This window comes from Aquirufa antheringensis, from assembly GCF_004307425.1.
Classification (GTDB): Bacteria; Bacteroidota; Bacteroidia; order Cytophagales; family Spirosomataceae; genus Aquirufa; species Aquirufa antheringensis.
In genome coordinates this window covers 350,572-465,914 of record NZ_SEWZ01000002.1, presented here as the reverse complement: position 1 = coordinate 465,914, position 115,343 = coordinate 350,572, and the positions used below count along the sequence as shown (strand labels likewise).

Genomic DNA, 115,343 nt, shown 5'->3' with positions numbered 1-115,343 from the left:
AATACAATCCGTTATTCCAATCCCTTTTAAAATGTATTTCTCGTTTTTTTCGATGCGCGAGGTGCGCGTTTCGGATTGTTTTCCATCCGTGAAAAATCGAAGATAGGCGCGCTGGCGGCCCGGGGTAAGTTTATCGAAGGCCGTTTTTAAGGCAGGTTTTTTATCAAAAATTGCCGTTAATTCTACCGGATGAGGGATTTCGGTGGACTTCTCCATTTTCAAACCCAGTTTCTCTACCTCGATGGCTTCTAGGATGTAGGCTTTGATGAGCTCTTCTTTGGCCAAAATCTGCTCCACCGAACTGAACTTCATCCAGCGACCTAATTGCGTATGTTCGCCGGGTTTAATCAACATCCCCTCCTCGTCTTGCAACAGTGCCCCATTAAAAAAGTTCAAGGCGCAATGGTCCTTTAGGCTAGAAATTGCAATGATATTTTTCGTACCCACCATGTATACCGGAGTCTTCCACTTATAGGTTTCCACCAGCAAACAGTCGAGCAAAATGCGGCGCAAAAAGGCCATTTCCGCTGACCACTTGTCGGCACTTTGTATGAATTCGTCTACATTCGGATCTTTCATGTGATTAGAAATGGCTACAGTTTTGCTTTCCTATACAAAGAAAGAAAAATCCTATGAAATCTCGTGTGCTTATTGCCTTGCTTTTTGCTTCTAGTTCTTTACTAGCCCAAACGCAACCCGTTATTGTCGCTATGAAAAAACCGACCCTACGCATAGGGAAATTGTCCTTTAAAGATTTAAACCAAAATAATAAACTGGATAAATACGAAGACTGGCGCTTGCCGGCTTCAGAGCGGGCAAAAGACTTAGTATCCCAAATGACCGTCGAAGAAAAACTCGGTTTCATGCTCATCAGTACGACGCGTATGGGCGGAGATCAAGTGTTTGCGAATGGCGTGCAGGGAGGTGGTCCTAAAACGCCGATCACGGAAGGATTTAACGAAGAGGATTTAGTCCAAACGACAAATATGTTCACCCGCAAGCCTTTAGGCGCTCCCAATATGTCTGCGGCGGGAACCACAAAAGGCGTGACACAATACCATCTGCGCCATTTCATTTTGCGCGCGAATGCGTCGCCTGAAATCATGGCCAAATGGTCCAATAACTTACAAGAACTTTGCGAATCAACGCGTCTAGGTATTCCAGCAATCGTTGCTTCGAATCCTCGGAATCATGTCACGACGGATGCGTCTGTTGGTTTAAGTGTAGGCGTAACGGCCTTCTCTAAGTGGCCAGGCGAACTAGGTTTAGCGGCGATGCGCGACTTTGATTTAACACGTAAGTTTGCGGAAACGGCTTCAGCCGAATGGCGTTCGGTAGGTCTTCGCAAAGGCTATATGTATATGGCGGATTTAGCGACTGAACCGCGTTGGGGTCGGGTGGAAGGAACATTTGGGGAAGATGCGGATTTAGCTTCGAAGATGATTACAGAGATTGTTCTAGGCTTCCAAGGAGCTAAACTTTCCAACACCTCTGTAGCGATGACGACAAAACACTTCCCTGGCGGTGGCCCGCAAGTGGACGGACAAGATTCTCACTTTGATTGGGGTAAGTTTGCGCATTATCCTGGAGGGATGTTTGACTACCACGTGAAGCCATTTAAGGCAGCAATTGCAGCTGGAACTTCCGCTATTATGCCCTACTATTCTGCTCCTAAAGGAAAGGAATTCGAGGAGGTGGGATTCTCGTATAACAAAGCGATGATCGGTGATTTATTGCAGGACAAATTAGGCTTCCACGGGATCATCAACTCGGATACAGGCCCTATCGAAATGATGCCTTGGGGTGTGGAAAATATCAGCATTCCTGAGCGCTATAAAAAAGCGTTGAACGCTGGAGTAGATATCTTCTCTGGTGCGGCAGATCCTACGACTTTGATCGAAGTGGTGAAGAGTGGATTGGTTTCAGAGGAGCGCATTAACCAATCGGTGGCGAAATTATTAAAAGAGAAATTCGACTTAGGTCTTTTTGAGAATCCGTATGTGAATGTGGAGGACGCGGTGAAGACGGTGGGTAACAAAGAAGCGGTGGCAGCAGCCGATTTAGCTTTGCGCAAATCCATTGTCTTATTACGTAACGACGACAAGCGTTTGCCTTTAGCGAAGAAGACCAAAGTATACTTCGAGACGTATTTTCAATCAGGTCGTAATCCTGGTGAAGCGATCAAGGTGTCGAAACCTAATTACCCTGGTTTAGAATTCGTGTCCACAAAGGAAGAGGCGGATGTCGTTCTATTGTGGCTAGTTCCCACTTCAGGAGGATTATTCAGCTCGCAGGGTTCGAAAATCGATTTAAATCTATCTAAGAATCGCATCGACGTGAATCACGTGAATGAAGTATTGAATGCCAAACCCACGATCGTAGCCATCAATTACACGAACCCTTGGGTGATTGAAGAGATAGATAAGGGAAAGGCAACCTCTATCATCGCGACTTTCGGGACAACGCAAGAAGCGCTACTTGATATCGTGACGGGAGCTTATAAGCCGACTGGTAAAATGCCATTTACGACTCCTGTGAATCAGGCTGCGGTAGAGGCGAATAAATCAGACGTTCCGGGGTATATGGAAAGTCCGGGATATGGCTTGTTTGCGTTTGGACATGGATTAAGTTATTAGAATATCAGTTTACTTGTTTTGTTTGTATTGGTTAACTAGGTAATTTATAGAGCATTAAGCATCCATAGTAAGTGGATGCTTAATTTTCTTACCTTTGTAGAACCAATAAAATGAAAGATGAAATACAATATATCCTTTCAGGAAAGAGCCAAGTTAAGCATTGCCATCTTATCCAAACAACCTGTAGTTACCTTAAAAGAAGCCAAGGAGCAGGCTCAGTGGCTGAAGAGTACAAGCAAAACAAACAACAAGAAAGAGAGAGTTTAATTCAATTTGCTAACCAAGAGAATTTATGGTTAGCTGATATCAATGTTGAAAATTACGTTTCACAGGGTGCTGAGCAAAAAGTCTATTTAAAAGATGGCGCCTCAGTTTTAAAATTGAATGATGCTATCTATTATGCATCTTGGATTGATTATTTGCACAATCTCCTACTTAATAATTTATTCTTCCCAGATACTGCTTATCAATTGTTAGGTTTCTTCAAAGAACTAGATGTGGTTTATGCTGTCGTAGAGCAACCATTTATTAAAGCAAGCGAAAAAACAGATTTAAGGCTTGTTAAATTATTTTTGGAAAATAATGGTTTCCGAAACACAAAAAATCACGATTATTATAATGCAGATCTAGGTTTAATTCTAGAAGACCTTCATGACGAAAATGTGCTTACGCAAAACGGAATACTCTTTTTTATAGACACTGTTTTTTATATTGCGCCTGACAAAAAATAATTCCAATTATGAACCCACATTTCCCCGCTTTCAAGCGGATCATTACGAATCCGGTATTATTCAAGTTTTTTATTTTCCAAAAGCTATCAGCGGCCTTTTGGGCAGGTTTATCCATTGCCCATTTCGATGAAGAATCGTGTGGCGTGCGAGTAAAATATTCCTGGTTTAGTCAAAATCCCTTTCGATCGATCTATTTTGCTGTGGAATCGATGGCGGCGGAAATGAGTTGTGGGATGTTGGCTTTTGGACAAGTCTACAAGCGACAGCCAGCGGTGAGCATGTTAGTGGAAAAGGTAGAGGCCGTATTTGTGAAGAAGGCGACAGGGGTCATTATTTTTACCTGCGCAGATGGCGCCGCTTTCGAACAAGCTGTCAAGGATGCCCTCGAAAATAAAGAGGGCTCGAAGCTCCTCTCTACTTCCGTTGGGAAAAATGAGGCCGGCCAGGTGGTGGCCGAATTTCATTTTACTTGGACCTTTAAGGCAAAGAACTTATAGGTTGTATTTCAAGCCAACGGTTCCGATTACCTGGCCGTCTGTGATCGTGTAATTGCCAAAGGCTTTGGCCTGAAAATGGGAATTAATGTCATACGAAATCGTCTCAGCAACTCCGGTTAAATCCCCCACAGTTAAGTAATATCCTTGCGTTAAAAATCCCCAGTTCTTGTGGCGGTAATTCGTATTTCCTGAGATTAACGTCACTTTAAAGTCTGAATTACGCGCATTTCCATTTAATATGAAGGACCCTAGGGTCAATTTTTCGTTGATAGGATAAGACATCGTCAACTCGCGTCCGAAGAAACTCGTCACTTTATATTCCTCCGTCATTTGGAAGGCGGGAATGTGGATACCCACAATGGCTTTAAATTTTTTATCAATAAATCGATAACGTGTAAATAAGGCCACCGTAGTAGGCGTCATGCTCTGCATGCGCATCATGTACATCAAGGACCCTGTCAAACGTTTCTTCGGATTGGTTCCTGCATTGATGATGATATTTGGCTCTCTCGAGGTAAAGGCTGGGATGAAAGAAAAGCCTCCTGTGCTCACTTCGATGCTTCCTGTTTGGGCATTCAGGGTGCTGGTCGCGAAGATGATAAAGCAAAGCGTTATTAATTGTTTCATTTTGATACATTAAGATTTTTAACGGTGCAAAGGTACGCTTTTTCTTTCTGAAAACATCCTATGGGTTTTTCAGTTAGTATTTTATGTCCAAAAACCCCATCAACATCGTCTGGTTCAAACGTGATCTCCGCTTTACGGACCACGAGCCGTTGTACCGGGCTTTGGCGTCCGATCTACCGGTGTTATTGGTTTATTTCTTCGAACCATCCCTCATCGCTTTTCCGGACAGCGATATCCGCCACTGGCGATTTGTCCATGAATCTTTGATGGAAATGCAGGGTCGCTTAGAAGACCGAAATGGGACCCTATATATTTTCCATAGTGAAGTTCTCTCCGTGTTTCAGGCGTTGGCAGAGCGATTTGACATACGCCAAATTTTCTCCCACCAAGAAATTGGAAATGATTTGAGTTTTCAACGAGACAAAGCGGTATCTGCTTTTTGCGCGCGCGAAAAAATTGCTTGGAAAGAAACGCGGACAGGTGGCGTTATTCGCCGATTGAAATCCCGTAAAACATGGCAACAACGCTGGGAAGAAACCATGCGACATGAACCTTTTTTTGTTCGGGAAGACAATTGGAATTTGCTGCAATTATCTCCTGAATTTTATGATTCATGGAAAGGTCCCGAATTACCTCTTGCATTCAAAACGCGTAACCCTGTTTTCCAAGAAGGTGGCGAATATTGGGGTTGGAAATACATGAAAAGTTTCATCGAAACCCGACATACTGGCTACAGTTCTTCCATCAGCAAACCCGAGGCCAGTCGGCGGGCATGCAGCCGCATCTCCCCCTATTTAGCCTACGGAAATATCAGCATGCGGATGGCCCACACGTTCACGATGCAGCACTATAAGACCGCTGCAAACAAACGGGCACTTTCCAATTTTACTTCTCGCCTGCACTGGCAAGGGCATTTTATGCAGAAGTTTGAGGATGAATCACGTATGGAGTTTGAACCTGTGAATAAGGCCTATCAAGCGCTGGAGAAAGACCGCGATGAGTTCTTGATTCAGGCTTGGCAAAACGGTCAAACCGGAGTTCCCCTCATCGATGCGTGTATGCGCTGTGTGGTCGCAACAGGTTATTTAAACTTCCGAATGCGGGCGATGGTCGTATCCTTTTTTGTGTTTAATCTATGGCAGGATTGGCGGGATTTAGCGCATTTTCTAGCTCGACAATTTCTTGATTACGAACCCGGTATACATTACCCACAAATCCAAATGCAGGCCGGCGTAACCGGTATTAATACCATCCGAATTTATAACCCGATTAAGAATTCATACGCGCACGATCCAGACGGAATCTTCATCAAAAAATGGGTGCCGGAATTAGCGTCAATTCCGTCTACCTTAGTTCATGAGCCTTGGAAATTAAGTGAGATGGAACAAACTTTGTACGGGGTCAAAATCGGGGTAGATTATCCCGTTCCGGTGGTGGATTTGAGTGCGACGAGGAAGTCAGCGTCGGACCAGGTTTGGGCGATGCGGAAAACGAAAAAGGCCCGGCAAGAGGGGGCGCGAATCCTCCAAAAACACGTGAATAAATGAGCGCATTTCTAATTTTCCCGCATCAATTGTTTGAAGAGACACTCGCTCAAGAAGCGGCTATTCTCTATGTCGTAGAATCTGAATTATTCTTCAAACAATACGCCTTCCACAAACAGAAAATACTGTTCCACAGGGCGAGTATGCGCGCCTTTGCGGACCGACTTCGCGCCGCAGGAAAAAAGGTGGAATATATCGATGCGCAAGATCCACGTGCTTCGGAAGTTGCGCTGGTTTCTTCCATCGAAGGCGCGATAAGCTTGTTCGATCCGAATGATTACTTGCTAGAACGCCGTCTTAGACGCGCAGGTGAAATTCACTTGCTAGCGAGCCCAAATTTCCTCAACACAGACACCTCACTGCTGGGTACGCGTAAGCCTTATTTTCAAACGGCCTTCTACACACAGCAACGAAAAGACCGCGGAATTCTCCTCGAGGAAGACGGAAAACCGATGGGCGGCCAATGGACTTTCGATGCGGACAACCGAAAGAAAATACCGAAAAATACCTTCATCCCGGCACCGTTTCCGGAAACCGCTCCGAACGAGTATATCCTGGAGGCCATCGAGTATGTTACTGCCAATTTCTCAAATAATCCAGGTTCTTTAGCGTGCCCTTTTTCGGGAACTTATTACCCAGTGACACATGACGAGGCTCAGGCTGCATTAGATCAATTTATTCGGGAAAGGATTCCCCTTTTTGGTGATTACGAGGACGCGATTAAAGCGCAAGAAAAGACCTTGTTTCACAGCATTTTAAGTCCTTTGATCAATGTGGGATTGTTAAATCCCGCGCAAGTCATTGAGCATGTCGCAACTTCGAAAGCACCCTTGAATAGCGTGGAGGGATTTATCCGTCAAGTGGTAGGTTGGCGGGAATTTGTGCAATTACTGTATCGCAAAATTGGGGTCCAACAGCGCACGTCGAATTATTGGGGATTTACGAAAGAAATGCCCGCAGCCTTTTATACCGGGACAACGGGTGTGGAACCCATCGACCAAACGATTCGCAAACTGTTAAAAACGGGCTATAACCACCACATCGAACGACTGATGGTGCTAGGGAATTTTATGTTGTTGTGCGAAATCAAACCCGATGCGGTTTATCGCTGGTTCATGGAAATGTACATCGATGCGTACGATTGGGTGATGGTGCCAAATATCTATGGCATGTCACAATTCAGCGATGGAGGTTTGATGACCACGAAACCCTATATCTGTGGCTCTAATTACATCCTGAAAATGAGTGATTATCCGAAGGGCGAATGGCAGGAGATTTGGGATGGATTGTTTTGGCGATTCCTAGATAAACAACGCGAAACGTTCCGCAAAAATCCGCGCTGGGCGATGCTGATCAGTACTTGGGATAAGATGCCTTTGGAAAAAAGAGAAGCCCACCTAAACCGCGCAGAAACCTTTTTAGCTCAATTGTCGGCTTAGTTTATTCCAAAACGAAAAGAAGCTATTGAACTCCCCTTGCAAGCCGGGAGCTAAACTCGGGTGCACTTCGCGAATACCCTGAAAATGGGCATTGATAGGATGATCACGGAAAATGCCTTTCACGTTTAAATCCGCATATTCCCCATAATAGACTTGAATTCCAGGTATATTTTCAGCCAGCGAAAGGATAAACTCGATCGTTTTCGGCGCCATCGGATGCTTCGCAAAATGGCTCGGCTCTAAGACCAAAATCCGGTTGCCTATTTCCCCTTCATGAAAAGTTGGGTCCAATGTGTAATGGGTATAGATGAAAGTGGGAATTACATCGATTAATTCCAGCGGTTTCGTCGTGGGCGGGGTAAACTGAAGTGAAGCCTCTACCGATCTACACAGATGATCGGGGACAGGTTGCGAAGGTAAATCCTCATACTCAAAATCCAAGAAAGTACCACGTTGCTGACTCCCGGTGTATCGATTGATATTCTCCTGATTCGCATAATACAGCTTGTTGCTGAAAGTCCCAGCGCACCATTGCCAGCTCAGCGCGTTGCTGGCTAAATCGCCGTCCAACAAATGGTAATACATCCATTGGGCAGGTTCTAACCAGTGGTATTTGGCCACGTTACAAATCGTCGAGGCCAGGTACATTCGGAGGTGATTGTGGAGATATCCCGTATCTGGGAAGTTCTTTAATGCCCCATCTAAAGCTTGAATTCCTGTGGTAGATTCTAACACCGCTTTCGGGATTCCGAAGCGCTCAATGCCCTCCTGCGGATGGCGGATATCTTCAAAAATAGCATCGCCTTTTTGAAACCAGGTACGGGTATAAAACTCGCGCCACGCTAATTCTTGGATAAATTTTTCAGCCTGTTCTAATCCGATTCCACGATCCTTTAATCGTTTGACGACTTGGGGAACGGTGATAAAACCGCGGGATAAATAGGGAGATAAATAAGACACTCCACCGGTAATGAAGTTCCGGCTTCGTGCATACTTTTCTGGGTCGAATTGATCGATTTGCGCTAATACCTCTTCGCGTTTTGTCGAAAACTTCATTAGCGCTTGCTGATTTTATTCATACTGATGCTACGTTGCAAGGTGCATTTGAAGCGCGGATCTACCGCAACACGTTTTTGCAAGTGTTTCGTGCCGCGGCCCGTCATTCGTTTTCGCCACATGCGGAAACTCGACTCCTTACTATTCAGTCGCATGAATTCGATGACCTCTTTTTCCTTTAGGCCAAACTGAAATTCGATCGCCTCAAAAGGCGTGCGATCTTCCCAGGCCATTTGGATAATGCGGTCAATATCCTCCTCCGAAAACATATTTGCTACGTCTGCACTTTTCACCACAATAGATGATTTGGTCCCAATTCTTCTCCCACTTCTTGCGCCAGGCGAAAGGGCGATTACAGATGGGACAGGTTTTGGAGGGTAAATGTTGTTTTTTAACGCCTTGCATAAAAAAAGGGCTTGCCTATGAATGACAAACCCTTTTCACTGCAAATTGTTTAGACTAGAACAATTTCTCTTGTGGAGGTGTAGCACCCGCTAAACGGATATAGACCGTCGCTTGACCACGGTGGTGCGTTTGATGTTCAAACGCTTTATCGATTGCTTGACCTTTTGTCAATTCAAATCGACCAAATAATTTAACCGATTCTGCTAATTTTGCATCCGGTACATTTTTGATGGCATTAATGGCAAAATCATACGCTGCTAACACTTTGTCCGTCACACTTACTTTCGCTACGTCATTTGATTTTTCCAAATCCTTTACCGTAGGCGCTACATCCGTGGCTGTTCCCACAATCATGTAAATCGCGTCGCTTAAGTGAAGCATTTGACCCGCAAATGACCGCATTTCTTTCGTAGGTTTTAACGCATAACCCGTTTCTGGCATCGCCTCTAAATACTCTTTCGTGTAAGCACGCGCGCGCTCCCATTCTTTAAGCAAATTCGCTTTAGGTGTTTGAGCTGTTAAGCTGGTGGCCATCGCTAAAATGGCAAAAAAGGTGATTAATTTTTTCATGTTCATTATCATTTATAAGGGTTGTTAATTCGTTTATTGACTGTTTTTCCTCTTTATGGGTTATTTCCTCCTAGCAAAAAGGTAATTAAATGAGCTACTTAGCGGGAAATTAACACAGGAATTAGGTTTTTTAAGTACATATAACATTCCAAAGTTGAAAAGACCACTTTTCCTTTTTCAACAGTTGCCAAGTGCTCAGGGATTTTTGCATGAGCAGAACCTTCAAATATATCTATAAAATCAAACCGAGCATAATACTTATTCAAGTTTTTAAATCCTGCAAAATACCTTCGCTCCACCTCAAATGTAGGAACGAAATGTCCCCCATTTTCTACCCTTATTGAAACTCGATTATTCGCTAACTCGAGGGAATCCAAACAAAGAAATATCAGAAAAAGGTCATACCCTTTGGCTTTAAATTTATCAGGCCAGTACATGGGTTCACTATCAAAATTTGTTTCATAAGCGAAATCTTTCCTACTTTTCCATGCTTCTTCAATCTCAACGTTTAAATCCGATGACGCTAAATTATGTGCCATTTGTTCCTTAATATCAATATCTATTAAGGCCCTATAATGGCTTAAGAAATGGGAATCATAATCAAAAGGAACGTATTTGGCGAGGGAACTAAGTACTTTGAAAACGAAGATTTACCAGAGCCATTGCATCCCGCAATCACCGGCAATCGTGATTTATGCATTATGGAATTGAGGTGCTACTTTAGGTGATTTATTCGTATTACCTGATTTAACATGAGACTCATAGACCTTAATTTGTTGTCTAACCGCAGGCATCGCTTTCTCCAATTGCTTTTGAAAAAAAACAACTCGTTTTTCAGTATTAGAAAAGTTTTCCATAATTGGAGAATTATTGAAATACAAAATTACAATTTAATTTCTGTATTAAAATCCAATATGCTTATAATTAACATATTACACTTCTATCTCTCCCTTTAAATATAACACAGCTTCGCCAGCTATCTCCACGCGATCGCCCATTAAGTTACAGGTTAAGTCACCTGTTCTTTGTGATAATTGACGAGCCGTTAATTCCGTCTTACCTAAAATCGAAGCCCAATAAGGTGTCAAAGTCGTGTGCGCTGAACCCGTCACCGGATCTTCATTCACGCCACAAGCTGGCCCAAAAAAGCGCGACACAAAATCCGTCGTTTCACCGGGAGCCGTTACGATAATCCCGCGAACAGGATGCGCTTTTAAGGCTACGAAATCTGGTTGCAAAGCCAAGATTTCCGCTTCCGAATCGTAGACAAATAAGTAATCCGTTTTGCCTTTAAAAACGGCGCGAGGCGTCTGCGATAATCCTATGGCAACCTCTGGTTTTAAGGTTAATTCCGTCAATGAATCAACGGGAAAATTCAAGGCTAAAATGGAGCCATTTTTTGTCACGGATAAAGGACCGCTTCGATGAGAAATGAAGTTGATTTGGTCCCCTGAAAAACCTAATTCGTTAAATAATACATACGCACTCGCTAAGGTCGCATGTCCGCATAAGTCCACTTCAACCGTGGGCGTAAACCAACGGATTTCGAAGTTTTCGCCGGCGGCTACAACGAAGGCCGTTTCCGCTAAATTATTCTCCGCTGCGATGTTTTGCATCACGGCAGCTGGAAGCCAATTGTCTAAGGGGCAAACCGCAGCAGGATTGCCTTTAAAGCGTTCGTTCGTAAAGGCGTCGACTTGATAAATAGGAATTTTCATTAACCTAAAATTACGGCATTTTCTTTAAATCCTTTAATCGTCAAATAAATCCCCAGCGAAAATTCCCACAGCGCAATTGGGACCGCTGATAAGCCGGCGATAGGTGCTCGCTGATCATACACACCATACAAAACGGCTACATCACCGGCTACTAAAGTAAAGGCGCCGATGATCCCAATAATGGGTAAAATGCGAGGGACTAAACGAGTTTGGTACAAGAGTGATCCTAACAATAGCCCATTGATGGCCGGGATGAAACTTTGGCTAATCAAAAACAAACGATCATACAACATCACTAACCCTCGGGAAACCACCTGTGCTTCTGCACCTAGAGAGCGCAAATTCAAGACCGTTAATAGGCTCGCAACTCCCGCAAAAATCAGCGCCGCTTCTAAAATCCGCGCCGCCACAAAACCCAAAGCGAGCATTTCATTTTGCTTCTTTAGGACCGGATAAAACGCCAAAGCCGTACCGATACAGGCCAAAGCCATCACCAGTTCTAACATCCCTCCGAGCACCACATCAGTTGATGGCGCTGAGCTGATAACAAAATTCGGCTGGTGAATTTCGTGGTAAAGCGATAAAGTGGGGATGGAAATAAAGGTGAGCAGGTAAAGAATACCGGCGGTCAGGGAAGTTTTGCGCGATGCTGTCATGGAAGCAAGTACGACAATTTAAACATCTTTAGACCCGTCTATTATATAAACGGCGATTGAGCGCAGCAGATATATACCAAAATGTTGATTATTTGGGTTATAGTTAATCGAAACAACCCAAATAATTAAATTTTTGGGTTATATTTCGAAATGGAAACGACAAAAATCCCTCTACTGCCTTTGCATCAGGATATTGAAACCAAAGCAGTTTTGCGTAAATCAGCGTTAGCACACCAGGCTTTGGCAGAATTTAAAGGGGTCATCAGTAGCCTTCCAAATGAACGTATTCTTTTGGAAACGTTAGCCCTTAGAGAGGCGAGGGAAAGTTCCGCGATAGAAAACATCATTAGCACATTTGATGAAATCTATCGAAGTAGTTTTCAAAACCAGCAGTTTGCTAGCCCTGCAGCTAAAGAAGTTCACCAGTATGCAAAAGCATTAATTGAGGGCTTTGACCTTGTTAAAACAAATGGATTACTTACGAATAATACAATCCTGCAAATCCAAGAAGTCGTTGAACAAAACAAGGCCGGTTTTAGAAGGCTTCCCGGCACAAAATTATTAAATGATCAAACAGGAGAAGTTATTCATACACCCCCACAAGACTACGATACCATCCTTAACTTGATGCAAAACCTGGAATCCTTTATCAATGATGATTCGATGATGGACCTTGACCCATTAATAAAGATGGCTATCATTCATTATCAATTCGAAAGTATTCACCCCTTTTATGATGGTAACGGCAGAACTGGACGAATTATTAATGTATTGTATTTGGTCCAAAAAGGACTCTTAACTTTGCCTATTCTTTATCTAAGCAGCTACATCATCGCCCATAAAAACGACTATTATCGATTACTTCAAGAAATCCGTGTAAAAGAGTCGTGGGAGGCATGGATGTTATTTATCCTAGATGGAGTAGAAAAAACGGCTAAAGAAGGGATTATATTAATTCAAGCGCTCCGATTATTGATGCAAGAACAAAAAAGCCAGATTAGAGCATTGGCACCTAAACTATATAGCCAAGACCTACTAAATAGTCTTTTCAAATACCCTTATACCAAAATAGAATACCTACAGAAAGATTTAAGGGTTAGCAGAAATACGGCCATTCGCTATTTGGATGATTTGGTTAGCGCCAATATCTTGGTAAAACATAAAATAGGTAGGGAGAACTATTATGAACACGTGAAATTATTTAAACTATTAAGTGGTCAAAAAAATGCTACCTGATCTTTTCGAAGAATAAACGAGAACCTTTGGCATCCGACATAAACGCATCCTCCTGAAATACGAGATTTCCATTTACAAACGTACGTTTTACTTTAGCAGAAAGTCGCTCCCCCACTACCGGTGCCCATCCACACCTATAAAAAAGAGATGTTGTGGTAACATGCCACGGGGAATTGGGCTGCATTTCCACTAGATCTGCATAGTAGCCTTCGCGTAGATACCCTCTGTCCTTCAAACGGTAGATATCCGCTACCCGATGACTGGTTTTTTCGACAATTTGTTCGACGGAAATTTCCCCCCGAGAAGCTAATTCAAACAGGAGCGGCAAGGTATGCTGTACGATGGGCGCACCCGATTTCACTTGTTCGTAGGTTCCTTGTTTTTCTTCCTTACTGTGAGGCGCGTGGTCTGAGGCGATAATATCGATCCGCCCTTCTTTCAATGCCTGGATTAACGTTACCCGATCAAATTCCGTCTTGATGGAGGGATTCCATTTAATATCGCCCCCACTTTTTTCATAGTCTTTTTCCGTAAACCACAGGTGATGAATACAGGCTTCTGCTGTTACTCGTTTGTTTCTATAATCGGTAGAGGCGGGGAAAAGCATCGCTTCTTCGCCAGTGGAAATATGGAAAAAATGGAGCCTGTTTTGGTGTTTTGATTGTATGTCCAAAACCCGTTTTGTGGCCGTCACGCAGGCCCCCGTACTTCGAATTTTAGCATGTAAAGCAAAAGTAATTTGGCCTTTCGTTTCGGTAAAATACCGCTCGTAATTTTGATCAATAATGGATTCGTCCTCGCTGTGTAAGGCAACCAAGGTTTCTGCACGCGAGAATAATTTTTCCAAATATTCCGGGTTATTCGCTAGAATTTGTTGTTCATTAAAGTACAGCCCATCATCCGTAATGCCACAAACACTCTCGTTATCTACCCGCAAGGCCTCCTCTAAATTGCCAGCGGTTACCCCCATAAAAAAGGAATAATTCGCGAGCGATTGCTGCGCCGCTGCTTGGTATTTTTGTTCCAATAAATCGCGGGTTAGCGTATTCGGAATAGTGTTAGGCATATCCATAAAGGAGGTTACGCCGCCTGCAACAGCTGCTCTAGATTCTGTGGTTAAATTGCCTTTATAGGTTAATCCCGGATCTCTAAAATGCACCTGATCATCGATCATTCCGGGGATCAAATAATTCCCCTGAAGGTCGAAAACATCTGCATTGGGGTCAGAAATATGGGGGGCTATTTTTTCAATTCGACCGTGATGAATCAACACGTCCGAAAAAAAGGAGGTGCCTTCATTGACGATTTTAGCGTTTACAAGTACTTGTTTTTTCATTTCGCGGCTGCTCTTTCAAATCGGTCATTAATGGTACGTCCCAAATTATAATTAGGCAGACGCTCTACAATAATTAATTCCACCCCTGATTTTTCTAATTGATGCAAAGCGTCATACATGTTTGCGGCCGCCTCTTTAAAACTTCCACTAGGAGAGAGGATATGGTTGATGGCGACTTTGGGACTATCAATTTTCACTTCTTTAAACCATAAAATAGCCACTTTCTTTTGCTGAACGGCACTCAGCATAAACAGCGGTTCATAGCTAATAATTAATTCACATAAGGGCGAATAATGCTTCTTGCTTCTGCCGGGTGCGAGGTGCAAGGACTCAGAGGATGTTCTGTCCAAAATACGTCCGGCTACCTCCTCAATTTGCTCTATGGAAATAGCGCCATGCCGCAGTAAAACGACCTCATCTCCATCAAAAGAGAGAATGGTCGACTCTACTCCTGCCTCGCAATTACCGCCTTCTAAGATGGGAATTTGGGGGAAATAATCCTCCACATGCGCAGCGCAGGTAGGACTAATTCGATTGTAGGGATTTGCGCTGGGAGCCGCTAGTGGAAAATCTAGCGCTTCCAATAACGCTAAGGTTTTACGGTGCTTAGGCATTCGTATCGCTACCGTTGATTGCTGAGCAGTTATCGCGTCAGAAATCAAATCGCTTTTAGGCAAGATTAAGGTTAAAGAACCTGGCCAAAAACGCTCCGCCAATAGGGTTGCTTTGAGAGGAAAATACGAGACCAAAGTGCGCGCTTGATCCATCGATTTGACGTGGACAATCAAAGGGTTCGTGTTAGGCCTTCCTTTGGTACTAAAAATCTTCGCAATCGCTTGCTCATCGTAAATGTTAGCCGCTAAACCATAGACGGTTTCCGTAGGAATTCCGACCACTTCACCTTTTTCTAACTGGTCTTTAACAAAAGATAAATCTGACGTAATCATCTACTTCAATAAGGGAAATTAGCCATGGATAATTTGCATATATAATGGCAAACCAATCGTGACATTGAGTGGGAATGTGACGCCCAGAGCCATCGGAATATAGATCCCCGGATCCGCTTTAGGTGCCACCAAGCGCATCGCTGCAGGGACTGCAATGTAGGAAGCGCTGGCTGCTAAAATGGAAAATATCAGTCTATTCCCTACATTATCTGTGATGAATTGGGAAATAAAGGCGACACAAACTCCATTAAAAAGTGGCACTAGCAAGGCAAAAAGCAGTAAAAACGAACCTTGTTTTTTGAATGCCTTAAACCTGCTAGCCGCCACCATCCCCATGTCTAATAAAAAGATGGCTAAAAAGCCCTTGAAAATGTCTGAAGTAAAATGCTTAATTCCAATAGATTGAGAGGAATCGGACACAAAACCGATTAATAAACTTCCAAAAATCATCAGTACACTTCCATTGGTCAGTGAATGTTTCATAGCTCCCTTCCACTGCACGGGGGCATTCTCTTTTTTATCTGGGAATAGATTCAGTAGAATAACCCCCATAATAATGGCCGGAAACTCCATGGATGCCATGACGGCGACCATTTCCCCTCCCACCTTTAGGTCATTCATTTCTAAAAAAGCGACCGCAGAAACAAACGTAACTGCGCTGACAGAGCCATAAGAGGCCGCGATAGCTCCCGCGTCAGAGGAATTTAATTTAATTCTTAAAATGAAATAGGAGTAGAGCGGAATAATCAGCGCTAATAACATACCAAATAAGAGACTAACAATTACTTCATTCGTAATTCCAGTGACCGCTAGTTCACTTCCCCCATTAAATCCGATGGAAAATAGCAGATACAGTGAAATGAAGTTTTTTGATGCCGCCGGAACCTCTAAATCACTCTTGACATATTTCGCAAACACCCCCAAGATGAAAAACAATAAAGTGGGATTTGTCAAATTAAAAGAAAGTAGTTCAAAGTTGATCATATTTAATTGCCTTGTGTAAAAGGCGGAGGGCATGCTGCTTGATTCTACCACAAAGTAAATCACTAAATATTGATAATTTTTATTTAAGTTTATAATGCAATACATAATGACACGTTATGAACTATACACTAAATCAACTACAGATTTTCTTGAAGGTGGTACAAACCAACAGTATCACAAAGGCTGCTGAAGAACTAAACCTTACACAGCCCGCAGTTTCCATTCAGATCAAAAACCTACAAGCGCAGTTCGACATTCCTCTGATCGAGATCATCGGGAAGAAAATTTACATCACGGATTTTGGAAAAGAAATTGCGGAATCTGCTAAAAGCATCTTGGACCAAGTCTATGCCATTAATTACAAAACGATGGCGTTCAAAGACCAGCTGGTGGGTCGTCTAAAAATTTCCATTGTATCCACAGGCAAATATGTTTTACCCTATTTTCTGAGCGATTTCCTGCGTACGAATCCCGGCGTGGAAATAAGTATTGACGTAACTAACCGAGAAAAAGTACTCGAAAGTCAACTCGAAAACGAAGTAGATTTTAGCCTCGTTTCAGATGCTTTAGACAACCCCACCTTTGACTCCATCGACCTACTTTCAAACGATTTATACCTCATTGGTAACAGTGAAACGGCTAAGATGAAGCCCACCTTTAATTACCAAGATTTCAAAAATGAACTTCCCCTCATCTTCCGTGAATATGGGTCAGGCACGCGAAAAATAATGGAAAGTTATTTTAAAAAACAGGGGGTAGATGGCTTGAAAAAAATTGAATTAATGTCAAATGAAGCCGTTAAACAGGCTGTCATTGCCGGTTTAGGCTATTCCATCATGCCCATTATAGGCATTAAAAATGAAGTCAAAGCAGGGACTTTAAAAATTATCGAGCGAGAGGGTTTGCCCATCTCCACGAAATGGAAATTAATTTGGCACAAGGACAAAAGTTTGTCCCCCGTTTCCAAAGCGTTCTTAACTTATGTAGGCGAAAATAAAGACCAGATCAAGCAGAAATACTTTCAATAAAAAAGCCAAGCAAAGGATGCCTGGCTTTTATAGATTATTTTTTCATTAATTAAACTAACACAAATGAATTGAGTCAGAGTCGTTTGCGAACAAATCTAGGCAAGCGTAATGAATAATAAAATTTAAACTATTTTATAAAAACCATAAACAGAACTTATAACCACTTCTTCCGCCTAAACCACACATAAATCAAACCGCTGAGCAGCATCATAAACCCGAGTAATGCCGGATAACCCCAGCGTTCTCTTAGCTCTGGCATGTAATCAAAATTCATCCCATAAATCCCCGCCACAAAGGTTAATGGCATAAAAAATACGGAGAAAATCGTCAAGACCTTAATCACATCATTCGTCTTCTGCGCGGAAATCGACAAGTAAAAATTCACCAAATTGGATACATCTTCATGAATCTGATCATAGATGTTCAACAACTTTAAATGCAAATCGCGTGTGTCCTGCAAGTCATCCGATTCGGAATCTGGTAATTTAATGGAACTAACCGCCTCCTGACTAAACAATAATAGCTTTTTACTCATTAGCGATTTGCGTTTGATTTGGTATAATTCAGACAACATTTGAGGTGTCAAATTCTGCGAAAACACTTTGCTTTCAAAATCATCTAGCTCGTTTGACAAGCGCACCGCCGGTGTTTCATAGGAATGCAAAATATGCCAAAGCATTTTGGCAACAATGGATTCCACTCGCTTAAAATCGCCCTTGTCAAAAAGCTTTTCCTTGACCTCGTCCATAAATGCATGAGGCAAACGATGCACCGTAATCAACAACCCGGGGCGGTAAAAAAAGGCAATTTTAGTCGAGATGGATTGAATCGAAACTGATTGTCCGGCACTAATTGGAATGAGCACCCGCGTAATGATAAAGTGTGTTCCATCTATATCCTCGTGTTTCGGAAGGTGGTCTGGTTGCAGACAAGCAAAAGTCGCGTATTTATTCAAGCCATATACCTGACTAATTTCCTCTAATTCGGAGGATGTGGGTGCCGTGAGGTCAACCCATTCAAGCTTTTGGTTAGGACATTTTGATTTTACGATTGCCATAATAGTCTAGAGAAAATCAAAAATAGAAATTAAAGCCTCGTTTTCTAAATTTAACGGAAGATTTACACACATCCGTAATTATGGTAGAAATACCCGTAAAATATATTTCGCTTTCTCGCATTTGTTGGTTTAATTAGGTCTTCCGTTTGAACCTAAACCATGAAAAATTCATCCTCCCTGAACCGTAGAGCCTTCCTGAAATCTTCTGCGCTTAGTGGTGGCGGACTCTTGATTAGCTTCTCCTTTTTTTCAAAGGCGAGTGCGCAAACCGCTCCAGGAACACAGCCGATTGAACTGAATGGTTTTGTCAAAATTTTGCCAGATAATCGCATCCAGATCATGTCCCCTAATCCCGAAGGCGGGCAGGGCGTGAAGACTTCCATGCCGATGATCGTAGCGGAGGAATTGGATGTGGATTGGAAACAAGTGGAGGTTATTCAGGCCGATTTAGATACTAAACATTTCACCCGACAGTTCATCGGTGGTAGCCAAGCGATACATCAAGGTTGGAAGCCTTTGCGTACTGCGGGGGCGACAGCGCGCCAACTCCTTCGCGAGGCAGCGGCATTGCAATGGAATGTTCCCACTTCGGAAATTAGCACAGAGGCTGGCGTTTTATCGCATTCCGCATCAGGGAAAAGCGCAACCTATGGCCAAATGGCACAATTCGCATCAACCATTCCCGTACCTACTCAAGTTGCTTTGAAAGCTGTCAAAGATTTCAAGATCATCGGAAAATCGAAACAACAAGTAGACATCCGAAAAATAGTGTCGGGTCAACCACTTTTTGGCATCGACACGCGTGTTCCCGGCATGCTAATTGCGATGGTCACGCACCCTCCGGCTTTTGGCATGACATTGAAATCTGTTGATGCCGCCCGCGCCTTGAAAATGCCCGGAATTAAAGCTGTTTTCCCGATTAAACTGTATAACGAAGGCTACGAAAAAACCTTCTTTGATACCACTACTTTCCCGGAAGTCGTCGCTATCGTGGGTCGAAATACCTGGGAAGTCATGCAGGCCAAAAAAGTCCTTCAAGTCACCTGGAAACCGATCGAAACCTATACCCAAAAAAGGGATATGCTCGGTCGGAAAATCACGGAAACCGTTCCAGCCGGCCTCGAGAGCAGCACCGGGCATCAAGCACAAATGGCGGCTAAAAAAGAGGTGCCTGGCATCGTCCGCCGAAAGGACGGCGACATTGAATCGGCCTTCAAACAAGCCTCCAAAATCATTGAACGCACCTATTATGGCCCATATCTAGCCCATAATTGCATGGAACCTATGAACTTTTTCGCACATGTCACAAAAGACAAAGCGAGCCTGGCAGGTCCTTTGCAAAAGCCGGAATTCAGCGAGCAAACACTTTCGGCTCGCATCGGTATTCCTTTGGAAAACATCGACATTAAAATGACGCGCTTAGGCGGTGGCTTCGGACGGCGATCCTATTCACACTGGTTGATTGAGGCGGCATTAATATCCCAACAAGTTCAAGCGCCTGTCAAATTAATTTATTCCCGCGAAGACGATATGACAGCGGGCATTTACCGTTCGACTTATACTGCGACGTATCGCGCCGCGTTAGATGCGAATAATCAGGTCATTGGTTTTCACGTAAAAGCGGGAGGCATTCCAGAATCCCCACTATTCCCAAACCGATTCCCTGCAGGGGCGGTGGACAATTATTTAGCCGAAGACTGGACCATTGATAGCAATATCACCGTGGGTTCTTTCCGGGCCCCACGTTCTAATTTCATGGCCGCGGCGGAGCAATCTTTCTTAGATGAATTAGCGGAATTTGCGGGTAAAGATCCCATTGATTTCCGACTGGAATTACTACAACGCGCAAAGGACAAACCCGTTGGCAAAAATAACGAATACGAACCGGAACGCTACGCAGAGGTCTTACGTTTAGTACGCAAAAAGTCGAATTGGGATGCTTTGAAATCCACAAAAAAACTCGGGGTATCCGCCTATTTCTGCCACGATTCCTATGCCGCACATGTACTTGAACTCGAAATGAAAGACGGAACGCCGGTGGTTCAAAACGTCTGTTGTGCGATTGATTGTGGGATCGTCATCAACCCAGATGGGGCGAAAAATTTGTCGGAAGGCGGAATTGTCGATGGTATCGGCGCGGCGATGTTTGGCAAAATGACGATTGAAAATGGGGTTCCACAGAGTTCGAACTTTGATACCTACCGCATGATTCGTCACAACGAGGCTCCGAAGAAAATCGATGTGCATTTTGTAAAGAATGAGATCGACCCTACAGGTATGGGCGAACCCGCATATCCCCCTGTTTACGGCGCTTTAGCGAATGCCCTGTACAAGGCCACCGGCAAAAGAAATTACCGGCAGCCTTTTTCAGATAATTTATAATTTACGCTCCCCTAGCCACTTAACCATCACGGGATCCCGGTGATCAAAAAAGCTAGACGTCATCGTATCGAGCGTTTGGATTTGAACCATGTCCGACTCGCTTAATTGAAAATCAAAAATGGCGAAATTTTCGACCATGCGCTCCCGACTCACCGTTTTGGGAATCGCGACAATACCACGCTGAACTAACCAGCGCAGAAGAACTTGGGCAATGGATTTACTGTGTTTTTGAGCGATAGACCCTAAGACTTCGTTGCTAAACATCCCATTCTTTCCTTCCGCAAAAGGTCCCCAAGATTCGATCTGAATATTGTTTTCTTGTAAGAAGGTTTGGTTCGCGATTTGCTGTTGGAATGGATGTGTTTCCACCTGATTTACTGCCGGCACTACCTCGGTATGAACCATCAAATCCATCACGCGATCCGGTTGAAAATTACTAATTCCAATCGCCTTGATACGACCTTCTTTATACAATTTTTCCATCGCGCGCCACTCCCCAAAAACATCACCATATGGCTGATGAATCAGATACAAATCCAGGTAATCGAGGCCTAATTTTTGCATAGATTGCTCAAAGGCCTCCATCGTTCCTTCGTAACCTTGACCTTGAATCCACAATTTGGTGGTGATAAATAAGTCCTTTCGGGCTACACCAGAAGCGGCCAGCGCACGGCCTGCCGCCTCCTCGTTTCCGTAGGAGGCCGCCGTATCGATGGACCGATAACCCACAGAAATCGCCTCTAAAACTGCCTTTTCGCAAGCCGCCGCATCTGGAATCTGAAATACACCAAAGCCCAAAATGGGCATCTTCACTCCATTATTTAAGGTAACAAACTCCATTTACGCTTTTAGTTGGGGCTGAAAAGGCTGTTGGTAAAAACGTTTCCCCGTCGCCTTGTACAGCGCATTCGCCACCGCAGCAAAAATCGGAGGGAACGGCGGCTCGCCTAATCCCGTCGGGTCAATCTCATTCTTCACAAAATGCACATCAATTTTCTTCGGCGCCTCATTGTGACGAATCATGCGATACGTATCGAAATTGCGTTGATCAGTGCGACCATCCGTTATAGTTAACTGGCCAAACAAAGCATTTCCAATCCCGTCGATCGCCGCACCTTCTGCCATGTTTTTCGCTCCTTCCGGATTCACGACTACGCCGCAATCCAAAGCTGTTGTTACTTGGTCAACCGTCACTTGGTCGCCTTTCACCTGTAAATCGATGACCTGTGCCGCATAGGAATTATGGCAGAAATACGCCGAAACCCCGCGCTTTTTACCTGCGTTTTCCGGTTTTCCCCAGCCCGATTTTTCGCGCACTAATTCCAGCACGCCCATGTAGCGGCTCGCGTCGTAATCGTTGGTTTTGCCTACTGGGTTATCTTTGGCCCGCTGCAATAATTCCAAACGGAACGCAATCGGATCCTTTCCCATGTATTCTGAAATCTCATCCAAGAACGACTGTTCCGCCGCGGCGTTAAAATTCGAACGAGGGGCACGGAAAGCGCCAATCGTAATGTTCGATGGAATCACAAAACTCTCCGCTAGGTAATTGTCGATCGCACCTGCCGGAAAACGATTCGCATGTAAAGGGGATTCAGGAACGCCGCCACCTTTGGCATGAAAAGCAATCAGCTTTTTATTTTCATCGAAAGCTGCGCGGTAGGTCAACTGGTAGGACGGACGGTAAATACCCGCACTCACATCATCCTCCCGCGAGTAAATTAATTTAACGGGTGCATTCGCTTGCTTAGAAATCAAGGCCGCCTCGATCATGTAATGGCCATACGCACGACGACCAAAACCGCCGCCCATCCGTACTAATTCAATCGATATATTTTCTTTAGGGATACCTAAACGAGCCACGATCGATGGCATAATCCAATCGGGGATTTGGATAGGCGCAACGAAACGAACTTTATCGCCCACATAATGTGCAAACGTATTCGTCGGTTCCATGATATTATGAGCTAAAAAAGGTGCGGTATAAGTCCGCTCAATTACGTGTTTCGCCTCCGCAAATGCCTTCTCTGGATCACCATCTTTTCGCTCGATGACACCTGGCTTTTTGCTCATTTCAAGCATTTGGGCGTAATGTTTCGTCGTGCTTTCAAGTCCAGAGGGAACCGTTGTTTCACGGTTATTTACACCCATCTCTTTTCTTTCTGGCGCGACTTCCCACACGGCCTTGATTTTCTTGCGTGCGTTCATCACATCCCAAGTAGACTTGCCCACGACGGCAATTACTTCATTGAACGAACGCGTATCAAAACCTGCAAATTTATGGTCGTCATTAAACACTTGGATCGGAAAAATATCCACGATTCCCGGCATCTTCTTCGCTGCGGTTGCATCGAAGGATTTCAATCGCATACCAAAAGCCGGTGGACGTTCAGTCATCGCAATTAACATCCCGGCCTCGCGGTAATCCATCCCGAACAAGGGTTTTCCTTGTGCAATCTTGGGTGCAACCACATTTTTTTGAGGTGTTCCAATTAAACGGAACGATTGATTTCCTTTCAAGACGATGTCCTTCGGCACCGGTAATTTTGCAGCCGCAGCGGCAAAAGTGCCGTAGGTTTCTGACTTCCCACTGAACGCGTGCGTGATCATTCCATTCGCCGTGGTCAATTCCGAAACAGGTAAATTCCAAGCCTGGCTGGCCGCCGTCAAAATCATCTGACGCGCTGCTGAACCTACCGTCCGCAATTGCTTCCAAGCCATGCGAATACCTTGGCTACCTCCGGTAAACTGACGCGGGAAAGCTTTGGGGTCGTAATTTCCTTGTTCCACTTCCACTTGCTTCCAATCGACATCTAATTCCTCCGCGATTAACATCGGTAAAGAGGTCATTACGTTTTGGCCAAACTCTGGATTAGGAGAGAATATTTTGATCGAATTATCCGATGCGATTTTGATGAAACTTGTCACCTCTTGCCATACGGGCTCGATGTTCAATTCGCCTAAGGATTCCACCGGCTTCGCACTCGCGAACCAAGAAATGCCTAGCATCATGCCTCCGCCGGATAGCGATGATACTTTCAAGAACGATCGTCTACTATAATTTGAGTCTGTCTTTTTCATGATTTCGTAGCGGCTTGTTGGATAGCTTTTTTGATACGCGTATAGGTTCCACACCGACAAATATTGCCGGTCATGAAATTCTCAATATCCTCTTCCGTCGGATTAGGCGTGTTTTTCAAAAGAGCCGCGGCGCTCATGATTTGGCCTGATTGACAATATCCGCATTGCGCGACGTCCACATCCACCCATGCTTTTTGAACGGGATGATCACCTTTCGCTGATAAGCCTTCGATGGTGGTAATTTCCATTCCCGCTAAAGCCGAAATGGGCAATTGGCAAGAGCGAACCGCGTCGCCATTTAAGTGTACCGTGCAAGCGCCGCAAGAGCCGACACCGCAACCGTATTTCGTGCCCTCCATTCCTAGGATGTCACGGAGCACCCACAAAAGGGGCATATTTTCGTCCGCCTCTACTTGGTGGACTTTCTTGTTAATCTTAACGGAATATTTCTTGATCATCGTCTTTGTGATTTAGGAGAATCGGAGCAAATATATTCAAATTTAATGTTTTATCTGATGCGTATCACGCACGCTACTAAATGTTAATGCGAGCATCTTCCAATCGTTCCCTTGTTTTTGGTAGACTTCCGTCACCGTAAACTCCGTAACCGCCACTTGTTCCCGCACGATAGCATCTAATGTAATGCGATTCCAAACGATCGCTGTATTCCCTACGATCTCCACCGCGGTATCTTTCACTGTCGCTTTTTTATACCAAATGCGCCCCGTTTTAATGATGTCCAATTCTTCGTCTTTATTCCACGTTCCGCTCATATGAACGAATTTGGCTTTAGCATCAAATAATTTTTCGAGTTTATCGACGTCCTTGTCCGACATCCATTGCCACTTGTCCATCGACAATTGGATCAATTCTTTTTCTGCAGCGGTCTGTGCAAAGGAAGATGAAATAGAAACGAGCAAGATGCTCAATAAGAATACTAGCTTTTTCATGTGTTTTATTGTTTTAATTTAACTGGTCGAGATAAATGAGAGAATGTTAATTGAGCCATTTTCCATGTATTATTTTCCAATACATATACTTCAGTTACCATAAATGGATTCGTCACAACGTTTCCCCCTACTTGTGCAACTAAATCGATATCGCTTAATAAAATGGCCGTATTGCCATAGAATTTTACATTGGTAGAATACACTTCCGCTTGTTTATACCAAATAAACCCGGCTTTGATGATATCCACTTCACGCGCTTTCCCCCAGGTTCCTCCCATGTGAACAAACTCGCACTTTTCATCAAACAGTGCGGCTAATTTATCGGCATCTTTGTTGGCCATCCATTGCCACTTGTCTTTCGATAATTGCTTAATCGTTTCGTCTGAATTGGTTTGTGCGAAAGCATTGGTGAGTGTCAAGAGCATAAAGCTCAAGAATAATACGATTGATTTCATAGATTTATTGTTTAAGCTACAAATTTCAAACTTCCTTCGCACAACCAAGTAGATAAATTCCGGGATTTTCTACCATTTTTACTTATTTAGAATTTAGGCCATTTGCATCTATTCGATAATTGGTAAATTCGATCATTCAATTGAATCCTATGGAAAAAAACTTGCTCATTAATAATATTGCGGAGTTCAACAGCAGTAATAATCACAAGACCCTTCATCCCTTGGTGTCTGTTTTGGACTATTCTAAAGCGAACATTCGCGATTGGGGCGATGCGGATACCATCCGATTTCAATATGGACTATATAGCGTTATTTTAAAGGATGTCCAATGTGGCGACATTCGGTACGGTCGGCATACCTACGATTACCAAGCCGGTACTTTAATCTTTTTCGCTCCGGGTCAGGTGGCGGAAATTCAAAATACAAAGATTCCCTACCAACCGATGGGACATGGATTAATCTTCCATCCTGACTTGTTGATAGGAACAGGTTTGGGTCGAAATATGTCCCAGTATAAATTCTTCCATTACGAATCTCACGAAGCATTACACTTATCCGATGATGAGCGCCAAATGATATTGGACTGTTTTGCAAAGATCGAATTCGAGCTCAAGCAACCCATTGACAAGCATTCGAAGAAGTTGATTGTCTCAAACATCGAATTGTTTTTGGGTTATTGCCAAAGGTTCTACGACCGTCAATTCATCACGCGGGAACATGTGAACAAGGGCATTTTAGAACGCTTTGAAACCTTATTGAACAACTATTTTGAATCCGATCAGGCGCAAGTTTACGGCATTCCATCCGTTAGTTATTTCGCGAATGAGCTGCATTTATCGGCCAATTATTTTGGGGATTTAATCAAAAAAGAAACCGGTTTAACCGCGAAGGATTACATCCAAAACAAGACCATCGACGTGGCGAAAAACCGCGTATTCGAATCGGATAAAACGATCAATGAAATTGCATTTGAAATGGGCTTCAAATACCCACAACATTTCACGCGCTTATTCAAACAACGTGTGGGACAGACGCCTAATGAGTTTAGGTTGTTGAATTAATACCGAAGACCCCAAAACGGATTACGTTCGCCTTTAATGGATTCTTTGATGAAGTCAGCAATGATCTTGTTGTATTCCGCATCGGAGATTTTCTTGCCTTTCATTTTCTTCAAATTGAATTCATTCGTCAGTTTTTTAAACTCGACTTTACTGGCAATTATCGTCACATCGCCGTCATTGACATCCAATTCTAAAATTAAACCGGGTAATCCAAAAAAGCGTTCTGGGCCCGCTTGAACGGGAATATCTTGCGCAAACCAAGCGGTGATCGTTTGGTTTTTCACCGTATCTACCGTAACTGCTTTCATGCAAATATAACCGGCCACCTCCTTGATTTGATTCAGGATTTTCCAGGTAGGTGCGTGCAAGGTATCGTCCACAATGTAAGACTTACCCAGTAAATCGATGTAATCTGTTGAATGCTCAGAGGCAAAATTTTTCGTTAGGAAAAAGGTTTCTTTTCTGCCAGACCAACCTTGCTCTGCGTTGTCCTCACCTTGCTGGTACAAGCTTTGGTTTTCTGTAAATGCCAAAGTCATTTTTTGCTTCCAGCCTTCGTCTGAACTACCCCAAGTTAACTTAATGCGATCTCGTTCCTCCGCGCTTAAATAGGTCAATCGGGACATAATATTTGCCCAAAAAGTGGTTCGTTCATACTGAACAATTCCTTCCGTTTTCACCTCTTGACAGATGGCGGAAAAAGAGAGTATTAACAATAAAAGAGCAATTTTTCTCATGGCTTAGTTTTTGCGAATGGGTGAGCTCAATCCGCGCATGTTATAGGTATAGCTTAACATCACGTATTGAGAAAGAGTTTGAGTCTTTTCGAAACTTACGAAGTTTTGAAAAGCATTTTGATTCACTCCTAAATTCTTTTTAAACACATCATATACGGTCAGACGAATCTCTGATTTTTGGGCTTTCCCCACATATTTAAAGACGGAAACATTTAAAATAGGCATCTCTTGATACAATCCGCGCGTCTTATTCTTGTACACTTTGTAGTCTAAATTATAAGACAAGAACGTGTTCTTTCCAAAATTAAAGTTCAATTCAGACCCATATTGGTTATTGTAAATCGTCTGCTCAGGTAAAGCTGACTTGTCATAGGTCGAATGAATTAAACCAAATTGCGCATTTACATATAACGTAATTCGATCGCTCGGTGTAAAAGAAAGACGCGAAGATATATTCCCGGAATTCGTATGGGTATTTGATAATACATCGTTCAAAAAGAGCGGGTTTTTCGCCGAATTAAAATCCGCATTAATGTTCAAAGTACTCACCGTTTTTTTCAACGGAAACCCAAATCCAAAATAGCCCACATAACTTTCTCCCCCAGATATATTCATCGGTTTTGTCAAAACAACTCCGTTCGCATTAATACTTTGATTGTAGACCACCTGATTTACGTTGTAATTGTAAGAAAGGTTAGAATAGAAGTTCATAAAATTCGCGGCATCAAAGAGATTAAATCCAGTACTCAGGGAATGATTCACGCTAGGCAATAAATTCGGATTTCCCACGCGCAAGAACAAAGGATTACTATTGTCGACAATAGGTTGCAAGTCTCGAATAGAGGGCTCCTGTGCTGACTTATCGTAAGAGAAGAACAAATATCGATTGTTTTTTAATTCTAAATCAATCCCAATTTTAGGAATCCATGCCAGGTAATTTAAGTCAATCGTTGCCAAATTCGTGGCCCCAGCAGCCCTCCTAAAATCACCCGTTAAGTTAAAGTGTTGTGCCGCTAAACCCACGGTCACATTCACCCCATCTTTTGAATAACGGACACTAGATCCTAAGCGATTATAGGTTAAGTTATTGTCATAATAACGACTCAAACTGTCGTTTCTAGCAATTGCACCAGCCGTACTGCGATCGGAAAGATCACGGTTTAAACGGTTGTTTTGGAAGCTTGTATTAAAAAACGATTCCCAATAAAACACCTTCGATAAAGGCTCCACAAAAAAGAGACTCGACTTCACCTGGGTCTTCGTGGAGAAGTTGTTTGTTAACTGATCAATGGCCTGAATTGAATCCCGCAGCGTAGTAGCGTTAAGGAATTGATTCAGGGATTTCTGCGTAGCTGCCCCATCTGAATTCGCATAATTATAGCCTGCGCTAGCGGAGAAACTGCGGCCCTTTTTTGCAAACTTATGACGGAAAATCGCAGAATTTTGAGACGAAAAGGATTGCTGATTACTCCCGTTCATCAGTTTCGTGTTGCGTGGGAACAGGTTATTTTGAACGAGTAATTGCTGGAATATTTGGCTGTTTTGTGTCGCATTTCCAAAGGAAAGCTTTCCATTACCAATCAAAATCAAGGTATTCAATGTGTCGATCGTTTTCTCGTAGCGCAAGCTCATGCGGTGATTCGCAGAGAACGAACGCTGGTTCGTGGTGTCGGCGGAGTTTTGGGTTTTATCCTGAAAAAAGCGTTGCGTACTCGAGATTTTATCGATTAAACGCTCCGATTGATTGAAGTAATAATTCGAACTAAACTTGGTCTTTTTCGTATCGTAATTGTAGTTTGCGCCACCAGAATAGTTTTTAGAAAAACCATCCCTTCTGCCACCTATCGGAACACCCATCTGGTCATCGCCATCATCAAAGGTGATATAGCGATTATTGCCTGAGAAACCGAAATCCGCCTCATCACCCCAAGAGAAAGCCTGGCTTCCGCGGAAGTCTTGGTAATCATCAAAAGACATCCCAGACTGATTGGTATTATTGGCTAATCCAATGACCGAAACCTGGTTTTTCGCATCGAACTTATTGTAATTTCCTTTGACCTCATTTCTTCCCTCCGTCGCTATTCCCGCTGTTATTTTACCAAATCCGCCCTTCTTATGACTCTCCTTCAATTCTAAATTAATCGTCTTCTCTTTCTTCCCATCGTCGATACCAGTCACCTTAGCCGCTTCCGTTTTCCCGTTGAAGACTTGTACTTTTTGAATCGCATCTGCGGCTATATTTTTGGTCGCTAACTTCGGATCCGAACCGAAAAAACTACGACCATCTACAGTCACTTTTTTCACGGTTTGACCTTGTGCTCGAATACTTCCATCTGCCTCAATTTCCATTCCGGGAAGCTTCCGTAATAAGTCTTCCACCGTCGCCCCGGGTGGCACTTTAAAAGAACCTGCATTGTATTCAATTGTATCGCCTCGTATACTCAGTGGCGCTTTGGCCGTCCGTACGACTACCTCAAACAATTCTTTAGAAATCGGTTTCATCGTCAGAGCGCCTACATTGATAGACTCTTCCTGGGCTGGATTCACATCCACTTGCAAGGGTACATAACTCACATAAGAGGCCTTCAATAAATAAGGCTGGCGCTTGACATTTTTAAAGACAAAGGCCCCTTGTTCATTTGCACGACCAAAATTAACCAGCGAAGAATCCTTAGGCAATAACAGCATCACCGTCGCCTGTGACAACGGATTTCCACTAGTATCGACCAGTTTTCCTTGAATTTGTACGCGATTTTGACCTATGGCCACGAAGCTGAATAGCAATAATGCGCCGAGTGAGATTGATTTAAGCATAATCCAAAACTACAAAATCTCGCTTAGTAATGGGCTCAAAAAAGGATGAATGGTCTGGAAGAAAGTAAAATAACGTATTTCTTATTTTACTTTGGGGGCACTAAAGTAAAATAACGGACTAATCTAGGCTCTTGCGATTGCTCGGGTCCACCGGATGATTTTCGGTCACTAATTTCACTTGCGGCCCGATTAACACATCGTCTTCAATGGTAATTCCGCCGAGGTCTAAAAACGAACAGCCGTGGTTGATAAACACATTTTTCCCTATCGTCGTATGCTTTCCAAAATTGGTTGAAAAAGGAGCTAAAACGGTTGTGGATGAATCAATGCTTTGACCCAAAATTTCGGATAAAATCGCGCGAATCTCCTCCACATTGCCTGAAGCATTCAGCTTAGCAGAAAGCGCAATCGTTTGATTCACTATCTCCCAAACCTCTGTCCACGCTGGATCCGTGTTTGGAATAATTCCGCCGGCACGCATGCGTTCGAAAATGTTCATATACTCATAAAAAAAGCCATCCTCTCAGATGGCTTTCAATTTATTTCACTACCGTAATCAATCCCGGAATCTCGACCATTTCGTTTGCCTCAGCGGCGTAATCTACACCGTCGAAACCGAAACCAAATAGGTTTAAGAAATCTGATTTATATCCAGCTAAATCGCCAATGGCAGTCAAGTTTTCTGTCGTAGCTCCTTTCCATAATTCAGCCACTTCTTTTTGAACTTCTGGATTCATTTCCCAATCGTCGATACGGATACGTCCTTTTTCATCTACTGGAATCGATCCATTCGTATACAGACGCGCGCTGAATAGGCGTTGGATTTGCTCGATGCAACCCTCATGCGTGCCTTCTGCCTTCATTATTTTGTACAACAACGAGATGTATAAAGGAATGACAGGAATCGCTGAACTTGCCTGCGTTACTAAGGCTTTGTTCACTGAAACGAAAGCTTTGCCTCCTATTTTGGCCAAATCATCTGTAATCTTAAACGCCGTCGCCTCTAAATGGTCTTTCGCCATTCCGATCGTTCCTTTACGGTAAACCGGCTCCGTTACTTTAGGTCCAATGTAGGAATACGCAACGGTCATCGCGCCATCCGCTAAAACACCCGCGTTTAATAACGCGTCCATCCACATTGCCCAATCCTCGCCACCCATTACTTCCACCGTATTCGCGATATCTTCATCACTGCAAGGAGTAATCGTCACATCTGAAACAATCCCTGTGTGGAAATCAACCGTTTTGTCTGTGAATGTATCGCCGATAGGCTTCAAAACCGAACGGTGCAACACGCCTGAAACCGGGTGCTGACGCACGGGTGAAGCTAAGCTGTAGATTACTAAATCAATTTGGCCTAAATCTGCCTTTATTAAGTCAATCGTCTGCGCTTTCACTTCGTTAGAGAACGCGTCGCCGTTAATGCTTTTCGCATAAAGACCCGCTTTACCTGCCGCTGCTTCAAAAGCAAGGCTATTATAATATCCTGGAGAGGCTGTTTTGCCTTCTGCAGGTGCTTTTTCAAAGAAAACGCCAATCGTCGCGGCATCCGATCCGAATGCACTCGTAATGCGAGAGGCTAAACCAAAACCCGTCGAGGCTCCGATGACAAGCACTTTTTTAGGGCCATCGATGGCTCCCTTTGACTTCACATAGTCAATTTGATTTAAGACGTTTTTTTCACAACCTTTCGGGTGTGATGTCAAACAGATAAACCCTCTCATTCTAGGTTCAATAATCATAGTGCTTGTATTTTGTTTGTGCAAATATAGTTAAAGCCCTATATTTTACATAATAATGCGAAAAAGGTCTAAGCTTTTGATAGATTTGCAAAAAAATCAACGAATCACTTATGGCTTTCATTACGATTGAATCAACGATAAACGCACCCATCGCCAGCGTTTGGGAAAAGTGGACTTCTCCAGAACACGTTCAACACTGGAACTTTGCCTCTCCAGATTGGCATTGCCCCTCAGCGAAAACAGACCTACAAGTGGGCGGTGAATTTCATTATGAAATGGCAGCCAGAGATGGGTCGATGAGCTTTGATTTTTGGGGAACTTTTAAGGAAATAGAGGAGCAAAAATCACTCGATATTCTGATTGGAGATGGCCGTAAAATGAAAGTTACTTTCGCATCCACCGAAATGGGCACGAAAGTAACTGAACAATTTGAGCCGGAAAATCAAAACCCGGAGGACATGCAACAAGCCGGCTGGCAGATGATTTTGGATAACTTTAAAAGCTACGCAGAAAGCACTATTTAGCAGGTTTCAAAATCAAACTTACTCGCTCCAAACAATCATCCAAATGGTAGCGCACTTCTTTATCAGCAAACTTTGCCTTCGAAGCCGCTAAACTAGCTTGAAGCGCCTTCAACTCGCCACGCACAATCGAGCGCACATCGGATTGGGCTACGGGATAGCTTTCACGCGACATTAAAACAACAGGCGCCTGATCCGTCATCAAAGCTTTCAAGCGTTCGATATAAGCCTTCTGCAAATTACGACGGTAACGATCGATGTATTTTCCTGAAGCTAATTCGCTCCAAATGCCTCCGCGTACATCTTGAAAAAGATCAATGGTCTTGTAATGATTCGGGTTAGTCAAGCCACTGTTATCCAAGCGCGCAAAAGTTTCTACACTTAACATACGGTTCAACGGACTAACTTGAAGGCTACGAATACGATCCGTATAACCCGCCATATGATGCGTCACCACTTCTCTATTAATCAACCATTCTACATTCGTAAATACATTTGAAATGATCCAGTTGACTGCAGCTTGTTGGCTCGCTTTCGGTACCGGATTATAGGTAGAAATATGTTGATTTGGTTTGGCATATTGCTCATATACTCCACCCACCATCGTAGTCACGTGGCCCACATAACGTGACCAAGAACCCAATAGCTCATCATTTAATTCAATTAAGTCCTCGTAATCATTCGTCTTTTTGCTGGTCCATTCCGCTAAATGCTGCGCCACATATTTCAAGTTCTTCACCCCATAGGTACTGGCACGAATGGGATCATTTCCGATATCTTCCGTTTGAGAACTTGGATCAAAAGTCGTTCCCTGATTGCCAAAACGGAATCTTGCATCCCCTGCTTTGGCCTCAATCCACTTGTCTAACGTAGGCACTTCGTCTTCAGGACGAGCTGCGTCTGGGATCAAACGATAGCCCCAATTCACAGCATAGCTGTCATAAGGCCCCATTTGACGAATGTAGCGAACCCCCTGGTCACCCGGCTGCGCGATGTAATTAAAACGCGCATAGTCCATGATGCTGGCAGAGATTCCCTCCTTATTCGTGAAGTCTGCCTTGCGGTAATTCTCCACCTCATACGAGCTGCTAGCTCCCATATTGTGCGGAAAACCTAAAGCATGACCCACCTCGTGCGAAATCACCATTTCCATCATCTCGCCAATATCCTCCTCGCGGGTATCGAGCGTACGAGCGTTCGGATTTGAGGCCCCCGTTTCTAACAGAAAACGATTCCGGTACGAACGTAAATGGTTATGGTACCAAATAATGTCACTCTCAATAATCTCCCCCGAACGCGGATCGCTCACGCTAGGACCCATCGCATTACGCGTCGTGCTCGCCACATAGCGAATCACTGAATAGCGAATGTCTTCTGGTGAAAAATCAGGATCTTCTTCCTTAGTAGGTGCTTCCTTGCAAATAATCGCATTTTTAAAACCTGCCGCTTCAAAAGCCTTCTGCCAATTCTCTACGCCCTTCTTCATGTGCTTCCGCAATTTCACCGGCGTAGCAGGATCTAAATAATAGACGATTGGTTTGATCGGTTCTACTAACTCCCCACGCTTGTATGCGGCCATGTCTTTTGGCTCTAAGCGCCAGCGCTGGATATACGTTTTCTGATCGGATTTCAATTCTTCACTCGAGTAATCATACTGTCTTTGCGTGAAATAACCCACACGCTGATCGAATAAACGCGGTTTCATCGGTTTCTCTGGCAATAAAATCATGGATTGATTCATCTGCATGCTGATCGTTTCCGTATAGGCTGTGGCCGATGGCTTAGTGGCATTGTAGGTAAAATCTTGCAACACCTCGATGTTCAACGGAAATGATTTGATGGAACGAATGAAACTCCGAGAAGCATCTAAATTTCTGACTTTATGCGTCTCCCGCAAAGATGCATCTAAGCCGCTCATGGCTGGAATGTCACTGCTATAAAACTTCGTTACATCGATCACGACATTAGAAGAGTCTTTGCTATATGTTTCAATATCGAACATATACAAAGTGGGCTCGTAATTATTGGCCTTTACCGATAAGCTGATAGGTAAAGAATCTGCCGCTACAGCTGCGTAAGATTTGATTTTAATTAAGATCTTTTCTTGGAATTTTTCCCAAACAATCAATTGCTCGTGAGAAGACGTACCCGCATTCACGTAGCCTCCGCCTAAACCGTTGGGGATTTTGGCGATTTGGCTGACTAATAACATGTCTTTGCCTAAGTGTTTCTTGGGGATTTCGAAATAGAATTTATCGCCTATTTGGTGAGTAGTAAATAAACCTTTTTTGGATTTCGCCTCCTTGGTAATGACTTGATCGTAGGATTTCGCCTTAGAAGCAGGCTTTTTCGAAGCAGTGGAATCAGCCGGTTTAGGCTGCACGGCTGCAGGTGTTTTAGCGTTTTGAGCGTGGCTTAAAAAAGTAGCGGCTAAAAGGCCGCAGCTGAGTAGAAGTGCTTTTTTCATTCGTTATTTGAATTTGGTCCAAATTAATGAAATAATTTTTTAATCTACGAACACCTTGTAGGCTACCTATAAAAAAAGCCCTCAATAGAGGGCCTTACTTAGTTAATTTCCACATCAAATAACAGATCGATATCGGTACTTCCCCCCGCTTCTTGACCCGTCTTCACCTTTACCCCGTTTAATTCTGGCTGGTGCTTTAATAATAGATTTAATTTACCCGTTCCGGCACTCGCAGAAGTTACAACAGAAGAGGATAATCCCACCGGAAGCCCATTGTTATCCTTGTCCAAAATGGTCGTTGTAAACAAAGAGGCTGGCGTTGTTTTAAATACAAAAAGATGCACATCTGATTCCTCTTCGATCTCCTCTGAAATATCCTCCGCAGGGGACTTCGTATCGTCATAAACCCCCACTGACAACGTATAAGTCGCCCCTTTTTTCAACACGATTTTATCGAACTTTTCTGGCGCTGTATTGGGATCGCCATCTTTGTCCTGAAAAGTATAGGTGAGGGATGCTTTTGAAGTGACATCCGTAAAGGTTAGCTGAACGCGAGTAACTAATTCATTATCATCTGTAGGCTCTAATTCGTCTTTTTTACAAGAGGTAAAAAGTAGCACTGCGCATAAAATAGGTAGGTATTTTTTCATTTGCCAAAGTTCCGCACAGAATCATTAACCTCCATCCATTTTTGTCGATACAATCCACCCATTTTGTCTACGAAATTATCGAGGTCTGTAAATCGCTCCGGTAGCAAAGTCAATAATCGCACCTGGCCAAAACAAGATAACATCCGCAATCAAGGCCGCACCTCTAATTTCTCTGGCAGGTTTCCCGGGAGCAGGTTTAGTTCGTTGGTATTCTGTCACTCTTCCTCCAAGTACAGTAGCACAAGAACTCATGGATGCTAAAAGAGCTAGAGCAACAAACGATTTAAATAGGGACTTTTTCATAAGGCTATTCTTTTTTATCTAGACCAAAGATAAAAATAATTACGCCTTGACAGTCAAAGTAGATCCAGTAATTTCAATGGTTAATTTCGTCAATCCTTTCGTAGCCGGACCTTGCACTAATGCCCCATTTCCACTGAAGGAAGAACCGTGAGCGGCGCAGAAAAAGGAGGAGGTAGAATTATTATATTCCACCGTGGCCCCTGCATGAGGACATACTGAAGAGAATGCTAAAAAACTAGTTATAGCGTTTCCGGACGCGGTGCGGATGACAATCGTAGAGCTTTTGGCAACAAAATCATTGATATTTTTTAACTCTAAATCTAAATTAACCGTGGTTACCGCTGTATTTCCCGTGGGATTAGAACCCGTTGCGGGAGTCACCGACTCCTCTTTAGAACAGGCGGCGGCCATACAAGCAACACAAGTTGCGGCTAAACCTCCCGATAATTTGTGTAAGAACTCTTCGCGATTCATGTTCATCTAAGTAGCTATTTATCAAGCTATAAACCAGATAAACTTAGTTTTGTTTCGTGAATAATTTCTGAGTGTAATCAAGCAAACTGGAGTCTCCCGCTTCCCCATGACCGGGAACCACTCGTTTCACACGCGGAAATTCCTTTTTAACTTTTTTCACGGTGGCGGACCATTCGTCCACATTTGCATCTCCTAGATAACCTTTAGACGCGTCTAATTCTTTTATTAAACAGCCCCCAAACAGTACATCTTCACTTGGAAAATAGCCCACCACATTATCCCGCGTATGGCCTTGGCCTAGAAATTTAATTACTACTTTTTCGCGTCCTATTTCTAGTGTTAAAGAATCGCGAAAGCCGTTTTTAGGTATTTCTACACCACTATTTTTCGCTAAATCCAGGGTTAATTCGTTCGCAATGGAAGGTATCCCTGCCTCATGAAAAGCCCTTAGACCGCCTAAACAATCACTGTGAAAGTGAGTGGGAACTACGGTCATGATTTTACAGTGTAAAGAATCTTGAACTAAACAAATCAATTCTTTTGCACTTTGATCATCCGTAGGCGTATCAAAAATAAGTGCCTGCTGACCATTTCGAACCACTAAACCATTGCAAGGAACATGTCCATAATCGTCCGTTTGCAAATAGGAGGTATGAATAAAGGTGTTTTCAGATAGCTGTTTTAATAACACCTGTTGAGCGTTAACAAACGGCATGTAGGCAAACAATAGAAATAGTATTCGTTTCATCCGGCTTTTTTATAAGAATCCCAAAATTACCTCTTTCAACATAATACAATCGAATCAGCCCCTTAAAAATCTTATTTAAAATAATTCTAAATAGTGTTGCGTGAGTCGCGATCGCTTCCTACATTTGTACTCTATTTAAAATTAGTCTAAATAAAGTTTAAATGAAAAAAGTACTATTCGCCTTCGTATTACTAGTTAATTTCTCATCACTTGCGCAATTAGGCTCAATCTCAGGCCTAATTACGACTGAATTAAACGAGCCTCTTCCAGGTGCATCAATTACCCTTGCCGGAACTGTTCGTGGGGTACAAACGAATGCGAAGGGTACTTATATCCTCAAAGGCTTAAAACCTGGGCAATACACCATTCAAGTGAGTTTTGTGGGCTATAGAACCAGCAAACGAGAAGTCAACATCAAAGAAGGAAAGCAACAGGAAGTAAACTTTACCCTAAGCGATGTAACAGAGCTACAAGGCGTTTCTGTCACGGCTCAATCGGGAGTAAAAGGCAATTCCTTTTTACCTCAAGTCAACGAATACACGATTACAGCAGGTAAAAAAAATGAGGTGATCTTGCTAGATAACCTACAAGCGAATTTAGCCATGAATAATTCCCGCCAAATCTTCTCTAGAACACCCGGAATTTCGGTCTGGGAAAGTGATGGTTCCGGAATTCAATTAGGCGTGGCCTCGCGCGGACTTTCCCCTAATCGTTCTTGGGAATTCAATGTACGGATGGATGGATACGATATCACTCCAGACCCGATGGGTTATCCAGAAGCTTATTATACGCCGCCCATGGAGGTAGTCGATCGCATTGAAATTATTCGAGGGGCGAGTTCACTACAGTATGGCCCACAGTTTGGAGGATTAATGAACTTTGTGCTTCGCAAGCCTGATCTATCTACAAAGCTGGTTGTGGAAAGCCAAAACACCACCGGAAACAATGGCCTCTTCAGCTCCTTTAATTACGTGGGGGGAACCGCAGGTCGCTTAAGCTACACGACTTACTATCAAAAGCGTCTAGGAAATGGATGGCGACAAAACTCCTATTTTAACACGGACCATTCTCATGGGGAAGTGTCTTATGCGCTTTCTAACAAACTTAAAGTAGGTGCTCAACTAACTTATATGTATACGCAAAGTCAACAAGCAGGGGGGTTAACCGATACAGAATTTGCCCAAAATGCCCAGCAAAGCAAGCGCGCCAGAAATTGGTTTAGCAACCCTTGGTTCATTTACGCGTTGACCGCGGACTATGTCATTTCTGCGGATTCGAAACTGAGTTTAAAGTATTTTGGGACTACAGCAGAGCGTAATTCCATCGGTTTCACCAAGGCGATTACAGAAGTAGATCCCATGGGAAACAGGCAAGTAGACCGTGACTTTTACCAAACCAATGGGCTAGAATTACGTTATTTAGTAGATTACAAGCTAGGGTCATGGAAGAATACGGTAGCTTCTGGTCTTCGGTATTTCTCTGGAGAAATCAAACGCAAGCAACTAGGCGTGGGAAGCAATGGTAACGGTATGGACTTTGACATTCAGGGCTTGTATACCCGCGATTTAATTTTCCATAACACAAATTACGCGGCTTTTGCGGAGACTATTCTAAGACCATCAGAACGTTTACTAATGACAATAGGCGCCCGTTTAGAACAAATCGAAACGCACATGATGGGTCAATCTGGACTTAGTTCATCTGGCACTCCACTCGCAGCCACACCAAGCACCCGTGAACGATCATTCGTGTTACTAGGTGCAGGAGCGGAATACCAGGTAAGCTCGGGAACAAAACTCTACACGAACATTGCGCAAGCTTATCGCCCAGTTTTGGCTTCTGACCTGTTACCTCCTGCTACAACGGACGTCATTGACCCGAATTTATCGGATGCCAAAGGCTTCAACTTTGACCTGGGATACCGAGGCGAACTGGGTAATTATTTGACATTCGATGTAGACTATTTCCACCTCGATTACGATAACCGCGTGGGTACTATCTCGCGCACAAATAGCGATGGTAAAATCTACCAGTTCCGTACTAATCTAGGTCATTCTGTTTCCAAAGGCGCTGAGGCCTACATTGAATTTAGCCCTACCACCGCTTGGTTGAAAGCCTCAAAAATGGGTAATATCTCGGTTTTTGCCTCCATCGCTGCCATTCAAGCACACTACCTCGATTTCAAAACAACATCTGTGGTAAGCGGCAAAATCGTGGAAAGCAATTTAGCCGGCAAAAGCGTCGAAAATGCTCCTGAAAAAATCAACCGTTACGGAATTACGTATTCGAAAAAAGGCCTTTCATTAAGTTGGCAGATCAGTGACATTGGTCAAGCTTTTGCAGATGCCAGCAATACCATGGCAGCTAATGCGGCAGCAACGACAGGTTTAATTCCTGCTTATCAGGTACAAGATGTTTCTGGCTCTTACAAGTTTAAAAAATACGCCACTTTGAAGTTTGGAGTGAACAATCTAGGTGATTCGCGCTATTTTACTCGAAGATCTGGTGGTTATCCGGGCCCAGGCATTTTACCTGCGGATGGCCGGACTTGGTATGTGGGATTGAATGTGAAGTTTGTGAATTAACTTAAGATTCGGCGGTGGTAATTAATTTGGCCTAAATGATAGGCTAGATGCGTCTCTAAATGGATGAAAATATACGAGACCGTTTTCTCCTCATCGAATATTTTAATAGGGTAGATTTCCCCCAATTTTTCAGCCGGAAAATCACGAAGGACTTGTAAAACAATCGGATGAATTTCATCCAACATGGCAAGTAATTTTGCTCGGGAAATTCCGCTCGCAGAAAACTCAAGCGGGCGATCACGAACATATCCAGTATTCGCATAAACTGCCCCGAAAAAAGTGTTCAAATTACCCATCAAATGCAAAAATACATTTCCTCCAGGGTTATTAATCCCCTCCGCTTTTTTCCAAACCGAAGCATCATCAGGGTAAGATTCGATTTCATTGCGAAGCGCCTTCAAGTCGCGATCGTAAAGGGCAATTAGTTCTTTTAATAAGCTCATTTTTTTAATAATTTAACAGAACAAAAAAGCTTCTTGTAAAACGGATTAGAAAAAATTAGTGTGCAATAACGAATTCTATAATCTCCTTTGCCACCTCTACTTTAGATTGTAACTCTACTTTTTTCTTTTCTCCTGAAGCAGAAAAAATCGTCACTTGATTCGTGTCTAAACCAAAACCTGCTCCCGCTTCTTTCAGCGAATTTAACACGATAAAATCGGTGTTTTTTTGTTGCATTTTTTTCAATGCATTCGCTTCTTCATTTTCGGTTTCCAGCGCAAATCCTACTAGGGTTTGATGTGCTTTTTTCACCGCACCTAATGCCGATAAAATATCTGTCGTTTTCTCTAAAACAAGCGTAGACATTGCTTCTGACTTCTTTATCTTTTCTTTAGCAGGTGAGGCAGGACGGTAGTCGGCAACTGCAGCTGCCATGAAAATAATATCAGAGGAAGCCGCTTGAACTAAACAGGCTAATTCCATTTCAGCGGCAGACCTAACATTCACTACGTTAATTCCCTGAATGTGGGTAGAGACTTGTAAAGGCCCGGCTATTAAGGTTACTTCTGCCCCTTGTAAGTAGCATTCTTCTGCGAGACAAATCCCCATTTTCCCGGTTGAAAAATTAGAAATATAGCGTACTGGATCTAGTAATTCTTGGGTAGGACCCGCCGTAATCAGGACGTGTTTGCCAGACAGAATCGTATCCCGAAACGTGGTCTGAATTAAATACTGAACGATTTCCTCCGGCTCCATCATACGACCTTGACCTACTAATCCACTCGCTAATTCACCTGAATTAACTGCTAAAACCGTATTTCCATAGGAGCGAAGTTGCTCTAATGATCGCTGCGTCGCGGGATGTAAAAACATATCTTCATCCATGGCTGGGGCCACTATTACAGGACATCTAGCAGATAAGTAAGTAGCCAAAACGATATTATCACACAGCCCATTCGCCATCTTACTTAAGGTATTACAAGTAGCCGGCGCAACAATAAAAACATCTCCCCATAACCCTAGCTCCACGTGATTATTCCACACATTTCCTTCGTGAAACTCAATCCACACTGGGTGATGGGAAAAAGTAGAAAGCACTAAAGGGGAAACAAACTCTTTAGCGTCCTTCGTCATCACAATCCGTACCTCAGCCCCCGCTTTCGTTAATAAGCGGACTAATTGTATCGATTTATAGGCGGCAATACTGGCCGTAATTCCCAGTATTATTTTTTTCCCTTGGAGAGTCATTTTAGAAAAGTTTGGCCAAAAATATGGTAATTTCGCCCATTAACATAATGAATTGAAACAATTTCAAAAAACGAGCGAGCTTCAAAGTTACCTACATTCCACCGGGAAATCGATTGGATTTGTACCCACGATGGGAGCACTGCATGAAGGACATTTGGCCTTAATGGAGGCATCGAAAAAAGCTTGTGAACTAAGCGTTTGCAGCATTTTCGTCAATCCTACCCAGTTTAACGATCCCAGTGATTTCGATAAATACCCGGTAACGCTCGAAGCAGATCTAGAAAAATTACGAAATGCAGGCTGCGATGCGGTTTTTTATCCCAGCGTTTCCGAAATGTATCCAAACGGAACTGCGGATTTAAAATCATATAATTTAGGCTTTCTAGAGACTATATTAGAGGGGAAATATAGACCTGGGCATTTTCAAGGGGTATGTGTCGTCGTGGATTTATTACTGCAAGCGGTGCAGCCTACAAAGCTCTTTATGGGTGAAAAGGATTACCAGCAAATTGCCGTAGTACAAAAGATGTTAGAACTAACGAATTCATCCGTTGAATTAGTGAAATGTCCTACCGTTCGATCAGCAGAAGGTTTAGCACTAAGCAGCCGAAATGCCCGATTATCTGAGGAACAAAAAATACAGGCTTTGGCCATTTACAAAGGATTCAACCTTTCCTCCGAGTTTGCATTCAAACAATCCCTTCTGGAAAACGGTTTTGAATCCATCGATTACGTGGCTTGCGTGGACCCTACTACCTTACTAGAAAAGCCTTACGGCGAAAAACCCTGTCTTATTTTAGTCGCTGCCTTCATTGGCGGCGTCCGCCTAATAGATAATAAAACATTTTCATGAGCTACTTAAAAGAAGTAAAAAGAATCACCACGACTGGCCTTCAATCCATGAAAGTTCGGGGGAAAAAAATTGCGATGTTAACTTGCTATGATTATACCATGGCGACGCTTTTAGACGCTGCAGGAACAGACGTGCTTTTAGTGGGAGACAGCGCCAGTAATGTAATGGCGGGTCACGAAACAACCTTGCCTATTACGCTAGACCAAATGATTTACCACGCCCAATGCGTCAGCAGAGGAGCAAAAAGAGCGATGGTTTTAGTGGATATGCCTTTTGGTTCTTATCAATCTGACAGTGCTATCGCACTTGCGTCTGCTGTTCGAATTATGAAAGAAACGGGAGCGCACGCGGTGAAATTAGAGGGAGGAGAAGAGGTGTTAGAATCAATTCTGAAAATCACAAAAGCTGGTATTCCCGTTATGGGTCACTTGGGCTTAACTCCCCAAAGTATCCACCAATTTGGATCGTATGGTCTTCAAGGGAAAGGCGAAGAAGCCGCGGAAAAATTGATAAAAGAAGCGCTTATGTTACAAGAAGCTGGTTGCTTTGGGTTAGTAGTAGAAAAAATTCCTGCTGCTTTAGCAGCAAAGGTGAGCGCTGCCTTACAAATTCCCACCATCGGAATTGGAGCAGGAGTAAATTGCGATGGACAGGTTTTAGTGATGCAAGATATGCTAGGAATGAATAACGAATTCAAGCCTAAATTTTTACGTAAATATGCGGATTTAGCCGGAGAAATTACGCGTGCAACAAGCGCCTATGTGCAAGACGTGAAGCAAGCGCAATTTCCTTCAGCAGAAGAATCGTATTAAGCAAGATGGTTTTTCTCGTTTGGAAAAATGACCGTAGGATGCCAAGTTTTAGCCTCCTCAAAGTCCATTAACGCATACGAAATAATGATAACTATGTCGCCTACGACGCCTTTTCTAGCCGCGGGACCATTTAAGCAAATAACGCCAGAGCCTCTTTTGCCTTTGATTAAATAGGTTTCGATGCGTTCGCCATTATTGACATTGACTACTTGGATTTTTTCGTGCTCGATCATATTCGCCGCATCCATTAAATCTTCGTCCATGGTTAAACTGCCTACATAATCTACGTTTGCTTCGGTAATCGTAGCGCGGTGAACTTTGGATTTTAAAATTTGAATCTGGTACATGGTTTTGCGGATTGATTTATTTTCCCCAAAATTACCAAATTATTAACAACCTCGTATGATACTCTGCTTTGACTTTGGAAATACACGCCTAAAATATGCGTTTTTTGATGGCTCTCAGCTGCGCGAAACGGGGTTTGTCGCGGATGTGTCACTGGCAAGTATCGCTGAACTTACGTCTACTCATACCATCAGCTTCATCGCGATTTGTAGTGTGATTGAAATCCCTGATGCGATAATTGATTTTTTGAAGGCAAATTTTCAAGTTCGTTTGATTGCCAAAGAAGACGCGACAGTCCGTTTCTCAGCATATGACGCTTCTACTCTAGGCCTTGATCGCCTCATTTTAGCCGAAGCTTGTCTCGCTGAATTTCCAAGTCAAAATTCTCTTTGTATTTGTTTAGGAACCTGCATCACCTACAATTTAATTTCTTCTGAAGGCGAATTTATAGGGGGCGCGATCAGTCCTGGCTTACAGATGCGCGCTAAAGCAATGGCTGAATTCACAGACAAATTACCGCTTGTTTCACTTAAGCCTGATTTTACACCTTGGGGAACAGACACTGATTCTAATCTAAATGCAGGGGTAATGGCGGGTACATTTTTCGAGATTGATGGATTTATAAAAGAGGCTGAATCCCGTTTCACTAATCTTAACGTGATCTTAACGGGGGGAGACGCTGGGTATTTTGCGGAACGCTACACGGTCAACGAGCATCTTGTTTGGAAGGGATTACTTGTCCTAGTAAAATAGAAAGAGCCCCGCAATTGCGAGGCTCTTTCTATGCTATAAATCAAAGATTACTTGAATCCAATTTTCTCTAAACCCTTGTGGCTGATTACGATCGCCTCTAAAGCCGTTTCGTTAAAACAAGCATCTTGCTCTACGAAATAGTATTGCATTCCCGCTAATTTCTTGTTGTCTAGAATACGTTTGAAATCAATCTTCCCATTTCCTACTGGAGCGAAACGACCTTGATCATCCATATCCTTTACGTGCCAAATTTTGAAACGACCTGGATAGCGTTTGAAATAATCCACTGGATCTGCACCGGCTTTAGTTACCCAGTATAAATCCATTTGGAAGTTAACGTTCTTCGGATTGCAATGCTCTAATAAATACTCGATCGGAACAATTCCGTCCGCATCTTTTTGGAATTCAAAATCATGGTTGTGGTATAATAATTGCAAACCGCCAGCCGTACATTTCTCGCCTAATTTGTCTAAGATTTCTGCCAAATTCTTAGCGCCACCTTTCATCGCTAGTTTCTTGTTTACTGCGTCATACATAAACAAGCCCATTGGGGGAACTGGAACAACAAAGTACTTGAAACCTGCCGCTTTTAAATCAGCGATTTGTTGATCAATATTTTCAAACGTTACTGTTCCTTGGTGAGCAGAAATAGGTGTTAATTTCATTTCATCTAGAAGCGATTTGAAATCCGCTGGAGACAAATTATAGAATTTACCATTGTTGTAACCCGCAGATTCTACGTTTACATAACCTGCTTGTGCTACTTTTTCTAAGGTTGCGCGTGCATCTTTCATCGCATCACGAACCGTGTACAAGGCTAAACCGCCAAAACGCTTGTCAGATTGCACCTCTTTATCAGATGCTTTGAACGAGAATAGGGTCATCGCCGTTAAGGCTAATACCGCTACAATTGATTTCATTTTCATAGTTAACGTAGGATTAAATCATTAAAGACACAATTTAATGTATTTTTTTGATAAAATAGAACCCGGATTCGATTTAACTGAAATTCGCTAAAATCCGACCCCGGTCTTCATTCTCTTTATTGTTCTTGTGATATAACTCCACAAAGACAATTTTGTCCTCCTCGGGGAAATGAGCATAAATCAACCGAAGTCCTGAATTAACCCCTCTACCTTTTAACGATTTACAGGCTATTTTTTTTACCTTAATAATACAAGTTGTAAGACCTAAATCTGAAATTTCGAAACTAAAAGGTGGGCGCTGATTAGGCAATACTCCTAAAACAAGCTTAAGTACTTCCAAATCCTCTAAAAGGGATCGGTATTTCTTTTGTAAGAATTTTAGCTCCTTCTGGAATTCATCTAATTCTAAAAAAATCATGGTGCTTCTGCCTCCTCCCCATAATTTCTAACAGAAAAGGGAGCTTCCCGATAAAAAGCTAATTCATAATTAATTATATCTCCATCTTTCGACGCTAACCAAGGCATATCCTTGTGAGAGTACTCGCTTATAGCGGAAGCAGACCAGTCACTCATTTGCTCGATTACGCGATCCATAACTTCAGCTTCACTTGCTTTCAATACTTTTAAGTCAGCTTTTACTAAGGGCAAATAACGGGTTTGCGGAAAGCCTCGATAAACTGATTTAACGCGCTGTAGCTGTTTTTTTTCAATCATCTGCTGAATAAGGTTATCAAGTTTTTGAGGGACAGGGCCAAAAGGTAATTTACGGTATTGTGCTCCTGTTAAGTGCTCCTCATACAATTCGTAATAATTGAAATCCGAAAAATAAAGTAGTTTATACAGGACTGTTTCTCCTACATTGGGCTTTCCAGCGCAACGCTCTAATAAATAGAGTAACACATTTATAAATTTTTCTACGTGAAGTTTGGGTACGGAAATGCGTTCTTTTTTTTCCAAAAGCGCATTTTCTTCTTCCACAAAATCAGGATTCAAATCAAAATCAGGGGACAAAAATTCATCCAATGAAAAGCCAAGTTGAAGCGAAAGTTTATGCAATTCTAAAACATCAACGCCCCTATTCCCTAATTCAATTTGAGTCAATGAGGATCTAGAAATATGTACTTTCTTGGCTAAATCATCCTGAGACAAGCCTTTCCGCTTCCGAAGCTCTGTTACTCTATAACCGATATCTTTTTTAGTGAGTTTGTCAGGCATTTCGCTATTGTTTAGCACTATGATGAATCAAAGGTAAACAATTGTTTGATAATAAAACTATCAACTGTTTGATAATCAAACTTTCTCGATAAAATAAGAAACTAAGTTCGCCCAGTCTCCTTTGGCATCGTACCAAAGACTTTTTAAGACTATAGATAGCTGCGGATCAGGTGCTGGTTGCGACAAAGATTCTTTGAATGATTTCATCAGAAATTTTCTTTCTTAGCTAGGCAAACGACGTCCGTATCGATCAGTTCTAGTGACAAAACCATGTCCTTTACCGCGTCTTTGTATTTCTTAAAATGGGGCGTTAAAATATGAGACTGATACGCTTCCACACTCGCGTACACTTCAAAAATAATGATGCTCGTCGCGTCTTTTTTATCCGCCACTGCAGTGTACGATAAAACACCTGGTTCCACTTTTATCGCGGTATTCATCTGCTCATTTAAAAGCGATTTATAGACGTCAAGTTGCTTCGCATCGACTTTGATTTTCGCAATGCGGTGCATGCGATTGGAGTCTTGGGCATAGATTTGGCTAGCCATTAGCAGAAATAGAACGAAGAAAATTTGTTTCATTTTAGGTAGGGATATAGGTCGATAAAGATCTTAAACGCAATATAAATCAAAGCTAAAACTTTTCCTCCTAAATGCCGTTAAGCTACTAAACAAACTAAAATGATCAAATCCATTTTTAGCATCCTGATAACCGGAATCTTCCTTTCTGCTTGCAATATGCTTCATTCCACTACTACTATTCAGGCGAACGATGCATTTATACTAGGTAATAATAAACACGGCCGATTTTCTGCTAGTGTGACGAATGTTTCTACTTCGCCGCTAACGGTTTGGCAATATCCAATCGATGGGGGACGTCACTCTCCTTTGACGTTACAACCCGCAGCAAATGTGAAACTTAAAGTAGGGAAAAATACCGCTCTTCGAATTGAAAATTCGTCTGATAAATCGGTGGACGTTAAGCTAGATGTGAAGGGTGATGTAGGGCTTTCGATGGGATATAAAAACTAGTCCAAAGAAATAGCCTATTCACAAACTAATCGACATCTATCGTCCAACGTAACAAAATAAAATATTTTCACTTATTTCGTTTAATTCAGTTATTTCATTTAATTTCGTAAATCAACTTAAACAAATGGAAGCCGAAGCAAGAATAAGTAGACCCACTAAAGAGGAGCAAAGGGTTGCGAAAGAATCCTATGAAGCGCTATCTGCGACTTTGGAATCCCTTCATGCAACAAACCCAGAAATTGAAATTGAAGAAACCTCTGAAAAAATCAGGGTTCCGCTAAAGGCCTTAAAGCTTTTGGCAACAATCCTAAAAGCAACAAGTCAAGGTAAACCCATTTCCATCGTTCCCATAGCAACAGAAATGACTACACAGGCGGCATCCGAATTATTGGGATGCTCAAGACCCCATTTGATTTCATTGCTAGAAAGTGGAGAAATTCCTTTTATCAAAGTAGGAAAGCATCGTCGAATTAAATTCGAAGATATTACGCAATACAAAGCCCACATGTATTCCAAACAACGCGCGCGAATTATCGACATGATGAAAATGGATGAAGACCTCGGGCTGTATGATTCATAGCGTTAAGTTTACCTGCTTTCTGGACACCAACGTCATTTATCCGATCTTGACGCGGGATATCCTCCTGTGGTTTGCCCATTATGAATTATATACGCCCAAATGGAGTCCTGATATTTTTACGGAATGGGCTGATGTTATGAGGCGAAAAAATGTTTCTGAAGAGGATATTGAACTGCGAATCGAAAATGTAAATTTAGCGTTTCCGGGAGCCTTCGTTCACGACTATGAATCTATAACGAAAACATTAAAACTCCCCGATTTAGACGAATATCAGGTATTAGATATTTGTCGAAAAAATGGATTAAAAGATACTGCAGATTACCTGCATGCATTATTATAAAACGCTATTTCCCATACTCCTCCAACTCAATCGTATCATCTGTCGAAGACTTGTTTTTATTAGAAAATAGCTCCCCGATTTTTATCACGAACTTACTCGAAATCACGTTGAGAATCGTGTTCAAGAAGAATATCCCGAGCTTCGTTTTAGGGTGAGCCAGTCTAGGAACACCCGGAGGAAGTTTTTGGATTTCCGTCACATAAGGCCTGAACGCTTTGTCGTAAGCGGCAAAGGCATCGCTATGATCGTCATGGCGAGATAATTCCCCCGCTAATATATACGCACCCACCACCGACAAACTAACGCCCATTCCAGTTAATGGGGAGGGACAAAAGGCAGCGTCGCCAGTCATGGCACAACGGCCTTCGGACCAACGGGGTGCGAAAACCTGGCTGATGGCGTCAAAATAAACGTCCGCATTGTTATCTAATTCCGCTAATACCCGTTTAGCTTCCCAACCAGCATCCGCAAATTTTTCCTGCAACAAGGCTTTTTGCTCCTCTTGTGACAGTTTTTCGTAACCCTTGGGTTCCGACATAAACGAAAAAGACGCACGTGTGGTGCCTTCGTTGTCAGGGCGCATGAAGATCACGCGGGCGTCAGTCGCATTATACCAGCGAGCCCATCGACTATCAGTAGCTGTTCTGGGAATCGTAAAATAGGAAACATAAAGACCCACCGGTTTTACGACAGGCTCATCGCCAAAAATCAAACTCCGCGTCCGCGAACGAATCCCATCCGCACAAATAACTAAATCAAAATCACGGATTTCACCGTTTTGAAAAGTGACTTTTACCCCATCTTGATGTTCATCGAGCGCGATAATTTGATTGCCAAAAAGATACTCGACATTTTCCTTCGTATGCTCGTATAAAATCTTCACTAAGTCCCCACGAAGAATTTCTAATTCACTCGTTCCCAAATTGGATTCGCCTTTCGGTAAAGCGGCCTTGGTGACATTATTTTTATCAACAAATAAAACCCCTAATTCCCCCGTATCCGCTGCTCGAATCTCCTCTTCGATGCCCATCCATTGGGCAATTTTTTGGGCGGCTCCCTTGATGTCGACGTTTTGCCCCCCTAAACGTAATGATTCCGCGCGCTCTACAATCGTGACTTCAAAACCATATCGGTGTAACCAAAAAGCGAGGGTTGGGCCAGCGATGCTTGCGCCTGAGATGAGTATTTTTTTTGCCTTCATATTAATTCTTACCCTGCAATGACAATCAATAGCTCGTCGCGTAGGTATATCGCTCAGCACTTATCAAGAGCTTTCGGGAAATTGCCGGTATATTTTAGTTAGCTATTGCTTGGCCAAATGTAAGCAAATTATGATCCGGACCTGAGAGAGCTTAACTTAATAAGGACTTCGGAATCCGAATCTTTCAGCACAAGAAAAGGTTTCACACCTGTTGCTTTTATATCATTTCCTTTCATCGCAAAAGCTTCTTGTTTATAATCTGCGATGAATATCTCTGTACGAGCAGGTAAGGAATAAGTCTTGGTTTCAGCCGGATTTAGATTACTAACGCGGGTTTGTATTTTACCATCTGGAGTATAAATAATTAACGAGAGATGATACACATCTTTGTAGTCATTAGAAAAATTAATGTTCACATTGTCCTCAGCTTTTGCAGAAAATAACATCAAGAAAAGACTAAGGATAAAGGCTACTTTTTTCATAATGGATTGACTAAAAAACAGATTTGATTACATCTCTAAAAATCAAGAAAAGATAGACTAAAACGCCCACGATAACCTCGTTTCGATACTTACTAAAGAATTTTTTCATCCAAGTGAAATTAGTAAGTCAAATTAAAGGATAAACCATTACATATCCATGACTCATATTATTTATCTTGTCATTCTAAACCTCTCAAACCTATGAAAAAGCTATTTTTTGCCATTCTAACCTGTTTGGCTTTCAACGCCATCGCACAAGATGGAACGATTTATCCGTTGGAAGCACCTAAAGAACCTAATGCGATTCCTTTAAATACCGGTTCTGTGAAGGACCAGCCGGCGCCGGAGACGTGGTTTCGCCAGTGGGGCGATCCGATGGCGCGGAATATTTCCCAAGCTACTTTAACGCCTTTCTTCCCTGAAAAGGGCAAGGCAAATGGGGCTGCTGTTATTGTGGCGCCAGGTGGGGGCTACCGTTGGCTTTCGATGGGAAATGAGGGCTGGGAAGTGGCTGAGGCTTTGGCCAAAAAAGGAATAACCGCTTTCGTTCTAAAATACCGTCTATTCCCAACACCAGAAAAATTAGATGATTTTACCGTCTGGATGAATCGCCCGCGTCCGGCACCTCAAAAGACAGACAGCACGGCTAAGAATACCAATCCAATGGCGCAAATGGACCTATCGAATCAATTAACTGACGCAGAAGCAGCCTATGCGATGATCATCAAAAATGCCACCGCCTGGGGCATAGATACGAAGCGAATTGGTATGATTGGATTTTCTGCTGGCGCTGGTTTAACGATGCACGCAACCCTTAATTCGAAAACGATGAAACTTGCCTTTATTGGACCGATTTACGGCGGAATGGGGCCGGTAAAAGTGCCTGCAAACGCACCTCCGATGTTTAATGCGATTGCCTCAGATGACTTCTTATTTAACTCCCAGTTTGGGGTGATTGAATCATGGTTCAAAGCTGGCAGACCGGTGGAGTTTCACTTATACCAAAACGGGGGTCATGGTTTTGGTTTAGGCAACCCGAACAGAACAAGTAACAAATGGTTTGACGCGTTTATGCACTGGTTAGATGTGAATAAATTCTTAGCGGCGAAATAACTGGCACGATATCATATTAACCGAAGACCATTTTCATAGCAATACGCATGAAGTTTTGGGACTTAAAAGTGGCCAAGCGCGCTTAAAGCTAGGTGGTGAAAAGGGAGAAATTGTTACCGTGGAAAAAGGGGACGTGATCATCTTGCCCGCAGGTGTTGGGCATTATTCGGTGGACAATTCGATAGAATATCAATTTGTAGGAGGCTATCCGAATGGCGCAGAATGGAACCTGAAGTTTAGTTTGAAAAAGGAAGATCGTTCATCTGTTTTGGCAGAAATCGCAAGTATTCCACTTCCAGAAAAAGATCCTGTGTTTGGAGATAATGGACCAGTATTTGAGTATTGGAAATGACAATTACCCTAATTTTATTAGTTTAAAATTAGTTCGTTGTCAAAGGTAATCCTGCAAACCAAGTAACAAAATTGCGCCAAAACGGATAATAAAGTATATCAAAAATAACCATTCCGTGTGCAATCACATAAAGGGCTAATACCAAAGGAAACACCCAGCGAGCACTCGCTTGTTTTCGTTCGAGATAAATTAAATAAATGATTACCGCGTAAACGGTTAGTATTGTTGCTACATAAGCCATCATTGGATCACTAATCACTCGTAACGTAAAGCGAATAAATGCGGGTTCTATGAATGCCAAACCGGTCACAATCATTCCCCTAGCGTGTAACTGATAATCCTTTACATACTTTATCGCGATAAAAAAGGCAACAGCCAAAATCACTAAATCCTTAACCGAATTGAACGTCCCCACTAAATGATCATCCGTTAATTGCCCCTGATGTGGCAACCGAGAATGAGTCAATAAAATGATGGAAATAAAGATGAGGGGAATAAGCAGGTAACTTCCTTTGCCCAGCAAGCGATGGATGTCTAAGCGCTTTTTCCGGATTAAAATGGGCTGAACGATAAGCAAGCTCATCCAAAGAATGAGCACACCAGCATGGAAGTGAAAATAGAAGGAAAAATCAGCTGTTCCGTTGAAAAATTTGGCAAAATACGAAGGCCAAAAACCCAGTAAAACCAGAAGGACTAATCCGAAAAAGTAATATCCCGATAAGTCAAAACGTAATTTAGCTGCCTTGGTTTTTATACTCATAGTTTGAATTTAAGAATAAGCAAAAGAACTATTCAAATAAGCGCCTGAAATGTGTTCCCAAAAGGGAAAAGGGAACAAAAAAGAATTCCTGAAATTAGATTTAAATCGGTAGCCTTGGAGGTCTTTCCTGTTTATTTATCTAATTTGCCAATATTAAACCTATTTACATGAAACATATATTAATTGGATTGCTCATGTGCGTGAGCTTTTCACAAATTTTAGCGCAAACCAATAAGCGTCCGAACATCATCTTCATCATGTCGGACGACCATGCTTATCAGGCCATTTCGGCATATGACCAACGCTTAATTTCGACTCCTAACATAGACCGCATTGCAAAAAAAGGTATCCTGTTTACGAATGCCAGTGTGACTAATTCCATCTGTGCGCCCAGTCGGGCCACGATCCTAACCGGTAAGCATTCACACCTAAATGGTAAGGTCGACAATCACTTTAAATTCGATACAACGAACATTACCTTCCCGCAGATTTTGCAGGCAAACGGATACCAAACGGCGATGTTTGGGAAACTACATTTTGGAAATAGCCCAAAGGGCTTTGATCAGTTCAAAATCTTACCTGACCAAGGCAATTATTATAATCCTGATTTCATCACAAAAAAGGAGGGAAATATCAAAGTCAATGGCTATGTGACGGATATAATTACCGACATGACTTTGGACTGGTTGAAGCAGGAGCGAACTCCTGAAAAACCTTTTATGTTGATGTATTTACACAAGGCTCCACATCGTTCCTGGTTGATGGCAGAGCGGCATTTGGATGAAATGACGCAGAAAACATCCCCGGAACCCAAGACGCTTTTCGATGATTATTCCGGTCGGACATCTCCCGCCAAAGAAGCAGAAATGAATATCCTAACTAGTATGAGCTGGGCCGGGGATAACAAAATTTATCCGGCTACAATGGACTCATTGAAAATCCCCGAAATCGGTTTTGATAAACAACGCTTTAAAATGGAAATGGGCCGATTAAATCCGAGCCAAAAAGCGAATTTTGACCGCGTTTACGATCGGATTAATGCGGAATTCATCAAGGCCTATCCGAGCATGACGGAGCAAGATAAAATGCGCTGGAAATTTCAACGCTACATGCAAGATTATTTAGGAACCTTACGATCAGTAGATGAGAACGTAGGCCGTTTATTGGATTATTTGGAAGCGAATAACTTGATGGAAAATACAATTATTGTGTATACTTCCGACCAAGGATTTTACTTAGGCGAGCACGGTTGGTTCGATAAGCGCTTCATCTATGATGAATCCTTTAAGACTCCGCTGATGGTGTCGTGGCCAAGCCAAATTAAAGCCGGTCAAAAATCAAATGCCTTAGTTCAAAACCTCGATTTTGCCCAAACCTTTTTGGATGCGGCAGGCATTCCTGCGCCTAAAGATATGCAAGGCCAAAGTCTAATCCCGCTGATGACGGGTAAATCTTGGAAGCGCGATGCAGTATATTACCACTATTATGAATACCCAGCAGAACACATGGTGAATCGACATTATGCCATCGTGACTAAGAAATATAAGTTAATTCATTACTATTTTTCTACGGATGCTTGGGAGCTTATTGACCGCGAGAAGGACCCTTTGGAATTAAAGAATGTCTACAATGATCCGGCGTATGCTTCGATCCGAAAGACGTTGCATAAGCAATTAGACGCATTACGACTGAAATACAAGGACAATAGCACCATCAGCAACGGCTACATAGATCGCTTTTTGAATGATGCTGTAGAAGGAAAAGTATTCGGTGTGCCAAAACAAAAGGCGGCGGAGATGAAGGCCAAAAGAAAATGAGTCGGTATTCTATTACCCTTTATTTATTAGTCATCACACTGTCTGTTTTCAGTCAGGCTAAAATCCCTATATGCCACGTTTCCACACCCAATCGGCTGAAGCAAATTAAATCGATTCGTCCCAAACCTACGTTGAAATCCCATGCTGGGATGAAGCGTATTCCGGCAGGCATATTTTCCATGGGCGCACACGATACGCAGGGTCGTGCAGACGAATACCCGGTTCATCAAGTGCGTGTTAAGGCCTTTTGGATGGATGAAACGGAGGTAAGCAATGCGGCGTTTGCAGCATTTGTTAAATCGACAGGCTACATAACCACGGCTGAAAAGGCGATTGATTGGGAGGAGTTGTCAAAGCAAGTTCCAAAGGGAACGCCTAAACCGGCAGATTCACTGTTGGCGCCCAGTTCTTTGGTATTCGTTCCCACGACAGGCCCAGTCGATTTAACCGACTATTCCCAATGGTGGGCGTTTAAACGAGGGGCCGACTGGCGACATCCCACGGGTCCAGGCTCAACAATTCAAGGACGAGAAAATCATCCCGTCGTTCATGTTTCATGGGATGATGCAGCCGCCTATGCCCGTTGGGCCGGCAAAAGATTACCCACAGAAGCAGAATGGGAATGGGCCAGCCGTGGGGGATTAAAAAATAAGATTTACCCCTGGGGGGACGTGTCGGTGAATTCCGCCCCGTATAAAGCGAATAGTTTCCAAGGGCATTTCCCCTATGAGGATCAAGCATTAGACGGGTATAAAACGACCACTGCTCCGGTTAAATCTTTCCCTGCAAATGGCTATGGATTATATGATACCGCTGGAAATGTATGGGAATGGTGCGCGGATTGGTACCACGCCGCTTATTACAAAAAAAGTCCGATTCTAAACCCAAAAGGCCCTTCCTCAAGTCATGATCCGGATGAACCCGGTGTTGCCAAACGTGTCATGCGCGGCGGTTCATTTTTATGCAATGATGGGTATTGTTCTAGTTACCGGTGCTCCGCACGAATGAAGTCAAGCCCAGACTCAGGCTTGCAGCATACCGGTTTTCGTTGTGTGATGGACTAATGTAATTAATAACAAACTACGTTAATTTCTCTTACTGGAATTAGAAAAATGGATTGAAGATTTCAATAAATATCAATCCAAAAACAATAGCGAGGTTTACAATTAAGACCATTTTTTGCCAAGTAGGCCTGTCACTCCATTTTTGTTCTGGATTGAATGGGTCAAATGCTAAACCTATACCAAGCGATGCCGCTGCTTGCATATAATCTTTAGAGAAAAGGGCTTGAAATAATCCTAATAGTAAAAAACCGATGTAGAGGAACTTGTTAAATGATGTTTTCATGGAGCTATCGTTTAATTTATCCCAAAATTAAGCGCCAGAATTCAATCAAAATTGTACTTTTAGGACACTATTTAATTTCCCAAATAATCTTATCACCATCCACTTTACTAGTCGATTTGAAAAAATCTTTAGGATTATGATGGGTGATTTTTCTAAACTCTTTAATGAAATAGGACTGGTCATAATACCCTCCCTCATAAGTAATATCCGTTAAATTCTTCCATTCAGTACTATTCAACTTGTTCGTTAAAGAGCTTCTAAATCGAAAAATTCTACGGTATTCAACGGGACTACAACCCATATGTTTTTGGAAATACCTTTGAAAGGTTTTAGCATTCAGTCCTACTTTACTTGCGATGGTGGATATAGCCATTTTTTCATCGCTATTTTCTAACCATTTCAGCGCCGTTTCAACGGTAGAAAACTCAGGATGATCACCAAATTGAGAAAGCAAAAATGATTCTATTTTGTTAATATCATCATCCCCACAAAATAAAGTTTCGCCAAACTTTCTCCACACATCATTCACTAATTCCTGTGAAAAATGAGGCGCCAAGGAAAGATAATTGTCCTTAAAAAATCGGTTTATTCCTAAAGGCTTAAAGATGACAGAAATCTCTCGTAATTGTCCCTTATATTCTAAGAAAACGGGAGTCGTATACTTACCAAGTATTTCAATATGTACGCTATCCGTCCTATTTTCTGAAACATGAAGAGTCCAATCTTGCCTTTGAACCGACGCCCCTTTCATAAAAGAAAGGCCCGTGTTAAAATGCGGGAACGCTAAATAACTAAAAGAAGAGTTCGATTTGCCCTCGTAAAAATAGAAGCATTCTACGTACTTTCTCAAAATGGGAGAAGTAGGTTCAATGGTTTTTATCACAAAAAAGAGAGATTTTCTAAATCATTACTCCGCGGCAGGTTTACCGGCCATGGTTAATTTTACCAAATCTCCGATGAATTTCGCAAAGGGCTCTATATTCTGTTGGACACTTGCCATTTCAAGAGAGTTCATATAATCATCTCTTTTTTGAACAGGTATTACCATCCATTTATATCCTCCCGAAGCCAATATTGCATTCATTAAGAACCTACCCATTCTACCGTTACCATCCATGTAAGGGTGAATATAAACAAAAAAGAAATGTCCTAACACCGCTCTAACTGATGCTTCCGGTTCTTCTGAGATTAATTCAAATAAAATGGGCATTACATCTCTTAGAGCATCCATATTTACAGGGACGTGTTGTGATTGTCCAATATAAACTTGATGTCTTCTATACCCAGCTAAATCAGATGGCTTTAAAATGCCGGATGTTACACTGGGTGAAAATAACTCTCTAAACCAATCGCTATGTTCTTCCAAAAGTATCTTACCTAAATCACCACCATCCATAATTTTTTCAATACTGTCTTTTACACTATTAAAAGCAAGCCAATACCCTCTTGCAGCCATAGCATCTCTATGTTTTTTATCTTCTTCATTATCTACTAAATTCCATTTTCCGCTTTTAACCCTTTCAATCAGTTCGGGAGTCACTTTGTATTTTTCAATGGACAATGAGTGGTACGCATCCGTAACATAGATTTCATCCATATTTTTTAGAAATGTCGCTTTGTCAAGAAAATTAATAGCTGAAGGTTTGGGAAAAACTTTAATTACTACATTCCGCATTTCAAACCACATTAAACGGATTCTATTGCAATATGGAGAACGTTCTCTTGAAGATAAGGGTAATGGAGTCATTCGTTCAAATGGGTCTGTTTCGCGGACATCATAACCTGCTGACTTCATCGTTTTCAAAATCTCATCCGCTATTTTAGAATTCCCTATATTTCTAAAAGCGCCCACGATTCTTCCGGCTTTCAAACTATGTCCACCATCTAACAACAATCCTACTATTTCAGAAGCGTCATTTATCATACTTAACGCCGTTCTTACATCAATTGGATTGCTAACAAAAATGGAAGGAGAACAATAAATAATGGAAGATGGTAAGTTTAATATTCGTAACCCATTTTTAACTTCTACACTTTCTAATTCTGATAATGGCGATTTCATACAGAATAAAGACGTTTTAAATAATAAAGGAGTGTTATTGTTTTTACCCTTTACCGACCTAATAATCATCTGAATTGGAACAACCTCATTCCCTGAATGCAGCAATAAGGACTGTTCTGCTGAAACACAATATTCATCACCATATCGGTCTTCCAAGAACCTTGAGCAAAATCCCCAATAGGAAGTGAACCAAGATGTGCTATTCCCTTTGCTTTCTTCAGGATTCACTGCAATGTACCAACCTCTAATAACTTCTCTTATGAAACCATTTGCGATAAGACGGTCTTTATGGGTTCTACTTAAATCTTCCGACTTAATCGCTATAATACCTTTACCTTGTATTACTTGGAGAACTTTTAGTGATTCCGCTAATTTTTCTGCGGGTGTTGCCATTGTGTATTAGTTATAATATCTCGCCGTGTATTTGTTATAATTTAACGCTGTGTGTTTATTATAATTTGATGTAAATATATAGAATTAATTGCAATGTTATAAAGAAATGATTTGACCTATTAAAACAAAAAAGACCTTACAAAACGTAAGGTCTTTTTAAGGGCTCCCCTTACAGACGAAAGATGCAAAATAATGCAATGATTGAGTATGTTACAATTAGGAAACTGAAGAGTTAGTTAGTCTTTATTTGAATAAAGCTCCCTCATTGTTCTAGCTATCATTGCTGGGCCAACAGAATTGTGCGTTTCATCTTTAAAAACAACCAATTTCGAATTAAACCCATTGTATTTTTTTAAGAGTGTTTCGAATCTCAATAGATTATCAAACCCGTCTTCTAATTCAGCAATTGAGAAAAATACATCTACTTTTAACGTTGAATTGGCTGAAGCATATTTAGCCTCGGCTTCCATAATATCGTTATCCCAAAATAAAAAAGATGGGCTATTAATTCCAAACTTAGTAAAAATACCATCAGATTTAAACAATGCGTTAGCCACATATAACCCACTTAGTGAATGACCTGATAATCCTCTCTCATTATTTGTACTATACTTTGAATCGATTAAAGGAATTATTTCTTTTGTAATGATATTATAGAATATATCTCCTCCTCCAGAAACCAAAGCAGGTGATGAAAAATTCCAGATTTTGCTATAGGTACTATCTTTCTTGATTTTTTGTGTAAAAGTATAATCTGTCCAACGATTCAATAACCAATCGTAATCATTGGTTTCATCTCCTGCTATTGAAACTAGTATGAAGTCCTTTGATAAATTTCCCATTTTTAAAGCTTTCATTGATTCTTTTGCAATAGGAAAAGCATAATATCCATCCAATAAATAATAAACAGGATACTTATTTTCTGGGTTATAACTAGATGGCAATGCAACAGAAACCTTATAGGTTCTATGGTTTAATTTAGACGTGTGGTTAATCTCATCTGTATGTATAGGTAATTTACTCCATTGAGCATTACTTGAAATAATGCTAGCAATTAGAAGGATAAAAGTAAATAGGTATTTCAATTGAATTTGTGATATAATTTTTTGAAATATAAGAATAATAAATTCTATTGAAAAATAAAAAGATGCAGCTACCCTAACTCACTGAAGGACAACAAAAAAGCCGATCATTTCTGATCGGCTTGTCCAGTGTGGCTCCCCTTACAGACGAAAAATGCAAAATAATGCGATGATTGAGTATGTGACTATTAAGAAATTGCAGGGTTGAACTTCGTGCAATTTTAAAGGAACCCTATATTCAAATTAATTTGGTCGCGTTGTTAAATCTATCTGCCACGTTTTCCCAATTGATGATTTTAAATAACGTATCTACAAAGTCTGCTCTTTTGTTTTTGTACTTTAGGTAATATGAATGTTCCCAAACATCAATAACCAGAATTGGCACGCAACCCCATTGAGTTAGTTTTTCGTGGTTTTCACATTGTAGAACAACAAGTTTCTTTGTCATAGGTTGATATGCAAGTATCCCCCAGCCATTACCATCTACATTTTTTGAAGTTTGGGCTAGATATAATTTTAATTTTTCATAGCTCCCAAAATCTTTTTCAATTTGCTTTAATAAATTTCCAGTAGGAGACAATTGTTTATTGGTAAGATTTGTCCAAAAAATGGAATGCAAAATATGAGAGGACGAATGAAACGCTAATTTCTTCGTCCAATAATCAACTGTTTCAAAATTATTAGAATCCATTGCCTCCTGAATTTTTTTTACATCTACATTCGCAGCTTTTGTAGCCCCACCGTGATGAAAAGTATAATGAAGGTGCACCGTCTCAGCATCCATATAAGGTTCTAAGAACGACTCTGAATATGGTAAAGGCTGTAAAACAAAATGTCCATTTTCATCAACTAATTTATCAATTCGATTATTAGTCAAATTAGTTGCAAATAATCCTTCTAAAGGTAAAATGGAAGCCACGGAGAGCATTCCGCTAGTTTTAAGAAATTCATTTCTATCCATCATTTATATTAATTAGTGCATAAAAAAAGGTTACACTATAAAAGTATAACCTTTTTATCATTATTGCTCCCTCTCTTGTCGGATCTTGCAATTGTTTTTGTTGTTTGAATTGATACTGTACCAACCCCTAATTACTTGGACACATTTGTTGAAAGAGTTGTGTAATAATTGTTTGTTTTTGGGTTTAAATTTTGTCTAAAGTATTTATAATTTTGATTTAAATCATCCACATTTTCGTTTTGGTTTTCGGATAAATTTTGTTCGAGACGTTTTTGGTTCGTGATGTGGATATTTTGTTCCCATTTTTCAATGGGTGTCATTTTGATTGCTTTGTGGAATCTTCGGGTGTTATACCAGATGGTGTGTGCGAATATTGTTTGTTTTGCATCATAAAACCCCGTGAATTCGTAACGTTCGATTACTTCCCGCTGAATGATGGAATGAAAGGCTTCGATGTAGGAATTTTCTTCCGGTGTTGCGATGTGAGTGAACTCTTGATTGGCTTCCGCTGTGCGAAGGTATTGCTTTACGTTGTTGGCGATAAATTGAGATCCATTGTCATTTCGAATGGTTACTCCTTTGATTCCGTATTCGTTGTTTATTCGTCTAAATGCATTGATGACATCAATTTGTTTGATGCTTTTTTGAAATATCTGATCCACGATTTTACGAGAAAAGACATCGATGATTGTTAGCAAGTAAAAGTTTCTTTTTTCGCCGTGTACATAGACGTATTTAATGTCTAGGCATAGGTATTCCATTGGATAGGAAGCCTGAATCTTACGGTGCTGGACAAACTTGCGTTTGCCGCTGGTTCGTATCACTTTACCCAAAAGCAGGTTGTGTTCGTCCATTAATCGGTAAACTTTTTTCTTGTTAATGTAATAATCAAGCTTGCGTAATTCCCCTGTTACATTTTCATACCCGTAGCAGCAAAATTCTTGCGAGAGGATGTCTTTAATTTGCTCGATAACGATCTGATTTTCGACCTTCTCTCCATCTTGTTTCCACGTATGAGAACTGGCTTTAACGCCCGGTTTTCCACCTGTAGACTTATAATAGTAAACGCTGGAAGGAAGGTTAGACCAAGATAAAAGCATACGTGTAGGAGCCTGTTGAATGTATTGTGAGACGATCATCTTCTTGTCTTGGTTAGCACAGGGCTTTTTTTTAAAAGCTCTGATTTGAATTCTATCTCCAATGCTTGTCGAGCGATAATTCGTTTCAATCGTTCGTTTTCTTCTTCCAAAGCTCTAAGCTCTGGATCTATTCGCTTATAGGCAGACTTTAACCCTTCAACTCCTTTGGAAAGGTATTTAGTCCTCCACTTAGCATATAGACTAGGTGATAAATGATACTTCCGACAAGTAACAACATTGCCTTCTCGCTGTCCTTCTTGAAGAATAGCTAAGCGATCCTCCGGACTGAAAATTCTTCTTTCTCTTTTCATAGTTCCCTAATTTAATTGGTTCTAAACTCTTTTTAAAATTTAGTCCAGTCTATTAGGGGGTTAGTACAACTTCATCAATCGAGATAAAAATGTCTCAATTTAAAACTGTCTCAAAAAAACCTTGAAAAAGATGCCGCACCGGTCAAAATACTGCTCTAATTTTGGCTAAAAACATAAAATGAAACAAAAAACCAAAGTTGTCATCTTTTCAAGGGTAAGTACATTGATACAAGACACCCTTCGTCAAACAGAAGAATTAAAGGAATACGCTGAAAGAATGAACTATCAGGTCTTACAGATATTTGAGGAGAAAATATCCGGCACCAAGAAGACATCTGAAAGACCAGTTCTTCAATCCATGTTAACCTACATAGAAAACAATCCCGTTCAGAAAATCTTAATTTGGGAACTTAGTCGTATCGGCAGAAATTCTCTTGAGGTCTTACAGATATTGAATCAATGTAATGCTATGAAGGTGTCTATATTCATCAAGAACTTTAACATAGAGACCTTGGATGATAAAGGCCATATCAACCCTATGACCCAGTTCATGTTGGAAATCATAAACACGTTAAACCAACTGGAGAGGAATAATATTGTTCAACGATTACGCTCCGGTTTTGAGCAGTACCGTAAGACTAATCCTATCGGGAGAAAGGTAGGTTCGTTTCAAACAGAAGAGGAATTACTCAGCAAGTACCCACAGGTACTAAAGTATCTGAAAAAAGGGTTATCAATCCGCCAAGTATCAGGACTAACAAACAATACATCAACCAACACCATATTGAAAGTTAAAAAGACAGCAATCAAAAGAGGAATCCTGACGGTCTAAACTGTTGCTCATCTAAAAATGAAGATACCGGGACCACGTTTCCAATTTAATCATCCCGGTAACAAGTTTGATTTTTTACATGCAGTGAATTCACCAAAAAACTCACCAGTAAATCTCAAAGAGGTCATTCCATTTTATTGGCGATATGAATGCAAGCTGCTTTTTATGAAGTACCTCCAAAAATCTTTCAAAAGGCAAATAACGGTAAATGTATTTATGCTCTTGACAGAATTTATCTATGGCCGGACTATTTGTATCTAAAAGTCTAGTGTACATATTTTTAATATCAAGATTAAGTCTATTTGAGCTGTAATGTTTATTGGTATAATTCTTCATCCAACTGTCAAATTATGTTTATTTTGGCGTACTCAAACTTCTTAACCTTCAGCATAGAATTTGGAATGTGGTCAAAATCTCCATCGCAAGTCAAAAGAGTCGCATTGATAGTCTTAGCAGTTGCACCCTCAAACAGATGAAGACCCTTTAGAAGATTATTTAAAAACTACTCCTACAATCCCTGACGAAGTATTTGAGGCTTTGCCTAATATCATTAAAGAAGGTGCGAGGGCATTTACCGACAAACGTAAAAGAGATGTATTCTTTACTGGTGCTATTTCTATTCTTAGCGGTTGTTTACCAAACGTAACTGGTGTGTATTTTCAGGAAAGAGTTTTTCCTCACTTGTACACTTTCATCATTGCACCGGCAGCAAGTGGCAAAGGAGTATTGAAAAATGCAAAGCGATTAGCGGACAAGTACCATCAGAAGATATTGCAGCAAAGCAGGGATGCTCAAAAAGTACATGAGAATGAAATGGCAGATTTTAAACAGTTGGAACGTACCAAGAGCAAAGGAGAGCCAGCACCCGAAAAACCTGAAAAGCCACCTTTCAAAATAGTATTCATTCCAGCCGATTGCAGTAAGGCAAGAATGATAGAACACTTAAAAGCCAATGACGGCAAAGGCATTATTTGCGAAACAGAAGCCGATACAATGAGTGGAGCAAAAAAACAGGATTGGGGCGATTATTCAACCATTCTAAGAACTGCATTTCACCACGAAACAGTATCAAGTACCCGAAAAACAGATAACCAATACGATGAAATAAACGACCCATGTTTGGCGGTGGCCTTAACAGGCACACCTGCACAAGCCCCCAGGTTATTATCATCCGCAGAAGATGGTTTGTTTAGCCGTTTCTTATTCTATGCTTATAAAAATAAAATTGAATGGCAAGACCCATCACCGCAGAGCAACACCATTGTTTTTAACGACCACTTTGAGGCACTTTCTGAACAGGTTTTAGGCTTGATAAGCCTAATGGAACAATCACACACTACAATTGAATTACCCCCCTCACAATGGCTCACAATCAATACAGAATTTCCTTTAATGCTTTCAGAGGTTGTTACTTTCACCAGTGAAGATGCAGCAGGGGTAGTTTATCGTATGGGTTTAATTTTCTTTAGGCTTTGCATGATACTATCAGCATTAAGAAAGTTTGAAAACGGAGAAATGACCGCTACAATTATTTGTACCGATGAAGATTTTAATACAGTCTTACTAATAGTTCAAACCTACTTAGAGCATAGTTTACTAATGTTCAATAACCTACCCAAGCAAAATGAAACCATGCAGTTTCATTCAGGCGATGGCAAACGCAAATTCTTTGAGGCTTTGCCCCAAGAATTTACAAGGAAGGAAGCAACCGAAATAGGCACTAAGTTTAAGCTATCTGCCAGAACGGTTGATGATGTGCTAAAATCTGCAACCGGGTACACCCTTACCAAAATCAAAGCAGGTTCATACCAACGCATTTGAAACTGTTCCTTCGGGGGTTTTTTTTTGCCCCACCAGTTCAAACCCTTCTACACATTGCAGAGTTTGCAGACTTTGAAGACTTTGCAAGTTTTGCAGGTTGGGGGTACAACCTTTCATATTTCTGCTTATATTTGCCGCAATGAAATTTTTTGCCTTCATAATGAGCATTTACCTTTTGGTGCTGTCATGCCTTCCATGCATTGACAGGCAGGAGCGTAATGTAAAGGCAGAACAAAAGATTTCAGCTACTACTCAGCAACAACAACACCAAACTGGTGACGAAGCCTGTACTCCCTTCTGTACTTGTTCCCACTGTCCTGCATCGGCTTTTTCTCAGCCTTTGGCATTGTACAAAATGCCTAAAATGCTATTTCAATCTGTGAAGTTTCATTACGAAATAGTGTTTAACTCCTACGACTTCCATTCTGTTTGGCAACCGCCTAAGATAGGTTAATCTCCAAATCACAACATTTCGTTTCCTTAATGCTATTCATCAGGCTTTATAGTTTGATGTAATTCATTTTTCGTTGTGGTATGCTTCCCGTTTTATAGGCGTGATTAATCATATAAATCAAAAACAAATCGTCCATTAAAAGCAAAAAGAAAAAGCGTAAACCGCTTACTCTATTGCAGGTATTCAAAGCGGTAACGATAGCGATAATATGCATCTTGATGTTGTTGGCTATTGTTGCAAGGATTAACCAATACATAAAATTCATAAACAAATAAAAATTTCAATGTTTCAAAAAATAATTCAGTTCTCAATAAAAAACAAACTTGTAGTGGGGGCTTTTACATTGGCTCTCATTATTTGGGGCGTTATATCCGCTATGCGGTTACCTATTGATGCTGTGCCGGACATCACCAACAACCAGGTACAGATAATTACACAAGCACCAACATTGGGTGCTCAGGAGGTAGAGCAGTTTATTACCACACCTATTGAGTTGGCAATTGCAAATATTCCCAATGTAATTGAAAAGCGGAGCATGAGCCGGAGTGGTATATCCGTAATCACAATTGTTTTTAAAGACAATGCTGATGTCTATTGGGCAAGGCAGCAAATAAGTGAACGCCTAAAAGAAGCAGAAGCACAAATTCCGCAAGGTTTAGGTGAACCAACTTTAGCACCTATTACTACGGGATTGGGTGAAATATATCATTATATCATACATGCAAAAAAAGGGTATGAAAACAAATACACCGCTACCGATTTGCGTACTATGCAGGATTGGATTGTAAAAAGGCAGTTGGCAGGTACAGAGGGTTTGGCAGAAGTAAGCGGATGGGGTGGTTATGTGAAGCAATATGAAATTGCTTTGGATAATGACAAGCTCAATGCTATGAACATTACAATTCCTGAAATATACAAGGCATTAGAAAGTAATAATGAAAACACTGGTGGCAGCTATATAGAGCAACGCAGCAATGCTTATTTTATTCGTGGTTTGGGACTGGTAAAGTCATTAAGTGATATTGAAAAAATAGTAGTAAAAAACGTAAACGGCATTCCTATATTAATCCGGGATGTGGCAACGGTACAGTTTGGCAGTGCAACACGGTACGGTGCAGTTACAAGAAACGGTGAAGGCGAAGTAGTGGCAGGTATTACCCTGATGCTGAAAGGTGAAAACTTTGCACAGGTAATTACAAATGTTAAACAGCGAATGGCACAAATACAAAAATCATTGCCCGAAGGTGTAGTAATAGAACCATTTATTGACCGAACAGAATTAGTAAACAGGGCAATGGGTACGGTAGAAAAGAATTTGATTGAAGGAGGACTGATTGTAGTGTTTATTTTGGTATTGCTTTTAGGAAATCTAAGGGCAGGTCTTATAGTAGCTTCTGTTATTCCTTTAGCAATGCTCTTTGCCATTATACTGATGAATTTGTTTGGTGTAAGCGGCAACCTTATGAGTTTGGGTGCAATTGATTTTGGGTTAATTGTAGATGGTGCAGTAATTATTATTGAAGCAATTGTTCATAGGATTTACATGAGTAAGCATCATCATGTCGGTTTGCAAAAACTTTCGCAATCACAAATGGATGATGAAGTATTTGAAGCCGCTTCAAAAATCAGAAGCAGTGCCGCATTTGGTGAAATTATCATCTTAATAGTTTACCTGCCACTATTCGCATTAGTGGGCATTGAAGGAAAAATGTTTAAGCCAATGGCTCAAACAGTAGCTTTCGCAATTTTAGGTGCATTCATACTTTCATTGACATATGTACCAATGATGAGTGCATTGTTCCTTAGTAAAAAGGCAACACATAAACGCAATATATCAGATAAAATAATTGATTTCTTGCAACAACTTTATACACCATTACTCAATTGGGCTTTGCATTGGAAAAAAACTATTGTGGCTGCTATGGTAGTATTATTTGCCGGCAGCTTAATCCTGTTCAACAGCTTAGGCGGTGAGTTTATCCCCACATTGGAAGAAGGCGACTTGGCTGTTGAAATAAGCATGGCACAAGGTACATCATTAACGCAGGTAGTAGAAACATTAGGCAAGGCGGAGAAAATTTTAAAGGATAAGTTTCCTGAAATAAAACAGGCGGTAACAAGAATAGGGAGTTCTGAAATTCCAACTGACCCGATGCCGATAGAAAGAGCCGATATGATGCTTGCCATGAAGCCTAAAGAAGAATGGACATCTGCACATACCAGGGAAGAAATGATGGAAAAAATGGAAGAAGCACTAAGCATTTTACCCGGTGTAAATTTTGAAATTACACAACCAATGCAGATGCGGTTTAATGAATTAATTACAGGTATCAAACAGGATGTGGCAATAAAAATCTATGGTGAAGATTTGGAAATACTGAATGCTCAGGCAAATAAAATAGCAGGTTTGATAAAAAATGTAAAAGGAGTAAGTGAACCTTTTGTAGAAAAAATAAGCGGCTTGCCACAAATACAAGTGGAGTATAACCGTGATAAAATTGCACAATACGGATTAAACATCAGTGATGTAAACATGGTGCTGAAAACTGCTTTTGCAGGAAATGTGGCAGGTGTTGTGTTTGAAGGAGATAAACGGTTTGACATGGTGGTACGGTTGCAAAAAGATTTGCGGAAAGACTTCAGCAATATTGAAAACCTTTATGTGCCATTGCCATCAGGCAACAAAGTGCCTATTAACCAGGTAGCAAATATTTCATTCAAAACGGCCCCTGCACAAATAAGTCATGAGGATGGGCAGCGTAGAACTTTTGTAGGTTTCAATGTTCGTGGCAGAGATGTTGAAAGCACGGTAGAAGAAATACAACCCATATTAGATGAAAAACTAAAACTACCTTCAGGTTATTACTATACCTATGGTGGTCAGTTTCAAAACCTGAAAGAAGCAAAGGCAAGGTTAGGTATTGCAGTGCCAGTAGCATTATTACTCATTTTAGTATTGCTCTACTTTACTTTCAACAGTGTAAAACAATCATTCCTGATTTTTACCGCAGTTCCATTATCCGCCATTGGTGGCATCATTGCTTTGTGGCTAAGAGGTATGCCATTCAGTATTTCGGCAGGTGTTGGCTTTATAGCTTTGTTTGGTGTAGCAGTATTAAATGGCATTGTATTGATTGGTTACTTCAACCAGTTAAAAGACGAAGGCATTACCGATATATATGAAAGGGTAAGAAAAGGTACAGCCGTAAGGCTGCGTCCTGTAATTATGACGGCAGCAGTTGCATCATTAGGGTTTTTACCAATGGCACTTTCCACAGGTGCAGGTGGTGAAGTGCAAAAGCCATTAGCCACCGTAGTTATTGGCGGTTTAATTACAGCTACGCTTTTAACCTTGCTTGTACTTCCTGCACTCTACATTTTATTCAACACTAAAATTAATTTCAAACCAAATAAAATGAAGAAACCAAAACTCCAGGGCAATTCAATGACTGTGCTGTTACTGTTTACATTCATTGGTTTGTTTGCAGAAAAATCTTATGCACAAAGCAATCAAAAAACTTTACAGGAATGTATTGATATAGCTTTAAAAAATAACCTGCAAATAAAGGGAGCCGACTTATACATTCAGCAATCTCAGGTACTGCAAAAAACAGGTTTTAATCCTGATAAAACAAACCTGCAATTAGTGCAAGACCCAACAAGTGGCGGTAATATTGATAACAGCATAGGCATTACGCAAACCATTGCTTTCCCTACTGTGTATGCTAATCAAAATAAGCTACTGAAACAGGAAACATTATTAGCACAAAAATCAAAATTGCTATCACAGAATGAAATAATAAAAGAAGTAACCGAAGCCTATTACAATTTGGTTTATAGTTCACAAAAAATAAAGCTGTTGCAACAGCAGGATAGTATTTACAGCAACTTTCTCAAACGGGCTACCCTTCGCTATAATACAGGTGAAACAAACCAGTTGGAGAAAATGCAAGCCGAAAGCAGATACAAAGAAAACCAATTGCAGTTAAAGCAAGCCAATACAACATTAAGCAGTTATCAATTGGTATTGCAGAAATGGCTGAATACATCCGAACCGGTAATGCCAAAAGAAAATGAATTACCCAAGATGCCGGATGATTACAAGTTTGACACGGCTGCAATAAAATCAAATCCGCTGATAGAGTATTATAATCAACGGCTGAATGTAAGTACATCACAAATAAATTTGGAGAAAAGCAAGCTACTTCCTGATTTGAATGTGGGCTATTATCATCAGGCTATTGTCAAAGGGTTTGACCCAGCAAAAATTAACCGTAATTATTTCCCTGGTACAAGGATAGCAGGATTTCAGGTAGGTATTGGAGTGCCGTTATTCTTTGGTTCACAAAAAGCAAAAATAAAAGCTGCCAAAATTAATAATACGTTGATTGAAACAGAACGGCAGCAAACCTTGCTATACATGCAAAGTAGTTATGCAGTGCAATACAACGAATACCTGAAAGCAAAAGAAGGTTTGCAGTATTACGAAACCACAGGTTTAAAACAGGCAGACGATATTATCAGAATTTCAAACACAGCATACACAAAAGGCGAAATTGGTTACATGGAGTATATCCAAAACCTGCAAACGGCTATCAATACAAGGCTGCAATATACCGATGCAGTGAACCAGTTCAATCAGTCCATTATATTGTTAAACTACTTAAAAGGAAATAAATAAAATGAAGTCAATAAATATAAAATCAATCATAGCATTTGCACTCTTTGTAGTTGCAATCGGTTTTACATCCTGCAAATCGGGCAATAAAACGGAAACAAAAGAAACAACTAAAGTTGAGGAACCCCATTCAGAAACCATAGAAGTTTCGGAGGAGCAAATGAAAGCCGTAGGCATTGAGTTAGGTACAATAGAAATGAAAAATCTAAACAGTGTGGTAAAGTCAAGCGGACAATTGGAAGTGCCCCCACAAAATAAAGCCGATGTAAATTCATTGGTGTCCGGCATCATTAAAAAAATATTAGTGTTGGAAGGCAACTATGTTCGCCAGGGGCAAACAGTAGCAATATTAGAAAACACAGACATTGTGAAGTTGCAGCAGGACTACCTCATGCTGAAAAAAGAATTTGTTTATTCTGAAAAGGAGTACCAACGCCAAAAGGAACTGAATACCGAAAGTGCAGGTACAGGAAAAGTGTTTCAACAGGCAGCATCCAAATATGAAACGGATAAAGCAAGAATGAAAGGGATAGAAAAACAATTGCAACAATTAAATATCAGTCCTGCATCGGTGGCGAATGGAAATTTTGTAAATCAAATTCCCATCACCGCACCTATTAGTGGTGTTATAGGGCATATACTAATTAAAACAGGCAGCTATATTGATATGCAAACCTCCTTAATGGATATTGTAGATAACTCACAAGTTCATTGTGATTTGCAGGTGTATGAAAAGGATTTGTTTAAAGTAAAGAATGGGCAGACAGTAGAGTTCATTCTATCCAATCAGAACAATAAGCAAATAACAGGTACTATTTACGGTATCAATCAATCTTTTGAAAATGAAAACAAATCGGTAATTGTACATGCCAAAATCAACAATACAGGCGGCATCAAATTGTTACCGGGTATGTATGTATCTGCATTGATTAATGTAGGTAATCAAACAGTACAGGCAGTTCCTGTTGATGCAGTGGTAAGTGCAGAAGGCAAGCAATATATTTTTATGGTTGTGGATGAGGAAAGCGAAGGTAAAGAGAAGGCTGAAAAAAAGGAAGCAGGGGAAAAGTCAGAAAAGAATACAGAAGCCAAAGCTGAAAAGCATATTCAGTTTAAAAAGATAGAAGTAACCACAGGTGTAACAGAATTGGGCTACATAGAAATTACGCCATTGGAAGAAATACCGAAAGGTGCAAGGATTGCAACCAAAGGTGCATTTTATGTATTATCAAAAACCAGTGGTGGTAAAGAGGAAGAAGAATAATAACTAAATCAATTTTCATAAAATGATAAATACAGCCCCAAATCATAAGCATACTTACGATGAACAAGGCAGGATGACCTGCTGCACATTAGAAGAAAAAATCTATACCGAAGCAGGTGCAGAACAACTGCTGCATAAAAAGAAAACCATTGATAGTGGACAAGATAAAGTCCAATTGCAAGCTCATAGTAGTGTATGGAAACAATACCTGCCAGCCATTATCAGTTTCGTTATGTTGCTCATTGGCATTGCGTTGGATAATTATTTCAAACCCTCATTCTTTACAAACTATGTACGCCTTGCATGGTATGCTATTGCATACCTACCTGTTGGTTTACCGGTAATAAAAGAAGGATGGGAAGCCAGTCTTAAAAAAGAGTTCTTCACCGAGTTTACATTAATGGTATTGGCCACTATGGGGGCTTTTGCCATCGGTCAATATCCCGAAGGTGTTGCGGTAATGTTATTCTATGCCGTTGGTGAATTGTTTCAGAAGGCAGCAGTTAATAAAGCAAAAAACAATATCAAAGCCTTATTAGATGTCCGTCCATCTTCTGCCAGCGTTTTAAGGAATAATAAATACGAAGAAATAAAACCCGAAGAAGTAGAAATAGGCGAAACCATACAAATTAAAGCAGGCGAAAAAATTCCGTTAGATGGTGAAATGTTAAGTGAGGGCAGCAGCTTCAATACCGCAGCACTTACAGGAGAAAGCAAACCAAAATCTATTTATAAAGGAGCACAGGTATTGGCAGGTATGCTAAACCTTGATAAAGTAATTGAACTGAAAGTAACCAAAAAATTTGCCGATAGTTCCCTTGCACGGATTTTGGAAATGGTGCAAAATGCTACTGCAAGAAAGGCAAAAACAGAATTGCTGATAAGAAAATTTGCCAAAATCTATACACCTATCGTTTTCTTTTTGGCAGTAGCATTGGTGGTGGTTCCCTACTTTGTTCTAAGCAATTATGTGTTTAATGATTGGCTGTACAGGGCTTTAATTTTCTTAGTTATCAGTTGCCCTTGTGCATTGGTTATCTCTATTCCATTGGGCTATTTTGGCGGCATAGGTGCGGCTTCAAGAAATGGTATTTTGTTTAAAGGTTCTAATTATTTAGAGTTAATGACCAAAATAAATACCGTTGTGATGGACAAAACCGGCACACTAACGGCAGGTGTTTTTAAAGTGCAGGCAATTGTAACTAACGGAATGGACAAAACAGATTTCATAAAAACATTAGCTGCATTAGAAAGCAAATCAACACATCCTATTGCCAAAGCCATTGCCGAGTATGAAAAGAACGAAACACAAACTTACCAGGCGACAGAGATAGAAGAAATTTCAGGGCATGGCTTAAAGGGAAATGTGAACGGGAAAGAAGTATTGGCAGGTAATACAAAACTGCTAAAGAAATATAATATCACATACGATGCAGCTATTGACGAAATTATAGAAAGCATTGTAGTGGTAGCCATAGGCAACAAGTATACAGGTTATGTATTGATAGCCGATGAAGTAAAAGAGGATGCACAGGAAGCCATCAGGCAAATGCACCTGAACGGCATTAAACAAACCATAATGCTTAGTGGCGATAAAAATTCCATTACCCAAAAAGTAGCAAAACAAATTGGCATAGATACCGCCTTTGGCGATTTGCTACCAGAAAACAAAGTACAGAAAGTAGAAGAACTAAAACAGGACAAGACAAAAATCATTGCATTTGTAGGCGATGGCATCAACGATGCACCTGTATTGGCTTTAAGCGATGTGGGCATTGCAATGGGTGCAATGGGCAGCGATGCAGCCATAGAAACAGCCAATGTAGTGATACAAACAGACCAGCCTTTAAAGATTGTAACCGCCATTAAAATAGGCAAAGCCACCCGTAGCATTGTTATTCAGAATATCATTTTAGCATTTGCAGTAAAAGCCATTGTATTGGTATTGGGTGCTGGCGGTTTAGCCACCATGTGGGAAGCTGTTTTTGCGGATGTTGGTGTGGCTCTGTTGGCAATTTTGAATGCGGTGAGAATACAAAGGATGAAGTTTTAAATTTGTAATATTCAAACAAAACAAAGTGAGGAACCAACCATCAATATAATTTATAAATAAACAACACAACAAGTAAGTTATGCAGCAGACACTTCAATTAAATATCATCCCATTTTCAGCCCCAGTGCAAGAGGCTGAATTTGCTTTTTATACTTCAAAGCAAGATGGGTATTGCCCAATACACAAAGACGATTTAAACGGAGCAATTGAAGGCATCATTGACGAAAGCGAACTGCATTATGGTAATTGGCTTTACACGGATTTTGCACCTGCCAAAGAAAATGCAATTCTCATTTCAATAAATCTTACCGAATGTAAATACTTTGCCCAACATTATTACAGGCATCTTAACTTTATTTATACCAGCTCAAGTAGGTCAACGGATTTTCAATCATTTTGGGTTACTTCACCTTCTGAGCATTTTAACTATATATACTGTCCCAAAGGCTTGGTTTGCAATTAAACGAGGGGATATTAAAACACACAAAAATTCAATGATTAGGTTATATATCGGAGGTATTATCATTGCAGGAAGTTTTGCCATTCTTGCACCAGGTAGATATTTACATACTCTTTTCTTTAACTAAAATATCAAAACCGCTAAAGAATTTATATATAGCATTCAGCCCTTTAATTTCCTGATAGTCACATACTCAATCATCGCATTATAGCTGCATCTTTCGTCTGTAAGGGGAGCAATTAGAAAAGTCATCAGAAATGGTGACTTTTTTCGTTTAAACTCTATCTCTATTTCCTTTATTCATCGATTTTCTTGGTTTAAGCCCAGTAGAGGGCTTAGTGTTTTTTGACTATTTTAGTTGAGAGTTATACCTGTGGTTTTCAAATTGTGCCAAGAATGTGCCAAGAGTTGGTTTTAGTCAATCCGGTTTCAACTTTTTAAAGAGAGAAATCATCCTGTAAATTGGAGGAAGTAAATGTCGCTTTCCAATGATAAAAATTAATGATTTATCCCGCAAATCTCCTAATAGATGAATTTTGGATTAGTTAATCAGCCATAGCCCTTGGGTGCTTTCTGACCAAGACTATTCATAGCAATACGGGTTAAATTAGTTGATTTCGCTCATTTCTTCCCCCAAAATCATTTACTTATTTTTAAACGGAAACTCAACGCTCAAATACTCCCAGCTCAATTTTATTTTGCCTTCGTTAGCATTGGTCGGCATTACTTCATACGTAAGGGCTTCAACTAATTTATCGCTTTTGAAGGGTTTTACCTTAATTCGGATGATGTCATTTTCTTCTTTATAATCGTCCGATAAGTGCATATCCCACGTTTTACTCAAAATCAAAGTCCACGTTTCTCTATCAGGAATAGTAAAAAATCCATATTTACCTTTTGTAATAACTTTACCTTCAACCATTATATCATGACCAAAATCTATCCAAGTAGCTTTGTGAGCTCCCGATGACCATACTTGATTGAAGGCAACTAAACCATTCCAAATATTCCGCCCTCTCACACTCGGTGAACCGTATTCTATATGTACATGATTTGTGCCTACCATTGCCATTGCCGTCATTTTTGGACTTTTGGGCTTGACTGCTGTTTGACTGGTATCGACTTTGGGTTGATGGTTTTGGTGTTGGGCAAAAACGCCAATAGGTAATGTCAACAAGAGGTTTAAAACAATGTTTTTTTTCATGATTTTGTTTTTTATTGAAGTTAAATTATCTCAATAGACAATTAAAAAGTTTTTAGTAAGAAAAAGTTATTCCAGCACCCAATCCCATATCACTATCATAATGTGATGTAATGCCCATGTTTTTGTTTACGATGTAACGAAAACCTGCCATGTATTCCTTATCGGTGTTAAGCATAAAACTCACTCTAAGTCGTTTGGTAATAGGCATATCTTCTCTCATAAGTTGAAAACGAATATTTCCATCCTGATAGATTTCAGCTTGTCCAACAATGAGTAATGGCAACGTGTAATTTACGCCGACTGTAACAAGACTTCTTAGGTCCTTACTATTTGATTGCCCAAATAGATTTGTTTCCTGTTCATCTATTCCAAACTTTCTATAACGCCAATCAAAGCCAATAAATGGCATTAACCACTGCATTTTCCCAACATATCTACCAATATGTGTTTCTACCTCATATCCGTGAAAATCATGATAGCCCAATCGCCATTCTGAACCAATGCTCCACCTCGTATTTTGTAACATGGCCATTCCATCATTACCGTTGGTTGCAAAATCATTCTCAGCCATAAAATGAAACTTGCGGTCGTCTGCAAACAGTTTCCGTTGCGCTAGTTTTGGATTAGGAATCAATGGATTGGGCATCTGATTTTCATAACTTAATACCCTACCCATTCCGCTCATCATATGGTACAAAATATGACAATGGAAAAACCAATCACCTTCAACATTGGCGTTAAATTCTAATGTATCCGTCTCCATCGGCATAACATCCACAATGTTTTTTAAAGGAGCATTTTGTCCTTGACCGTTAAGTAACCTAAAATCATGCCCATGTAGGTGCATCGGATGGCGCATCATGGAACCATTGTAGAGAATAATTCTAACATTTTCTCCTTTTTTGATAAGGATTTTATCGGCTTCTGAAACGACCCTATTGTCTAAACTCCAAACATATCGATTCATATTACCGGAGAGTTTAAAGTACAATTCTTTTACTGGAGCATCCTTGGGCAATGCTGTTATGCTAGGGGACTTCAGCATGGCATAATTCAGGGTAACAATGTCTCCCAGTGCATTGGCATTATAACGATTGGGGTCATTGTCATCTTGTTTTGGCTTAGCATCGCCAGTTATTTCAGGATACATCACCACATTCATATCCATTTGATTTAAACTCATGGCCATACCCATATCATCCAATTCGCCATTCATCTTCATCATGTCATTCATCATCTTCATCCCTTCAAAATACTTTAATCGGGGTAAAGGTGATTTCAACTGTTTAATTCCATTTCCAATATAAATGGATGCTGAATTAGTCCGGTCTTCAGTCGTTGCTAAGAATTCATAGGCAGTCTTATCTGCTGGAATAGTAACAATAATATCATAGGTTTCTGAAACCGCAATAATTAATCTATCAACTTCAACCGGTTCCACATCGTTCCCATCATTTGCTACTACTGTAATTTTACCCCCGGCATAAGTCAGCCAAAAATAGGATGATGCACCCCCATTTGAAATTCTTAGTCTGACCTTGTCTCCACCTTTCAACTCATTTCCTGAGATACTTTTAAGCTCAGAACTTGGTTTACCATTCATGAATATTTTTTCATAATAGACATCGCTAACATCCATCGCTAACATCCGCTTCCATTCACTTAGCAACTTAGTTTTAAAATGACCTGCTGATATTGCTTCCCCATAACTTTGAACGGAGTTTTTTCTCAATGCGGGATAATCATTGGCATTATGAAGCATCCTGTGAATATTCTCGGGTTTGAGATTGGTCCACTCACTCAGTACAATAGGAAGCGTTGGTAAGTCATCGATTCCTTTCCTAAAAGAGTCGTCGTTCGGTCTTTTTAACATGACAAAATTCCCATACATTCCTATTTGTTCCTGCAACCCTGAGTGTGAGTGATACCAGTGGGTACCATTTTGAATGATTGGGAAACGATAGATATGAGTTGTATTTGGCCGAATGGGCATTTGTGTAAGGTTGGGAACCCCATCTTCTTTATTGGGTAAAAATAGCCCGTGCCAATGTAAAGAGGTTTCCTCCTTAAGTAGGTTATGAACGTGTATTTCAGCCGTATCACCTTCGGTAAATGTTAAGGTTGGCATTGGTATTTGACCATTAACTGCAATCGCTCTTTTTTCTTTGCCAGCAAAATGCACTAAAGTGTCTTTTACGTAAAGGTCATAGCGAACAACTTTTTGGGCGAAAACAGTTGTTGAAAACAGCACAAAAACGGCAATTATTGGTATCAATCTCATGTTTAAAATAAATTTAAAATCATATATCCGCTCATTACAATCATCAATGCATCTTCGATAATTGTCACAGTACTCATTGGCAAATTAAAAACTGCCCCCAAACAAGCACATTGTATTTTCTTATTATCAAATACTGACTGCAAAACACCTATTATACTTATACTCATGACCACAAACGTGCAGGCATTTGTTACTAAAGGATTGTAATTTAAAAGATAAGAAATACCCAAGCCAACCTCTACAAAAGCGTATGAATATGCCCAAAAGGAGAATTTTTTTGCTACCACATCATACATGACATAACTTTCGGCAAAACCTTTTAAATTTAACAATTTGAAAAATGAGAACACTAAGAAGAACCCAGCCATAAAATGCTGCATCGCCTCCATTAAAATAATATGTCCGCTTTTCAGTTGTATCAATAAAGTAATAGTAGAGACATAGAGAAAAATCAGCAAAATTGGAGCATAAGTTTGAAACCACGATTTTGCTTGTTCCTCTAATTCAATGTTTTGTTTTGCAGAAATGGTATATTTTGCATCTAATACTTTCTGGAAATTTGACAAGTTGATGTGCCTATCCATTGAAATGGTAACCGAATCGTATTCCTTAGAAACCTCAACATTAGTTACATTTTCAACGCTCTCTAACAATGATTTTACTTTTGCTTCACAACTTGTGCAAGTCATTCCAGTTAATTGATATGTATGTGTCATATTTGTGTTTTTAAATAGAGTTATATAAAACGCAAATTTTCCAAATTAAAACCATCGTGACGTTACGTTATTTTTTAGAAATTATATAAGATTTCCTTTCTTATACACTGTCAATACCGGTTCTTTTACTTGATTTAAGTTGTTTAAAATAGGACGTTGTAAAACCTGTTTCCCTTTTAAATTGATTACTTAGATACGCAACACTACTGTAATTCAATTGGTATGCAATTTGGCTCAATGTTAATTCATCATACATGAGCAATTCTTTTACTTTTTCAATTTTTTGCTTGATAAAGAATTGTTCAATGGTTTGCTGTTCTACTACCGAAAAAAGGTTACTCAGAGATTTGTATTCGTGATTTAAGTGTTGAGATAAATAATTAGAAAGATTAACTCTTAAGTCATTGTTTTTGTGATGAACCAATTCAATAATTAGATTTTTTACCTGTTCAATTGTTCTACCTTTTTTGTCATCAATTAATTCAAACCCAACAGACTTGAAGACACTGATTACATCCAATTTTATGGAATCTATATTTTCTTCTTTTATTTCTACCTCACCTAACTCAATGTGAATTGGGTGAAGTCCAAGTTTTTCTAGCTCAGACTTCACGACCATTTTACATCGATTACAAACCATGTTTTTAATGTATAGTTTCATTAATTTAAGGTTTCAACAACTTTACCACATCCCAACATTTTAGTACCATAATAGGGGTTTTTAACGATGTTCTCTTTACTCAACCAATTTGCCCCTTTTCCTTTGTTAGCCATTGGACAAAATTGATAATATGTTGGGGTATCTTGTTTTGAGACTTTCATCACCGAATACATGTTTTTAGATAAAGATGTAAAGTGGTCTCTTTGATGTCCGGCATCTTTGGTTTCCGAAATATGTTCAGCATCAAAGACCAAATCTTTCATCACTTTCATCCATTCTACATGTTCTTCTTTTGTTAATGATTCCATTTTAACCGAATTAATAGAATTCAACAGGGATGCTGCTTTTGTTGCTGCCAGATTACCATCCGTTTTCACCAAAGCATCTTTCACAGCAAAATAGGAATCGAAGACTTCTTTGAGTTGCTCTTCTTGTATATTTGTTGCTAAAATGGGTGCGACAACTTTTTCTTCTACAGCAAGAATTACCGTTTTTGCATCTTCAACTTTTACAAGAACTTTTCCTGTCCGTTCATATTGGCAACAAGTTTCAAGTTTAGCATAAACATTGTCAGGAGCGAGAAATTTGTCGCTGTCATATCCTGCCAAACCAATTCGTTTTAGAATTTCATCTTGATTTGTTTTCTTTTCATCAAAGGTCAGGACCGCCATTTTCGTATCCTTGTTCCATTCTACATGGACCACATTCTTTACATTAGCAGCCGATTCGATAGTACTTTTACAGATTGAACAATTTCCATAGATGTGTACGGTTTCTACCTTGGCATTTTTGATTTCTGCGAAACAAGTCGAGATGGATAGCATTAATGCCATTGCCATCAATAATTTTATTGATTTCATTTTTTCAAATTTTTTTTGTAAAAATAGTAAGAATTGAAGCAATAATTTGCTTTCGTTGAGACAGTCCTATGACTGCCATGGCAATAAATTAGCCTATATTGGGAGGGGTCCAAATGTAACCAAAGCCAAAAGAATGGTAGGTTTCGTTGTAATAAGATTTTACTTTTTCACTAGTTCTAAAGGTAATAATATCTACGCGCACTAAATAATTAGACAAAACCAGCGACGTTAAAGTTGGCGGACAACTACATTTTGAATTATCACAATTCCCCCCACAACTATTGTCTTCCTTCTGTTGGGTGTTTTTATGATTATTGCAACAATCCTTTTTATTAGATTTATCAGACGAGTCTTTTAAACAGCAGGATTTCTCCGCTTTCTTAGATTTTGCTCCACACGCATAGGATTTCACGGGCACGGTTAGGCAGCCAAGAAATGTAATTATGAGCAGTATGTGAAATTTTTGCAACATATTTCTTATAACGATAAAAGTACGAATTTGTTTCAATTTTTAATGAATTAGCTCTAAATTTAAATACTTCCTTCAAATAAAGTGCTGTTATACTAATTTCACAATTAATGATAAAGCGCGCAATTTCTTACAATGAATGAAAAAGTGATGAATGTCAAATACTACCTCCAATTTAGACAAAGTTAAAAGAAAAACACTTGTCGGATTTCCAATATCCAAACCAACTCTTGGCATATTCTTGGCACAAACAGAAAATCGCATGTAAAACACTTGATGAAATATGTCCAAAAAACACATAACCCTCTCATGGGACTCGAACCACAAAAATCGTTGAATATGGGTTGATTTTAAACGAAAAAAGTCACTATTTCTAGTGACTTTCTTGTTTGCTCCCTCTCCTGGGCTCGAACCAGGGACCCCATGATTAACAGTCATGTGCTCTAACCAACTGAGCTAAGAAGGAATTTTGTTCCTATTGGGACTGCAAAAATAGGGGGACAATTCATTAAATGCAAGATTGCCCCCCATTTTTTTTGAAATTATTTCTTTTCAGTGGCCTTTTCTGCTGCTTTCGGATCCTTCTTCTTCACTAAGTCTCCTTCTTTCAGCTTCTTAGCAACTGTCGCATATGGCCCTGCGATGATCTCTTGTCCGTCTTTCAAGCCGTTCACGATTTCGATATTTTCAAAATCTGAGATGCCTGTTTTCACTTGGATCATTTTCGCTTTACCTTTCTCCATCACGAATACTACTTCTTTCGTGTTTTCCTTGCGTTTCTTCGCTTCTAAGGCATCGTTAGAGTTCGTCGCGTTCGTTCCGTCCTCTTCCTTCTTTTCGCCCTCTTTCACCTCAGCACCGATCTCACGAGTGGTTACTGCAGATAAAGGTACCGTAGCGATGTTTTCCTTTCTGTTGGTCAAAATCTCCACAGACGCTGTCATTCCAGGCTTCAACGGATAAGACAATTTGCCTTTGATTAAATCCGCGTAAGATGAACGCAAGACACGAATCTTCACTTCGAATTCCGTTACTGCATCATTTGAAACAGCAGACGCTCCACTTGAATTCGCTGAGCTCGCAATTTCGTATACCACCCCTTTGAACTTACGCTCGCTTGAAGAGAAAGCATCTACGTCAATTAAAACGGTATCGCCGATGCTTACACGGGTGATGTCATTTTCGTTTACGTTCACGCGAACTTCCATTTTGTTCAAGTTCGCGATGCGCAACATTTCTGTTCCCGCCATTTGTGACGTTCCTACGACACGCTCCCCTAATTCTACGTTTAACTTCGAGATGATACCGCTTTGAGGGGCATAAATCGTCGTCTTCGTTAGGTTCGTTTTAGCTTCTTTTAAGGTCGCTTGTGATGATTTCACATTGTAATTCGCGGCATTTACGTTTGCTTTTGCAGCCTCCAAATCTTGTTTAGCCACTGTATAGGCTGATACAAATTGGTCAAAGTCCGCATCAGAGATTACTTTGTCCTTGTGCAATTTCGCGTTACGATCATAGTCAATTTTGGCCTTAGAAAGACGTGCTTCGCTTTGGGCTAAAACTGCCTTACTTTGCTCCATGTTTGCTTTCGTCGCATTCATTTGTGCTTCTGCACGTGCCAAAAGAGACACATAGTTATCCGGACGAATCTTCAACAATTCCTGGCCAGCCACTACGGAATCGCCTTCCGCTACGTTCAAGGAAACAATCTCCCCAGAAACGTCTGGCGATAATTTCACCTCTACTTCCGGCTGGATCTTTCCAGACGCACTGACTTTTTCAATGATCGTCGAACGAGAAACCTTCGCGAACTCTACTTCTGTAGGCTCTACTTTCCCGATCCATTCCATTTTTTTGGCTAGAAATAATCCACCAAAAATCAATACCACCGCGCCTCCGATGATCATCCAAGTCCGCTTACTGTTGTTGTTTGTTGCCATAATTTTAGTCAATAGTCTCTAGTCGATAGTCGCTAGCGAAAAATTTAATTAAACTCTTTATCTATACTCTCTACTCTATTATCTCCAATCTAAAAAACCAGACTCTTCCCTTGATAAAAATCCAAAATCTTCGTTCTAAACACGAAGTCATATTTCGATTGTACCAAGCTCAAGCGCGCCTTGTCTAAATTCGTTTTTTGTAAGTTATAGCTTACGAAATCGATTGTTCCTGCTTGAAAACGGCTTTCAGCTGCGCGGAAAGACTCTTCTAAAGCGGATACTTGTGAAAGGCCCGCTTCGTATTTCATGGCTGCGTTGTTTAAATTAACGTAGGCTTGCTCGATGTTTTGGCGCAGCGTTAAGCGCGCTTTTGAGGCTTCAATCGAAGCATTCTCGCGTTGTAAACCGGCCTGTGCAATTCTCGTTTTGTTCGCAAAACGCGCGAAGATCGGGATGTTTAATCCTAGCGAAATCACCTTGTTTTGGGTGTTATTCAATTGATCAAAGTAGCCCATCGTTAAGGCATTTGACTGGTTCGCAGACATACTTGCACTTAGGGATAGGGTAGGCATGGTACCTGCTTTGGCCACCGAAATACCTTTTAAGGCACTTTGTACCCGTAGATCAGCGGCTTTCACTAGAGGCTGGATCGCCAAAGCTTTGGCATATAAATCATCCATTCCCGTGTCATATCCATTAGAACTAGGCGTAGGAACCTGAATGCGTTGCAATGAAATGGCTGAAATACTCGAATCGTTTAACAATTGAATCAAGGTCAATTTATTGAGGTCCAAAGAACTCTGGAAACTCACCACGTTCGATTCTTCATTCGCTAATTGCGCTTTCAAATCCAATAGGTTAGAAGGGGCAAGGGAGCCCGCATTCACTAATTTCTCCGTACGAGAAATCTGTAATTTCGTAATTTCTGTCTGCGACTTCGCGATGCTTAATTGATCTTCCGAATTCAAAATGGCTAAGTACGAAAGCACCACTTGTAGGGAAATGTTTTCCTTGATAGATGCCAAATCTTCTTGCGAAGCCTTCAGGTTATAATCGTTTTGGAGAACCGAGTTACGAATTTGGCCTCCATTAAAAAGAAGCATTCCTGCGTTTAAACCCAAGTTATTGTAATTAATGTTACGCGAATCGTATCCGTTCGTGAAGGGGTTAATACTACGTCCAAAAGAAGCCGATTGATTAATATTCGCACTTAAATTAGGCAAGGCGTTATTTTTCGACTGCTGCAACTGCAATTGTGCGTTGCGCAAACTCACCTCGTAAGACTTCACATTTAGATTGTGTTGTAACGCGATTTCAACCGCCTTCGAAAGCGATAATTGAACTGTATTTCCGTTCGCCTGAATCGCTGAAGCGTTCTGAGCTGTCGCTGATATTCCGCTGGCCAAAAGCAAAGCAGAAAGACTGAATATTTTTAAAGACATAGGTCAACAATAAAATGTATGCAAAGGTAAACAATCCCGCGAAAGCCGCTCCTTATTTTAGGATAAACGGCAAGGCTTCAGGATAAAACCCCATTTATGGTATAACGGAGAACTTTTCTTTCGCCACTTTGCGCGAAAAAGCATTGAAGTGCCACCACTCATATTCAATGGGCATAAAGCCCGCACTTTTCATGGCTTTGCGTAGAATGAGGCGATTATCGATGGCTTTTTGGCTTAATTTTCCCGCCTTCAATAACCTCGCTTCTTCTTTCGGGTAGGCCATTTCGCCAAAGAAATCATATTTCGTCCCCATCTCCAGCGGCTTTCCTGTCTCATCCGCCACCGTTAAATCGATCGCACTTCCATAATTGTGAATCGAATGCTCCTTCGGGTCCGCCACATAGGTCCGGCGTTTTTCTGGGCTATATTCTGTCAACGTATTCCAAAGTTCCCACTGCTTCGAAAGCGGTCTAGCCGCATCATAAATCAACAAATGATAGCCAGGATGCGCTTTTTCCAAATTCTCCTGTGCCTTCTTCAACATCACAACCGTCTCCTTTTGCAAGTAGGCATGCGTCAAACAACCATATACGTTCTTCTTCATGAAATTATCAGAAGTCGCATATTTTAGCTCAACTAAAACGTTCTTCACTTGAGCTGTCACCTCTTGTAGCCCCTGTTTCTGCATGGATAATTCGGCAGCACAGGTCGTTTTTTGTGCCTTCAACGACAAGCTAATTAGTAGCATTAGAACTGCTTTAGCGAATAGATTCTTCATTTTGACGGAATTTTCCCTAAATTTAATCGTTTTTTACCTCTCTTACCTATGGCTTTAAATTGGATTTGGTTTTTGTTCTTCGGTGTCGCGTTCGTCGTCGCCCTGATTCAATTCATTTTCTTCGGTAATACCGACATATTTAAAATCCTGGTAGACGGGATGTTTGACTCCGCGGAAGTAGCCGTCATGAAAGTGGCTCTTCCATTAACGGGCGTCATGGCCTTCTTTATGGGCATTTTGCAAGTAGGGGAGAAGGCGGGTGCGATTCATTTTTTGGCCCGCAAAATCCAACCTTTCTTTTCTCGTTTGTTTCCTGAAGTTCCAAAAGACCACCCCGTTCATGGCCAAATGATCATGAACTTCTCGGCAAACCTTTTAGGATTAGATAACGCTGCCACCCCATTCGGTTTAAAAGCGATGCAAGGTTTACAGGATTTGAATACAGAGAAGGAAACCGCCTCTAACGCCCAAATCATGTTCCTCGTGCTCCACAGCGCAGGCCCCGTTTTAATCCCACTTTCCATCATGGCTCAACGGGCCATTTATGGCGCCCAAGACGCCTCAGACGTATTTATTCCCTGCCTCATGGCCACTTACGCCGCCACCATCACGGGTCTGATTTTCGTCTCCTTCAAGCAAAAAATTCGTCTGTTTGAACCCGTTCTCTTTGGCTGGCTTTTCAGCATCACCGCCATTCTTGCCGGTATTTTATGGTACTTCAGCAGCCTCCCAAAAGAGCAAATCGACATCCAGTCCAAACTCTTCAGCAACGGCATCCTTTTCGCCCTCATTTTTTCCTTCATCGCTGCGGCCTTTTATAAGAAAGTAGACATTTTCGGGACCTTCGTTGAAGGCGCCAAAGGCGGATTCGAAACCTCCGTCCGCATCATTCCTTACCTCGTAGGCATGCTCGTAGCCATTTCTTGCCTTCGCAACTCTGGCGTTTTAGATTTCATCGTAGACGGCATGAAAATGGCCGTCAACTATATGGGAATCGACAATCGCTTCACAGACGCAATGCCCACTGCTCTTTTACACCCCGTTTCAGGTAGCGGTTCCCGCGCCATGATGATTGACACGATGAAAACCTTCGGCCCAGATTCCTTCGCCGGCCGCCTTTCTTGTGTCTTCCAAGGCTCCGCAGAAACGGTCCTTTTCGTCATCGCCCTGTACTACGGCTCTGTTCAAGTTCGCAACATTCGCTACACGCTATGGGCGGGATTAGCGGCGGATTTGGTGGGGATCCTTACTGCTATTTTTGTGAGTTATCTTTTTTTCGGATAGGCATTAAATGATGAATGGTAAGTGGTAAATGGTGAATGAATCTACCATCAAATATTTACCATTCACCACTTACCATTAACCATTTATAGTTTTACTTCTCTGCTAATGCCGCAACAAGCTCAAACCCTAAACTCTCTATCTTAAGCCTCACCTCATGCTTATTCTTCAGCCCTACAATCTTGGCGGTTTGACCGGTGAGTGGGCCGGATTCGATGGTGATGTAGTCGCCGATTTTTGCGGTGGTGCCGATGGTTTCTACCTCGAGGTGGTCAGAAAGGAATTGTCTGATGGCAAGGATTTCAGCGTCTTGGATGACGGCAGGTTTGTGGAGCCAGTAGACGAAGTTCACGACACCGAAGGTGCGGCGGACTAAACCACTTTGTTTCTCTAGGTCGATGTTAACGAAGACGTAGGAGCGGAAGAGGACTTCTTCGACCCATTTTTTGCGGTCAGACCATTGCTTCTTACGCTTGGTGGTAGGGCAATAGGCTTCGATGCCTAGCTCTTCGAGGCGCAAGGAGACTTTCTTCTCCATTCTGGATTTCGTATAAATCGCGTACCAAGCCATGTTTATAAGCGGGCGTCAGCCAGGTCTTTGGAAAGGATAGATTTGATATCAAAAATGACTCCGTTTTCTGCTTTCAAGGCTGCGAAGGGGAGGTCAAGAAATTCGTTGTGGGCTACGGTTAAAACGATCGCTTGGTATTTATCAGCTAGTTTTGAGACTAGTTCGATGCCGTGTTCGTGCTTCACTTCGGCTGCGTTTGCCCAGGGATCGTAGACGTCTACGTCCATGCCAAAGTCTACTAATTCCTTGTAGATATCCACCACGCGAGAGTTGCGGATGTCTGGGCAGTTTTCTTTGAAGGTGATGCCGAGCATGAGGGTTTTGGCGCCGCCGATTTTTTGGCCTTTATTAATCAATAGTTTGACTAATTTATTCGCCACGAAAATACCCATGTTGTCGTTCACGCGGCGACCCGAAAGGATCACTTGTGGATAATAACCGAGGCTTTCGGATTTGTGCAATAGGTAATAGGGGTCCACGCCAATGCAGTGGCCGCCTACTAATCCGGGTTTGAAATTCAAGAAATTCCACTTCGTTCCGGCAGCTTCTAACACCTCGGTGGTGTCAATGCCCATGCGATCGAAAATCAAGGCTAATTCGTTTACGAACGAGATGTTGACGTCGCGTTGGGCGTTTTCGATGGCCTTGCTCGCTTCGGCTACTTTCATCGAAGGCGCTTTGTGCGTTCCTGCGGTGATGATGGAGCGGTAGAGTTGGTCGACTTTTTCGGCGATTTCGGGAGTGGATCCAGAGGTAACTTTCTTGATTTTAGTCAAGGTGTTTACCTTGTCGCCTGGGTTAATGCGCTCTGGCGAATAGCCGCAGAAGAAGTCCTCGTTAAACTTTAATCCGGAGAATTTTTCCAAAACCGGAACGCAATCTTCCTCCGTACAACCCGGGTAAACCGTGGATTCGTAAATGACTAGGTCGCCTTTTTTCAAGGCTTTCCCAATCATCTCCGATGCCTTCAACAGGGGACTTAAATCCGGCTTTTTGAAGTGGTCAATGGGGGTAGGAACCGTAACGATAAAGGTGTTGCAAGTGCTTAAATCGGCGGCATTCGAGGAGAAAGTTAAAGAAACAGATTCCTTTAATTGCTCTGCTGTAACCTCTTGAGTACGGTCAAAACCCGTGTTTAATTCCGCGATGCGGCTCGTGTCAATATCAAATCCGAGGGTGGGGATGTTTTTTCCAAACTCCACCGCCAGCGGAAAACCCACATATCCTAAGCCAATAATGGCGATCCGTGTACTCATCTTATTTGTTCGAGAAAAGTTTTACGTCCGCCTGAATCATGTCTTTCACTAGCGCGGCTAAGTCGTATTTGAGGGTCCAGCCTAGTTTTTCTTTGGCCTTCGTAGGATCTCCGATCAATAATTCTACCTCCGTAGGACGGAAATAGCGAGGATCTATCGCGATCACTTCTTGTCCCACTGGTACTTGATACGCCGGGTTCGAGCAAGAAACGACGGTTCCTTTTTCGTTCACACCCTCACCTGAGAAGGCTACTTCAATGCCTAATTCCGCAAATGAAAGGCGAATAAACTCGCGAACGGTCGTTGTAACGCCAGTTGCGATCACGTAATCTTCTGGTGTATCTTGTTGCAAAATCAACCACATCGCCTCGATGTAATCTTTCGCGTGGCCCCAGTCGCGTTTCGCGTCTAGATTACCTAAGTGAATCTTTTTCTCTTGTCCCAAAGCGATTTGGGCCACACCGCGAGTAATCTTGCGCGTCACGAAAGTCTCGCCGCGAAGCGGGGATTCGTGGTTAAATAAAATACCGTTTACCGCAAACATGCCGTAAGCTTCGCGGTAATTCACCGTGATCCAGTAGCCGTATAATTTAGCGACAGCGTAAGGAGAACGCGGGTAGAAGGGAGTCGTCTCCGATTGCGGAACTTCCTGTACTAGGCCGTAAAGTTCCGAAGTGGACGCTTGGTACACTTTGGTCTTTTTAATCAAACCTAGCAAACGTATGGCCTCTAGAATACGCAAGGTTCCGATGCCGTCTACCTGCGCTGTATATTCGGGTTCGTCGAAAGATACTTTCACGTGAGACATCGCCCCCAGATTGTAAATTTCGTCCGGCTGCACTTCTTGAATGATGCGAATGATATTCGTGGAATCACTTAAATCTCCGTAATGCAAGATAAAGGAGGCCGAATCCACGTGCGGATCTTGGTACAAATGATCAATGCGATCGGTATTAATCAACGAGCTTCTGCGCTTGATACCGTGCACGATATAACCCTTATTTAAAAGAAATTCCGCTAAATAAGCGCCATCTTGTCCTGTTACACCCGTAATAAGGGCTACCTTTTTTCCTGTCGACATACGATTCATTAAGAAATCAAAATTACGCAAAAAAGAGGCCTAACGCAATTATTCATACAGGCCCAAAATCGCCTTCTCGTGTTTCGCGTAAATCGCCTTGCGCTTTAATTTCAAGGTAGGAGTGATTTCACCATCCGCTACCGTGAACAAACGCGGCAAAAGAACGAATTTTTTAACCTGTTCGTATTTCGCCACCGAAGCCATCGTTTCCAAAACTTCTTGCTCTATTTTAGCGAACACTTTCGGGTTTTTAATCAAGGCTTCTGGGCCTTTTACGCCTAATTCTTGTTGATCCGCCCACACTTGCAAGGCATTAAATTCTGGGATGATGAGTGCTGATGGGAATTTTTGGCCTTCGCCCACTACCATACATTGCTCAATAAAGGCTGATTCTTTTAGCTTATTCTCCACTAATTGTGGCGCTACGTATTTTCCACCAGACGTTTTAAAGATCTCCTTCTTGCGATCTGTGATCTTCAAATATTTTCCGTCTACCATCATTCCGATGTCTCCCGTGTGGAACCAACCCTCTGGATCAATCGCCTCAGCCGTTGCCTCTGGATTTTTGTAATAACCGACCATCACCGAATCCCCTTTCACACAAATCTCCCCATCTTCTGCGATCTTCAATTCTATCGAGTCCACTAAAGAACCCACACAGCCTACCTTAAAATCCGGTGGATTCACACGTGATACCGAAATAACGGGCGAAGTCTCGGTTAAACCATAGCCTTCTGAAACCGGAATGCCGGCCGCCCAGAAAACACGGGATAAACGAGGTTGCAATGCAGCAGAACCCGAAGCGATCAATCGAACGCTTCCGCCCAAGGCTTCACGCCATTTGCTGAAAATAACTTTTCTGTAAAAGGCCAGTTTTAAAGAATCTAGTAAACCTAGCTTCTCCATGGGATCGTATTGTAAACCGAATTCCAAAGCGCCAAAGAATAGCGTCCGTTTGATGCCGGTGAGCTCATTTCCTTTGGCCAAAATCTTATCATAAACCTTCTCCAATAAACGTGGAACGGTCGCAAACATCGCCGGTTTTACCTCCTTAATATTATCTGCAATCGTCTCCATACTCTCCGCATAATAGACCGCAACACCGTAATACATGTACATGTACACATCTGTACGCTCGTAAATATGGCATAAAGGCAAGAAACTTAACGCGCGATCACTGGCATATAAATCAAAGAATTTGCCCCGAATCAAGGCCTTAATATTGCTGACAATGTTATGATGTGTTAACATGACACCCTTCGGACGACCTGTGGTTCCAGAGGTATAAATTAACGTCAATAAATCACTAGGTTTTACCGCATCCATTAAAGGCTGTAAAACGGCCGCGTCTTTTCCTTCTCCTAATTCCTTCACTGCCGTCCACATCTCCACATCCGCTACTGGATCAAAGGTATAAACGCCTTTGATTTGCTTATTCCCTTTAGAAGCTTCCTTTACTTTTAAATACAATTCCTCATTTTCACAGAAGATGTATTTTACCTCTGCATCTTTGAAAATATACGCATAATCTTCAATCGTAATGGTGGGATACATGGGTACTGTCACACCTCCAATGATTTGAACAGCAAAATCAACGAAATTCCAAGCCGGACGATTACCCGAGATGATCGCAATTTTATCCCCCGGTTTTACCTGGAGTTCTAAAAGGCCTAAGGCTAAGGTTTGAATGTTCTCTAAGGTACTTGCCGATGAATAGTTTTTCCATTCGCCATCCCTCTTTTTGTTAAAGAGGTCTTCTTTTTGAAAACTTTTGTACGCGGTCAATAAGTCGAATACGCGGTTGAATTGTTGATGAACCATTTGTCTGAAGGGTTTAGAAGCGGCAATTTAGCCAAATTGTATTAAATATAGTTATTTTTGCACCTAATTTACTTATCCACCAGTTATCCACATTCGAACAGGTGATTTACTCTTTTTTTATCTCTTTATACTATTTTATATACCTATAATATCAAAAAAGCATCAAAACCTTTTTTTCAGCTTAAAACTTATCCACACACATAAATTAAAAAAAGAAAAAGTTTTTTAAATCTCTTTTTTGTTTCTTCTTGTTGTTCTCTGTGGATAAGTGGATAACTCAAAATCGTGTTTGTAAGTGCTTGATATCAGTGAGTTTTGCAAATTCGAAACGCAATACACCTGTGTGGATAAGTAGCTAACAACTTGTGGATAAGTCTGAGTTTATCCACACTGCCTTGTGTGGGTAAAAACTTATGCACACTTATCCACGGTTTATGTGGATAGAATGTGGATAAAAAAGGCACTTATCCACACTGCTATGGTAGGGTTATCCACAAGTCACTTAACTGGAAGTTGGCCTTTAATTTGATCTTCGTATCAAAGTAATAAACCTCTTCTGATTTAGTCCGTGTCTTGTAATTTCCAATGTCCCATTGGCCATTTTCGTTGGTATCCACGATGGCTCTTAGGGTATAGAGGCCAGGTTCCACGTTTACAAAAGAACAAGGACCCGTGGCTTTTTGCTCGTATGCTTTCTCTAGTTTATCCCCTTTTAACAGCTGGTAGATATAATGACCAGGCTGGCGAATACCTCCCTCGATGACACCTGTTTCTTCCGGATCTAAACGTTTAATAACTTGTTTGTATTCGTTTGTAGAATCTGCCTCTGGGCCCACGAAAGCAATTTTATCTAAGGCCAAAGTGAACTTGGGCGCCTTAGGTAAAAACGTACTTTTAATGGTCAATACATTTTGGAATTTATTCCATGAGAATGCCTCATCAGGGAACGTTAAGTCATCCTCATTCTCCGTTAAAATGTGTACTTTTTTAGAGACCCATTGTAAGACTGGTTTAGGGAAAATGAGCATTAGGGAGTCTGTGGGAACGATTTGTGCACCTACCTTAGGGAACACGTCGAAACCAAGTGCCGCATAGGTTGACTTTTCTTTTTTTGCTAGTTCGCGGAATTTAGCCTTTAACTTGAACTCGTATTTTCTGCCTACCGAATCTTCTAGGGCCGCTTCGATCTTCAGTGTATCGGCCTTATTTAATCCGCCGGCATAGATGCGCAAGTTGCGGTCGTTTTCGATTTGATAAAGGGGTTTTTCGCTCGATGAAAAGCGTAAATCTGCTGTTTTAATTCCACGCGAAAACTCATAAAGAATGGTCTTTGCGGTGGAGGTCGTTTTGCTTAATTTTAGCGGATCCTGGTTCTGTAGGGCGATTTTAAAGTTGCGCGTCTCATTTTTGCGTAGATCGATGAAGGGTTCTGTGATGAAGTCTACCGATTCTTTGGCGGAATTATAAACCAGGTTATTGTTTGCGTCCTCGAAGGCTGCCATGTAGTATTTCCCGGCAGCTAAGTTTTCCAAAGCATAGGTACCAGACGTATCCGTTCGAACGAAATAGTAAGGCTTCGCTTTGTCGATAGACAAGCTATCTGTGTAAGGGTAAAGGCCTACCGTGATGTTATCGGCTTTCTTGTTAGTTAACAGGTGCTTTATGCGACCCTCAATTTTCAAGGAATCAATCGCATTTGAGGTGCTGAAAACGAGTTTTATATTCTTGCCTTTATTCCGTTCAGCGATATCTTCTACGGCATTTCTAAAGTTGAAGGTATAGGTGGTATTATCTTTTAGAGCACTGTCCAGAACGAGTGTTAAGCCAGTAGGCCGAATCCGCGTTTCGTAATTACCAATTGAGGGAGTAATTAACAATTCCTGATTTAGGTTTTTAACCGTGACGTATTCGTTGAAGTTTAATTCGATTTTTTTGCCTTTGAAATTCTTGCTTTTGTTTAAGGGGATAGAGCTCAGAACTACCGGCGCTAAGGTGTCTTTTTTTCCCCCGGGAGGAGAGGCCATTTGGGCGCAACTCTGTAGAAAAACTAAGCTGATTCCTAGGCCTAAAAATGCAAACAATAAGCTGAATTTCAGGTAATTACGCATGTTCAAAAAAGTATAAATTACTGGAAAAATTCGGCTTGCCTAGCATCGCTCGTAGGTTAGAAAGTAGACCAATACAGAACGAATGAAGTAAGCGCTTGTTCCCCGTTTTGTATTCGTTACTTAACAAAGAAATGTAAAAGCTATCGAAGATCAGTCCGCGACTCTTCTTTAATTTAAACCCGTATTTAGCCGCTAATGCGGTGATGGTGGCTGGGGTGAAGTGGTAAATGTGTCGTGGAACATCATAGGCTGCCCAGTATTGTTCGAAATGGTTTGCATCGAAGGAAGCGGGATTAGGCAAGGCTAAAAGCAATTTTCCGTCTGGCGCTAAACGGCTTTTAAAGAATTGAAAATATTCGTCTAGTTCGTAGACATGTTCTAACACATGCCAAAGTGTAATCACCTGAAAGCTTTTGTCTGAGCTGATTTCTTTTAAAGACGGCGCAATGGGTAGGCCCGTTAATTTCGCGGCTCTAGTGGCTGTTTCTGGGTCTAATTCAACGCCATTAATATGCCAACCCTTTTCTTTCGCGGCCGCTAAGAAGTGGCCGTTTCCACAGCCAATATCTAGCAGTTCTTTATTTCCTTTTCTCTCTGGCTCAATCCACTTCGTTTTCGACTGCAAGGTGAATTTGCGTACGGCGTGATATAACTTATTGACAATTCCCTCATTCGTATCGCTGTGCGAAATATAGGCACTCGCGTGGTAATAAGGTCCCGCTTCGTGTGCCGCTGGTCGTGGATTCGTGTAGATCAACTGACATGAATGACAGGTCACGATATGAAACAGTTCGTTCGATACGGTATAGTCTTTCGCCTTGAATTTCAAGGCGGAATCAGGCGATCCGCAAATGGGGCAGTTTTGTATGTTTTCCATTAGCGTCCCATGAATAAAAGTAAGATCGAAACGTCCGATGCGGATACGCCAGAAATGCGACTTGCCTGTCCGATGGTTTGTGGCAAAATCGATTTCAATTTAATGCGCGATTCTGTCGAAAGCGTTTTGATTTTATCGTAATCAAAATTCGCTGGAATCGTTAAGTCTTCCATTGATTTCATTTTGTCTACCATTAAACGTTCTTTCTCAATATAGCTTTCATACTTCACAAGGATCTCCACTTGTTCGCGTACTTCTTGTGAATAGTTTCTAACGATCGGTTCCACACTTGGGTGGGTTGCGATGCGGTCGAAGGATAAATCGGAACGGCGTAATAAATTCACGATGGGCGCCCCCTCTTTTAAGGTCGCGCTTCCCTCCTGCTCTAGCCAGTCGTTTACTTCGGTTGGTTTTACTTTCGTATTTTTTATTTCTTCTGTCAAAGCCGCTACTTGCGCTTTCTTCTCTTGGAATTTATTCCAGCGTTGATCGGTCGCTAAACCTAATTGGTATCCTTTTGCGGTTAAGCGTTCATCCGCATTGTCTTGTCTTAGCAGCGTTCTAAACTCGGCACGGGATGTGAACATGCGGTACGGCTCGTCCGTTCCTTTGTTAATTAAATCATCGATTAACACACCGATGTACGCATCCGAACGAGACAACGTAAATGGATCTAATTCGTGCGTTTTTAAGTGGGCATTGATACCCGCCATTAGTCCTTGGCAAGCGGCTTCTTCGTAACCTGTGGTACCGTTGATTTGGCCAGCAAAGAATAAGCCTTTCACGCGCTTCGTCTCTAAGGTGGGAGCCAATTGAGTAGGTGGGAAATAATCGTATTCGATCGCGTAACCCGGACGGAACATCTTCGCTTTTTCAAATCCTGGGATTAAACGAATCGCTTCGAATTGAATGTCCTCTGGCAAGGAAGTCGAGAATCCATTGACGTAAATTTCTACCGTGCTCCAGCCTTCTGGTTCTACAAAAATCTGGTGCGAATCTTTGTCTGCAAAGCGGTTGATTTTATCTTCCACCGATGGACAGTAGCGCGGGCCTAAACCTTTGATTCTACCAGCGAACATAGGCGAACGGTCGAAGCCTTTACGCAAGACCTCGTGTACTTTCGTGTTCGTATGCGTGATCCAACAAGAGCGTTGCTCGGTCAGCGGAGTTTCAGTTAAGTACGAAAAGGAACTTGGATTTTCGTCGCCCTTTTGTTCCTCCATGGCTGCGAAGTCTAGGCTTCTACCATCCACACGTGGTGGCGTTCCTGTCTTCATTCTCCCGGATTCGAAACCTAGGTTAACCAGTTGTTCCGTTAGTCCGATGGCCATCGGTTCTGCCATTCTTCCTCCGCCAAAATTCTTCTCTCCTATGTGGATCAAGCCATTTAAAAAGGTTCCGTTCGTTAGTACGACGGCGCGTGCGGTGAAAGTCATTCCCATGCGGGTGATGACCCCTTTCACTTCGCCTTTTTCTACGATTAATTGCTGAACAGAATCTTGCCAAAAATCAACATTCAAATTCCCCTCTAATGCATTTCTCCATTCCTCTGCAAAACGCATCCGATCGGATTGACAACGGGGTGACCACATCGCCGGACCTTTAGAGCGATTCAACATTCTAAATTGAATCATGGTCTTGTCTGAAATGATTCCAGACATTCCACCTAGGGCATCGATTTCTCTAACGATTTGACCCTTCGCTACACCCCCCATTGCTGGGTTGCAAGACATCTGGGCAATCGTCTGCATATTCATCGTGACCAACAAAACACGTGAGCCCATCTGCGCCGCCGAATAAGCTGCTTCGCATCCGGCGTGTCCCGCTCCCACCACAATTACATCGTATGAATTTAGCATAGCTATGCATGTTTCACGTGAAACATTTTAGTATTGTTTAATGTAAAAATCTTCTTTCTCGGTCATTAATGCCTTGTCCTCTTTCTTCTTGTCTTTATAACCCAGTAAGTGCAATAAACCGTGCACCATGACGCGCTCTAATTCTGTTTCAGAGGTACCGAGCTTTTCCCCATTTTCTTTCACGCGATCGATCGAGATAAAGATATCTCCCTCGATTTTCTTTGGGTCTTCTGAGTTATCAAAAGTCACGATATCCGTTAGCGTATCGTGGTTCAAATACTCCTGGTTAATCTGTAACAGATAATCATCGGAGCAAAAGACATAGCTTAGTTCTAGGATCTTTTTCCCTTCTTGTTTCGCCACCTCGTTTAACCAGGCTTTGTGTTTTAACTTCTCTTTTAGGGAGAATGTTATGTCTTCTGTGCAAAATTGAATCATGTGCGCGCTATTAAAGCGCGAATTTACGAAAAAGCATCCTCGAAATGCTCTATTTTGAACGCTTGTGGATAAAAATTCACCGAAATGCTGTCAAAACGAACTTCTTGGCGCCATTTATGCTGGTATTGGTAGGCACAAGCAGCCCTGCTGATGAGCCTTATTTTGTTTTGGGTGATTTTCTGCTCCGGGTGTCCGTGGGTATTTCTGCGAAGGGATTTGACTTCTATGAAGATTAAGAGATCCCCTTTTTTAGCCACGATGTCGATCTCCGCTCGTTTGTAGCGGTAGTTTCTTGCTTCGATGGTATAGGCGTTTTTTAATAGATAGTCTACGCTAATTTGTTCACCTAATTTTCCTTGTGTTATATGTTTTGCCATTATTGTATCTTTGTTTTCCTAAAGATAGCCCGGGGTTTAGTTTGGCGCTATCAGCCTCTTGATAAAGAATGAAGCAGAATAAAGAAGTCCAATTTGTTGATTTAAAACTGATAGAATACAAGGAAGCTTGGGATCTACAGGAGACTTTATTAAATCGCATAGCGACAGTGAAATTAGATAACAGAGGCCTTGAAGAGGACCACAAAATCACCACGAATAATTACCTTCTATTTTGCCAACACCCCCACGTATACACCCTAGGTAAGAGCGGTGACGAGTCCCATTTGTTGTTGCAAGAATCGTTCTTGTCTACTATAGGTGCTACCTTTTTTAAGACGAATCGAGGTGGTGATATTACCTACCACGGACCCGGCCAATTAGTGGGCTACCCTATTCTGGATTTAGAGAATTTCTATACAGACATTCACTTATATCTGCGTATGCTGGAAGAGGCGATTATTAAAACCTGTGAGGGTTTTGGGTTAGTAGCTGGCCGGATTGAGGGCTTGACGGGTGTGTGGATTGATCCTACAGAAGAAGGCGCTCGCAAGATTTGTGCCATGGGTGTGAAGGCGTCTCGTTGGATAAGCATGCACGGCTTTGCGCTGAACGTCAATACGGATTTGAGCTATTTCTCTCACATTGTGCCTTGTGGCATTGCGACCCGTGGAGTTACTTCGTTACAGCAGGAATTAGGCAAGGAAATGGATTTTGAAGCTGTTTCGGCTATTGTCAAAGGGCATTTGAATGATCTGTTTAAAATGGAATTAGTGAATGTTTCACGTGAAACATTGAAAGCATAAGATTTACGCGTTCCACGTGGAACATGAAATATGGATACCTTAAAGAACTTCAAGAATACCCTCTTCATTGATATCGAAACTTCGTCAGGAGTATCCGATTTTGCCCTACTTTCAGATAAAATGAAAGAATTTTGGCTAAGAAAGGCGAAGAATTTGATAAATCCCGCTAATATCAGCCTAGAAGAGATGTATTTCGAAAAGGCGCCATTGTATGCGGAATTTGGGAAGATTATCGTGGTGGGAATGGGCTTTTTGTTCGTTAACAAACAGGGTGAGATGGCCTTAAAAGTGAAGACGATAGCCCACGCAGACGAAAAAACGCTTCTCACAGAGTTCATCGCCTTCGTAAACAAGACCTATAAGTCGAGAGAATTAACGCTGGTGGCGCATAATGGAAAGGAATTTGACTTCCCGTATTTGTGTAGGCGCATGCTCATTAATGGCTTGGAGATTCCGAAATCGTTGCAATTGCAAGGCAAAAAACCATGGGAAATTATCCACCAGGATACGATGGAGATGTGGAAGTTTGGCGATAGAAGATCCTATACTTCGCTGGAATTGTTAGCGGAATTGATGGGTATTTCAGGGGCCAAAGCTGATCTTTCTGGAGACCAGGTGAACCGTGTTTTCTACAAGGAAAATGGATTAGCTAGGATCAATGAGTATTGCCTAGAAGATGTAATCGTAGTGGCGCAACTCTATCTACGTTTTCACTTTTTAGATCTAGTTGCGCCAGAAAATATTGTCAAATTATAGGGCTCACTACAGGGCTTTGGCCGGGTTGCCGAATACGCGTTTCGAGGCAGCGACATTTTCAATTACCACACTACCCGCTCCTACCGTAGCGCTCTTTCCTACCTTCACACTTCCCACAATTGTTGAGTGAATTCCAACGTAAGCGTTGTTCTCAATGATCGCTTCTTTGCCTATCACTGAGCCCGCTCCGATGGAAGCAAAATCTGCAATTTGTGCACCGGTTTCTATGATGGCGCCGGAGCCTATGATGACGTGATCCCCTAGTTTTGTTTCAGGTAAAACTTGCGCTCCGCTACCGATGAATACTCCGTACGCAAGGCTTTTCACGTCTGCCACATTAGCGGATGGATGGATTGCATTTACGGGTTTTACTTCGCGTTCTTCTAAGATCAATTCGATCATTTTTTTGCGTTCGGTTGGGTTTTCTAGGGCCACAAATACGCCGCAGTTTTTACCAATTAATTTGAAATAAGACTCATCGTCTGCTGTTCCTAAAACGGGAATTTCGCCAATGCTGGTGTCCTTTTTCTTAGGATCATCGTCTAAGAATCCGTAGATAACGACGTCGTTTTTTTGAAAGATATGAGCCACCTCTAGGCCAAAAGGATTTACGCCAATGATAATTACAGGTAATGAAGTCATTTAGAATTGTATTTTATGCGTGTAATCTGATAGTTTAAAGCTGGGTTTTCCGTCTTTTAATAAGACCAATTCGGTGTAATTTTCACCTAATGAAATGCTTGAATCAGGAGACAAATGTAAGTCTTTCCCATCGATTTCTGTTAATCCATAGAATGGTGACATGTCTCCGATGTTTTCGACTACCCATGAATAATGAATATTTCCGTCGGTCATTGGGGTTTCTACGAGGTTAAATAAAACGTCTGCGCGAACCGTTGCACTGAGTGGCGCATCGGTGATTTTGATGTCCACAATCGCTCGCTCGTTTGTAGGTAAGGCCTCGTATTCAGTAATGGATTCAGCCACGTAGCTTCCGTCTGCAATGGCGCAGAAAGCATCAAGTAAAAGACAAGCGTTTAATTTGCGTAACGAATGTTTTTCTAGGTCCCATCCTGCCCCGCCTGATTCTAATAAAACCAAACCGTATCCGCGAGACGAGAAGGTATCACCAAAGGCGCGTGACTCATATTCGTCTGTCCATTTGGCAATTTTACCCGGGATGATGGGCTGGATTTGGTGCAGCATTCGTTGGCAGATTTGGCCTGCACGAAAGCGAGATGGAGTCCAAGTTCCTGCGTCGTCACCTGTGGTGGCAAGGAACGCGATATGGGTTTGTTCTGGGCTATTGCCTACCGAATACAAGCGATTTTGGTCGTGTAAATTAAAAGCAAATGCGGGTTTAATTTCGTCCGCCCAAGCAGATAGAAGGCGTGCTTCTACGGAGTTTTGTTTCGTCGCATCACGGTTCATATCGATACCTAATGCCGTTTCACGTTGCCATCTTTCTGCACCGTCTGCATTCAGGCGGGGAATGATGCGCAAGGTGATATTCTGATGCAATTTTTGCTTAAACTCATCACTCGGTTTACCAGATGGGGCTAATAAACGAAAAATATCGGCCAAAGCCATGGTGGCTGTCGCTTCGTCTCCGTGCATTTGGGACCAGGCGATGACTTGAATGGGTCCTTCGCCCCATTTTACCTCGTGAATAGGTCTACCCTCTTCGGTTTTACCCAGTTCGCGGACAGCAAAATGAGTGGACCATTCAGTGATTAATTCTTGCCAAAGAGCCGCCGAAAAACGGCGTTTTGTTAGGCGATTTTCGCGGAAGGAGTCGTAGTGTTCGAAGGCTTTTGCAAACATTAGTGCTATTTAGTAGATGGGTTTAGGTAGGTAATCTGCCCAGGTTTGATTAGAGAAAATTCCTTTTTTACCTGAGCCGAATAGGACGATCAGGGTGATGATGAAATAGATGAACCAGGCAGATGGACCAAAAAGTTCCATGCCTAGGAAGGTGGCGGCAAGCGGAGTTTTGGCAAGACCTCCATATAAACTGACGAAGCCGATGGCTGCCGACAATCCCAAAGGCAATGAAAACCAAGAGGCGAAACCGGACGCCGCATGTGACCCGATCAAAAACAAGGGCGTCGCTTCTCCCCCTTTAAATCCGAGACCTAAACTCAGGTTTGTAGCCAGCATTTTCCAAAGGGCGAAGTCTGGTGCGACCGACGTAAATGGTCTAAGTAAAAATTCCGAACCGAGTCCGATCGTTTCGTGAAACACCGGGATGTTTAGTACGCCGAACAAAATCAAGCCCGCGAGAATCCCTTTTAGAGGACCTTGTACGGGTGATTTGTCGAGCGCAGCAATTATAATCGATTCTGAGCGCTTATAGAGAAAGGCAATTAGGGCTAAAAATAGGCCAAGGAGCGCTAATTTCGCATAAAATGCACCTGAAAACTCGGGCAAAAAAACAGAAGGGTAAGAAAGATGTTTTGTGCCGTACACGTGGAGACTTACATAATTTGCGAAAAAGGCAGCGAAAAGACAGGCGGGGATGTGGCGAAAATTAATTTTGCCCACCTCGCCTACTTCGAGTGCAAAAAAGGCTCCGGCGAGTGGCGTCCCAAAAACGGAGCCGAAGCCGGCGGCCATACCTGCTTTGGGAAAAATAGTAGAAGATGTAATTTTCTCTCCCAGTACGCGACCCAATTCTCGACCTGTGGTTACTGCCGTTCCCTCGCGACCAACAGACGCTCCTGCCAAATGGCTGAGCCAGGTGGCGGGGATGATGAGGTAGGCTGGGACTTTGAAGCTTTGGAAAATTAAACCTACCAGAGGTAAGGCATAGAGGTAGGATCCGTTGTGTTGAATCCAGTCGAGGCCGGCTAAAAATAGCGAAGAAAGGCTCCCTGTGGCGAAGGAGAGTGCGACCAATAGGCCTAGATTCGTCAGAAATGCCTTAATTTGAGCCAAAACAATCGTATTTTTGTTTCAAAGGTAAGAATTATATTTTCCCTACCTTTGCAAATCTACTACAATGCCGAATCCAATGGATGAATTTTTAAGTTTGGGATTAAATCCACAGCTGCAACGCGCGTGTACCGCGGTGGGTTATACGAAACCAACTCCGATCCAGGAGAAGGCCATTCCGTTATTATTGCAAGGCCACGATTTGCTGGGAATTGCGCAAACGGGGACCGGAAAGACGGCTGCCTATGCGTTGCCTATCTTGATGCGCTGCAAATATGCGCAGGGAAAGAACCCGCGTGCCTTGATTTTGGCGCCTACCCGCGAGCTGGTGATGCAGATTCACACCGTTATGATCGGTTTAGCGCAGTTTACGGACTTGCGTATTTTAGCGTTATACGGAGGATTAGGGCCAAAACCTCAGATCCAAGCCCTCGAGGAAGGCATCGACATCCTCGTTTCTACGCCGGGTCGATTCTTAGAATTGTACCGCAAGGATGTGATCGTGGTGAAGGAATTGAAATTCTTGATTTTAGACGAAGCAGATAAGATGATGGATATGGGCTTTATGCCGCAGATTCGTCAGATTTTGGAGAAAATACCGTACAAAAAACGGATGAACGGATTGTTTTCCGCGACTTTCCCTGAGAAGGTGGAGAACTTGTCTCACGAGTTTTTGGAGTTTCCGATGAAGATCGAAATCACCCCGCAGGCTACGCCAGCGAGTCAGGTGACGCAATCGGTCTATGAGGCACCAAACTTATTGACGAAGCTACACGCCCTCGCATACTTTATGCAAAACCCTGATTTTCATAGGGTTATGGTTTTCTGTCGCTCGAAAGATGCGGCAAATGAGGTGGAGAAGTGGTTGTTGAAATCCTTACCGAAAGACCAGGTTCGCGTAATTCACTCGAACAAAGGTCAAAACACGCGTATCAACGCGATGGCGCAATTCCGAGAGGGAAATGTGCGCGTTTTAGTGACGACGGATGTGGCGGCTCGCGGGATTGATATCCCCAAAGTTTCCCACGTAATCAACTTCGATGTGCCCTTGATTTACGAGGATTATGTCCACCGAATCGGCCGTACGGGTCGTGCAGAGGAGATAGGGGAGTCGATTACCTTTATTACGTTAGCGGAAAGTTACCACTGGACGAAAATCGAGGAGATCATTCAGCAGAAGATTGAAATCGAACAGCTGCCGGAAGGAATTAAGATCGAAGAAACGCCGTTTTTAGAGCAACAAGATATGTTACGCGCGGTCGATGACCAGCGCAAACGCGAGGATCCGGACTTTAAGGGTGCGTTCCACGATAAAAAATGGGTGATTAAGGCCAAAGCAGCAGGCAAGAAAGTGCCTCAGAAAAAGGCTGTTACCAAAGCTGGACCGAAAGGCGGTGCCGTTCAAGGTCCCAAACCTATTGTTCGAAATAACCGTCCGGGAAAGAATGCAAAATTCCGTCCTGGCGCAGCGTCCAATAAAAAGAAACGTTAGTTTTGTGATTATGAAGAGAGTTCTGTTATTGTGTTTGATTTCGATGGCTGGTTTCACTGCGTTTTCGCAGACGAAGACCGCAAAGAGTGAAGCGGCTGCGGCGCCGAAGGCGCCGGCTACTCCGGTTACTAATACTCCGGTTCGCGCAGCGAAGTACGAAGTTTTGTATGGTTCGAAACCACTTTCGAAAGCCGATCAAAAGGAATTAAATGAATTTGTGGCGAGCTGCGATGCCTCTTTTGGCTCGAGAGCGGAAGCCGTGGCTTTTTTCGCGGAACGCGCATGGGAATATGTAGCTACCGCCCGATTAGACACCGCAACACAACGATTTAATTTAATCAGTGCCTTGGACCCGAATAGCGTGGATGCGTTTTGGGGATTAGGGGTTATTTCTTTCCAAAGAGGGGACAATGATTTAGCTATTCGCCTGTTAAACAAGGGATTAGAGTTAGATACTACGCAGTCGATGATGCGCGTGGATTATGCCATTGTGAAGTTAGATTGTTATCAGAAAGGCCAAGATTGTGGAAACTTGGACGAGGTAGAAACAGAATTAAAGCATGCCTTAGCGCAGGATCCGAAGAACGCAAATGCGTGGATGAAGCGTTGCCAGGTAGCTTATTACAAAGAGAATTACGAGTTAGCGTGGACTTATTTCCACGAAGCTCGCATGGCTGATATTTTGCAATTGGACTTGAATTTTGGTTCGCAGTTAGCGGCCAAAATGCCAGATCCCAAAGGCATATTTAAATAGTGTAGCGATGGGTATTCGTTCCTTTTTTGCCAAACCTCTAGCGGCCCGTGTCGTCAAAAAGTACCGCTTGAGCCAGGAGCAGGCTTTTGAGCGCCAAGACTTTTGGTTAAAGCAAATGGTGGCGAAGGCGGAGAAAACGCTTTTCGGGCGTGGACACTCGTTCTCCAAAATCAAGAATTACCTCGACTACCGCTCTAACGTACCCATCTTCGAATACGAAGACATCAAGCCCTATATTGACGAAGTGGTGGCGGGCAAAGAAGACATTCTTTGGCCAGGAAAACCAGCTTATTTTGCCAAAACCTCCGGCACCACCTCCGGCGTCAAATACATCCCCATCTCATCGGATTCGATGCCTTTTCACATTACTGCTGCGCGGGATGCCTTGTTGCATTACGTGTATTACAGCGGGAATTCCTCGTTTTTAGACCGGAAATTGATTTTTCTAAGCGGTTCTCCGGAGATGACCGAGACGAATGGTGTTCCCACGGGCCGCCTTTCTGGTATCGTGAACCACCACGTACCGGGCTATTTGCGCGGAAATCAGATGCCGTCTTACCAGACGAATTGCATCGAAGATTGGGAGCAAAAGCTCGAGGCCATTGTGCAAGAAACGATTTCGAAGCGGATGGGATTGATTTCCGGGATTCCGCCTTGGGTGCAGATGTATTTTGATCGGTTAGAGGAGTTATCTGGCCAAAAAATAGGCGACCTCTTCCCCGATTTCCAGGTCTTCGTGACCGGCGGTGTGAACTTCGAACCTTACCGCGAGAAACTAATGGCTTCGATAGGCCGAGAAATTGACGTGGTGGAGACATATCCCGCTTCGGAGGGGTTCATTGCGTTTGACGACTCTTCGGGCGAACCAGGGCTTTTACTGAACGTGGACGGCGGGATTTTCTTTGAGTTTGTTCCTACGGATACCTATTTCGGCGCTAACCCAGTCCGTTTAAGCCTCACAGAGGTCTCATTGGACGTTAATTACGCGCTATTATTAACGACGAATGCCGGCCTTTGGTCCTATTCCATCGGCGATACCGTGAAGTTCGTTTCCTTGAATCCTTACCGCATTGTGGTGACGGGTCGGATTAAGCACTTTATTTCGGCTTTTGGAGAACACGTCATCGCTGAAGAAGTCGAGAAAGCTCTCGCCGCTGCACTTTTAGCTTGTCCTGAAGCGCGAGTCGTTGAGTTTACTGTCGCACCGCAGGTTTCCCCTTCTTCGGGTTTACCCTACCATGAGTGGCTGATCGAGTTTTCGTCGCCGCCGTCGTCTTTATCTACTTTTCAGGAGGCTTTAGACGCGTCCATGTGCGCGCAAAATATCTATTACCGCGACCTGATTACGGGGTCCATCTTGCGTCCTTTAGTGCTTACCTCGCTTCCCGCAGGAGCCTTTATCTCGTATATGAAGTCACAGGGTAAATTAGGGGGCCAAAACAAAGTTCCCCGCCTCTCGAATGACCGGGGGCTGGCAGAAGGCGTCCTGCGGACTTAGTCGCGGCGGAGCCGCTTAGTCGGATCGGCGCTTCGCGCCTTAGTCAAAGAGTCGCCTGCGGCTTAGTCACGGCGAGGCCGTTTAGTCGCCTGCGGCTTAGTCATCGCTTCGCGATTTAGTCATATATGTTGTTTACGGGGCTTATGGGCATTAATGTGTGAAATAAACGTCGAGGTACGCAGAGGGCTTTTCAGGTATTGACAGAATGTGTCAATTATCTTCCTGTTTTCAGGGCATAAAAAAAACCTGAAGATTCAGGCTTTTTCAATTCGAATATTAATTAGGCGCTTAGCCTACAATTACATCTTTTTTCATTTTGTGTTTGTTTAAAACTGAGATAAAGGTAGGAGGAAAAATGGATTAATGACGATTGTGTATGATTTATTTTACGGTTAAATAATTGCCGGATTTAAACCAAAATATTGCCTATTTCATATGCAAACTCAGGAGAGATATCGTAATCCCAACGCTTTCCTGAATCATCCTTGGGCGATAAAATGATTTTCTCCCATTTTAGTTCGCCCATTTCACCAATGAGCGCTTTTTCAAAGATTGAATGGTCTTTTAATTGATCAATTCCATTTAAATTTTGGTGATTTAAAAGCAGCGGTAGCACTTCAATTCGCTTTAGTTCTCCCGTATTGAAAAGGCAGTCAACATAATAGGGAGCAATTTCGATGATTTTATCTATGCGTATCATTATTGAAGTGGTTTAATACTGTGAAAAATCTTGCTATCCCACATAGTGATTAATTCAAATGTATGAATTTCTGCCCATGCTTGTACTAGCTTGAGTTTATTCTTTGGCAAATTTCCAGTTAGAATCGAGCCGTCTAGAATTTTGATATTGGCCTCGAATTCTGCAAATTTTACTTTGAAGTGCGGAGGTAGATGATCGTTGAAGAACATGTAAATCGTTAGGCCGTAGAATCGGCAAATTTCGGGCATTTTATTAGTGGTTATATTTGCAAACCTCTAACAATTTTCAGCCTAAACCTATCAGGTTATTGATAATCATAACGGGGGAATTGACAGTATGTGTCAATACCTGAAAAGTCCTCTGCGTGCCTCGACGTTTATTTCACAGCATAGTGCCATTAGAGTACGCTAGGGCACATTAGGGCGCGCAGACTGTAGCCCGGCGAAGTATTTTCGGAGGGTGGTGGGGCTGATTTTTTTAGCCACGATTTCGCCTTTGCGGTTTAAGAGATAAAAGGTGGGGTTTGAGAAGGCGTCGTAGGTGCTGCGCAAGGGGGAATTAGCGGGTAAGTCGACGTGGAGGACGTTCGTGTTTACGCGGTATTTAGAAATGAAATCAAGCCAAACAGCGCGGGATACGCCGGGTTCGTTGCAGACCGCGAAGCGACCTATTTTTAGGTTCATGATGCGGGAGATGACAGAGGTGGTGGAGTCGATTTCGGGGACCTCTTTTTGGCAATGATCACAGGTGGGTGCGTAGAACATTAAAAGGGTGTAATCGTTTTCTGATGCGAATTTATGGAGGTCCTGGGTGGCACCGGCGGTGTCTTTTAGCACGATGTTTGCGGCGACTGCGTTCGATTTTAAGGCGCTCAATTTTTCGGCTTCTTCTTTAAAGGCTTTTTTCTGCGCGGCGGTAAACGCGCCGCACGCATTCCCTACCCCGTATTTGGTTAAAAACCAGGCATAGCCCTCTGTGTTTCCTACGATGTTTCGGTTCTTCATCACGCTGGAGAAATAGTCGAAAAGGAAGGGATAGGATTTGGCGCCGCAGTCGATTTTGGACATCGCCTTTTCTACACCTACACGGATCGAATCAGCCTGCAAAGGATAATAGGAGAGGTATTCTACGAGCAAAGAACGGTAAACGGGGGTGAACAATAACTTGCCATCGCTGAACGGAATCTTTGTGAAAAAGCGGACACGAGCCGCGTAGTCCGTACGGCTAGGAACTGATTCGTCTAGCGTATTGAGTGATTTAAAATAGAGCGCAAGCGTAGAAGAGGGAGGAAGCGTAGCAAGAGCTTTCTTGCGGAAGGCGACTAAGGCAGCCGTTTTGGACTGGAAAAAGGCCGCTTTCTCCGCGAACTTGAACTTGCGGCCGCGCGCAATTTCTACCTGGTACAGGGAGTCGATGACGGAGAAGGATTTTTCGAGTCTTTGGTAGTTCAAAAATACTTCGTTTTTCGGGTCTGAGGAGTGGGCTGTGGCTAAATAGGCCGGGCCGGAAAAGGTCAAAGCGAATTGATCGTTGTTCTCGATATTGAAGTAAATGCGCTCTTTGGATGGAGCGAATTGTAGGTAATAGATACCGCCTTTGATGGGGGTTTTCGATGTTAAAAGTGTGCCGCGCACCGTATCTTTGGCCAAATAATTCTTCTCATCAAACAGGGTTCCACGGAAATAAACGGGGTCTTTTGTGCGGGAAACAGTGATTTTAAACTGCGCCTGGGTAAAAAGAGGGATGAAAAGTAAAAGGGCAAAGAATCGGTTCATGGGGGCAAATATACAGCATTTTATAAATTACTCACACAAGAAATCATAATGTTAATTTAAATTAACAAAATAGCGTATATTTGTAAATTATATTTAATGTTATGGCGAATTCAGGATTTCCACTTATGCCTAAATACCAACGAATTTTGAGTGGTATGGGCGAGAATATTAAGCTAGCGCGTTTGCGCAGAAAATTGAGCGCAGAGCAAGTGGCTATGCGGGCAGGGATCAGTCGCCCTACGCTTGTTTCGATTGAAAAAGGGGTGGATTCTGTCAGTATGGGGGCGTATTTTATGGTATTGCACGTGCTAAATTTATCCTCTGACTTTTTGCTTCTAGCGAAAGATGATGTGCTGGGAAGGAGATTACAGGATTTAGAATTAGTGACAAAGCAACGCGCGCCTAAAAAATAAGAAAGATGGCTTATCGAAGTGTTTTTGTATATGCTGATTGGGAGGGTTTGCCAGAGGAGAAAATGCTCATGGGTCAACTGCAATCGGAACTATTGCGAGGAAAAGAGGTATTTTCTTTTGTTTATTCGAAGGAATGGTTGTCGAGTAATTTTGCGCAAATACTGGATCCCGATTTAATTTTTAGTGAGGGTTTGCAGTATTTGAGTGATGATAAAATGAATTTTGGTTTGTTTTTAGATTCATCGCCGGATCGCTGGGGAAGAGTTTTGTTGCGTAGGAGGGAGGCGGCTATGGCGCGTTTGGAGAAAAGGGCCCTGCAAAATTTGACCGAACTGGATTTTCTATTGGGTGTTTTTGATGGAAATCGGATGGGGGGATTGCGTTATAAAAGGGAAATGGATGGACCTTTTTTGGACGATAACAAACAATACGCGGTTCCGGCCTGGACTTCCATTAGAGAATTAGAACAGATAAGTTTGCGTTTAGAAAGCGAGGAAGCGGTTCAGGATCCTGATTATTTGCGGTGGTTAAGCTTGTTAGTGGCGCCTGGATCTTCCTTAGGGGGCGCTCGCCCAAAAGCAAGTGTTGCAGATGTGAACGGGCACCTATGGATCGCCAAGTTCCCCAGTGGACAAGATACGTTTGATGTAGGTGGCTGGGAATTGGTAACGCATCGTTTGGCTTTAAAAGCGGGCCTTGAAATGGCTGAGGCAAAAGCTAAAATCTATTCGACAAAGCACCATACTTTTTTAACGAAACGCTTTGATCGTACAAGTGCTGGCAAAAGAAAACATTTTGCTTCTGCGATGACACTTTTAGGCTATTCTGATGGACAAGATGGCGCTAGTTATCTTGAATTAGCTGATTTTATCATACAACAGGGTGCGAATGTTTCGAGTGATTTAGTCCAATTGTGGAGACGAATGGCCTTTTCTATTGCCGTTTCTAATGTGGATGACCACCTTAGAAATCACGGTTTTTTGTGGTCCAAAGAAGGATGGATTTTATCTCCGGCTTATGATATTAATCCCGTTGAAACAGGTACAGGTCTTCATTTAAATATCTCTGATGTGGATAATGCGTTGGATTGGGATCTACTCAGAGAGACCGCGCCATTCTTTAGAATAGAAGCAGAACGAGCAGAGAAGATTATTGTAGAAGTGAAGAATGCCGTTCAGGGCTGGGAGAAAGAAGCAAAAGCTGTTGGAATTCCTTTATTAGAGCGTGATTTAAAAGCAAATGCGTTCCGTATGGCATCAATGAACAAGTTTTTTTAACAACATTGCATTAAGAATCCACTATTATCAAAACTTGTAAATTTTGCAAGTTTCGATAATAGTGATGCGCTGCTTTAACTCAGGCGGTAGCGCGTACTGCGACCGCCTGCCTCGTCTTTTTGCAGGATGTTTTTAGAAAGCAAGTCGTTTAGGTCTCTGATGGCCGTGTCTTTTGAGCATTTACAGATTTTTGCCCACTTATCGGAGGTGAGATGGCCGTCGAAGCCGTCGAGAATTTTGTTGAGCATTCGCTTTTGCCTGTCGTTGAGGGTGATGAGGTTGTTTTTTTGCCAAAATTCTCCCTTTAACCATACGCGCTTTAATAGCGTATCCGTTGATTTTAGAGCTTTGATGAGGGTTTCTAAAAACCAGTGGAGCCAGAGAGTGAGGTCGAGGTTTCCTTTTTGGGTTTTCTCTAAAATAGTGTAATAGGCATTTCTGTCCAGCTGTATTTGCGCCGAAAGGCTATAAAATCGTTGCGCACTAGTGTCTGAGCGGGCCATTAATAAATCCGTCACCGCGCGTGTAATTCGACCATTCCCATCGTCAAAAGGGTGGATGGTCAATAGCCAGAGGTGAGCAACGCCCGCCTTTATGACGGAGTCTAGGGTTTTATTGGTGTTAAACCAGTCTAAAAAGAGGGCCATTTCGTCCTCGATTTTGGTGGAATCCGGTGCTTGAAAATGGATTTTTTCCTTGCCAAAAGCCCCCGAAATTACCTGCATCGGACCCTTTTTATCTGTCCTCCATTGGCCTACCGAAATAGGGTACATTCCGGAACGCCCGGTGGGGAAAAGGGCGGAATGCCAGTTGAAAAGCCGGTTGGAGGTGAGTGGGTCGTTGAAGTTTTGGGTTGCATCTAACATCATTTCCACCACGCCATCCACGTGGCGATCAGAGGGAATCGAACCGGCAATTTCCAAACCTAACTGCCGCGCAATCGAAGAGCGAACCTGCTCCGCATTCAAGCGCTCGCCCTCGATTTCCGAAGTCTTCAGCACATCTAAGGTCAGGGTCTCTAAAAAAGCCTCCTTTTGCAAAGAAAAACCGAGGGCTTCCATCTTCCCTAAAATCCGTCCCTGCAAGAAATGCACCTCACTTAGGGGCAAGATCAACTGATCTAATCTCCAAGTGAAGTTAGACCAAGACTCGAGTTCGTGGATGTAGGTGCTTAATCTTTGCATAATGTGCAACGAATGTAGGGATTAATCGTTGCATAAATCGCTTTATGCCTTGATTTTCTTATTCTCGGCGTTGCCGCTTAGTCGTCCTGCGGACTTAGTCATCGCTTCGCGATTTAGTCGACTTGGCGCGAAGCGCCTTAGTCACGACAGTGTCGTTTAGTCATCGCTTCGCGATTTGGTCTAATATGCTTATTAAGGCCTCTGATGGCAATATTGCGTGAAATAAACGTCGAGGTACGCAGCGGGCTTTTCAGGTATTGACAGAAAGTGTCAATAGTCCAAAAGCGGCTTGGATGCCTTGACGTTTTTTTAATATTAGTGGCTCTCAACGCTTCAATCCATATTTATCAGTAATTGCTTTTACCAAAGAAGATTTATAAATGAAATTTTTGGGGAGTTTAATCGCGCCCTTTAACAACAAGGTCTTTGCTTCAAATACTTCATTATTGGGTAATTTCTTAGTTGCCATTGTTTGTAGGGGTTTGAAATATTTTAGAAACATTTATATAATAAATCTACCTATTTATCTGCTAAATTTACCTGATAATAATAAACAAGACTATGATAAAAGTACACGGATATGGCGCGGTGAATCCGCAGGCGCCGGTGGCACCGATTGAGTTTGAAAGACGCGATGTGGGTCCCAAAGACGTAAAAATCGACATCCTCTATTGCGGGGTTTGTCATTCCGATATTCACATGGTGCGCTCCGAGTGGGGGCCGTCTGTGTATCCCATTGTTCCTGGCCACGAAATTGTGGGTACGATCACGGAAGTGGGATCGGAAGTAACGAAGTTTAAAGTGGGTGATTTGGCCGGTGTGGGTGTTTTTGTGGACTCGTGCCGCGTTTGTCCTTCTTGCCAAAAAGGCCAGGAGCAATACTGCGACGAGGAGATGACGCCTACCTACAATGGCTATTACCGCGATGGGGTGACGCAGACTTTTGGCGGATATTCTTCCACCTATGTCATCGACGAAGCGTATACCTTGCATATTCCGTTTACCAAAGAGCTCGAGCGCGTCGCTCCCCTTCTTTGCGCCGGCATTACGACGTATTCGCCTTTGCGCTATGCTGGGGTGGGAAAGGGTCACAAAGTGGCGGTCTTAGGTTTGGGTGGTTTGGGCCATATGGCGGTGAAATTTGCGGCCTCTTTTGGCGCGGAAGTAACCATGTTGAGTACTTCTCCTTCCAAAGAAGCAGACGCAAAAGCCCTGGGCGCTCATCACTTCGCCTTATCGACGGATCCAGCGACAATGGAATCCTTGAAAGGGTCGTTTGACTTTATCTTGAATACGGTGGCGGCGTCACATGATTTGAACAAGTTTTTGGGCCTATTAAAGGTCGAGGGCAAGATGCTTTTAGTGGGAATTCCTCCAGAGGCGGCTCAAGTTTACGCGGCTACGTTGATTTCCAAAAGACGTTCCATCATCGGATCCATGATCGGTGGCATCGCCGAAACTCAAGAAATGCTCGACTACTGCGCGGAGCACAACATCCTTTCTGATGTCGAAATGATCAACATGAAAGACGTGAACGAGGCTTACGAGCGCGTAATCAAGTCAGATGTGAAGTACCGCTTTGTGATTGATATGAAGTCGCTGTAATCGCTGCGGAGCAGCGAAGTCATGACTATGTCATTCAGTCATCGCTTCGCGATTCAGTCACCTTCGGTTTAGTCAAAAAGTCCCTTACTGCGCTTATTGTCACTTTTAGTTGAAATAACTCGTAAAATATTAAAGTCGATTTTCAGGTATTGACAAAACCTGTCAATACCTGAAAAGCCCTCTGAGTACCTCGAGGTTTATTTCACTAGATAGTGCCATTAGAGTCAGCAGACGAACATTCAGCCTCCAGCCTCTCGACTAGTTGACTATCGACTATCGACTATCGACTATCGACTGCGCAGCGCAGCAGCGCTTAGCCCCGCGGTCTTGGCTTCATCTTCAAACTATCAGCTGGATAGCTTGATTTCAACATCGCCATTTGAGACTTAGCCCAGTTGATGATTTTAGAGCGGTCTGCCTCTGATAATTTGGCATTACTATGCAGGCCAAAATATGTATAAGACGGCATCGGCATTTCGCCAGACTCTACTTGTTCCACCACCTCTTCTAATTTGTGGTTTTGCACCGCGATAGGCATCTTCGTAAACGTCGCGAAATTCAAGTGCTTTTTACCATCATTCACGTGGTGATCTAGCCAAAAACCCACCGGCTGAACCGAACTGTACCAAGGATAGGTTGATTTATTCGAGTGGCAATCGTTGCAGGCATTTTCTAATAGGACCTTAACGTCTGCGGGAACCTCATACTTCGTTTCGATAGCATAAGTGTTATCGTTCGAGAGATTTTTTTCTGTGGGAACGAATTGGATGGCGATTAATACGACGATTAAGCCGACGATGATTTTGTTTTTCATGATTAACAGGGTTTTATGTGGATGCAAGGTATTAATTTATTGTCTCGAATTCACCCTTTTCTAGGTTCTTGCGGACGTTATTCGTCGCAAAAATCTTGCCGTTCATCGAAATGTAGACGCCGGGGTCGAGGATTTGGAGGAATGCCAAAGCACTTCCTAGGTTAAACATCCCATCTGAGCTACCAAACTTGTAGGGAATCATGGCGCCGGTGAGGACGATGGTTTTTCCCAAATTCTGCGCGGCCAAATACTGCGCGGTTTGCACCATCGTATCGGTTCCATGGGTAATTAAAATGCGATCAGCAGCGGCAGATGCGCAGGAAGACGAGATGAGCTGGCGATCGATATCGTTAAATTCTAAACTGTCTTTCATTAAAAGCGTATCGATATTCACCGAAAGTCTGCTGCGGCCCTTCTCCAGCATCTCTGGCAGATGCGTGTCTTTGAAAAACAGGGAGCCATTCAGCTCATTGTATTCTTTGTCAAAAGTCCCACCGGTTACGAAGATTTGGATCATATCTTAGTCGTTCAAAAATTCCTCGCTTACTTTAAAATAGTGCTTGTTCAATCGATAGACTTTCAAGCGGGAATCGGTGTCTGATTTTTTGAAAATAATGAAATTGACATCGACTTGAAGGATGGCTTTTAGCTTCAGATTTAATTGATTTAAAAGGTCATTTTTTAACCGAATATTGTGTGAAAAATGTACGCCTTTTTGCTCGATTAGTTCAAGTAATTCGGAGTTAGGAACGTCATCGTTTTTCAACAAAAAGCGCAGCACTTTTAGCTCTGTTTCGTCAAAATTAATGGCCGCATTTCCTACATACAGCATTCCGTTTTTATCGGTAATAAGGGTCGGTTTTGCGGGTCTGTATTTACGCCAAATATAGGCGATTAAACCCAGCAAAATTAGACCTAAAACCAGGTTAAAATAGGAAGAGTAGGTGGACCAAAAATCAATTTTGATGAAGTCCTCTTTTGATTGTGAGTTGCCTAAAAATTCCGGTAAGGATATGGAAACTAAATCGATGCCTTCAGAAGCGTGGTTATTGGCAAAAAAATAGATTCGTTCGTTCTCCACAAAGGGCTGCATTTTAGGCGATATTTTGCTGGATACAGCTTCATTAGAGAATATTTCGTAGAAATTATCGCTGAAGTTTACGCGGATAATTCTACGTTCATCGGTGAAGGCAAAATAGTAGTTTTTGTACTGAAAATTTTGGGGATTATTTCCAAAAAACAGGGCCGTTTTACCTCTATTTTCCCAGGTTTTACTCCGCAAATTAAAATGCCAAACGGTTTGATTTTTTTCAAACTTTAAATTATCGAAAGGATCAATGGACATGCCATTAAAATACGTAATTTCATCCCCATTTTTATATTGATTTACATCGAATAATCCAGGCGGAATTTGATCCCCTTGGACGGGGGAATAGGCCTCCCATTCTTTGGAGTTTAAATCAAAATAAGTGAAGAAATTACGCGCTGACCAAAAGCCATATCCCCCAAACTTAAATATGCGATTATCAAAGGTAAACGAAGCCGAATTAATCTGCATTTTATGCTCAAAAGATTGATCGATTCGGACCAGTTCATTCTGCCGTAATTCATACACCATCCCGCCTAAATTATCCGCCAAATAAATTTTATTGTTTACCTTAAATAGGTTGTGAGACGCGGGGGTAAATTTTCTGGCAAAGGTCGTATCTGTAAACTTGAAAGGGATGGGAGCAGACGCCGTCATTTCGGGAATCTTGATCGTCCTATATTGTCCCTTTTCGATGATGTATATATAGGGTTTCTGGTAGCTTATCAGGGTTTCTCCCTCGTAGGCCAAACTAATTTCCTCGGATTTCCCCGGGAAATAAATGAATAGTATAAAAAGTATAAACAGCGCTCTCATGTGGTTTAAAATTAAGCTAAATTTTTTAAAAACTGGCTAATTGTAAAATTTGCTCAAAATCTTGAGGGATTCGAGTTAGTCCAATTTTTTTTTGGACTAATTACTCAAATTGATCTCTAAAGATTGATTTTCCTTTGCCGTAACTTAGTGTTAATAATTGAATTTTTGAGTCATTCGTTGATATAACGTAAGGTTCATGCGTACCAATAACGGAGATAACTCCGTGTTCTAAATTTTATAAATATGTTTATTTTAAACAATTGGACAGGCTTTTTAAAGTCTTTTCATAAAGCTACTTGTTTTTTAATCCTAGTAGTTTCGCTTGTCTTATTTTCTGGGAAAGCGCATGCTGCCAAACTGTATTTCAATGATATATACAAAGCAACGGGTAGTTCTTATTCAATTCAGCCAAGTTCTCTTGATGGTATAAGTTTTATATCAGGTTCGGGATTTAAGTTTACGTCTGCTAACCCTGCTGATGTTAGTTTTTCTGGTAATAACATTGCAGGTATTCTTTCTTATACTAATTCGTCTAATCAACAAGTTAGTATCTATGGTGTTATATCCAGACAGAATAAAGCAAACGGTAACACAATGGCAGTCAATTTTATGCCAACAGATAATACCTATACTACTGTAACTGGAGAAGGATATATTTTAGTTATTCCTTCAAAAGAAGGATCTTTTCAAAATGGAATAAACGTAGGTACATCATCAGATCCTATAGCCGCAGTTTTAAATGACGTACTTACTACTCAGAATTCATCCTCTATTATTTCAATCAATGACGTGACAGTTAATAACACTGACTCTTACGCAGTATTTGCAATCACACTATCAAGGACTGCTACAGGTATTACAACCTTTACACCAAGTTTATCTCCAGCTACAGCCACATTAAATACGGATTACACAAATAGTCTTCAGTATTACAATGGAAGTACTTGGGTCAATATTTCAAGTACAGTGTCAATTGCTCAAGGTGTAACAAGTTTACAAATTAGAGTACCCATTTTGAATGCAGGTGCAGTTTCCAGTAGAAAATTTAATTTAAATACAGGAGCTATATCTGGAAGTAATGTTTTGAATAGTGACGGAGCGTATGGAATAGGTACTATTCTGCCTTCACCTTCCATAACCACCACAGGAACCTTAAAAACATTCTCAACGTGTTCGGGCTGTGCGGTTAACCCTCAAGCATTCACCGTTTCAGGTTCAAACTTAACTGGAGATCTAGTAATTATGGCACCCACGGGAGTTCAGGTTTCTACGAATGCGAATAGTGGATTTGCATCAAGCATTAATCTTGTTCCAACTTCAGCTACAGTGCCAACAACTACTCTATTTGCGAAATTGACTAATAATTCAATATCGGCAGCTTCGGGAGTCATTTCTGTCACATCTACTAGTGCAACAAGTAAGACATTGACTGTCACGACTAATACAGATAACGCATTGCATTTTGATGGAGTAGATGATTTAGTGGTATTAGACAATTTAGGCAGCAATGGTAATTTAGCTTTTACAGGGACGGCAAGTTTTACTTTAGAAGCTTGGGTCAAAAGAGAGGATGCTGCTGGTCTTCAAATGGTAATATCAAAATACAAGGGTGGAGTAGGGGGAAATTATTATTTAGCGCTTAATAATGGTAAACCATTATTAAATAGAGAATCGTATCCCTATAGTGTAACATCAGATAATGTTTTGCCAATCAATGAATGGCATCATATCGCGGGAGTTTACGATGGTTCAAATATGAAATTGTACGTTGATGGTGTTCTCGTTAAGACTGGAGTAGGTCATACGGGGTCTATTAGTTCTGTATCAACAATCCCAGTTGCAATTGGTGGAGGTTTGGTAAGCGGAGGATCCCCTTCCTACATGTATAAGGGTGCAAGTGACGAAGTAAGAATTTGGAACACAGCTAGAACATCAGATCAAATAAGATTAAATTATCTAACTGAATTAGCTGGAAATGAAACAGGATTAGTGGCCTATTATAAATTTAACCAAGGAGTCTTAAATGGCACTAATTCAATAAATGACATTATAACTAATAGTACGAGTGTAGCTAATATAAATGGTGCCTTACAAGGTTTCGCTATGTCTGGGACCACATCAAATTTTGTACCTGGAATAATCCCAGAAATTTCTGGTGAAGCTATATTAAGTAAAGGCGCAACCACAAACTATACAAATGGATTAACCGGTGGAACTTGGTCTTCTACTGATACTAATATTGCTACAGTGGATCCTACTACAGGTGTGGTAACAGGTGTGAATGCTGGAACAAGTACCATCACTTATACTTTGTGTGATAAAACGGTTTCCAAATTAGTTACTGTTGTTATTCCTACAATCACTACATCGGGATCTTTAACGACATTTACTACGTGCTTAGGTACTGCATCTGTAGCCCAAACATTTACAGTTAGTGCTCAGTATTTAACAGCAAATTTAGTTTTAACGGCTCCGGCAGGTTATGAATTAGCGGCAAGTTCAGGCGGGACTTATTCCTCTACTTTAAGTATCGCGCCATCATCGGGTTCCGTCAGTGCAAGATTAATCTATGTGCGTTTGTCTTCTGCCTCTATTGATGGGCAATCTGGTACTATCAGTATCACTTCTTCGAATGCTGTTACACAAACTATTACCACAGGTAATGCATCTGTGACTAGTAGCGTAGGCGGATCAATTTCCGGATCAGCATCTGTTTGTTCTGGGACTAATAGCACTGTTTTAACCTTATCTGGTGAAACAGGATCCATAACTAAATGGCAATCTTCATTAACGTCTAATTTTACTTCCGTAACAGATATTGCTAGTACTTCGGCAAGTATCACAGCGACTAA

110 protein-coding genes and 1 tRNA gene (2 of these 111 only partly in view) are annotated in these 115,343 nt (G+C 41.9%); 38 read left to right on the top strand and 73 right to left on the bottom strand.

Translation table 11 applies throughout. The features are described 5' to 3' along the window. Positions 1-579: the 5' portion of a DUF1801 domain-containing protein gene (locus EWU21_RS04965; RefSeq protein WP_130895701.1), read on the bottom strand. The gene continues 69 nt to the left of window position 1, outside the view; only the first 579 of its 648 coding nucleotides appear in the window; the start codon lies at positions 577-579; the stop codon falls past the left edge of the window. A 53-nt stretch (positions 580-632) separates the two neighbouring features. Between EWU21_RS04965 and EWU21_RS04960 the strand changes: the two genes are divergently transcribed. The 3 genes from EWU21_RS04960 (at position 633) to EWU21_RS04950 (ending at position 3,864) form a co-directional block, all read left to right on the top strand. Further along, positions 633-2,636 (top strand): glycoside hydrolase family 3 protein, encoded by a 2,004-nt coding sequence (locus tag EWU21_RS04960; RefSeq protein ID WP_130895700.1) that lies wholly within the window; start codon positions 633-635, stop codon positions 2,634-2,636. A gap of 110 nt (positions 2,637-2,746) precedes the next feature. Further along, entirely contained in the window at positions 2,747-3,367 is a 621-nt protein-coding gene (locus tag EWU21_RS04955) for a putative polyvalent protein kinase domain-containing protein (protein ID WP_130895699.1), read from the top strand. 8 nt (positions 3,368-3,375) lie between these two features. Beyond that, entirely contained in the window at positions 3,376-3,864 is a 489-nt protein-coding gene (locus EWU21_RS04950) for a DUF4442 domain-containing protein (RefSeq protein ID WP_130895698.1), read from the top strand. Here the strand turns inward: EWU21_RS04950 and EWU21_RS04945 are convergent. Further along, positions 3,859-4,491: a hypothetical protein gene (locus tag EWU21_RS04945; protein ID WP_130895697.1), complete on the bottom strand. Its 633-nt coding sequence runs from the start codon at positions 4,489-4,491 to the stop codon at positions 3,859-3,861. The two genes, EWU21_RS04950 and EWU21_RS04945, sit on opposite strands and share 6 nt — an antisense overlap. Positions 4,492-4,574: 83 nt before the next feature. Between EWU21_RS04945 and EWU21_RS04940 the strand changes: the two genes are divergently transcribed. Next, positions 4,575-6,038, top strand: a complete 1,464-nt coding sequence (locus EWU21_RS04940; RefSeq protein ID WP_130895696.1) for a cryptochrome/deoxyribodipyrimidine photo-lyase family protein — start codon at positions 4,575-4,577, stop codon at positions 6,036-6,038. Further along, entirely contained in the window at positions 6,035-7,474 is a 1,440-nt protein-coding gene (locus EWU21_RS04935; protein ID WP_130895695.1) for a cryptochrome/photolyase family protein, read from the top strand. The genes EWU21_RS04940 and EWU21_RS04935 overlap by 4 nt, the downstream gene beginning before the upstream one ends. On the opposite strand, the gene EWU21_RS04930 is transcribed toward EWU21_RS04935, so the two are convergent. From EWU21_RS04930 to EWU21_RS04900, 8 genes are all read right to left on the bottom strand, one after another. Further along, on the bottom strand, positions 7,454-8,530 hold the full coding sequence (locus tag EWU21_RS04930; RefSeq protein WP_130895694.1) for an FAD-binding domain-containing protein: 1,077 nt from the start codon (positions 8,528-8,530) through the stop codon (positions 7,454-7,456). The two genes, EWU21_RS04935 and EWU21_RS04930, sit on opposite strands and share 21 nt — an antisense overlap. Further along, entirely contained in the window at positions 8,530-8,799 is a 270-nt protein-coding gene (locus EWU21_RS04925; protein WP_130895881.1) for a TIGR03643 family protein, read from the bottom strand. The genes EWU21_RS04930 and EWU21_RS04925 overlap by 1 nt, the downstream gene beginning before the upstream one ends. Then, complete coding sequence (locus EWU21_RS04920) at positions 8,777-8,935, bottom strand: DUF2256 domain-containing protein (RefSeq protein ID WP_130895693.1); 159 nt, start codon at positions 8,933-8,935, stop codon at positions 8,777-8,779. The genes EWU21_RS04925 and EWU21_RS04920 overlap by 23 nt, the downstream gene beginning before the upstream one ends. 54 nt (positions 8,936-8,989) lie before the next feature. After that, positions 8,990-9,505 (bottom strand): DinB family protein, encoded by a 516-nt coding sequence (locus tag EWU21_RS04915; protein WP_236633173.1) that lies wholly within the window; start codon positions 9,503-9,505, stop codon positions 8,990-8,992. A 98-nt stretch (positions 9,506-9,603) separates the two neighbouring features. Then, complete coding sequence (locus tag EWU21_RS04910) at positions 9,604-10,044, bottom strand: hypothetical protein (protein ID WP_130895692.1); 441 nt, start codon at positions 10,042-10,044, stop codon at positions 9,604-9,606. Between the two features lie 153 nt (positions 10,045-10,197). Next, positions 10,198-10,362, bottom strand: coding sequence for a hypothetical protein (locus EWU21_RS11265; RefSeq protein WP_161566476.1), 165 nt, complete (start codon positions 10,360-10,362; stop codon positions 10,198-10,200). 75 nt (positions 10,363-10,437) lie between these two features. Further along, on the bottom strand, positions 10,438-11,223 hold the full coding sequence (locus EWU21_RS04905) for a PhzF family phenazine biosynthesis protein (protein WP_130895691.1): 786 nt from the start codon (positions 11,221-11,223) through the stop codon (positions 10,438-10,440). Further along, entirely contained in the window at positions 11,223-11,879 is a 657-nt protein-coding gene (locus tag EWU21_RS04900; RefSeq protein WP_130895690.1) for a DUF4386 domain-containing protein, read from the bottom strand. Before EWU21_RS04900 ends, EWU21_RS04905 begins: the two co-directional genes overlap by 1 nt. Positions 11,880-12,029: 150 nt before the next feature. Here EWU21_RS04900 and EWU21_RS04895 point away from each other — a divergent pair, with 150 nt between their 5' ends. Continuing rightward, positions 12,030-13,115 (top strand): Fic family protein, encoded by a 1,086-nt coding sequence (locus EWU21_RS04895; protein ID WP_130895689.1) that lies wholly within the window; start codon positions 12,030-12,032, stop codon positions 13,113-13,115. Here EWU21_RS04895 and EWU21_RS04890 read toward each other — a convergent pair. The 3 genes from EWU21_RS04890 to EWU21_RS04880 are packed head-to-tail and all read right to left on the bottom strand — an operon-like array spanning position 13,108 to position 16,382. After that, positions 13,108-14,451: a dihydroorotase gene (locus tag EWU21_RS04890; RefSeq protein WP_130895688.1), complete on the bottom strand. Its 1,344-nt coding sequence runs from the start codon at positions 14,449-14,451 to the stop codon at positions 13,108-13,110. The two genes, EWU21_RS04895 and EWU21_RS04890, sit on opposite strands and share 8 nt — an antisense overlap. Continuing rightward, positions 14,448-15,398 carry an L-threonylcarbamoyladenylate synthase gene (locus EWU21_RS04885; RefSeq protein ID WP_130895687.1) on the bottom strand — a complete coding sequence of 317 codons (951 nt, stop codon included), beginning with the start codon at positions 15,396-15,398 and terminating at the stop codon, positions 14,448-14,450. The genes EWU21_RS04890 and EWU21_RS04885 overlap by 4 nt, the downstream gene beginning before the upstream one ends. Before the next feature lie 18 nt (positions 15,399-15,416). Next, positions 15,417-16,382 (bottom strand): sodium-dependent bicarbonate transport family permease, encoded by a 966-nt coding sequence (locus tag EWU21_RS04880; protein ID WP_317127220.1) that lies wholly within the window; start codon positions 16,380-16,382, stop codon positions 15,417-15,419. 116 nt (positions 16,383-16,498) lie between these two features. On the opposite strand from EWU21_RS04880, the gene EWU21_RS04875 reads away from it, so the two are divergent. After that, positions 16,499-17,410: a LysR family transcriptional regulator gene (locus EWU21_RS04875; protein ID WP_130895686.1), complete on the top strand. Its 912-nt coding sequence runs from the start codon at positions 16,499-16,501 to the stop codon at positions 17,408-17,410. Positions 17,411-17,564: 154 nt separating this feature from the next. Here the strand turns inward: EWU21_RS04875 and EWU21_RS04870 are convergent, their stop codons facing one another. Next, positions 17,565-18,467: a magnesium transporter CorA family protein gene (locus tag EWU21_RS04870; protein ID WP_130895685.1), complete on the bottom strand. Its 903-nt coding sequence runs from the start codon at positions 18,465-18,467 to the stop codon at positions 17,565-17,567. Between the two features lie 159 nt (positions 18,468-18,626). Here EWU21_RS04870 and EWU21_RS04865 point away from each other — a divergent pair, with 159 nt between their 5' ends. Further along, positions 18,627-20,849: a xanthine dehydrogenase family protein molybdopterin-binding subunit gene (locus tag EWU21_RS04865; protein WP_130895684.1), complete on the top strand. Its 2,223-nt coding sequence runs from the start codon at positions 18,627-18,629 to the stop codon at positions 20,847-20,849. Here the strand turns inward: EWU21_RS04865 and EWU21_RS04860 are convergent. Genes EWU21_RS04860 through EWU21_RS04840 form a run of 5 tightly spaced genes read right to left on the bottom strand, consistent with a single transcriptional unit; the run spans position 20,844 to position 25,335 of the window. Continuing rightward, entirely contained in the window at positions 20,844-21,689 is an 846-nt protein-coding gene (locus EWU21_RS04860; protein ID WP_130895683.1) for an aldo/keto reductase, read from the bottom strand. The two genes, EWU21_RS04865 and EWU21_RS04860, sit on opposite strands and share 6 nt — an antisense overlap. After that, positions 21,690-23,930 (bottom strand): xanthine dehydrogenase family protein molybdopterin-binding subunit, encoded by a 2,241-nt coding sequence (locus tag EWU21_RS04855; RefSeq protein ID WP_130895682.1) that lies wholly within the window; start codon positions 23,928-23,930, stop codon positions 21,690-21,692. It lies immediately after the preceding gene. After that, positions 23,927-24,385, bottom strand: a complete 459-nt coding sequence (locus EWU21_RS04850; RefSeq protein ID WP_317127223.1) for a (2Fe-2S)-binding protein — start codon at positions 24,383-24,385, stop codon at positions 23,927-23,929. Before EWU21_RS04850 ends, EWU21_RS04855 begins: the two co-directional genes overlap by 4 nt. Before the next feature lie 45 nt (positions 24,386-24,430). Continuing rightward, a complete protein-coding gene (locus tag EWU21_RS04845; protein ID WP_130895680.1) occupies positions 24,431-24,880 on the bottom strand; it encodes a nuclear transport factor 2 family protein in 450 nt (149 codons plus the stop codon). Positions 24,881-24,885: 5 nt separating this feature from the next. Next, positions 24,886-25,335 (bottom strand): nuclear transport factor 2 family protein, encoded by a 450-nt coding sequence (locus tag EWU21_RS04840; RefSeq protein WP_130895679.1) that lies wholly within the window; start codon positions 25,333-25,335, stop codon positions 24,886-24,888. A gap of 149 nt (positions 25,336-25,484) precedes the next feature. On the opposite strand from EWU21_RS04840, the gene EWU21_RS04835 reads away from it, so the two are divergent. Continuing rightward, on the top strand, positions 25,485-26,396 hold the full coding sequence (locus tag EWU21_RS04835; protein WP_130895678.1) for a helix-turn-helix domain-containing protein: 912 nt from the start codon (positions 25,485-25,487) through the stop codon (positions 26,394-26,396). On the opposite strand, the gene EWU21_RS04830 is transcribed toward EWU21_RS04835, so the two are convergent. From EWU21_RS04830 to fabV, 4 genes are all read right to left on the bottom strand, one after another. Beyond that, entirely contained in the window at positions 26,393-27,133 is a 741-nt protein-coding gene (locus EWU21_RS04830; RefSeq protein WP_130895677.1) for a GLPGLI family protein, read from the bottom strand. The two genes, EWU21_RS04835 and EWU21_RS04830, sit on opposite strands and share 4 nt — an antisense overlap. Before the next feature lie 3 nt (positions 27,134-27,136). Then, a complete protein-coding gene (locus EWU21_RS04825) occupies positions 27,137-29,947 on the bottom strand; it encodes an outer membrane beta-barrel protein (RefSeq protein WP_130895676.1) in 2,811 nt (936 codons plus the stop codon). Between the two features lie 118 nt (positions 29,948-30,065). Beyond that, positions 30,066-30,446: an LbetaH domain-containing protein gene (locus EWU21_RS04820; RefSeq protein WP_130895675.1), complete on the bottom strand. Its 381-nt coding sequence runs from the start codon at positions 30,444-30,446 to the stop codon at positions 30,066-30,068. A gap of 40 nt (positions 30,447-30,486) precedes the next feature. Further along, complete coding sequence (gene fabV / locus EWU21_RS04815) at positions 30,487-31,689, bottom strand: enoyl-ACP reductase FabV (protein WP_130895674.1); 1,203 nt, start codon at positions 31,687-31,689, stop codon at positions 30,487-30,489. Between the two features lie 110 nt (positions 31,690-31,799). Between fabV and EWU21_RS04810 the strand changes: the two genes are divergently transcribed. Continuing rightward, on the top strand, positions 31,800-32,213 hold the full coding sequence (locus EWU21_RS04810) for an SRPBCC domain-containing protein (RefSeq protein ID WP_130895673.1): 414 nt from the start codon (positions 31,800-31,802) through the stop codon (positions 32,211-32,213). On the opposite strand, the gene EWU21_RS04805 is transcribed toward EWU21_RS04810, so the two are convergent. From EWU21_RS04805 to bla, 5 genes are all read right to left on the bottom strand, one after another. Further along, positions 32,206-34,677, bottom strand: coding sequence for a zinc-dependent metalloprotease (locus EWU21_RS04805; RefSeq protein WP_130895672.1), 2,472 nt, complete (start codon positions 34,675-34,677; stop codon positions 32,206-32,208). The genes EWU21_RS04810 and EWU21_RS04805 overlap by 8 nt on opposite strands. A 98-nt stretch (positions 34,678-34,775) precedes the next feature. Next, a complete protein-coding gene (locus tag EWU21_RS04800; protein ID WP_130895671.1) occupies positions 34,776-35,327 on the bottom strand; it encodes a hypothetical protein in 552 nt (183 codons plus the stop codon). 75 nt (positions 35,328-35,402) lie between these two features. Beyond that, entirely contained in the window at positions 35,403-35,630 is a 228-nt protein-coding gene (locus EWU21_RS04795; protein ID WP_130895670.1) for a hypothetical protein, read from the bottom strand. Between the two features lie 39 nt (positions 35,631-35,669). Next, a complete protein-coding gene (locus tag EWU21_RS04790) occupies positions 35,670-36,110 on the bottom strand; it encodes a QcrA and Rieske domain-containing protein (RefSeq protein ID WP_130895669.1) in 441 nt (146 codons plus the stop codon). Positions 36,111-36,147: 37 nt separating this feature from the next. Next, the gene (gene bla, locus EWU21_RS04785) at positions 36,148-36,852 is read right to left on the bottom strand and encodes a subclass B1 metallo-beta-lactamase (RefSeq protein WP_130895668.1); all 705 of its coding nucleotides are present in this window, start codon (positions 36,850-36,852) and stop codon (positions 36,148-36,150) included. A gap of 161 nt (positions 36,853-37,013) precedes the next feature. Between bla and EWU21_RS04780 the strand changes: the two genes are divergently transcribed. Then, positions 37,014-39,437, top strand: coding sequence for a TonB-dependent receptor (locus tag EWU21_RS04780; RefSeq protein ID WP_130895667.1), 2,424 nt, complete (start codon positions 37,014-37,016; stop codon positions 39,435-39,437). Here EWU21_RS04780 and EWU21_RS04775 read toward each other — a convergent pair. Then, a complete protein-coding gene (locus EWU21_RS04775; protein WP_130895666.1) occupies positions 39,434-39,880 on the bottom strand; it encodes a DinB family protein in 447 nt (148 codons plus the stop codon). The genes EWU21_RS04780 and EWU21_RS04775 overlap by 4 nt on opposite strands. Before the next feature lie 55 nt (positions 39,881-39,935). After that, on the bottom strand, positions 39,936-41,126 hold the full coding sequence (gene coaBC, locus EWU21_RS04770; protein ID WP_130895665.1) for a bifunctional phosphopantothenoylcysteine decarboxylase/phosphopantothenate--cysteine ligase CoaBC: 1,191 nt from the start codon (positions 41,124-41,126) through the stop codon (positions 39,936-39,938). A 52-nt stretch (positions 41,127-41,178) separates the two neighbouring features. Here coaBC and panC point away from each other — a divergent pair, with 52 nt between their 5' ends. Both panC and panB read left to right on the top strand, forming a co-directional pair. Then, positions 41,179-41,979, top strand: coding sequence for a pantoate--beta-alanine ligase (gene panC / locus EWU21_RS04765; RefSeq protein WP_130895664.1), 801 nt, complete (start codon positions 41,179-41,181; stop codon positions 41,977-41,979). Then, positions 41,976-42,791, top strand: coding sequence for a 3-methyl-2-oxobutanoate hydroxymethyltransferase (gene panB, locus EWU21_RS04760; RefSeq protein ID WP_130895663.1), 816 nt, complete (start codon positions 41,976-41,978; stop codon positions 42,789-42,791). The genes panC and panB overlap by 4 nt, the downstream gene beginning before the upstream one ends. Here the strand turns inward: panB and panD are convergent. Further along, entirely contained in the window at positions 42,788-43,138 is a 351-nt protein-coding gene (gene panD, locus EWU21_RS04755; protein WP_130895662.1) for an aspartate 1-decarboxylase, read from the bottom strand. The genes panB and panD overlap by 4 nt on opposite strands. A 55-nt stretch (positions 43,139-43,193) precedes the next feature. On the opposite strand from panD, the gene EWU21_RS04750 reads away from it, so the two are divergent. Beyond that, positions 43,194-43,889: a type III pantothenate kinase gene (locus EWU21_RS04750; protein ID WP_130895661.1), complete on the top strand. Its 696-nt coding sequence runs from the start codon at positions 43,194-43,196 to the stop codon at positions 43,887-43,889. Positions 43,890-43,936: 47 nt separating this feature from the next. On the opposite strand, the gene EWU21_RS04745 is transcribed toward EWU21_RS04750, so the two are convergent. From EWU21_RS04745 to EWU21_RS04730, 3 genes are all read right to left on the bottom strand, one after another. After that, positions 43,937-44,809, bottom strand: a complete 873-nt coding sequence (locus EWU21_RS04745) for a sugar phosphate isomerase/epimerase family protein (RefSeq protein ID WP_130895660.1) — start codon at positions 44,807-44,809, stop codon at positions 43,937-43,939. Between the two features lie 420 nt (positions 44,810-45,229). Beyond that, positions 45,230-46,030: a type II toxin-antitoxin system antitoxin SocA domain-containing protein gene (locus EWU21_RS04735; RefSeq protein ID WP_130895658.1), complete on the bottom strand. Its 801-nt coding sequence runs from the start codon at positions 46,028-46,030 to the stop codon at positions 45,230-45,232. Positions 46,031-46,236: 206 nt separating this feature from the next. After that, positions 46,237-46,611 carry a putative quinol monooxygenase gene (locus tag EWU21_RS04730; RefSeq protein WP_201738089.1) on the bottom strand — a complete coding sequence of 125 codons (375 nt, stop codon included), beginning with the start codon at positions 46,609-46,611 and terminating at the stop codon, positions 46,237-46,239. Between the two features lie 99 nt (positions 46,612-46,710). Between EWU21_RS04730 and EWU21_RS04725 the strand changes: the two genes are divergently transcribed. The 3 genes from EWU21_RS04725 to EWU21_RS04715 all read left to right on the top strand — a co-directional run bounded on the left by EWU21_RS04725 (position 46,711) and on the right by EWU21_RS04715 (position 47,981). Further along, positions 46,711-47,061, top strand: coding sequence for a hypothetical protein (locus EWU21_RS04725; RefSeq protein ID WP_130895657.1), 351 nt, complete (start codon positions 46,711-46,713; stop codon positions 47,059-47,061). A gap of 124 nt (positions 47,062-47,185) precedes the next feature. Beyond that, a complete protein-coding gene (locus tag EWU21_RS04720; RefSeq protein WP_130895656.1) occupies positions 47,186-47,641 on the top strand; it encodes a helix-turn-helix domain-containing protein in 456 nt (151 codons plus the stop codon). After that, positions 47,631-47,981, top strand: coding sequence for a PIN domain-containing protein (locus EWU21_RS04715; protein WP_130895655.1), 351 nt, complete (start codon positions 47,631-47,633; stop codon positions 47,979-47,981). Before EWU21_RS04720 ends, EWU21_RS04715 begins: the two co-directional genes overlap by 11 nt. Before the next feature lie 4 nt (positions 47,982-47,985). Here the strand turns inward: EWU21_RS04715 and EWU21_RS04710 are convergent, their stop codons facing one another. Then, on the bottom strand, positions 47,986-49,182 hold the full coding sequence (locus tag EWU21_RS04710) for an FAD-dependent monooxygenase (protein ID WP_130895654.1): 1,197 nt from the start codon (positions 49,180-49,182) through the stop codon (positions 47,986-47,988). Positions 49,183-49,310: 128 nt separating this feature from the next. Further along, entirely contained in the window at positions 49,311-49,664 is a 354-nt protein-coding gene (locus tag EWU21_RS04705) for a hypothetical protein (protein ID WP_130895653.1), read from the bottom strand. 201 nt (positions 49,665-49,865) lie between these two features. Between EWU21_RS04705 and EWU21_RS04700 the strand changes: the two genes are divergently transcribed. Beyond that, positions 49,866-50,777, top strand: coding sequence for an alpha/beta hydrolase (locus tag EWU21_RS04700; RefSeq protein ID WP_130895652.1), 912 nt, complete (start codon positions 49,866-49,868; stop codon positions 50,775-50,777). 10 nt (positions 50,778-50,787) lie between these two features. Continuing rightward, on the top strand, positions 50,788-51,129 hold the full coding sequence (locus EWU21_RS04695; RefSeq protein ID WP_130895651.1) for a cupin domain-containing protein: 342 nt from the start codon (positions 50,788-50,790) through the stop codon (positions 51,127-51,129). Between the two features lie 28 nt (positions 51,130-51,157). Here the strand turns inward: EWU21_RS04695 and EWU21_RS04690 are convergent, their stop codons facing one another. Further along, positions 51,158-51,889, bottom strand: coding sequence for a hypothetical protein (locus EWU21_RS04690; RefSeq protein WP_130895650.1), 732 nt, complete (start codon positions 51,887-51,889; stop codon positions 51,158-51,160). A 167-nt stretch (positions 51,890-52,056) separates the two neighbouring features. Here EWU21_RS04690 and EWU21_RS04685 point away from each other — a divergent pair, with 167 nt between their 5' ends. Together EWU21_RS04685 and EWU21_RS04680 are read left to right on the top strand one after the other, a co-directional pair. Then, positions 52,057-53,706 carry a sulfatase family protein gene (locus EWU21_RS04685; protein WP_130895649.1) on the top strand — a complete coding sequence of 550 codons (1,650 nt, stop codon included), beginning with the start codon at positions 52,057-52,059 and terminating at the stop codon, positions 53,704-53,706. Further along, entirely contained in the window at positions 53,703-54,770 is a 1,068-nt protein-coding gene (locus EWU21_RS04680) for a formylglycine-generating enzyme family protein (protein WP_130895648.1), read from the top strand. The genes EWU21_RS04685 and EWU21_RS04680 overlap by 4 nt, the downstream gene beginning before the upstream one ends. A 40-nt stretch (positions 54,771-54,810) precedes the next feature. On the opposite strand, the gene EWU21_RS04675 is transcribed toward EWU21_RS04680, so the two are convergent. The 7 genes from EWU21_RS04675 to EWU21_RS04645 form a co-directional block, all read right to left on the bottom strand. Further along, entirely contained in the window at positions 54,811-55,053 is a 243-nt protein-coding gene (locus EWU21_RS04675; protein WP_130895647.1) for a hypothetical protein, read from the bottom strand. A 67-nt stretch (positions 55,054-55,120) separates the two neighbouring features. Further along, positions 55,121-55,936, bottom strand: coding sequence for a helix-turn-helix domain-containing protein (locus tag EWU21_RS04670; RefSeq protein ID WP_317127219.1), 816 nt, complete (start codon positions 55,934-55,936; stop codon positions 55,121-55,123). 24 nt (positions 55,937-55,960) lie between these two features. Beyond that, a complete protein-coding gene (locus EWU21_RS04665; protein ID WP_130895645.1) occupies positions 55,961-57,508 on the bottom strand; it encodes a Fic family protein in 1,548 nt (515 codons plus the stop codon). A 236-nt stretch (positions 57,509-57,744) separates the two neighbouring features. Further along, the gene (locus EWU21_RS04660; RefSeq protein ID WP_161566474.1) at positions 57,745-58,593 is read right to left on the bottom strand and encodes an alpha/beta hydrolase; all 849 of its coding nucleotides are present in this window, start codon (positions 58,591-58,593) and stop codon (positions 57,745-57,747) included. A 235-nt stretch (positions 58,594-58,828) separates the two neighbouring features. Continuing rightward, positions 58,829-59,554, bottom strand: coding sequence for a superoxide dismutase (locus tag EWU21_RS04655; protein ID WP_236633172.1), 726 nt, complete (start codon positions 59,552-59,554; stop codon positions 58,829-58,831). A 128-nt stretch (positions 59,555-59,682) separates the two neighbouring features. After that, positions 59,683-60,690 carry an IS3 family transposase gene (locus EWU21_RS04650; RefSeq protein ID WP_236633171.1) on the bottom strand — a complete coding sequence of 336 codons (1,008 nt, stop codon included), beginning with the start codon at positions 60,688-60,690 and terminating at the stop codon, positions 59,683-59,685. Continuing rightward, positions 60,687-61,001 (bottom strand): transposase, encoded by a 315-nt coding sequence (locus tag EWU21_RS04645; RefSeq protein ID WP_130895643.1) that lies wholly within the window; start codon positions 60,999-61,001, stop codon positions 60,687-60,689. The genes EWU21_RS04650 and EWU21_RS04645 overlap by 4 nt, the downstream gene beginning before the upstream one ends. 178 nt (positions 61,002-61,179) lie before the next feature. On the opposite strand from EWU21_RS04645, the gene EWU21_RS04640 reads away from it, so the two are divergent. From EWU21_RS04640 to EWU21_RS11250, 7 genes are all read left to right on the top strand, one after another. Continuing rightward, positions 61,180-61,833, top strand: a complete 654-nt coding sequence (locus tag EWU21_RS04640; RefSeq protein WP_130895642.1) for a recombinase family protein — start codon at positions 61,180-61,182, stop codon at positions 61,831-61,833. A 456-nt stretch (positions 61,834-62,289) separates the two neighbouring features. After that, positions 62,290-63,654 carry a DUF3987 domain-containing protein gene (locus EWU21_RS04635; RefSeq protein ID WP_130895641.1) on the top strand — a complete coding sequence of 455 codons (1,365 nt, stop codon included), beginning with the start codon at positions 62,290-62,292 and terminating at the stop codon, positions 63,652-63,654. A gap of 139 nt (positions 63,655-63,793) precedes the next feature. After that, positions 63,794-64,108 (top strand): DUF6660 family protein, encoded by a 315-nt coding sequence (locus tag EWU21_RS04630; RefSeq protein WP_317127218.1) that lies wholly within the window; start codon positions 63,794-63,796, stop codon positions 64,106-64,108. Positions 64,109-64,391: 283 nt separating this feature from the next. Further along, positions 64,392-68,789 carry a CusA/CzcA family heavy metal efflux RND transporter gene (locus tag EWU21_RS04625; RefSeq protein WP_130895639.1) on the top strand — a complete coding sequence of 1,466 codons (4,398 nt, stop codon included), beginning with the start codon at positions 64,392-64,394 and terminating at the stop codon, positions 68,787-68,789. Between the two features lies 1 nt (position 68,790). Next, positions 68,791-70,050, top strand: a complete 1,260-nt coding sequence (locus EWU21_RS04620; protein ID WP_130895638.1) for an efflux RND transporter periplasmic adaptor subunit — start codon at positions 68,791-68,793, stop codon at positions 70,048-70,050. A 22-nt stretch (positions 70,051-70,072) separates the two neighbouring features. Beyond that, complete coding sequence (locus EWU21_RS04615) at positions 70,073-72,103, top strand: heavy metal translocating P-type ATPase (RefSeq protein WP_130895637.1); 2,031 nt, start codon at positions 70,073-70,075, stop codon at positions 72,101-72,103. Between the two features lie 79 nt (positions 72,104-72,182). Continuing rightward, positions 72,183-72,566, top strand: coding sequence for a hypothetical protein (locus tag EWU21_RS11250; RefSeq protein WP_161566399.1), 384 nt, complete (start codon positions 72,183-72,185; stop codon positions 72,564-72,566). Positions 72,567-73,206: 640 nt separating this feature from the next. Here the strand turns inward: EWU21_RS11250 and EWU21_RS04605 are convergent. From EWU21_RS04605 to EWU21_RS04565, 9 genes are all read right to left on the bottom strand, one after another. Further along, positions 73,207-73,767 carry a DUF2911 domain-containing protein gene (locus tag EWU21_RS04605; protein ID WP_130895635.1) on the bottom strand — a complete coding sequence of 187 codons (561 nt, stop codon included), beginning with the start codon at positions 73,765-73,767 and terminating at the stop codon, positions 73,207-73,209. 52 nt (positions 73,768-73,819) lie between these two features. Next, a complete protein-coding gene (locus EWU21_RS04600) occupies positions 73,820-76,048 on the bottom strand; it encodes a multicopper oxidase family protein (protein WP_130895634.1) in 2,229 nt (742 codons plus the stop codon). A gap of 2 nt (positions 76,049-76,050) precedes the next feature. Continuing rightward, positions 76,051-76,764, bottom strand: coding sequence for a heavy-metal-associated domain-containing protein (locus EWU21_RS04595; RefSeq protein WP_130895633.1), 714 nt, complete (start codon positions 76,762-76,764; stop codon positions 76,051-76,053). Positions 76,765-76,864: 100 nt separating this feature from the next. After that, complete coding sequence (locus EWU21_RS04590; protein WP_130895632.1) at positions 76,865-77,425, bottom strand: helix-turn-helix domain-containing protein; 561 nt, start codon at positions 77,423-77,425, stop codon at positions 76,865-76,867. Continuing rightward, a complete protein-coding gene (locus tag EWU21_RS04585; RefSeq protein ID WP_130895631.1) occupies positions 77,425-78,285 on the bottom strand; it encodes a DUF3347 domain-containing protein in 861 nt (286 codons plus the stop codon). The genes EWU21_RS04590 and EWU21_RS04585 overlap by 1 nt, the downstream gene beginning before the upstream one ends. Positions 78,286-79,146: 861 nt before the next feature. Continuing rightward, positions 79,147-79,220, bottom strand: a tRNA-Asn gene (locus EWU21_RS04580). 76 nt (positions 79,221-79,296) lie between these two features. After that, on the bottom strand, positions 79,297-80,694 hold the full coding sequence (locus EWU21_RS04575) for an efflux RND transporter periplasmic adaptor subunit (RefSeq protein ID WP_130895630.1): 1,398 nt from the start codon (positions 80,692-80,694) through the stop codon (positions 79,297-79,299). A gap of 89 nt (positions 80,695-80,783) precedes the next feature. Further along, positions 80,784-82,136, bottom strand: coding sequence for a TolC family protein (locus tag EWU21_RS04570; RefSeq protein ID WP_130895629.1), 1,353 nt, complete (start codon positions 82,134-82,136; stop codon positions 80,784-80,786). Between the two features lie 94 nt (positions 82,137-82,230). Then, a complete protein-coding gene (locus EWU21_RS04565) occupies positions 82,231-82,914 on the bottom strand; it encodes a M15 family metallopeptidase (protein ID WP_236633170.1) in 684 nt (227 codons plus the stop codon). A 48-nt stretch (positions 82,915-82,962) separates the two neighbouring features. On the opposite strand from EWU21_RS04565, the gene EWU21_RS04560 reads away from it, so the two are divergent. Beyond that, on the top strand, positions 82,963-84,198 hold the full coding sequence (locus EWU21_RS04560) for a nucleoside recognition domain-containing protein (protein WP_130895628.1): 1,236 nt from the start codon (positions 82,963-82,965) through the stop codon (positions 84,196-84,198). A gap of 91 nt (positions 84,199-84,289) precedes the next feature. Here EWU21_RS04560 and EWU21_RS04555 read toward each other — a convergent pair whose 3' ends face one another. The 9 genes from EWU21_RS04555 to EWU21_RS04515 form a co-directional block, all read right to left on the bottom strand. After that, positions 84,290-84,766, bottom strand: a complete 477-nt coding sequence (locus EWU21_RS04555; RefSeq protein ID WP_130895627.1) for a UpxY family transcription antiterminator — start codon at positions 84,764-84,766, stop codon at positions 84,290-84,292. A 2-nt stretch (positions 84,767-84,768) separates the two neighbouring features. Continuing rightward, positions 84,769-86,022, bottom strand: a complete 1,254-nt coding sequence (locus EWU21_RS04550) for a nucleotide sugar dehydrogenase (RefSeq protein WP_130895626.1) — start codon at positions 86,020-86,022, stop codon at positions 84,769-84,771. Position 86,023: 1 nt separating this feature from the next. Further along, positions 86,024-87,112 carry a GDP-mannose 4,6-dehydratase gene (gene gmd, locus EWU21_RS04545; protein WP_236633169.1) on the bottom strand — a complete coding sequence of 363 codons (1,089 nt, stop codon included), beginning with the start codon at positions 87,110-87,112 and terminating at the stop codon, positions 86,024-86,026. Positions 87,113-87,151: 39 nt separating this feature from the next. Then, the gene (locus EWU21_RS04540; RefSeq protein ID WP_130895625.1) at positions 87,152-88,924 is read right to left on the bottom strand and encodes an AMP-dependent synthetase/ligase; all 1,773 of its coding nucleotides are present in this window, start codon (positions 88,922-88,924) and stop codon (positions 87,152-87,154) included. Positions 88,925-89,400: 476 nt separating this feature from the next. Further along, positions 89,401-91,032 (bottom strand): Ig-like domain-containing domain, encoded by a 1,632-nt coding sequence (locus EWU21_RS04535; protein ID WP_130895624.1) that lies wholly within the window; start codon positions 91,030-91,032, stop codon positions 89,401-89,403. Further along, positions 91,025-91,909: a class I SAM-dependent methyltransferase gene (locus EWU21_RS04530; protein ID WP_130895623.1), complete on the bottom strand. Its 885-nt coding sequence runs from the start codon at positions 91,907-91,909 to the stop codon at positions 91,025-91,027. Before EWU21_RS04530 ends, EWU21_RS04535 begins: the two co-directional genes overlap by 8 nt. Then, a complete protein-coding gene (gene mnmG, locus EWU21_RS04525; RefSeq protein ID WP_130895622.1) occupies positions 91,909-93,768 on the bottom strand; it encodes a tRNA uridine-5-carboxymethylaminomethyl(34) synthesis enzyme MnmG in 1,860 nt (619 codons plus the stop codon). The genes EWU21_RS04530 and mnmG overlap by 1 nt, the downstream gene beginning before the upstream one ends. 27 nt (positions 93,769-93,795) lie before the next feature. Next, positions 93,796-94,206: an rRNA maturation RNase YbeY gene (ybeY, locus tag EWU21_RS04520; protein ID WP_130895621.1), complete on the bottom strand. Its 411-nt coding sequence runs from the start codon at positions 94,204-94,206 to the stop codon at positions 93,796-93,798. 23 nt (positions 94,207-94,229) lie between these two features. After that, positions 94,230-94,583 carry a YraN family protein gene (locus tag EWU21_RS04515; protein ID WP_130895620.1) on the bottom strand — a complete coding sequence of 118 codons (354 nt, stop codon included), beginning with the start codon at positions 94,581-94,583 and terminating at the stop codon, positions 94,230-94,232. Between the two features lie 68 nt (positions 94,584-94,651). Here EWU21_RS04515 and lipB point away from each other — a divergent pair, with 68 nt between their 5' ends. Both lipB and EWU21_RS04505 read left to right on the top strand, forming a co-directional pair. Further along, the gene (gene lipB, locus EWU21_RS04510; protein ID WP_130895619.1) at positions 94,652-95,386 is read left to right on the top strand and encodes a lipoyl(octanoyl) transferase LipB; all 735 of its coding nucleotides are present in this window, start codon (positions 94,652-94,654) and stop codon (positions 95,384-95,386) included. A 30-nt stretch (positions 95,387-95,416) separates the two neighbouring features. Beyond that, positions 95,417-96,142 (top strand): 3'-5' exonuclease, encoded by a 726-nt coding sequence (locus EWU21_RS04505; protein WP_130895618.1) that lies wholly within the window; start codon positions 95,417-95,419, stop codon positions 96,140-96,142. Between the two features lie 6 nt (positions 96,143-96,148). Here the strand turns inward: EWU21_RS04505 and EWU21_RS04500 are convergent, their stop codons facing one another. Genes EWU21_RS04500 through EWU21_RS04490 form a run of 3 tightly spaced genes read right to left on the bottom strand, consistent with a single transcriptional unit; the run spans position 96,149 to position 99,079 of the window. Next, complete coding sequence (locus EWU21_RS04500; protein ID WP_130895617.1) at positions 96,149-96,784, bottom strand: PglD-related sugar-binding protein; 636 nt, start codon at positions 96,782-96,784, stop codon at positions 96,149-96,151. After that, positions 96,785-97,966, bottom strand: a complete 1,182-nt coding sequence (locus tag EWU21_RS04495; RefSeq protein WP_130895616.1) for a M14 family zinc carboxypeptidase — start codon at positions 97,964-97,966, stop codon at positions 96,785-96,787. 9 nt (positions 97,967-97,975) lie between these two features. After that, entirely contained in the window at positions 97,976-99,079 is a 1,104-nt protein-coding gene (locus tag EWU21_RS04490; protein WP_161566472.1) for a chloride channel protein, read from the bottom strand. 64 nt (positions 99,080-99,143) lie between these two features. Here EWU21_RS04490 and EWU21_RS04485 point away from each other — a divergent pair, with 64 nt between their 5' ends. Genes EWU21_RS04485 through EWU21_RS04475 form a run of 3 tightly spaced genes read left to right on the top strand, consistent with a single transcriptional unit; the run spans position 99,144 to position 102,820 of the window. Then, entirely contained in the window at positions 99,144-100,568 is a 1,425-nt protein-coding gene (locus EWU21_RS04485; protein WP_130895614.1) for a DEAD/DEAH box helicase, read from the top strand. 10 nt (positions 100,569-100,578) lie between these two features. Then, on the top strand, positions 100,579-101,322 hold the full coding sequence (locus EWU21_RS04480; RefSeq protein ID WP_130895613.1) for a tetratricopeptide repeat protein: 744 nt from the start codon (positions 100,579-100,581) through the stop codon (positions 101,320-101,322). A 7-nt stretch (positions 101,323-101,329) separates the two neighbouring features. Next, complete coding sequence (locus tag EWU21_RS04475) at positions 101,330-102,820, top strand: GH3 auxin-responsive promoter family protein (RefSeq protein ID WP_130895612.1); 1,491 nt, start codon at positions 101,330-101,332, stop codon at positions 102,818-102,820. Between the two features lie 409 nt (positions 102,821-103,229). On the opposite strand, the gene EWU21_RS04470 is transcribed toward EWU21_RS04475, so the two are convergent. From EWU21_RS04470 to EWU21_RS04460, 3 genes are all read right to left on the bottom strand, one after another. Next, a complete protein-coding gene (locus EWU21_RS04470; RefSeq protein ID WP_130895611.1) occupies positions 103,230-103,520 on the bottom strand; it encodes a hypothetical protein in 291 nt (96 codons plus the stop codon). Continuing rightward, on the bottom strand, positions 103,520-103,768 hold the full coding sequence (locus tag EWU21_RS04465) for a DUF4160 domain-containing protein (RefSeq protein WP_130895610.1): 249 nt from the start codon (positions 103,766-103,768) through the stop codon (positions 103,520-103,522). Before EWU21_RS04465 ends, EWU21_RS04470 begins: the two co-directional genes overlap by 1 nt. 159 nt (positions 103,769-103,927) lie before the next feature. Beyond that, on the bottom strand, positions 103,928-105,295 hold the full coding sequence (locus EWU21_RS04460) for a TlpA family protein disulfide reductase (protein ID WP_130895609.1): 1,368 nt from the start codon (positions 105,293-105,295) through the stop codon (positions 103,928-103,930). A 101-nt stretch (positions 105,296-105,396) separates the two neighbouring features. On the opposite strand from EWU21_RS04460, the gene EWU21_RS04455 reads away from it, so the two are divergent. Both EWU21_RS04455 and EWU21_RS04450 read left to right on the top strand, forming a co-directional pair. After that, complete coding sequence (locus EWU21_RS04455) at positions 105,397-105,708, top strand: helix-turn-helix domain-containing protein (protein WP_130895608.1); 312 nt, start codon at positions 105,397-105,399, stop codon at positions 105,706-105,708. Between the two features lie 5 nt (positions 105,709-105,713). Beyond that, entirely contained in the window at positions 105,714-106,985 is a 1,272-nt protein-coding gene (locus EWU21_RS04450; protein ID WP_130895607.1) for a type II toxin-antitoxin system HipA family toxin, read from the top strand. Positions 106,986-107,059: 74 nt separating this feature from the next. On the opposite strand, the gene EWU21_RS04445 is transcribed toward EWU21_RS04450, so the two are convergent. Together EWU21_RS04445 and EWU21_RS11245 are read right to left on the bottom strand one after the other, a co-directional pair. Continuing rightward, positions 107,060-108,169, bottom strand: coding sequence for a Fic family protein (locus EWU21_RS04445; protein WP_130895606.1), 1,110 nt, complete (start codon positions 108,167-108,169; stop codon positions 107,060-107,062). 325 nt (positions 108,170-108,494) lie between these two features. Next, entirely contained in the window at positions 108,495-108,638 is a 144-nt protein-coding gene (locus tag EWU21_RS11245; RefSeq protein WP_161566471.1) for a hypothetical protein, read from the bottom strand. Between the two features lie 92 nt (positions 108,639-108,730). On the opposite strand from EWU21_RS11245, the gene EWU21_RS04440 reads away from it, so the two are divergent. After that, a complete protein-coding gene (locus EWU21_RS04440; protein ID WP_236633168.1) occupies positions 108,731-109,774 on the top strand; it encodes an NAD(P)-dependent alcohol dehydrogenase in 1,044 nt (347 codons plus the stop codon). 313 nt (positions 109,775-110,087) lie between these two features. Here EWU21_RS04440 and EWU21_RS04435 read toward each other — a convergent pair whose 3' ends face one another. Genes EWU21_RS04435 through EWU21_RS04425 form a run of 3 tightly spaced genes read right to left on the bottom strand, consistent with a single transcriptional unit; the run spans position 110,088 to position 112,491 of the window. Then, a complete protein-coding gene (locus EWU21_RS04435) occupies positions 110,088-110,588 on the bottom strand; it encodes a heme-binding domain-containing protein (protein ID WP_130895605.1) in 501 nt (166 codons plus the stop codon). Between the two features lie 31 nt (positions 110,589-110,619). After that, on the bottom strand, positions 110,620-111,105 hold the full coding sequence (locus EWU21_RS04430; RefSeq protein ID WP_130895604.1) for an asparaginase domain-containing protein: 486 nt from the start codon (positions 111,103-111,105) through the stop codon (positions 110,620-110,622). A 3-nt stretch (positions 111,106-111,108) separates the two neighbouring features. After that, the gene (locus EWU21_RS04425) at positions 111,109-112,491 is read right to left on the bottom strand and encodes a hypothetical protein (RefSeq protein WP_130895603.1); all 1,383 of its coding nucleotides are present in this window, start codon (positions 112,489-112,491) and stop codon (positions 111,109-111,111) included. A 243-nt stretch (positions 112,492-112,734) separates the two neighbouring features. On the opposite strand from EWU21_RS04425, the gene EWU21_RS04420 reads away from it, so the two are divergent. Then, on the top strand, positions 112,735-115,343 hold the 5' portion of the coding sequence (locus tag EWU21_RS04420) for a LamG-like jellyroll fold domain-containing protein (protein WP_130895602.1). 3,457 nt of this gene lie beyond the right edge of the window; 2,609 of the gene's 6,066 nt are visible here — the first part of the coding sequence; it begins with the start codon at positions 112,735-112,737; the stop codon falls past the right edge of the window.

Bases quoted from the DNA above. Each gene is read 5' to 3' on its own strand.
- EWU21_RS04620 (WP_130895638.1), top strand. From the start codon at position 68,791: ATGAAGTCAATAAATATAAAATCAATCATAGCATTTGCACTCTTTGTA.
- fabV (WP_130895674.1), bottom strand. From the start codon at position 31,689: ATGATTATTGAACCTAGAATGAGAGGGTTTATCTGTTTGACATCACAC.
- EWU21_RS04805 (WP_130895672.1), bottom strand. From the start codon at position 34,677: ATGAAAAAAGCACTTCTACTCAGCTGCGGCCTTTTAGCCGCTACTTTT.
- EWU21_RS04590 (WP_130895632.1), bottom strand. From the start codon at position 77,425: ATGAAACTATACATTAAAAACATGGTTTGTAATCGATGTAAAATGGTC.
- EWU21_RS04630 (WP_317127218.1), top strand. From the start codon at position 63,794: ATGAAATTTTTTGCCTTCATAATGAGCATTTACCTTTTGGTGCTGTCA.
- EWU21_RS04940 (WP_130895696.1), top strand. From the start codon at position 4,575: ATGTCCAAAAACCCCATCAACATCGTCTGGTTCAAACGTGATCTCCGC.
- EWU21_RS04875 (WP_130895686.1), top strand. From the start codon at position 16,499: ATGAACTATACACTAAATCAACTACAGATTTTCTTGAAGGTGGTACAA.
- EWU21_RS04930 (WP_130895694.1), bottom strand. From the start codon at position 8,530: ATGAAGTTTTCGACAAAACGCGAAGAGGTATTAGCGCAAATCGATCAA.
- EWU21_RS04600 (WP_130895634.1), bottom strand. From the start codon at position 76,048: ATGAGATTGATACCAATAATTGCCGTTTTTGTGCTGTTTTCAACAACT.
- EWU21_RS04825 (WP_130895676.1), bottom strand. From the start codon at position 29,947: ATGCTTAAATCAATCTCACTCGGCGCATTATTGCTATTCAGCTTCGTG.
- EWU21_RS04450 (WP_130895607.1), top strand. From the start codon at position 105,714: ATGGCTTATCGAAGTGTTTTTGTATATGCTGATTGGGAGGGTTTGCCA.
- EWU21_RS04690 (WP_130895650.1), bottom strand. From the start codon at position 51,889: ATGAGTATAAAAACCAAGGCAGCTAAATTACGTTTTGACTTATCGGGA.
- EWU21_RS04565 (WP_236633170.1), bottom strand. From the start codon at position 82,914: ATGAAGAATCTATTCGCTAAAGCAGTTCTAATGCTACTAATTAGCTTG.
- gmd (WP_236633169.1), bottom strand. From the start codon at position 87,112: ATGAATCGTATGTCGACAGGAAAAAAGGTAGCCCTTATTACGGGTGTA.
- EWU21_RS04540 (WP_130895625.1), bottom strand. From the start codon at position 88,924: ATGGTTCATCAACAATTCAACCGCGTATTCGACTTATTGACCGCGTAC.
- EWU21_RS04575 (WP_130895630.1), bottom strand. From the start codon at position 80,694: ATGGCAACAAACAACAACAGTAAGCGGACTTGGATGATCATCGGAGGC.
- EWU21_RS04485 (WP_130895614.1), top strand. From the start codon at position 99,144: ATGCCGAATCCAATGGATGAATTTTTAAGTTTGGGATTAAATCCACAG.
- EWU21_RS04780 (WP_130895667.1), top strand. From the start codon at position 37,014: ATGAAAAAAGTACTATTCGCCTTCGTATTACTAGTTAATTTCTCATCA.
- EWU21_RS04615 (WP_130895637.1), top strand. From the start codon at position 70,073: ATGATAAATACAGCCCCAAATCATAAGCATACTTACGATGAACAAGGC.
- EWU21_RS04680 (WP_130895648.1), top strand. From the start codon at position 53,703: ATGAGTCGGTATTCTATTACCCTTTATTTATTAGTCATCACACTGTCT.
- EWU21_RS04950 (WP_130895698.1), top strand. From the start codon at position 3,376: ATGAACCCACATTTCCCCGCTTTCAAGCGGATCATTACGAATCCGGTA.
- EWU21_RS11250 (WP_161566399.1), top strand. From the start codon at position 72,183: ATGCAGCAGACACTTCAATTAAATATCATCCCATTTTCAGCCCCAGTG.
- EWU21_RS04845 (WP_130895680.1), bottom strand. From the start codon at position 24,880: ATGAAAAAGCTAGTATTCTTATTGAGCATCTTGCTCGTTTCTATTTCA.
- EWU21_RS04865 (WP_130895684.1), top strand. From the start codon at position 18,627: ATGAAAAATTCATCCTCCCTGAACCGTAGAGCCTTCCTGAAATCTTCT.
- EWU21_RS04895 (WP_130895689.1), top strand. From the start codon at position 12,030: ATGGAAACGACAAAAATCCCTCTACTGCCTTTGCATCAGGATATTGAA.
- EWU21_RS04585 (WP_130895631.1), bottom strand. From the start codon at position 78,285: ATGAAATCAATAAAATTATTGATGGCAATGGCATTAATGCTATCCATC.
- EWU21_RS04720 (WP_130895656.1), top strand. From the start codon at position 47,186: ATGGAAGCCGAAGCAAGAATAAGTAGACCCACTAAAGAGGAGCAAAGG.
- EWU21_RS04530 (WP_130895623.1), bottom strand. From the start codon at position 91,909: ATGGAAAACATACAAAACTGCCCCATTTGCGGATCGCCTGATTCCGCC.
- EWU21_RS04535 (WP_130895624.1), bottom strand. From the start codon at position 91,032: ATGCGTAATTACCTGAAATTCAGCTTATTGTTTGCATTTTTAGGCCTA.
- EWU21_RS04445 (WP_130895606.1), bottom strand. From the start codon at position 108,169: ATGCAAAGATTAAGCACCTACATCCACGAACTCGAGTCTTGGTCTAAC.
- EWU21_RS04920 (WP_130895693.1), bottom strand. From the start codon at position 8,935: ATGCAAGGCGTTAAAAAACAACATTTACCCTCCAAAACCTGTCCCATC.
- EWU21_RS04550 (WP_130895626.1), bottom strand. From the start codon at position 86,022: ATGAGTACACGGATCGCCATTATTGGCTTAGGATATGTGGGTTTTCCG.
- EWU21_RS04700 (WP_130895652.1), top strand. From the start codon at position 49,866: ATGAAAAAGCTATTTTTTGCCATTCTAACCTGTTTGGCTTTCAACGCC.
- EWU21_RS04910 (WP_130895692.1), bottom strand. From the start codon at position 10,044: ATGGCACATAATTTAGCGTCATCGGATTTAAACGTTGAGATTGAAGAA.
- EWU21_RS04675 (WP_130895647.1), bottom strand. From the start codon at position 55,053: ATGAAAACATCATTTAACAAGTTCCTCTACATCGGTTTTTTACTATTA.
- EWU21_RS04560 (WP_130895628.1), top strand. From the start codon at position 82,963: ATGGCTTTAAATTGGATTTGGTTTTTGTTCTTCGGTGTCGCGTTCGTC.
- EWU21_RS04705 (WP_130895653.1), bottom strand. From the start codon at position 49,664: ATGAAAAAAGTAGCCTTTATCCTTAGTCTTTTCTTGATGTTATTTTCT.
- EWU21_RS04835 (WP_130895678.1), top strand. From the start codon at position 25,485: ATGGAAAAAAACTTGCTCATTAATAATATTGCGGAGTTCAACAGCAGT.
- EWU21_RS04500 (WP_130895617.1), bottom strand. From the start codon at position 96,784: ATGACTTCATTACCTGTAATTATCATTGGCGTAAATCCTTTTGGCCTA.
- EWU21_RS04855 (WP_130895682.1), bottom strand. From the start codon at position 23,930: ATGAAAAAGACAGACTCAAATTATAGTAGACGATCGTTCTTGAAAGTA.
- EWU21_RS04685 (WP_130895649.1), top strand. From the start codon at position 52,057: ATGAAACATATATTAATTGGATTGCTCATGTGCGTGAGCTTTTCACAA.
- EWU21_RS04665 (WP_130895645.1), bottom strand. From the start codon at position 57,508: ATGGCAACACCCGCAGAAAAATTAGCGGAATCACTAAAAGTTCTCCAA.
- EWU21_RS04460 (WP_130895609.1), bottom strand. From the start codon at position 105,295: ATGAACCGATTCTTTGCCCTTTTACTTTTCATCCCTCTTTTTACCCAG.
- bla (WP_130895668.1), bottom strand. From the start codon at position 36,852: ATGAAACGAATACTATTTCTATTGTTTGCCTACATGCCGTTTGTTAAC.
- EWU21_RS04475 (WP_130895612.1), top strand. From the start codon at position 101,330: ATGGGTATTCGTTCCTTTTTTGCCAAACCTCTAGCGGCCCGTGTCGTC.
- EWU21_RS04870 (WP_130895685.1), bottom strand. From the start codon at position 18,467: ATGGCAATCGTAAAATCAAAATGTCCTAACCAAAAGCTTGAATGGGTT.
- EWU21_RS04430 (WP_130895604.1), bottom strand. From the start codon at position 111,105: ATGATCCAAATCTTCGTAACCGGTGGGACTTTTGACAAAGAATACAAT.
- EWU21_RS04750 (WP_130895661.1), top strand. From the start codon at position 43,194: ATGATACTCTGCTTTGACTTTGGAAATACACGCCTAAAATATGCGTTT.
- EWU21_RS04735 (WP_130895658.1), bottom strand. From the start codon at position 46,030: ATGCCTGACAAACTCACTAAAAAAGATATCGGTTATAGAGTAACAGAG.
- EWU21_RS04790 (WP_130895669.1), bottom strand. From the start codon at position 36,110: ATGAACATGAATCGCGAAGAGTTCTTACACAAATTATCGGGAGGTTTA.
- EWU21_RS04840 (WP_130895679.1), bottom strand. From the start codon at position 25,335: ATGAAATCAATCGTATTATTCTTGAGCTTTATGCTCTTGACACTCACC.
- EWU21_RS04625 (WP_130895639.1), top strand. From the start codon at position 64,392: ATGTTTCAAAAAATAATTCAGTTCTCAATAAAAAACAAACTTGTAGTG.
- EWU21_RS04915 (WP_236633173.1), bottom strand. From the start codon at position 9,505: ATGAAAAAATTAATCACCTTTTTTGCCATTTTAGCGATGGCCACCAGC.
- EWU21_RS04880 (WP_317127220.1), bottom strand. From the start codon at position 16,382: ATGATCAACTTTGAACTACTTTCTTTTAATTTGACAAATCCCACTTTA.
- EWU21_RS04595 (WP_130895633.1), bottom strand. From the start codon at position 76,764: ATGACACATACATATCAATTAACTGGAATGACTTGCACAAGTTGTGAA.
- EWU21_RS04900 (WP_130895690.1), bottom strand. From the start codon at position 11,879: ATGACAGCATCGCGCAAAACTTCCCTGACCGCCGGTATTCTTTACCTG.
- EWU21_RS04425 (WP_130895603.1), bottom strand. From the start codon at position 112,491: ATGAGAGCGCTGTTTATACTTTTTATACTATTCATTTATTTCCCGGGG.
- EWU21_RS04440 (WP_236633168.1), top strand. From the start codon at position 108,731: ATGATAAAAGTACACGGATATGGCGCGGTGAATCCGCAGGCGCCGGTG.
- EWU21_RS04890 (WP_130895688.1), bottom strand. From the start codon at position 14,451: ATGAAAAAACAAGTACTTGTAAACGCTAAAATCGTCAATGAAGGCACC.
- EWU21_RS04470 (WP_130895611.1), bottom strand. From the start codon at position 103,520: ATGATACGCATAGATAAAATCATCGAAATTGCTCCCTATTATGTTGAC.
- EWU21_RS04455 (WP_130895608.1), top strand. From the start codon at position 105,397: ATGGCGAATTCAGGATTTCCACTTATGCCTAAATACCAACGAATTTTG.
- EWU21_RS04605 (WP_130895635.1), bottom strand. From the start codon at position 73,767: ATGAAAAAAAACATTGTTTTAAACCTCTTGTTGACATTACCTATTGGC.
- EWU21_RS04955 (WP_130895699.1), top strand. From the start codon at position 2,747: ATGAAAGATGAAATACAATATATCCTTTCAGGAAAGAGCCAAGTTAAG.
- EWU21_RS04820 (WP_130895675.1), bottom strand. From the start codon at position 30,446: ATGAACATTTTCGAACGCATGCGTGCCGGCGGAATTATTCCAAACACG.
- EWU21_RS04960 (WP_130895700.1), top strand. From the start codon at position 633: ATGAAATCTCGTGTGCTTATTGCCTTGCTTTTTGCTTCTAGTTCTTTA.
- EWU21_RS04800 (WP_130895671.1), bottom strand. From the start codon at position 35,327: ATGAAAAAATACCTACCTATTTTATGCGCAGTGCTACTTTTTACCTCT.
- EWU21_RS04945 (WP_130895697.1), bottom strand. From the start codon at position 4,491: ATGAAACAATTAATAACGCTTTGCTTTATCATCTTCGCGACCAGCACC.
- EWU21_RS04495 (WP_130895616.1), bottom strand. From the start codon at position 97,966: ATGTTTGCAAAAGCCTTCGAACACTACGACTCCTTCCGCGAAAATCGC.
- ybeY (WP_130895621.1), bottom strand. From the start codon at position 94,206: ATGATTCAATTTTGCACAGAAGACATAACATTCTCCCTAAAAGAGAAG.
- EWU21_RS04515 (WP_130895620.1), bottom strand. From the start codon at position 94,583: ATGGCAAAACATATAACACAAGGAAAATTAGGTGAACAAATTAGCGTA.
- EWU21_RS04745 (WP_130895660.1), bottom strand. From the start codon at position 44,809: ATGAAATCAATTGTAGCGGTATTAGCCTTAACGGCGATGACCCTATTC.
- EWU21_RS04830 (WP_130895677.1), bottom strand. From the start codon at position 27,133: ATGAGAAAAATTGCTCTTTTATTGTTAATACTCTCTTTTTCCGCCATC.
- EWU21_RS04795 (WP_130895670.1), bottom strand. From the start codon at position 35,630: ATGAAAAAGTCCCTATTTAAATCGTTTGTTGCTCTAGCTCTTTTAGCA.
- EWU21_RS04435 (WP_130895605.1), bottom strand. From the start codon at position 110,588: ATGAAAAACAAAATCATCGTCGGCTTAATCGTCGTATTAATCGCCATC.
- EWU21_RS04715 (WP_130895655.1), top strand. From the start codon at position 47,631: ATGATTCATAGCGTTAAGTTTACCTGCTTTCTGGACACCAACGTCATT.
- EWU21_RS04640 (WP_130895642.1), top strand. From the start codon at position 61,180: ATGAAACAAAAAACCAAAGTTGTCATCTTTTCAAGGGTAAGTACATTG.
- EWU21_RS04650 (WP_236633171.1), bottom strand. From the start codon at position 60,690: ATGATCGTCTCACAATACATTCAACAGGCTCCTACACGTATGCTTTTA.
- EWU21_RS04505 (WP_130895618.1), top strand. From the start codon at position 95,417: ATGGATACCTTAAAGAACTTCAAGAATACCCTCTTCATTGATATCGAA.
- EWU21_RS04905 (WP_130895691.1), bottom strand. From the start codon at position 11,223: ATGAAAATTCCTATTTATCAAGTCGACGCCTTTACGAACGAACGCTTT.
- EWU21_RS04885 (WP_130895687.1), bottom strand. From the start codon at position 15,398: ATGATTACGTCAGATTTATCTTTTGTTAAAGACCAGTTAGAAAAAGGT.
- coaBC (WP_130895665.1), bottom strand. From the start codon at position 41,126: ATGACTCTCCAAGGGAAAAAAATAATACTGGGAATTACGGCCAGTATT.
- EWU21_RS04645 (WP_130895643.1), bottom strand. From the start codon at position 61,001: ATGAAAAGAGAAAGAAGAATTTTCAGTCCGGAGGATCGCTTAGCTATT.
- panD (WP_130895662.1), bottom strand. From the start codon at position 43,138: ATGTACCAGATTCAAATTTTAAAATCCAAAGTTCACCGCGCTACGATT.
- EWU21_RS04480 (WP_130895613.1), top strand. From the start codon at position 100,579: ATGAAGAGAGTTCTGTTATTGTGTTTGATTTCGATGGCTGGTTTCACT.
- EWU21_RS11265 (WP_161566476.1), bottom strand. From the start codon at position 10,362: ATGGAAAACTTTTCTAATACTGAAAAACGAGTTGTTTTTTTTCAAAAG.
- EWU21_RS04730 (WP_201738089.1), bottom strand. From the start codon at position 46,611: ATGAAACAAATTTTCTTCGTTCTATTTCTGCTAATGGCTAGCCAAATC.
- EWU21_RS04465 (WP_130895610.1), bottom strand. From the start codon at position 103,768: ATGCCCGAAATTTGCCGATTCTACGGCCTAACGATTTACATGTTCTTC.
- EWU21_RS04725 (WP_130895657.1), top strand. From the start codon at position 46,711: ATGATCAAATCCATTTTTAGCATCCTGATAACCGGAATCTTCCTTTCT.
- EWU21_RS04655 (WP_236633172.1), bottom strand. From the start codon at position 59,554: ATGATGGATAGAAATGAATTTCTTAAAACTAGCGGAATGCTCTCCGTG.
- EWU21_RS04555 (WP_130895627.1), bottom strand. From the start codon at position 84,766: ATGGCTTGGTACGCGATTTATACGAAATCCAGAATGGAGAAGAAAGTC.
- EWU21_RS11245 (WP_161566471.1), bottom strand. From the start codon at position 108,638: ATGGCAACTAAGAAATTACCCAATAATGAAGTATTTGAAGCAAAGACC.
- EWU21_RS04925 (WP_130895881.1), bottom strand. From the start codon at position 8,799: ATGTTTTCGGAGGAGGATATTGACCGCATTATCCAAATGGCCTGGGAA.
- EWU21_RS04860 (WP_130895683.1), bottom strand. From the start codon at position 21,689: ATGGAGTTTGTTACCTTAAATAATGGAGTGAAGATGCCCATTTTGGGC.
- mnmG (WP_130895622.1), bottom strand. From the start codon at position 93,768: ATGCTAAATTCATACGATGTAATTGTGGTGGGAGCGGGACACGCCGGA.
- EWU21_RS04710 (WP_130895654.1), bottom strand. From the start codon at position 49,182: ATGAAGGCAAAAAAAATACTCATCTCAGGCGCAAGCATCGCTGGCCCA.
- EWU21_RS04570 (WP_130895629.1), bottom strand. From the start codon at position 82,136: ATGTCTTTAAAAATATTCAGTCTTTCTGCTTTGCTTTTGGCCAGCGGA.
- EWU21_RS04810 (WP_130895673.1), top strand. From the start codon at position 31,800: ATGGCTTTCATTACGATTGAATCAACGATAAACGCACCCATCGCCAGC.
- panB (WP_130895663.1), top strand. From the start codon at position 41,976: ATGAGCTACTTAAAAGAAGTAAAAAGAATCACCACGACTGGCCTTCAA.
- EWU21_RS04775 (WP_130895666.1), bottom strand. From the start codon at position 39,880: ATGAGCTTATTAAAAGAACTAATTGCCCTTTACGATCGCGACTTGAAG.
- lipB (WP_130895619.1), top strand. From the start codon at position 94,652: ATGAAGCAGAATAAAGAAGTCCAATTTGTTGATTTAAAACTGATAGAA.
- EWU21_RS04935 (WP_130895695.1), top strand. From the start codon at position 6,035: ATGAGCGCATTTCTAATTTTCCCGCATCAATTGTTTGAAGAGACACTC.